115 protein-coding genes, 3 pseudogenes and 1 riboswitch (2 of these 119 cut by a window edge) are annotated in these 115,343 nt (G+C 50.5%); of the genes and pseudogenes, 44 read left to right on the forward strand and 74 right to left on the reverse strand.

Annotation, left to right across the window (positions count from 1 at the left end; genetic code table 11):
* From GFC06_RS18180 to GFC06_RS18200, 5 genes are all read left to right on the forward strand, one after another.
* On the forward strand, positions 1-1,868 hold the 3' portion of the coding sequence (locus GFC06_RS18180) for a RecE family exodeoxyribonuclease (RefSeq protein ID WP_153690475.1). Its footprint begins 1,072 nt before the window's first position; 1,868 of the gene's 2,940 nt are visible here — the last part of the coding sequence; its start codon lies beyond the left edge, outside the window; its stop codon occupies positions 1,866-1,868.
* A gap of 8 nt (positions 1,869-1,876) precedes the next feature.
* On the forward strand, positions 1,877-2,926 hold the full coding sequence (locus GFC06_RS18185; RefSeq protein ID WP_373365587.1) for a RecT family recombinase: 1,050 nt from the start codon (positions 1,877-1,879) through the stop codon (positions 2,924-2,926).
* Between the two features lie 39 nt (positions 2,927-2,965).
* Positions 2,966-3,208: a DUF4060 family protein gene (locus GFC06_RS18190; RefSeq protein WP_047415379.1), complete on the forward strand. Its 243-nt coding sequence runs from the start codon at positions 2,966-2,968 to the stop codon at positions 3,206-3,208.
* Between the two features lie 64 nt (positions 3,209-3,272).
* Positions 3,273-3,545 (forward strand): excisionase, encoded by a 273-nt coding sequence (locus GFC06_RS18195; RefSeq protein WP_072034353.1) that lies wholly within the window; start codon positions 3,273-3,275, stop codon positions 3,543-3,545.
* Positions 3,514-4,599, forward strand: a complete 1,086-nt coding sequence (locus tag GFC06_RS18200) for a tyrosine-type recombinase/integrase (protein ID WP_047415377.1) — start codon at positions 3,514-3,516, stop codon at positions 4,597-4,599. Before GFC06_RS18195 ends, GFC06_RS18200 begins: the two co-directional genes overlap by 32 nt.
* 336 nt (positions 4,600-4,935) lie before the next feature.
* Here the strand turns inward: GFC06_RS18200 and GFC06_RS18205 are convergent, their stop codons facing one another.
* Genes GFC06_RS18205 through yobA form a run of 3 tightly spaced genes read right to left on the reverse strand, consistent with a single transcriptional unit; the run spans position 4,936 to position 6,545 of the window.
* Positions 4,936-5,274 carry a YebY family protein gene (locus GFC06_RS18205; protein ID WP_075847181.1) on the reverse strand — a complete coding sequence of 113 codons (339 nt, stop codon included), beginning with the start codon at positions 5,272-5,274 and terminating at the stop codon, positions 4,936-4,938.
* A 20-nt stretch (positions 5,275-5,294) separates the two neighbouring features.
* Positions 5,295-6,167: a copper homeostasis membrane protein CopD gene (gene copD / locus GFC06_RS18210; protein WP_153690476.1), complete on the reverse strand. Its 873-nt coding sequence runs from the start codon at positions 6,165-6,167 to the stop codon at positions 5,295-5,297.
* A gap of 3 nt (positions 6,168-6,170) precedes the next feature.
* Positions 6,171-6,545, reverse strand: a complete 375-nt coding sequence (gene yobA / locus GFC06_RS18215; RefSeq protein WP_047415373.1) for a CopC domain-containing protein YobA — start codon at positions 6,543-6,545, stop codon at positions 6,171-6,173.
* Between the two features lie 143 nt (positions 6,546-6,688).
* On the opposite strand from yobA, the gene GFC06_RS18220 reads away from it, so the two are divergent.
* The 3 genes from GFC06_RS18220 (at position 6,689) to exoX (ending at position 8,368) form a co-directional block, all read left to right on the forward strand.
* A complete protein-coding gene (locus tag GFC06_RS18220; RefSeq protein WP_003034925.1) occupies positions 6,689-6,919 on the forward strand; it encodes a DNA polymerase III subunit theta in 231 nt (76 codons plus the stop codon).
* A 106-nt stretch (positions 6,920-7,025) separates the two neighbouring features.
* Positions 7,026-7,682, forward strand: a complete 657-nt coding sequence (locus GFC06_RS18225; protein WP_016156222.1) for a carbon-nitrogen hydrolase family protein — start codon at positions 7,026-7,028, stop codon at positions 7,680-7,682.
* Between the two features lie 23 nt (positions 7,683-7,705).
* Positions 7,706-8,368 carry an exodeoxyribonuclease X gene (gene exoX, locus GFC06_RS18230; protein ID WP_016152773.1) on the forward strand — a complete coding sequence of 221 codons (663 nt, stop codon included), beginning with the start codon at positions 7,706-7,708 and terminating at the stop codon, positions 8,366-8,368.
* Here the strand turns inward: exoX and ptrB are convergent.
* The 4 genes from ptrB to yebG form a co-directional block, all read right to left on the reverse strand.
* Positions 8,350-10,425, reverse strand: coding sequence for an oligopeptidase B (gene ptrB, locus GFC06_RS18235; RefSeq protein ID WP_049282077.1), 2,076 nt, complete (start codon positions 10,423-10,425; stop codon positions 8,350-8,352). The genes exoX and ptrB overlap by 19 nt on opposite strands.
* Positions 10,426-10,511: 86 nt before the next feature.
* Positions 10,512-11,171 carry a tellurite resistance TerB family protein gene (locus GFC06_RS18240; RefSeq protein WP_016156220.1) on the reverse strand — a complete coding sequence of 220 codons (660 nt, stop codon included), beginning with the start codon at positions 11,169-11,171 and terminating at the stop codon, positions 10,512-10,514.
* 101 nt (positions 11,172-11,272) lie between these two features.
* Positions 11,273-11,626 (reverse strand): protein YebF, encoded by a 354-nt coding sequence (gene yebF / locus GFC06_RS18245; protein ID WP_103766151.1) that lies wholly within the window; start codon positions 11,624-11,626, stop codon positions 11,273-11,275.
* A 121-nt stretch (positions 11,627-11,747) separates the two neighbouring features.
* The gene (yebG, locus tag GFC06_RS18250; protein WP_003833810.1) at positions 11,748-12,038 is read right to left on the reverse strand and encodes a DNA damage-inducible protein YebG; all 291 of its coding nucleotides are present in this window, start codon (positions 12,036-12,038) and stop codon (positions 11,748-11,750) included.
* Positions 12,039-12,170: 132 nt separating this feature from the next.
* Here yebG and purT point away from each other — a divergent pair, with 132 nt between their 5' ends.
* Entirely contained in the window at positions 12,171-13,349 is a 1,179-nt protein-coding gene (gene purT / locus GFC06_RS18255) for a formate-dependent phosphoribosylglycinamide formyltransferase (protein WP_153690477.1), read from the forward strand.
* A 66-nt stretch (positions 13,350-13,415) separates the two neighbouring features.
* On the opposite strand, the gene kdgA is transcribed toward purT, so the two are convergent.
* The 3 genes from kdgA to zwf all read right to left on the reverse strand — a co-directional run bounded on the left by kdgA (position 13,416) and on the right by zwf (position 17,611).
* Positions 13,416-14,057, reverse strand: a complete 642-nt coding sequence (kdgA, locus tag GFC06_RS18260) for a bifunctional 4-hydroxy-2-oxoglutarate aldolase/2-dehydro-3-deoxy-phosphogluconate aldolase (protein ID WP_016152768.1) — start codon at positions 14,055-14,057, stop codon at positions 13,416-13,418.
* 34 nt (positions 14,058-14,091) lie between these two features.
* Positions 14,092-15,903 (reverse strand): phosphogluconate dehydratase, encoded by a 1,812-nt coding sequence (gene edd / locus GFC06_RS18265; RefSeq protein ID WP_153690478.1) that lies wholly within the window; start codon positions 15,901-15,903, stop codon positions 14,092-14,094.
* A 232-nt stretch (positions 15,904-16,135) separates the two neighbouring features.
* Positions 16,136-17,611 (reverse strand): glucose-6-phosphate dehydrogenase, encoded by a 1,476-nt coding sequence (gene zwf / locus GFC06_RS18270; RefSeq protein ID WP_003034896.1) that lies wholly within the window; start codon positions 17,609-17,611, stop codon positions 16,136-16,138.
* Positions 17,612-17,979: 368 nt separating this feature from the next.
* Here zwf and GFC06_RS18275 point away from each other — a divergent pair, with 368 nt between their 5' ends.
* Positions 17,980-18,849, forward strand: coding sequence for a MurR/RpiR family transcriptional regulator (locus GFC06_RS18275; protein WP_153690750.1), 870 nt, complete (start codon positions 17,980-17,982; stop codon positions 18,847-18,849).
* Positions 18,850-18,967: 118 nt separating this feature from the next.
* On the forward strand, positions 18,968-20,410 hold the full coding sequence (gene pyk / locus GFC06_RS18280) for a pyruvate kinase (protein WP_016152765.1): 1,443 nt from the start codon (positions 18,968-18,970) through the stop codon (positions 20,408-20,410).
* Between the two features lie 44 nt (positions 20,411-20,454).
* Here the strand turns inward: pyk and lpxM are convergent, their stop codons facing one another.
* The 3 genes from lpxM to znuA all read right to left on the reverse strand — a co-directional run bounded on the left by lpxM (position 20,455) and on the right by znuA (position 23,825).
* On the reverse strand, positions 20,455-21,426 hold the full coding sequence (gene lpxM, locus GFC06_RS18285) for a lauroyl-Kdo(2)-lipid IV(A) myristoyltransferase (protein WP_047501988.1): 972 nt from the start codon (positions 21,424-21,426) through the stop codon (positions 20,455-20,457).
* Between the two features lie 119 nt (positions 21,427-21,545).
* Positions 21,546-22,865, reverse strand: coding sequence for a murein DD-endopeptidase MepM (mepM, locus tag GFC06_RS18290; protein WP_016152763.1), 1,320 nt, complete (start codon positions 22,863-22,865; stop codon positions 21,546-21,548).
* Positions 22,866-22,880: 15 nt separating this feature from the next.
* Complete coding sequence (znuA, locus tag GFC06_RS18295) at positions 22,881-23,825, reverse strand: zinc ABC transporter substrate-binding protein ZnuA (RefSeq protein ID WP_019076521.1); 945 nt, start codon at positions 23,823-23,825, stop codon at positions 22,881-22,883.
* Positions 23,826-23,903: 78 nt separating this feature from the next.
* Here znuA and znuC point away from each other — a divergent pair, with 78 nt between their 5' ends.
* The 3 genes and pseudogenes from znuC to GFC06_RS18310 form a co-directional block, all read left to right on the forward strand.
* Positions 23,904-24,659 (forward strand): zinc ABC transporter ATP-binding protein ZnuC, encoded by a 756-nt coding sequence (gene znuC / locus GFC06_RS18300; RefSeq protein ID WP_153690479.1) that lies wholly within the window; start codon positions 23,904-23,906, stop codon positions 24,657-24,659.
* Positions 24,656-25,441 carry a zinc ABC transporter permease subunit ZnuB gene (gene znuB / locus GFC06_RS18305; protein ID WP_103766149.1) on the forward strand — a complete coding sequence of 262 codons (786 nt, stop codon included), beginning with the start codon at positions 24,656-24,658 and terminating at the stop codon, positions 25,439-25,441. Before znuC ends, znuB begins: the two co-directional genes overlap by 4 nt.
* A gap of 291 nt (positions 25,442-25,732) precedes the next feature.
* A pseudogene (locus GFC06_RS18310) lies at positions 25,733-26,203 on the forward strand (SOS response-associated peptidase family protein); the annotation flags it as partial.
* A gap of 243 nt (positions 26,204-26,446) precedes the next feature.
* On the opposite strand, the gene GFC06_RS18315 reads toward GFC06_RS18310, so the two are convergent.
* From GFC06_RS18315 to GFC06_RS18325, 3 genes are all read right to left on the reverse strand, one after another.
* Positions 26,447-27,649, reverse strand: coding sequence for a hypothetical protein (locus GFC06_RS18315; protein WP_135953055.1), 1,203 nt, complete (start codon positions 27,647-27,649; stop codon positions 26,447-26,449).
* 181 nt (positions 27,650-27,830) lie between these two features.
* Complete coding sequence (locus GFC06_RS18320) at positions 27,831-29,099, reverse strand: Y-family DNA polymerase (protein ID WP_153690480.1); 1,269 nt, start codon at positions 29,097-29,099, stop codon at positions 27,831-27,833.
* Positions 29,099-29,518 (reverse strand): translesion error-prone DNA polymerase V autoproteolytic subunit, encoded by a 420-nt coding sequence (locus GFC06_RS18325; RefSeq protein ID WP_153690751.1) that lies wholly within the window; start codon positions 29,516-29,518, stop codon positions 29,099-29,101. The genes GFC06_RS18320 and GFC06_RS18325 overlap by 1 nt, the downstream gene beginning before the upstream one ends.
* Before the next feature lie 77 nt (positions 29,519-29,595).
* Here GFC06_RS18325 and GFC06_RS18330 point away from each other — a divergent pair, with 77 nt between their 5' ends.
* The 3 genes from GFC06_RS18330 (at position 29,596) to GFC06_RS18340 (ending at position 31,859) form a co-directional block, all read left to right on the forward strand.
* A complete protein-coding gene (locus GFC06_RS18330; RefSeq protein WP_153690481.1) occupies positions 29,596-29,838 on the forward strand; it encodes a DinI family protein in 243 nt (80 codons plus the stop codon).
* A 175-nt stretch (positions 29,839-30,013) separates the two neighbouring features.
* Positions 30,014-30,075: riboswitch (Fluoride riboswitch) on the forward strand.
* 87 nt (positions 30,076-30,162) lie between these two features.
* Positions 30,163-31,494, forward strand: coding sequence for a voltage-gated chloride channel family protein (locus GFC06_RS18335; RefSeq protein WP_109149526.1), 1,332 nt, complete (start codon positions 30,163-30,165; stop codon positions 31,492-31,494).
* Positions 31,491-31,859 (forward strand): hypothetical protein, encoded by a 369-nt coding sequence (locus GFC06_RS18340; RefSeq protein WP_153690482.1) that lies wholly within the window; start codon positions 31,491-31,493, stop codon positions 31,857-31,859. Before GFC06_RS18335 ends, GFC06_RS18340 begins: the two co-directional genes overlap by 4 nt.
* Positions 31,860-32,226: 367 nt before the next feature.
* Here the strand turns inward: GFC06_RS18340 and GFC06_RS18345 are convergent, their stop codons facing one another.
* The 22 genes and pseudogenes from GFC06_RS18345 to GFC06_RS23435 form a co-directional block, all read right to left on the reverse strand.
* Positions 32,227-32,811 carry a DUF4376 domain-containing protein gene (locus tag GFC06_RS18345; RefSeq protein WP_153690483.1) on the reverse strand — a complete coding sequence of 195 codons (585 nt, stop codon included), beginning with the start codon at positions 32,809-32,811 and terminating at the stop codon, positions 32,227-32,229.
* 11 nt (positions 32,812-32,822) lie between these two features.
* Positions 32,823-34,739, reverse strand: a complete 1,917-nt coding sequence (locus tag GFC06_RS23500; protein ID WP_323741207.1) for a prophage tail fiber N-terminal domain-containing protein — start codon at positions 34,737-34,739, stop codon at positions 32,823-32,825.
* A gap of 68 nt (positions 34,740-34,807) precedes the next feature.
* Positions 34,808-38,188 carry a phage attachment tail tip protein J gene (gpJ, locus tag GFC06_RS18360; RefSeq protein ID WP_153690484.1) on the reverse strand — a complete coding sequence of 1,127 codons (3,381 nt, stop codon included), beginning with the start codon at positions 38,186-38,188 and terminating at the stop codon, positions 34,808-34,810.
* 71 nt (positions 38,189-38,259) lie between these two features.
* Positions 38,260-38,937, reverse strand: coding sequence for a tail assembly protein (locus GFC06_RS18365; protein ID WP_049268765.1), 678 nt, complete (start codon positions 38,935-38,937; stop codon positions 38,260-38,262).
* The gene (locus GFC06_RS18370; protein WP_153690485.1) at positions 38,835-39,569 is read right to left on the reverse strand and encodes a C40 family peptidase; all 735 of its coding nucleotides are present in this window, start codon (positions 39,567-39,569) and stop codon (positions 38,835-38,837) included. The genes GFC06_RS18365 and GFC06_RS18370 overlap by 103 nt, the downstream gene beginning before the upstream one ends.
* 11 nt (positions 39,570-39,580) lie before the next feature.
* On the reverse strand, positions 39,581-40,276 hold the full coding sequence (locus tag GFC06_RS18375) for a phage minor tail protein L (RefSeq protein ID WP_153690486.1): 696 nt from the start codon (positions 40,274-40,276) through the stop codon (positions 39,581-39,583).
* An 8-nt stretch (positions 40,277-40,284) separates the two neighbouring features.
* Complete coding sequence (locus GFC06_RS18380) at positions 40,285-40,617, reverse strand: phage tail protein (protein ID WP_153690487.1); 333 nt, start codon at positions 40,615-40,617, stop codon at positions 40,285-40,287.
* A complete protein-coding gene (locus GFC06_RS18385; protein WP_153690488.1) occupies positions 40,618-43,920 on the reverse strand; it encodes a phage tail tape measure protein in 3,303 nt (1,100 codons plus the stop codon).
* A 250-nt stretch (positions 43,921-44,170) separates the two neighbouring features.
* The gene (locus GFC06_RS18390) at positions 44,171-44,533 is read right to left on the reverse strand and encodes a phage tail protein (RefSeq protein ID WP_153690489.1); all 363 of its coding nucleotides are present in this window, start codon (positions 44,531-44,533) and stop codon (positions 44,171-44,173) included.
* Between the two features lie 62 nt (positions 44,534-44,595).
* Positions 44,596-45,078, reverse strand: a complete 483-nt coding sequence (locus GFC06_RS18395; protein ID WP_003832379.1) for a hypothetical protein — start codon at positions 45,076-45,078, stop codon at positions 44,596-44,598.
* 33 nt (positions 45,079-45,111) lie between these two features.
* Positions 45,112-45,513 (reverse strand): HK97-gp10 family putative phage morphogenesis protein, encoded by a 402-nt coding sequence (locus GFC06_RS18400; RefSeq protein ID WP_101699948.1) that lies wholly within the window; start codon positions 45,511-45,513, stop codon positions 45,112-45,114.
* The gene (locus GFC06_RS18405; protein WP_016152738.1) at positions 45,510-45,899 is read right to left on the reverse strand and encodes a hypothetical protein; all 390 of its coding nucleotides are present in this window, start codon (positions 45,897-45,899) and stop codon (positions 45,510-45,512) included. The genes GFC06_RS18400 and GFC06_RS18405 overlap by 4 nt, the downstream gene beginning before the upstream one ends.
* Complete coding sequence (locus tag GFC06_RS18410; RefSeq protein WP_016152737.1) at positions 45,868-46,218, reverse strand: phage head closure protein; 351 nt, start codon at positions 46,216-46,218, stop codon at positions 45,868-45,870. The genes GFC06_RS18405 and GFC06_RS18410 overlap by 32 nt, the downstream gene beginning before the upstream one ends.
* Positions 46,215-46,532 carry a head-tail connector protein gene (locus GFC06_RS18415; protein ID WP_032950890.1) on the reverse strand — a complete coding sequence of 106 codons (318 nt, stop codon included), beginning with the start codon at positions 46,530-46,532 and terminating at the stop codon, positions 46,215-46,217. The genes GFC06_RS18410 and GFC06_RS18415 overlap by 4 nt, the downstream gene beginning before the upstream one ends.
* Positions 46,513-46,899 carry a hypothetical protein gene (locus GFC06_RS18420; RefSeq protein ID WP_101699945.1) on the reverse strand — a complete coding sequence of 129 codons (387 nt, stop codon included), beginning with the start codon at positions 46,897-46,899 and terminating at the stop codon, positions 46,513-46,515. Before GFC06_RS18420 ends, GFC06_RS18415 begins: the two co-directional genes overlap by 20 nt.
* A gap of 97 nt (positions 46,900-46,996) precedes the next feature.
* Positions 46,997-48,283, reverse strand: a complete 1,287-nt coding sequence (locus GFC06_RS18425; protein WP_153690490.1) for a phage major capsid protein — start codon at positions 48,281-48,283, stop codon at positions 46,997-46,999.
* A gap of 72 nt (positions 48,284-48,355) precedes the next feature.
* Complete coding sequence (locus tag GFC06_RS18430; RefSeq protein ID WP_153690491.1) at positions 48,356-49,276, reverse strand: S49 family peptidase; 921 nt, start codon at positions 49,274-49,276, stop codon at positions 48,356-48,358.
* Positions 49,277-49,312: 36 nt separating this feature from the next.
* Entirely contained in the window at positions 49,313-50,572 is a 1,260-nt protein-coding gene (locus GFC06_RS18435) for a phage portal protein (RefSeq protein ID WP_153690492.1), read from the reverse strand.
* A gap of 172 nt (positions 50,573-50,744) precedes the next feature.
* Positions 50,745-52,466 carry a terminase large subunit gene (locus GFC06_RS18440; protein WP_153690493.1) on the reverse strand — a complete coding sequence of 574 codons (1,722 nt, stop codon included), beginning with the start codon at positions 52,464-52,466 and terminating at the stop codon, positions 50,745-50,747.
* A complete protein-coding gene (locus GFC06_RS18445) occupies positions 52,466-52,900 on the reverse strand; it encodes a phage terminase small subunit P27 family (RefSeq protein ID WP_153690494.1) in 435 nt (144 codons plus the stop codon). The genes GFC06_RS18440 and GFC06_RS18445 overlap by 1 nt, the downstream gene beginning before the upstream one ends.
* A gap of 335 nt (positions 52,901-53,235) precedes the next feature.
* Positions 53,236-53,598 carry an HNH endonuclease gene (locus tag GFC06_RS18450; RefSeq protein WP_042309020.1) on the reverse strand — a complete coding sequence of 121 codons (363 nt, stop codon included), beginning with the start codon at positions 53,596-53,598 and terminating at the stop codon, positions 53,236-53,238.
* Positions 53,599-53,827: 229 nt separating this feature from the next.
* Positions 53,828-53,944, reverse strand: a pseudogene (locus GFC06_RS23435) (terminase small subunit); the annotation flags it as partial.
* 364 nt (positions 53,945-54,308) lie between these two features.
* Between GFC06_RS23435 and GFC06_RS18455 the strand changes: the two are divergent.
* Complete coding sequence (locus GFC06_RS18455) at positions 54,309-55,217, forward strand: LPO_1073/Vpar_1526 family protein (RefSeq protein WP_153690495.1); 909 nt, start codon at positions 54,309-54,311, stop codon at positions 55,215-55,217.
* A gap of 239 nt (positions 55,218-55,456) precedes the next feature.
* Here GFC06_RS18455 and GFC06_RS18460 read toward each other — a convergent pair whose 3' ends face one another.
* From GFC06_RS18460 to GFC06_RS18470, 3 genes are read right to left on the reverse strand one after another with little or no spacing between them, the layout of a single operon-like run.
* Positions 55,457-55,984, reverse strand: coding sequence for a hypothetical protein (locus GFC06_RS18460; RefSeq protein ID WP_228522531.1), 528 nt, complete (start codon positions 55,982-55,984; stop codon positions 55,457-55,459).
* Entirely contained in the window at positions 55,981-56,529 is a 549-nt protein-coding gene (locus tag GFC06_RS18465) for a lysozyme (RefSeq protein ID WP_153690496.1), read from the reverse strand. The genes GFC06_RS18460 and GFC06_RS18465 overlap by 4 nt, the downstream gene beginning before the upstream one ends.
* Positions 56,501-56,779, reverse strand: coding sequence for a phage holin (locus tag GFC06_RS18470; protein WP_003832349.1), 279 nt, complete (start codon positions 56,777-56,779; stop codon positions 56,501-56,503). The genes GFC06_RS18465 and GFC06_RS18470 overlap by 29 nt, the downstream gene beginning before the upstream one ends.
* 344 nt (positions 56,780-57,123) lie before the next feature.
* On the opposite strand from GFC06_RS18470, the gene uspF reads away from it, so the two are divergent.
* A complete protein-coding gene (gene uspF / locus GFC06_RS18475; RefSeq protein WP_044711866.1) occupies positions 57,124-57,558 on the forward strand; it encodes a universal stress protein UspF in 435 nt (144 codons plus the stop codon).
* Between the two features lie 411 nt (positions 57,559-57,969).
* On the opposite strand, the gene GFC06_RS18480 is transcribed toward uspF, so the two are convergent.
* Positions 57,970-58,158 carry a hypothetical protein gene (locus GFC06_RS18480; RefSeq protein ID WP_153690497.1) on the reverse strand — a complete coding sequence of 63 codons (189 nt, stop codon included), beginning with the start codon at positions 58,156-58,158 and terminating at the stop codon, positions 57,970-57,972.
* 144 nt (positions 58,159-58,302) lie between these two features.
* On the opposite strand from GFC06_RS18480, the gene GFC06_RS18485 reads away from it, so the two are divergent.
* Complete coding sequence (locus GFC06_RS18485; RefSeq protein WP_170975985.1) at positions 58,303-58,677, forward strand: FlxA-like family protein; 375 nt, start codon at positions 58,303-58,305, stop codon at positions 58,675-58,677.
* A gap of 317 nt (positions 58,678-58,994) precedes the next feature.
* On the opposite strand, the gene GFC06_RS18490 is transcribed toward GFC06_RS18485, so the two are convergent.
* The 6 genes from GFC06_RS18490 to GFC06_RS18515 form a co-directional block, all read right to left on the reverse strand.
* Positions 58,995-59,594 (reverse strand): hypothetical protein, encoded by a 600-nt coding sequence (locus GFC06_RS18490; protein WP_137366892.1) that lies wholly within the window; start codon positions 59,592-59,594, stop codon positions 58,995-58,997.
* Between the two features lie 13 nt (positions 59,595-59,607).
* The gene (locus GFC06_RS18495) at positions 59,608-60,648 is read right to left on the reverse strand and encodes a DUF968 domain-containing protein (protein WP_153690498.1); all 1,041 of its coding nucleotides are present in this window, start codon (positions 60,646-60,648) and stop codon (positions 59,608-59,610) included.
* Positions 60,645-61,004: a RusA family crossover junction endodeoxyribonuclease gene (locus GFC06_RS18500; RefSeq protein ID WP_153690499.1), complete on the reverse strand. Its 360-nt coding sequence runs from the start codon at positions 61,002-61,004 to the stop codon at positions 60,645-60,647. The genes GFC06_RS18495 and GFC06_RS18500 overlap by 4 nt, the downstream gene beginning before the upstream one ends.
* A 2-nt stretch (positions 61,005-61,006) precedes the next feature.
* Positions 61,007-61,207, reverse strand: a complete 201-nt coding sequence (locus tag GFC06_RS18505; RefSeq protein WP_153690500.1) for a hypothetical protein — start codon at positions 61,205-61,207, stop codon at positions 61,007-61,009.
* Positions 61,208-61,626: 419 nt separating this feature from the next.
* The gene (locus tag GFC06_RS18510) at positions 61,627-61,860 is read right to left on the reverse strand and encodes a DinI family protein (protein WP_065554934.1); all 234 of its coding nucleotides are present in this window, start codon (positions 61,858-61,860) and stop codon (positions 61,627-61,629) included.
* 281 nt (positions 61,861-62,141) lie between these two features.
* On the reverse strand, positions 62,142-63,233 hold the full coding sequence (locus GFC06_RS18515; protein WP_153690501.1) for a permease: 1,092 nt from the start codon (positions 63,231-63,233) through the stop codon (positions 62,142-62,144).
* A gap of 101 nt (positions 63,234-63,334) precedes the next feature.
* Between GFC06_RS18515 and GFC06_RS18520 the strand changes: the two genes are divergently transcribed.
* Positions 63,335-63,631: an ArsR/SmtB family transcription factor gene (locus tag GFC06_RS18520; RefSeq protein WP_065554936.1), complete on the forward strand. Its 297-nt coding sequence runs from the start codon at positions 63,335-63,337 to the stop codon at positions 63,629-63,631.
* 66 nt (positions 63,632-63,697) lie between these two features.
* On the opposite strand, the gene arsC is transcribed toward GFC06_RS18520, so the two are convergent.
* From arsC to GFC06_RS18565, 9 genes are all read right to left on the reverse strand, one after another.
* Complete coding sequence (gene arsC / locus GFC06_RS18525; RefSeq protein WP_088583139.1) at positions 63,698-64,123, reverse strand: glutaredoxin-dependent arsenate reductase; 426 nt, start codon at positions 64,121-64,123, stop codon at positions 63,698-63,700.
* Positions 64,124-64,135: 12 nt separating this feature from the next.
* Positions 64,136-65,425 (reverse strand): arsenite efflux transporter membrane subunit ArsB, encoded by a 1,290-nt coding sequence (gene arsB, locus GFC06_RS18530; protein ID WP_153690502.1) that lies wholly within the window; start codon positions 65,423-65,425, stop codon positions 64,136-64,138.
* Between the two features lie 46 nt (positions 65,426-65,471).
* A complete protein-coding gene (arsA, locus tag GFC06_RS18535) occupies positions 65,472-67,223 on the reverse strand; it encodes an arsenite efflux transporter ATPase subunit ArsA (RefSeq protein ID WP_153690503.1) in 1,752 nt (583 codons plus the stop codon).
* 17 nt (positions 67,224-67,240) lie between these two features.
* Positions 67,241-67,603, reverse strand: a complete 363-nt coding sequence (gene arsD / locus GFC06_RS18540; RefSeq protein ID WP_038641374.1) for an arsenite efflux transporter metallochaperone ArsD — start codon at positions 67,601-67,603, stop codon at positions 67,241-67,243.
* Positions 67,604-67,650: 47 nt separating this feature from the next.
* Positions 67,651-68,004 (reverse strand): As(III)-sensing metalloregulatory transcriptional repressor ArsR, encoded by a 354-nt coding sequence (gene arsR / locus GFC06_RS18545; RefSeq protein ID WP_044700602.1) that lies wholly within the window; start codon positions 68,002-68,004, stop codon positions 67,651-67,653.
* A gap of 123 nt (positions 68,005-68,127) precedes the next feature.
* Positions 68,128-68,673: a replication protein P gene (locus GFC06_RS18550; RefSeq protein ID WP_153690754.1), complete on the reverse strand. Its 546-nt coding sequence runs from the start codon at positions 68,671-68,673 to the stop codon at positions 68,128-68,130.
* Positions 68,585-69,496: a DnaT-like ssDNA-binding domain-containing protein gene (locus tag GFC06_RS23440; RefSeq protein WP_228522532.1), complete on the reverse strand. Its 912-nt coding sequence runs from the start codon at positions 69,494-69,496 to the stop codon at positions 68,585-68,587. The genes GFC06_RS18550 and GFC06_RS23440 overlap by 89 nt, the downstream gene beginning before the upstream one ends.
* A 252-nt stretch (positions 69,497-69,748) precedes the next feature.
* Positions 69,749-70,303: a toxin YdaT family protein gene (locus tag GFC06_RS18560; RefSeq protein ID WP_153690505.1), complete on the reverse strand. Its 555-nt coding sequence runs from the start codon at positions 70,301-70,303 to the stop codon at positions 69,749-69,751.
* A 3-nt stretch (positions 70,304-70,306) separates the two neighbouring features.
* A complete protein-coding gene (locus tag GFC06_RS18565; RefSeq protein WP_115602206.1) occupies positions 70,307-70,519 on the reverse strand; it encodes a helix-turn-helix domain-containing protein in 213 nt (70 codons plus the stop codon).
* Positions 70,520-70,624: 105 nt separating this feature from the next.
* Between GFC06_RS18565 and GFC06_RS18570 the strand changes: the two genes are divergently transcribed.
* The 10 genes from GFC06_RS18570 (at position 70,625) to roxA (ending at position 79,880) form a co-directional block, all read left to right on the forward strand.
* Positions 70,625-71,005: a helix-turn-helix domain-containing protein gene (locus tag GFC06_RS18570; protein WP_153690506.1), complete on the forward strand. Its 381-nt coding sequence runs from the start codon at positions 70,625-70,627 to the stop codon at positions 71,003-71,005.
* A 218-nt stretch (positions 71,006-71,223) separates the two neighbouring features.
* Entirely contained in the window at positions 71,224-71,439 is a 216-nt protein-coding gene (locus tag GFC06_RS18575) for a hypothetical protein (RefSeq protein WP_032943037.1), read from the forward strand.
* 161 nt (positions 71,440-71,600) lie between these two features.
* On the forward strand, positions 71,601-71,939 hold the full coding sequence (locus GFC06_RS18580; protein ID WP_135912188.1) for a hypothetical protein: 339 nt from the start codon (positions 71,601-71,603) through the stop codon (positions 71,937-71,939).
* An 11-nt stretch (positions 71,940-71,950) separates the two neighbouring features.
* Positions 71,951-72,277, forward strand: a complete 327-nt coding sequence (locus GFC06_RS18585) for an RrF2 family transcriptional regulator (RefSeq protein WP_032944383.1) — start codon at positions 71,951-71,953, stop codon at positions 72,275-72,277.
* A gap of 141 nt (positions 72,278-72,418) precedes the next feature.
* The gene (locus tag GFC06_RS18590; RefSeq protein WP_153690755.1) at positions 72,419-74,890 is read left to right on the forward strand and encodes an exonuclease; all 2,472 of its coding nucleotides are present in this window, start codon (positions 72,419-72,421) and stop codon (positions 74,888-74,890) included.
* 66 nt (positions 74,891-74,956) lie between these two features.
* Positions 74,957-75,172 carry an excisionase family protein gene (gene xisR / locus GFC06_RS18595; protein ID WP_153690507.1) on the forward strand — a complete coding sequence of 72 codons (216 nt, stop codon included), beginning with the start codon at positions 74,957-74,959 and terminating at the stop codon, positions 75,170-75,172.
* On the forward strand, positions 75,172-76,458 hold the full coding sequence (locus GFC06_RS18600) for a site-specific integrase (RefSeq protein WP_153690756.1): 1,287 nt from the start codon (positions 75,172-75,174) through the stop codon (positions 76,456-76,458). The genes xisR and GFC06_RS18600 overlap by 1 nt, the downstream gene beginning before the upstream one ends.
* 73 nt (positions 76,459-76,531) lie before the next feature.
* Positions 76,532-77,203, forward strand: a complete 672-nt coding sequence (gene phoP / locus GFC06_RS18605) for a two-component system response regulator PhoP (RefSeq protein WP_046274776.1) — start codon at positions 76,532-76,534, stop codon at positions 77,201-77,203.
* Positions 77,203-78,666, forward strand: coding sequence for a two-component system sensor histidine kinase PhoQ (gene phoQ / locus GFC06_RS18610; protein WP_153690508.1), 1,464 nt, complete (start codon positions 77,203-77,205; stop codon positions 78,664-78,666). The genes phoP and phoQ overlap by 1 nt, the downstream gene beginning before the upstream one ends.
* A 92-nt stretch (positions 78,667-78,758) precedes the next feature.
* Complete coding sequence (gene roxA, locus GFC06_RS18615) at positions 78,759-79,880, forward strand: [50S ribosomal protein L16]-arginine 3-hydroxylase (RefSeq protein WP_016152697.1); 1,122 nt, start codon at positions 78,759-78,761, stop codon at positions 79,878-79,880.
* Positions 79,881-79,984: 104 nt separating this feature from the next.
* Here the strand turns inward: roxA and pepT are convergent, their stop codons facing one another.
* Entirely contained in the window at positions 79,985-81,211 is a 1,227-nt protein-coding gene (pepT, locus tag GFC06_RS18620; protein ID WP_047415361.1) for a peptidase T, read from the reverse strand.
* A 250-nt stretch (positions 81,212-81,461) separates the two neighbouring features.
* On the opposite strand from pepT, the gene potA reads away from it, so the two are divergent.
* Together potA and potB are read left to right on the forward strand one after the other, a co-directional pair.
* Entirely contained in the window at positions 81,462-82,598 is a 1,137-nt protein-coding gene (gene potA, locus GFC06_RS18625) for a spermidine/putrescine ABC transporter ATP-binding protein PotA (RefSeq protein WP_047501985.1), read from the forward strand.
* Positions 82,582-83,445 carry a spermidine/putrescine ABC transporter permease PotB gene (potB, locus tag GFC06_RS18630; RefSeq protein WP_016150058.1) on the forward strand — a complete coding sequence of 288 codons (864 nt, stop codon included), beginning with the start codon at positions 82,582-82,584 and terminating at the stop codon, positions 83,443-83,445. Before potA ends, potB begins: the two co-directional genes overlap by 17 nt.
* Before the next feature lie 502 nt (positions 83,446-83,947).
* On the opposite strand, the gene GFC06_RS23570 is transcribed toward potB, so the two are convergent.
* Positions 83,948-84,124: a YnfU family zinc-binding protein gene (locus tag GFC06_RS23570; protein ID WP_213083733.1), complete on the reverse strand. Its 177-nt coding sequence runs from the start codon at positions 84,122-84,124 to the stop codon at positions 83,948-83,950.
* A gap of 153 nt (positions 84,125-84,277) precedes the next feature.
* On the opposite strand from GFC06_RS23570, the gene GFC06_RS18640 reads away from it, so the two are divergent.
* Entirely contained in the window at positions 84,278-84,511 is a 234-nt protein-coding gene (locus GFC06_RS18640) for a hypothetical protein (protein ID WP_029139493.1), read from the forward strand.
* Positions 84,512-84,530: 19 nt separating this feature from the next.
* Here the strand turns inward: GFC06_RS18640 and GFC06_RS18645 are convergent, their stop codons facing one another.
* Both GFC06_RS18645 and GFC06_RS23450 read right to left on the reverse strand, forming a co-directional pair.
* On the reverse strand, positions 84,531-93,113 hold the full coding sequence (locus GFC06_RS18645; protein ID WP_153690510.1) for a GH36-type glycosyl hydrolase domain-containing protein: 8,583 nt from the start codon (positions 93,111-93,113) through the stop codon (positions 84,531-84,533).
* A 156-nt stretch (positions 93,114-93,269) separates the two neighbouring features.
* Positions 93,270-93,434, reverse strand: coding sequence for a YnfU family zinc-binding protein (locus GFC06_RS23450; RefSeq protein WP_175299807.1), 165 nt, complete (start codon positions 93,432-93,434; stop codon positions 93,270-93,272).
* Between the two features lie 318 nt (positions 93,435-93,752).
* On the opposite strand from GFC06_RS23450, the gene GFC06_RS23575 reads away from it, so the two are divergent.
* The gene (locus GFC06_RS23575) at positions 93,753-93,869 is read left to right on the forward strand and encodes a YnaM/YnfT family protein (RefSeq protein ID WP_350185928.1); all 117 of its coding nucleotides are present in this window, start codon (positions 93,753-93,755) and stop codon (positions 93,867-93,869) included.
* A 261-nt stretch (positions 93,870-94,130) separates the two neighbouring features.
* On the opposite strand, the gene GFC06_RS18650 is transcribed toward GFC06_RS23575, so the two are convergent.
* From GFC06_RS18650 to cspG, 4 genes are all read right to left on the reverse strand, one after another.
* On the reverse strand, positions 94,131-94,304 hold the full coding sequence (locus tag GFC06_RS18650) for a GnsA/GnsB family addiction module toxin (protein WP_016152691.1): 174 nt from the start codon (positions 94,302-94,304) through the stop codon (positions 94,131-94,133).
* Positions 94,305-94,510: 206 nt separating this feature from the next.
* Positions 94,511-94,741, reverse strand: a complete 231-nt coding sequence (locus GFC06_RS18655) for a hypothetical protein (protein ID WP_019076503.1) — start codon at positions 94,739-94,741, stop codon at positions 94,511-94,513.
* 73 nt (positions 94,742-94,814) lie between these two features.
* Positions 94,815-95,003, reverse strand: coding sequence for a cold shock small protein YmcF (gene ymcF, locus GFC06_RS18660; protein WP_094169075.1), 189 nt, complete (start codon positions 95,001-95,003; stop codon positions 94,815-94,817).
* A 10-nt stretch (positions 95,004-95,013) separates the two neighbouring features.
* Positions 95,014-95,226 (reverse strand): cold shock protein CspG, encoded by a 213-nt coding sequence (gene cspG, locus GFC06_RS18665; protein ID WP_016152690.1) that lies wholly within the window; start codon positions 95,224-95,226, stop codon positions 95,014-95,016.
* Between the two features lie 1,301 nt (positions 95,227-96,527).
* Between cspG and GFC06_RS18670 the strand changes: the two genes are divergently transcribed.
* Positions 96,528-97,619 carry an FUSC family protein gene (locus GFC06_RS18670; protein ID WP_153690511.1) on the forward strand — a complete coding sequence of 364 codons (1,092 nt, stop codon included), beginning with the start codon at positions 96,528-96,530 and terminating at the stop codon, positions 97,617-97,619.
* 487 nt (positions 97,620-98,106) lie between these two features.
* Here GFC06_RS18670 and ymcF (GFC06_RS23275) read toward each other — a convergent pair whose 3' ends face one another.
* Entirely contained in the window at positions 98,107-98,295 is a 189-nt protein-coding gene (ymcF, locus tag GFC06_RS23275) for a cold shock small protein YmcF (protein ID WP_071600303.1), read from the reverse strand.
* 428 nt (positions 98,296-98,723) lie between these two features.
* Positions 98,724-98,936, reverse strand: a complete 213-nt coding sequence (gene cspE / locus GFC06_RS18675; RefSeq protein ID WP_005127641.1) for a transcription antiterminator/RNA stability regulator CspE — start codon at positions 98,934-98,936, stop codon at positions 98,724-98,726.
* 552 nt (positions 98,937-99,488) lie between these two features.
* Here cspE and GFC06_RS18680 point away from each other — a divergent pair.
* Positions 99,489-99,701, forward strand: coding sequence for a KTSC domain-containing protein (locus GFC06_RS18680; RefSeq protein ID WP_016152687.1), 213 nt, complete (start codon positions 99,489-99,491; stop codon positions 99,699-99,701).
* A 138-nt stretch (positions 99,702-99,839) separates the two neighbouring features.
* Here the strand turns inward: GFC06_RS18680 and GFC06_RS18685 are convergent.
* Positions 99,840-99,947: pseudogene (locus GFC06_RS18685) on the reverse strand (antitermination protein Q); the annotation flags it as partial.
* 239 nt (positions 99,948-100,186) lie between these two features.
* On the opposite strand from GFC06_RS18685, the gene potC reads away from it, so the two are divergent.
* On the forward strand, positions 100,187-100,966 hold the full coding sequence (gene potC, locus GFC06_RS18690) for a spermidine/putrescine ABC transporter permease PotC (protein WP_003030794.1): 780 nt from the start codon (positions 100,187-100,189) through the stop codon (positions 100,964-100,966).
* A 27-nt stretch (positions 100,967-100,993) separates the two neighbouring features.
* Positions 100,994-102,040 carry a spermidine/putrescine ABC transporter substrate-binding protein PotD gene (potD, locus tag GFC06_RS18695; protein ID WP_029139492.1) on the forward strand — a complete coding sequence of 349 codons (1,047 nt, stop codon included), beginning with the start codon at positions 100,994-100,996 and terminating at the stop codon, positions 102,038-102,040.
* 51 nt (positions 102,041-102,091) lie between these two features.
* On the opposite strand, the gene cobB is transcribed toward potD, so the two are convergent.
* The 5 genes from cobB to lolC form a co-directional block, all read right to left on the reverse strand.
* A complete protein-coding gene (gene cobB, locus GFC06_RS18700; RefSeq protein WP_016152685.1) occupies positions 102,092-102,913 on the reverse strand; it encodes a Sir2 family NAD+-dependent deacetylase in 822 nt (273 codons plus the stop codon).
* 15 nt (positions 102,914-102,928) lie between these two features.
* On the reverse strand, positions 102,929-103,840 hold the full coding sequence (gene nagK / locus GFC06_RS18705; RefSeq protein WP_153690512.1) for an N-acetylglucosamine kinase: 912 nt from the start codon (positions 103,838-103,840) through the stop codon (positions 102,929-102,931).
* A 141-nt stretch (positions 103,841-103,981) separates the two neighbouring features.
* Entirely contained in the window at positions 103,982-105,226 is a 1,245-nt protein-coding gene (lolE, locus tag GFC06_RS18710; protein WP_016152683.1) for a lipoprotein-releasing ABC transporter permease subunit LolE, read from the reverse strand.
* The gene (gene lolD / locus GFC06_RS18715) at positions 105,226-105,927 is read right to left on the reverse strand and encodes a lipoprotein-releasing ABC transporter ATP-binding protein LolD (protein WP_003832278.1); all 702 of its coding nucleotides are present in this window, start codon (positions 105,925-105,927) and stop codon (positions 105,226-105,228) included. Before lolD ends, lolE begins: the two co-directional genes overlap by 1 nt.
* Complete coding sequence (gene lolC, locus GFC06_RS18720; RefSeq protein ID WP_153690513.1) at positions 105,920-107,119, reverse strand: lipoprotein-releasing ABC transporter permease subunit LolC; 1,200 nt, start codon at positions 107,117-107,119, stop codon at positions 105,920-105,922. Before lolC ends, lolD begins: the two co-directional genes overlap by 8 nt.
* Positions 107,120-107,380: 261 nt before the next feature.
* Here lolC and GFC06_RS18725 point away from each other — a divergent pair, with 261 nt between their 5' ends.
* From GFC06_RS18725 to ldtC, 3 genes are all read left to right on the forward strand, one after another.
* On the forward strand, positions 107,381-108,445 hold the full coding sequence (locus GFC06_RS18725; RefSeq protein ID WP_153690514.1) for an acyltransferase family protein: 1,065 nt from the start codon (positions 107,381-107,383) through the stop codon (positions 108,443-108,445).
* A 118-nt stretch (positions 108,446-108,563) separates the two neighbouring features.
* Positions 108,564-112,010, forward strand: coding sequence for a transcription-repair coupling factor (mfd, locus tag GFC06_RS18730; RefSeq protein ID WP_016152681.1), 3,447 nt, complete (start codon positions 108,564-108,566; stop codon positions 112,008-112,010).
* A gap of 148 nt (positions 112,011-112,158) precedes the next feature.
* A complete protein-coding gene (gene ldtC / locus GFC06_RS18735) occupies positions 112,159-113,124 on the forward strand; it encodes a L,D-transpeptidase LdtC (RefSeq protein WP_153690515.1) in 966 nt (321 codons plus the stop codon).
* Positions 113,125-113,209: 85 nt separating this feature from the next.
* Here ldtC and bhsA read toward each other — a convergent pair whose 3' ends face one another.
* Positions 113,210-113,467 (reverse strand): multiple stress resistance protein BhsA, encoded by a 258-nt coding sequence (gene bhsA / locus GFC06_RS18740; protein WP_029139491.1) that lies wholly within the window; start codon positions 113,465-113,467, stop codon positions 113,210-113,212.
* A gap of 242 nt (positions 113,468-113,709) precedes the next feature.
* Here bhsA and comR point away from each other — a divergent pair, with 242 nt between their 5' ends.
* On the forward strand, positions 113,710-114,345 hold the full coding sequence (gene comR / locus GFC06_RS18745) for a TetR family copper-responsive transcriptional repressor ComR (protein WP_016156207.1): 636 nt from the start codon (positions 113,710-113,712) through the stop codon (positions 114,343-114,345).
* A gap of 254 nt (positions 114,346-114,599) precedes the next feature.
* Positions 114,600-115,343, forward strand: partial view of a TonB-dependent siderophore receptor gene (locus GFC06_RS18750; protein WP_153690516.1) — the 5' end (the start) only. It continues 1,437 nt past the right edge of the window; the window shows 744 of its 2,181 coding nt (coding positions 1-744); the start codon lies at positions 114,600-114,602; the stop codon falls past the right edge of the window.

Raw genomic sequence — 115,343 nt, forward strand, 5'->3', positions numbered from 1 at the left:
ATATTCATCTCACTCCTGTCGCTCACCTGGAATTTGTTAACCAGACCATGACAGCCGCGTTCAATTCCGCGGTCGAGTTATTGCCATTGCATGAAGCCGAACCCGCAAAACAGGGAATTCCCCAACCTGAAAGTAAGGAGCCTCCGCGCAAATCCTTCTGCACTCACGAAGAGAACCTGCAACGCGTGCGTGAAGAAGGAGCACGCCGCCGCGCAGAAGAAGCGACAGCACAACCGCAGAAAGTCGAACAAGAACTGGTTAAAAATGTCGGCAACGGAATATTCGACGTTACGGCTTTGCTGCAGAACTCAGCAACTCATGGCACGAAAAAGGCTACGGAGACTACCAGCAATGTGCAGGTTCAAGAAACTGTCAGTGATGAAAAACAGGCTGGTACTGAAGTGCAGTCAGGCAAAAGCAGTCTGGAAACTGGTGAAGAATCAGATACCAGCCAGCAAGCCGATGTAAACCAGAATGCGGATTCTGTCGCCCAAAACAGCGATTCTGTAAACCAAACCGAACCAGTTGCAGCACAAACCGAGCCAGAAGCGCAATCTGACGAACCAGCTGTTGTTTACCCCGCTTACTTCGAGCCAGGTCGCTATGAAGGCCTACCGAACGAGGTATATCACGCAGCGAACGGAATCAGCTCTACCCAGGTGAAAGACGCACGTGTTTCGCTGATGTACTTCAATGCGCGTCACGTAGAGAAAACCATCATCAAAGAACGCTCTCCGGTTCTGGACATGGGTAACCTGGTACATGCGCTGGCGTTGCAACCAGAGCAACTCGATGAAGAATTCAGCGTTGAACCCGTAATTCCGGAAGGCGCATTTACCACCACGGCAACGATCCGCGCGTTTATTGATGAGTACAACGCCAGCTTGCCAGCGCAACTGAGCGCAGACGATATCAAAGCTTTGCTCGAGGAATACAACGCCACTCTGGCTGCACAACTGCCGCTCGGCGGGTCGCTGGAAGAAACCGGCCAGAGCTATATGTCGCTGCCCGAGGAGTACCAGCGTATCGAAGCGGATCAGAAGCAGACCGCAGCGGCGATGAAAGCCTGCATCAAGGAATACAACGCCACTCTGCCTGCACAGGTGAAAACCAGTGGTAGCCGTGATGCGTTACTCGAGCAGTTGGCAATCATCAATCCTGACCTGGTTGCACAGGAAGCGCAGAAACTGGCGCCGCTGAAAGTGTCCGGTACCAAAGCAGATCTGATTCTGGCCGTGAAGTCTGTTAATCCGGAAGCCGTCTTCGCCGACGAGCTGTTGGATGCGTGGCGCGAGAATCCGCATGGGAAAGTGCTGGTCACCCGCCAGCAACTGAGCACTGCACTGAGCATTCAGAAAGCCCTGCTCCAGCACCCGACCGCGGGCAAGCTACTGACACACCCGAGCCGAGCAGTAGAAGTCAGCTACTTTGGCTTCGACGACGAAACCGGTCTGGAAGTCCGTGTGCGCCCGGATCTGGAAATCGACCTTGACGGGATGCGCATCGGCGCCGACCTGAAAACCATCAGCATGTGGAACATTAAGCAGGAAGGCCTGCGCGCCAAGTTGCACCGCGAAATCATCGACCGTGACTACCACCTGAGCGCGGCAATGTATTGCGAGACCGCAGCACTGGACCAGTTCTTCTGGATTTTCGTCAACAAAGACGAGAACTACCACTGGATTGCCATCATCGAGGCCTCCGCCGAACTGCTGGAACTGGGCATGCTCGAGTACCGCAAGGCGATGCGCGCTATCGCTACCGGCTTTGACACTGGCGAATGGCCAGCGCCGATCACCGCTGATTACACCGACGAACTGAACGACTTCGACCTGCGCCGCCTTGAAGCGCTGCGCACTCAGGCATAAGGGGAATGATGATGGAAAAGACCAACGTTGCAGTTGTTGAACATAACGAACCGAACACGATGAATAACACATCCCTGCTTCTGAATATCGACGTCATGGATCGCATGATGAAGCTAGCAGAGGTGATGTCTCAGGGCGTAGCGACAGTACCGAAACATCTACAGGGAAGACCTTCTGATTGCCTGGCAATAATAATGCAGGCCGCTCGTTGGGGTATGGACCCATTTGTTGTAGGACAGAAAACACACCTAGTTAACGGGGCTCTGGGTTATGAAGCACAGCTTTACAACGCTTTAATCACCAGCTCCAAAGTTGTACACGGGCGCTTTAAATACGAGTACGGCGGCGAGTGGGAAAAAATTGTTGGCAAAAATGACGGGCGTGATGAATCAGGTTTGTTTGTTCGTGTCGGAGCAGTCCTTCGAGGCGAGACAGAGGTGACCTGGGGAGAGCCAATTTACCTTGCTGATATTACTACGCGAAATTCCCCTTTGTGGAAAACCGCACCTAAACAGCAAATAGGTTATTTGGCCGTCAAGTATTGGGCGAGGACTTACTGCCCTGAAGTCACAATGGGTGTTTATGACAGAGAAGATCTGGAACAACGAACAGAGCGCGAAATTAACCCTGCACCAATACAACGAATGAGCGCTGCTGAAATAGCAGGTGACACCGTCACAACCACGCAGAGCGCGCAGGAGTCGTCGGTAAATATCGACTCACTGGCTGATGATTTCCGCGAGCGTATAGATGCCGCACAGGATGTTGATAGCGCCAAAGCGCTGCGCGCTGATATCGAAAGCGCGAAGGTTACGCTGGGTTCAGCCCTGTTCACTGAGCTGAAGAACAAGGCGGTGAAACGTTATTACCTGGTTGATTCACGTAACAAGGTTGAGGCAGCGATCAACTCCCTACCGTCTCCGGACGAACCGGATGCAGCTGAACGGTTTGGGGAAGTTGAGCGAGTTCTTGCAACGGTGAAACGTCATCTGGGCGACGAGCTGCACGATCAGTTCAGCATCACCCTGGCGGATATGAAACCGGAATACGTGGCCTAAGGGAGGCGGGAGGCTTCGCCCTCCCACTGAGGAGATGTAATGCGACTGATTAACCGAGCCAATCAGCAATCCCCATTAGCGCGTCAGGCATGCGACATAGCACTGGCCACTCATGCAGAACGTTACGGCGACTATGGCCGCAGCAAGATGAAAGAGACGTACACGGTGAGAGTTGAAGGCGTAAAGGTCTGGGTTGAGGTAGTTAACCGTAAGGCGAGCTACGTGGCCACGGCAATGACAGGTATGCGCCGGTTGCGCGCGCTGCCAGGTCAGGTGAGTTGATAACGATATTTCATTAACAGTTTTCCGGCAGCTCTATAATAAGTTGCCGGAAGCCGGAGGTAGTATGGCCAAGCTTCTTAATCTGCTGGAATGGGCGAATTCAACTTATTCAACCCCTCCGTCTCTTTCAACACTTCGCCGCTGGGCGCGGGAGGGGCGCATTTTCCCTGCCCCGGAGCTTCACGGCAAAGAATATAAGGTTCAGCCTGACGCCATCTATGTGGATCCGAGCAAAAAGAACCTTCGTCACAAAGCAAAACACCTAGCGCTGCCAACTGGCGGCACTCTACTGGAGAGACTGACTCATGGCGAAAAGGCCAGTTCGTTACGACGCTAACCTGCCCCGTAACCTGACCTATCGTAAAAGAGACAGGCTTTATAGCTGGCGAAACCCGATTACCGGTCAAGAGTTATCTCTTGGCCGGATCGACAGAAAGGACGCCATTTCTCAGGCCATCGAAGCCAATAACTACATCGAACAGAATTACCTTCCGTCAGCGCTGCTGGACCGCATAAAGGAAACACCCACATTTACGGTGAAAGCGTGGCTTGAGCGTTACGAAGTAATTCTTGAGCGAAGAGAATTGAAGCCCAACACGATGAAGGTCAGGCGTAACCAGATCGCCACTATCAGTGATGAATTCGGACGTATGCCGCTATCTGCTGTCAGCACGAAGGACGTATCTTCTTTTCTTGAGAGTTACATACTCTGTGACAAGAAGAGCATGGCCTCCGGACTGCGTTCGGTGTTGTTGGATATTTTCAGGGAAGCGATTGTCGAAGGGCATATTGAAAGGAACCCGGCAGAGCCGACAAGAACGCCGACACCAAAAGTGAAGCGTGAGCGTCTTTTGCTTGAACAGTTTGAGATAATAAGAGATGCCGCAACAACCCATTCCGAATGGGCTGCAAATGCATGTGACCTTGCACTTGTCACCGGACAAAGAAGAGAGGACGTATCGTTGTTCAGATTCAGCGATATCAGGGATGGAAGGTTGTTTGTCACGCAGGAAAAGACAGGTCACAAATTGGCGTTGCCACTTGATTTGCGACTGGACTCTGCTGATTTGGTACTGCAGGATGTTATCGACCGTTGTCGTAAAAACAACCCGTCAGACTTCATGATTTATTCTTCGGTAAGGCGTGGCGGTAGGAAGCCAGGTCCGTTAACTCCGGACGGAATCACTCAAGCGTTTTCCGATATCAGGGATTCTACAGAGTTAAAGTTTGGCCCCAACCCTCCTCCGTTCCATGAAATCAGGAGTTTGGCGAGTAGACTCTATGAAAGGGAGCGCGGAGAGGATTTCGCACAGAGGCTGCTGGGGCATAAAAATTTAACAATGACCAAAAAATACCTGGACGCACGTGGTGCAGAATATGTTATGGTTTAGACAGGATATGGAAATTTCGAGTAATTTTCGTGGGATTTCGTGAAAGCACCGAAAAAACCCAACGAAAACAAGAATATAAAAAGAGACCGAATACGATTCCTGTATTCGGTCCAGGGAAATGGCTCTTGGGAGAGAGCCGTGCGCTAAAAGTTGGCATTAATGCAGGCTAAGTTACCCTGCCATTTAAGAATAGATGACAGCGCCAGGTTTTCCAGTCCGCGACTAAAGTGGCCTGAAAAAAAGGACGATTGTCACACATCTAAACGTAAAAACCGCAAGTTCTCCTGAGCGAGCCTTGCGGTTTTTTATTGGAAATCAGAACGCTACATCTGACAATTAGCAGAGCTTTTCTGCACGCTCCACAAACGGTGCGAGGCTCATTTTTTCGCCCGGTTTCGCCGGGTCGTCAATCTGGATAATCTCGATTGGCTTCGCCGTAGTTTTCCCACTCTCTACCTGCTGTCTGGCAACATCATTCAATGGGTATTGCACCAGCGTACTGGGATTGATGACATACAGCGCGTTATCAGGACGGCAGGTCAGCATCACCTCTTCCCGATTAAACGCCCACTTATCTTTGCCAACCTCAAAACGGCTGACGGTGATGACCTGTGGCGCAGCCAGCGCGGCCCCTGAACTTGCCAGTAGTAATAACGAGATAATGATTTTTTTCATGCGTTTCGCCAATCCATCAATCAGAAAGGTTCGAGGGTTGCAAACAGGCTGACAATCGCCAGCACAACGGCCCCAATTCCCCATTCCAGCTTAGTCATCCAAACAAAATAGAGTGTCATACTGCGGTTATCCTGCCGCATGCGTGGTACCAGAACATACCGATTCACCAGCGCAATCGCCACCATTAGCATCACCAGAGCACCTTTTAACAAAAGCAGTTGCCCGTAAGCCATGTGCCAGGGAACAGAAAAACCGACAATAAACAGCGCATTCATGATACCGGTAAGTAAAACTCCGATAGCGAAAAGATGCCCGTAGCGGGAGAAACGCATCATAGTATTGATGGCCTGTTCCCGCCAGCGGCCTTGCGCCATTTGCATACAGTAAAGTACGGGCAGCAAACCGCCGAACCAGGCGGCAGCGCATACCAAATGCAAGGCGTGGTTAACCTGCTGGATTGCACCAGCGATACCGCAATGCAGCGTCGCGTGTCCGACGCCAGCCAGCAAAATAAACTGCGCAATCGTCAGCATTAACAGCCGTCGCGGCATGCTGCGCGGTACTATAATTACCACCACCAGCGTGACCAGCGCGAGGATAATCTGCCATAACCAGACGCCGCCAAACTGCGTTTGCAACACGGCACCCCATACGTCACCAGAGATAACATCCCGCCAGCCTGAGCCCATTAAACCACCCTGGATCGCCAGCATCAGCGTCGCGCTGATAAAGCTCCACGCTGCGGCATGTCGTTGCAGACGCAAAAAACGACGCATCATTAAACGACGAACCGAAACGGGAGCCAGCCATGCGCCGTAGAGCGCACAGCCAAACACCAACATCAACGTGGTAAAATGGATAAACCGTAGTGCAACCCAGGTAAATTCCAGCATCGGTTATTTCACGCTAAAGGTATATTGCCCCTTTGTCTTATGGCCATCCACGGAGACGACGTGCCAGTCGACAGTATATTTTCCGGCCTCAAGCGTTTGAGCAAGCGGAATAATCAGTTGTGTTTTGTCCTGTTCACTGCGTGATGCCTTGCCCGTTTTGATCTGTTCTTTGTTTGGGCCTGTTAGCGTTGCGCCGCTGAATCCCGGCTCGACACCTTCAGAGAAATTCAGCGTCAACGCCTGAGGAGATACCGCAACATCGGCATTAGCCGCCGGGCTTTGTTTCGTCAGGTGAGCATGAGCCAGGGCGGCGGGAGTTGCCAGAAGGCTGGCGAGTACGATGAGAGCGTTGCGAAGCATAGATGCAGATGAAGCCATTTCAACTATTCCTTTTTGTTATGTCTAATCTATAGAGAATAACCTTCTACAATGATCGAGTCGAGAATCATCATTTCGGTCTTGCCATTAATGCACACTCTTAGTAACTTTGCGCGCCGAAAGACAGAGAAAAGGAGAAGCCCATGAACATCAATCTGGCCAAACTTGAGCAAGCTGAAATGGATAAGGTCAATGTTGACCTGGCCGCGGCGGGTGTCGCATTTAAGGAGCGATACAACATGCCGGTTGTTGCCGAAGTCGTTGAGCGTGAACAGCCCGAACATTTACGCGACTGGTTTCGGGAAAGACTGATCGCGCACCGTCTGGCATCCGTTTCCCTTTCACGTTTACCCTACGAGCCTAAAGTTAAATAAAACTTATATTACGTTACGATTCCTTACATGATGCCTGCTACAGTATAAGTATATTCTTAATCTATACTTTAAAGATGGTTGTAGACACTATGAAAAGGAAATCATTATGTCGCACTGGAAAATCGCAGCAGCACAGTACGAACCTCTTCAAACCTCAGTTACCGAACATGTCGCGCATCACCTGCAATTCATTCAGGCAGCCGCTCAATGCCAATGTGAATTGCTGGTTTTCCCCTCCCTTTCCCTGTTGGGTTGTGTTGATGAGAATGACGCGCTCCCTGCCCCACCCGATGAAGCGTTGTTAGAACCTCTCGCGCATGCAGCCGTGACTTATCGCATGACGATTATTGCGGGGCTATCGGTAGAACATAACAATCGGTTCGTAAAAGGTATCGCGCTTTTCTCTCCCTGGATGACCTCCCCCTTAACGTTTCATCAGAGCCACGGGGCCTGTATCGCCAGACAGCAAAATGCCATCAGCGTTGTGGATAGCCAGCCGGAAGGTATCGATATCGACCCGGCGTACTCGCTATTCACCAGCAGTCAGTCTGTCAGTGAGCCCGAATTGCTCTCCTCCACATCTCGTCTACAGAGTTTCTCGCATAAATTTGCCATTGCGGTATTAATGGCCAATGCGCGTGGCAGCAGCGCGTTATGGGATGAGCAAGGTCGATTGATTGTTCGCGCAGACAGCGGTTCCTTACTCTTAACCGGTCAACGCACGCCACGGGGTTGGCAAGGTGATATCATTCCTTTACGCTAATCGTTTTGGGTCAGGAGCATGGCATGTTGCGCATAATAGATACGGAAACCTGTGGTCTGCAGGGAGGCATTGTTGAGATTGCTTCTGTCGATGTGGTTGACGGAAAAATAGTCAACCCCATGAGCCACCTGGTGCGTCCTGACCGCCCCATCAGCCCTCAGGCGATGGCAATTCATCGCATTACGGAAGCGATGGTGGCCGATAAGCCGTGGATTGAAGATGTCATCCCCCAATATTACGGCAGCGAATGGTACGTGGCGCACAATGCAAGTTTTGATCGCCGCGTATTACCCGACATGCCCGGGGAGTGGATTTGCACCATGAAACTCTCCCGTCGTTTGTGGCCAGGAATCAAATACAGCAACATGGCGCTGTATAAATCGCGCAAACTGAGCGTGCAGACGCCAGCTGGCCTGCATCATCACCGTGCCCTGTACGACTGCTACATCACCGCGGCACTGCTGATCGACATCATACAGACGTCTGGCTGGTCAGCAGAACAGATGGTCGATATTACCGGCCGTCCTGCGTTACTCACTACTTTCACTTTTGGTAAGTATCGCGGAAAACCTGTATCAGAAGTGGCTGAACGCGATCCGGGCTATCTGCGCTGGTTATTTAATAACCTCGACAGTATGAGCCCGGAGCTGCGCTTAACGCTGAAGCACTATCTGGATAACGCCTGAGCAGACGCCTGCCCAGGCAGTGTCCCCTGCGCCAGTCCGATCAAAAACGCGTATTCCAGGGCCACGCCTTCGTATGATTTAAAACGCCCGGATTTTCCGCCATGCCCGGAATCCATATCCGTGCAGAGTAACAGCAGACGATCGTCCGTTTTCAGCTCACGCAGTTTTGCCACCCATTTTGCCGGTTCCCAGTATTGCACCTGGGAGTCGTGTAATCCCGTCGTAACCAGCAGATGAGGATAAGCCTGCGCTGTAACATTGTCATACGGGCTGTAGCTTTTCATGTAGGTGTAATACTCTTCATCCTGCGGATTCCCCCACTCTTCAAACTCACCGGTCGTCAGGGGAATGGACTCATCCAGCATCGTGGTCACCACATCGACAAAAGGCACCTGCGCAATGACGCCATGGAAGAGTTCCGGGCGCTCATTAATGGCAACACCCATTAACATTCCTCCGGCGCTCCCCCCCATGCCATAACACAGCGAAGGCGCGCCATAACCCATTTTTAGCAGCGCGTCGCAGACGTCGAGGTAGTCATTGAAGGTATTTTTCTTGAGCAGAAACTTACCGTCTTCGTACCACTGCTGTCCTAACTCGCCGCCGCCACGCACATGAGCAATGGCATAAACAAAGCCGCGATCCAGTAAGCTCAAGCGGCTGCTGCTGAAATCGGCGTCCATGCTGGCGCCATACGAGCCATAGCCGTAGACCAGTAACGGGTTTTTCCCTTTCAGGAAATACTTTTGATGGTAAACCAGCGAAACCGGAACCTCGGTGCCATCACGCGCGGTGATCCATACGTGTTCGCTACGGTAGTTCGCCGCATCAAATCCTGGGACCTCCGTCTGTTTGAGTACGCGACGCTCTCCGGTGTCCATATCCAGTTCAAACAGCGTATCCGGTGTGGTCATGGAGGAATAGCCATAACGCAGGCGCGATGTCTCAGGTTCTGGATTATAGGCAAGCCATGTCACATACGCCGGATCATCAAAAGCGATACCGACCACTTCGCGCGTTTTACGGTTAATCTGTCGCAGGCTGGTTAAGCCCCGCTGACGCTCTTCCACCACCAGCCAGTCTGTGAACAGCGTAAAGCCCTCCAACATGACGCTGTCGCGCGGCGGGATCAGCGTCTCCCAGGTTTGTTCATCACGCACACGGGTACGGTACAGGCCGAAGTTTTTACCCTGACGGTTGGAACGCAGATAAAACGTATGCTGATAGTGATCGAGGCTGTACTCGTGATCTTTGCGTCGCGCTAAAAAGACTAACGGCTCGGCATCCGCCAGTTCTGCGTCAAGCAGCAAAACCTCACTGGTGGTCGCGCTGGCGATATGAATAACCACATAATGTAACGAGGTGGTTTTATGCAGACTGACATAAAACATGTCATCGGCTTCTTCATACACCAGCTCATCCAGTGATGACGGCGAGCCGACGGTATGCCGCCACACTTGATACGGGAGCAGCGTCGTTGCGTGTTTGCGCACGTAATAGAAGGTTTGCGAGTCATTCGCCCAGACCAGATCCGCTTCAACGTTTTCCAGCACTTCCGGATACCAGTTGCCGCTTTGCAGATTGCGAAAACGCACACCATATTGCCGACGAGAGAGATAATCTTCGGCCAACGCCATGATGGTGTTATCCGGAGATATCGCCAGTCCCCCCAGCGTATAAAACTCACTGTGGGCCGCGCGCTGGTTACCATCCAGCAAGGTGTCCCATTCATCCCACTCTTCACTGAAGGCAGACTGACGCTGATAAATGGCATATTCGCACCCCGGTTCATAAATATGCCGGTAGCGATAACCATTCTTCACATAGGGGGCGGAAGCATCCTGAGGCGGGATACGGTCGATAATCTCTTTCAGGACGCGATCCTGCAATGCCTGCTGCGAGGCCATAATCTGGCGGCCATACGCATTTTCTTGTTGCAGATAATCCAGCACTTCTGGCTGCGAGCGGGTGTCATCTCGCAGCCAGTAATAATTATCAACACGGGTATCGCCATGATTCGTCATGGCGTGGGGAATACGAGAAGCTTTTGGTAGCATGTCATTGTTCTTTTGCTTAAACATCCTATAAGGGTGGCAAAAGACAGCAATGATGCAAGCGAAACATGCGCCTTAACGGTAAGTAATTAACCCGGTAAAGCCTGTTTTTGTTCCTTGAGATCCTGTTCAATGCCTTCACGAACATCCTGCGGGATCTTCAACGCATCGCCCAGCGCGTTCAGATAGCTACGCTCCATAAAGTGGTCGATATCAATCGCCGCACAGCTCAGGAAGTAAATTTCCAGCGCCTCTTCTTCGTTGCGGATCCCTTGTGCCAGGCGCTGAGGATCTAACGGTTGTTCAATAGCGCGTTCGATCAGAACACGGCCCTGCTCTTCCACGCCTGCTTCACGGAGCTGCTGCTCGATGGCGGTACGTTCTTTGGCATCAATGTGACCATCGCTTTTCGCAGCAAAAACCAGCGCCAGGATCAGTCGTTCGGTTCGCTCATCCAGCGGCGAGCTTTGTGCACCGAACTGCGGTTCACCCTGATGCGCCGCGCGCACCTTATCCTTGTATTTGTTCCATAACACGGTACCGGCAACCGCACCGCCGCCCACCAGAAGCGCGCTGGTGCCGTATTTACTCAGTAATTTACGTGAAGATTTGTTGGCAACCAGTAATCCTGCCAGACCGCCTAACGCGCCGGGAACCAGAAGTTTACTCAGCCCTTGCTCACCAGAAGATGACGCGGAAGATCCTTTTTGCCCAAGAAGAGATTGAAGTTGATTCAGCCAGTTAGCCATGTTGCCCCTCAAGTACAGACGAATAATCATCAAAGCGTACCCGAGGGGATGTCAGGAAGTGTTCAGGTCATCAAAAGAAGTGCAAATACCTTCTACCTTCGTTACTGCGACTGATACTCCGCCGTTCCGGCTTTGCAGTCGACTTTTACCTGGTAGTGAATATCCGCGCTTTTACCGCGAACCGTGAGGGGAACTGACCATTTCCCATCTTTACCCGTAATATCGGGCGTATTGACCCAGGCGACAGGATCGGCTTGCCCGACGCGTTTTTGATCGTCAGCCCAGCGCGCGATGCGATTTTGCTGATAATCACGTTTCACGCTCGCCGCGATACCGTCAGCATTCAGTCCTTCGCACTTGGGGAACTGAACTTTCTTGCTTTCCATATTTGCCGCAAATACAGCTACGCTGGCAGACAACAACAGCAGGCTCAACAACGCTCTTTTTTTATACATTCTTTTCTCCTTAATCTCCCCTTCGTCCTTCAGGTTGCCTGTTGCAACGTGAAAAGACGTCAGGGAATGCACAATGATTCAGGGAAAAGCATGGTACAAAACGTCAGGAGCGCAAGTCGTTTCAGGCAGCCTGAGTATCATCCTCAGCGTGCGCATCGTTTTCGACCGCCTGCGGAGAGGGCAGCTTGCCGTTTTTCAGAATGGCGCTCAGCACATCTTTCTGCTCAGCCAGCCACAGGGAAAGCGCTTCGCGCTGCTCGTCTTCGAGCGCTACCGGCGATTGCTCCAGCCATGTGTCGAGCAAATCTGCTGTATCAAGCATTTTGTCATACGCATCGGCTTCCTTTTTGCTGGTAAACGACATTTTTTCCTCACCTTCCCGAATGACTACGTATTTAACTTCAACCGCCATTTTTGCAGCCTCTTAAATTACCTGTATTTATGTACAGTATATTCTTTTTGCGCCTTGAAATCAACCTGGTAATAAAGACAGACGCAAACGTTTTCGTATATACTGCGCCCAGATAAAACAGGGGATTAATTTATGACGTTATTAGGCACAGCGCTGCGTCCCGCAGCAACGCGAGTGATGTTATTAGGTTCAGGTGAACTGGGTAAAGAGGTGGCGATTGAATGCCAACGCCTGGGTGTGGAAGTCATTGCCGTGGATCGTTACCCCGACGCGCCAGCCATGCACGTTGCCCATCGCTCATACGTAATCAACATGCTGGATGGCGATGCTTTACGCCAGCTCGTCGAGCGTGAAAAACCACATTATATCGTGCCGGAAATAGAGGCGATTGCCACGGATATGCTGGTAAAACTGGAACAAGACGGTCACAACATCGTGCCGTGCGCCCGGGCGACGCAGTTGACCATGAACCGCGAAGGAATCCGTCGTCTCGCCGCCGAAGAATTATCTCTACCGACCTCTTCTTACCGCTTTGCTGACAGCGAAGCCCGCTTTCGCGAGGCCGTCGCCGAAATCGGCTATCCCTGCATCGTGAAGCCGGTAATGAGTTCCTCCGGTAAGGGACAGAGCTTTATCCGTTCCGCCGATCAACTCACTGAAGCCTGGAATTATGCTCAACAAGGCGGCCGAGCAGGTGCCGGACGCGTTATCGTCGAAGGCGTAGTGAATTTTGATTTTGAAATCACCCTGCTTACCGTCAGCGCCGTTGATGGCGTGCATTTCTGCGCACCGGTAGGACATCGTCAGGAAGATGGCGATTATCGCGAATCCTGGCAGCCGCAGCAGATGAGTGAACTGGCGCTGGCTCGAGCGCAGGAGATTGCCCGTAAGGTGGTGCTGGCGCTGGGCGGCCACGGTCTGTTTGGGGTAGAGCTATTTGTCTGCGGTGATGAGGTCATTTTCAGCGAAGTTTCCCCTCGCCCTCACGACACGGGTATGGTGACCTTGATTTCGCAGGATCTGTCTGAGTTTGCCCTGCATGTACGCGCATTTCTCGGTCTGCCGGTTGGCGCAATCCGTCAGTATGGGCCTTCTGCTTCTGCCGTTATTCTGCCGCAGCTTACCAGCCAGAATGTCACGTTTGATAACGTACAGGCCGCTGTGGGCACAGGTATGCAAGTCAGATTCTTCGGCAAGCCGGACATCGACGGGAGCCGTCGTATGGGCGTTGTGCTGGCCACAGCGCAGAGTATTGAAGACGCGGTGACACGCGCGAAAGACGCGGCGGCACAGGTGAAAGTCGCAGGATAAAAAACGGGCCAGATGGCCCGTTTCAGACTCGCAGGCCCGGTAATGATTACCGGGCATTTTGCGTTATTACAGCTTCGCGCCTTCGACTGCTTCACGAGCCAGCTTAGTAATGCGTGCGTAATCACCAGCTTCCAGCGCATCTGCCGGAACCAGCCAGGAACCACCGATGCACAGCACGCTTTTCAGTGCCAGGTAATCACGGTAGTTCGCTGGAGAGATACCACCGGTTGGGCAGAAACGGACCTGAGAGAACGGACCCGCAATTGCCTGCAGCGCTTTAGTACCGCCGTTTGCTTCCGCCGGGAAGAATTTGAACTCTTTCAAACCGTAGTCCATACCCAGCATCAGTTCAGACACGGTGCTGATGCCTGGGATCAGCGGAATAGTGCCTTCAGTTGCAGCTTTCAGCAGCGGCTCGGTCAGGCCCGGGCTGATAGCAAATTGCGCACCCGCTTCAGTGACTTCAGCCAGCTGCTGTGGATTCAGTACGGTACCCGCACCAACGATAGCGTCGGGAACTTCTTTTGCGATCGCGCGAATGGCATCCATCGCACATGCGGTACGTAAGGTCACTTCCAGAACGCGCACGCCCCCTGCAACCAGCGCTTTTGCCATTGGCACCGCGTGTTCCAGTTTATTAACCACGATAACCGGTACAACCGGGCCAGTGGTCAGGATTGCTTCTGCACTTGTCTTCCAGTTTTTCATCAGAGTTTTCTCTCGCCTGATTACAAAATAAGTCTTAAAAAGTGATACAGGTTGCGCCCTGCTCCGCACCGGACAGCTTTTCACGCAACGCGCTGAACATTTCACGTCCCGTACCCACGCGCGATGCGCTGAGATCAGGAATGTGTGGCTGACGGGAGGCAAGTTCCTCTTCATCCACCAGCAGCGTCAATTCACCTGTCTGTCCATTCACACGAATGATGTCGCCATCGCGTACTTTTGCCAGCAGCCCGCCATCATAGGCTTCCGGGGTTACATGGATTGCTGAAGGCACTTTACCTGAAGCACCTGAAAGTCGTCCATCGGTAACTAACGCAATTTTGAAACAACGGTCCAATAATACACCAAGTGGCGGCATGAGTTTATGTAATTCTGGCATTCCGTTCGCTTTTGGCCCCTGATGGCGCACAACCACCACGCAATCCCGGTCAAGCAGACCGGCATCGAACGCGGGTAACACATCATGCTGACTTTCAAAGACGACTGCCGGTGCTTCAATAATCTGGTTTTCTACCGGTACCGCCGACGTTTTCATCACCGCACGCCCGAGGTTGCCGCTCAGCACTTTGGTGCCGCCGTGGTGGGAGAATGGTTGGTCAAAGGTGGCGATCACGTTGCTGTCCAGAGACTTCACCGCCCCTTCGCGCCAGTCCAGTTCACCCTCGTTAAGCCACGGTTCCATGGTGTAGCGGGATAAACCGAATCCGGCAACGGTGTTCACATCTTCATGTAGCAGACCCGCATTAAGCAGTTCACGCATTAACACCGGTACGCCACCCGCCGCCTGGAAGTGGTTAATATCTGCCGGACCATTCGGGTACAGACGCGCCATCAGCGGCACGATATCGGACAGATCGGAGAAATCATCCCAGTTAATCAGAATCCCGGCCGCACGCGCCATAGCCACCAGGTGCATCGTATGGTTGGTAGAGCCCCCGGTCGCCAGCAGCGCCACAATACCGTTCACTACCACTTTTTCATCGATCATTTTACCGATCGGCATCCATTCATTGCCGTTGCCGGTCAGGCGTGTTACCTGACGGGCTGCAGCCGCGGTCAGCGCTTCACGCAGCGGCGCATCAGGATGTACAAATGAGGAGCCAGGCAGTTGCATACCCATAAACTCCACCACCATCTGGTTAGTGTTCGCCGTGCCGTAGAACGTACAGGTACCCGGAGCGTGATAAGACGCCGCTTCGGATTCAAGGAGCGCCATGCGATCGACTTTACCTTCAGCATACAGCTGACGGATACGCACTTTTTCTTTGTTCGCCAGACCGCTCGCCATCGGACCGGAAGGAATAAAGATTGACGGCAGATGACCAAATGACAGCGCAGCCATTACCAGGCCCGGGACAATTTTGTCGCACACGCCGAGGAACAACGCGCCGTCGAACATGTTGTGGGAAAGGCCCACTGCAGCAGACATCGCAATCACTTCACGACTCAGCAGCGAAAGCTCCATCCCATCCTGTCCCTGGGTCACACCGTCGCACATTGCAGGTACACCGCCAGCAACCTGGCCTACTGCATTGGCTTCATGCAGTGCTTTACGAATGATGGCCGGATAGTGTTCATACGGCTGATGCGCGGAAAGCATGTCGTTATAGGAGGTAATGATCGCGATATTGTTACGCAGCATGCTTTTCAGCGAGGCCTTATCGTCCGGCTGACACGCAGCAAAACCATGCGCCAGGTTACCGCATGCCAGTTGCGAGCGATGAACGGTAGTTGATTTCGCTTGTTCAATACGGGCGAGGTAGGCGGAACGTGTGTCACGAGAACGTTGGACGATACGTTGTGTTACGCGTAACAAATTCGGATTCATAGAGGCTCCTAAAATTTATCTGTCAGAGCGTTGGATCAACAATGTGTTTCAGTTGGGTAAAAATAGCTGAATCGCTTGTTGGCCGTAGCTCAGGGGCAAAATCGTTTCAGGCAGTGTAATAAAAAAAGCCCCGCGGGTGAATCCACGCGGAGCTTAAAAGTGCAAAAATTATTCTACAATCTGTGTTAGATCATGTTACCGGTAAAATAACACCTATGGGCTAGATGATATTTTACTCGAATTCGTTCCAGGAACGACCATCTCGGGTAATCATCGCCACAGAAGCAACCGGGCCCCAGGTCCCTGCCTGATACGGCTTCGGCGCGTCGTTGTCCATCGCCCAGGCTTCGGTAATTGAGTCGACCCACTTCCATGCTTCTTCAACTTCATCACGACGCACAAACAGCGCCTGTATTCCGCGCATTGTTTCGAGCAGCAGGCGCTCATAGGCGTCGGCAAGGTGCGTCTGGTTGAAGGTTTCGGAATAGCTCAGATCAAGCTTGGTAATTTGCAGATTATGCTTGTGATCCAGACCCGGCACTTTGTTCAGTACCTGGATATCGACACCTTCATCAGGCTGCAAACGGATGGTCAACTTGTTCTGCGGCAGATCCTGCCAGGATTCTCTGAACAGATTCAGCTCAGGCGTTTTGAAGTAAACCACCACTTCAGAGCACTTCGTCGGTAAACGTTTACCGGTACGCAGGTAGAACGGAACTCCCGCCCAGCGCCAGTTATCGATATCCACACGGATCGCCACAAACGTTTCCGTGTTGCTGCTCTTGTTCGCGCCTTCTTCTTCCAGATACCCCGGCACTTTTTTGCCCTGGGCAAAACCCGCGGTGTACTGACCGCGAACCGTTTTTTCACGTACGTTCGAACGATCGATACGACGCAGCGATTTCAGTACCTTCACTTTTTCATCACGAATGCTGTCGGCGCTCAGATCGGACGGCGGAGACATCGCAATCATGCACAGGATCTGCAGCAGGTGGTTCTGAATCATGTCGCGCATTTGACCTGCCTGGTCAAAATAGCCCCAGCGGCCTTCAATACCCACTTCTTCCGCCACGGTAATTTCTACGTGATCGATAGTGCGGTTATCCCAGTTGTTCACAAACAGGGAGTTGGCAAAACGCAGTGCCAGCAGGTTCAGGACCGTCTCTTTACCAAGATAGTGGTCGATACGATAAACCTGACACTCTTCGAAATACTCGCCGACCTGATCGTTGATTTCACGGGATGTTGCCAGCGACGTACCCAGCGGTTTTTCCATCACAACACGGGCTGGTTTAGCATTCAGCTTTGCTTCACCCAGGCCTTTGCAGATCGCGCCAAAGGTGCTCGGCGGCATCGCGAAATAGTTAATGGTGGTACGTGATTTTTGATCCAGCATTTCGCCCAGACGGCTAAACGCGGCGGTGTCATTGACGTCCAGATTACAAAACTCCAGACGACCGCTGAGAGTCTCCCACAAACCTTCGTCGATTTTTTCTTTCATGAAGGTTTCGAGCGCTTCACGCACAACCTTGGTATAGGCTGCTTTGTCCCAGTCGGCACGCCCTACCCCAATGATACGGGTTTCCGGGTTAATCTGGCCGGCCTTTTCCAGTTGATACAGGGAAGGCAGCAATTTCCGCCGCGCCAGGTCGCCCTTCGCGCCGAAAATGACCAGATCACATGCCTGGGCTGTTTGCGTTACCGCCATGTCATTCTCCTCAATTAAGTGCCTGGTGCTTTTGCCAGACACTGGTTGTAATTTTATTACAGTGCACTGTACTGCTTTTACGTGAATCCGGAAACCGTAAACGCTTATCCAGCCGTGCTGTTACCGCGAACAGTCGCTTTATGGGCGTTTGTCGTCGCAAATTGGACAAAAAAGTCGTCTTTTTTCGTACCCCTGAAGACGTAAGAAAACCCGACTCCGATCATGTAATGAAAAAAAACAACAACTATTCTGTCCATTTTGCCCCGTTGCTGCATTAGCAGGGGTAATATCTATACACGAAATTATGCCCCGATTTCTCCGTATCATTGAAATCGTTTTTGCCCATGACCCATGAGTCTACCTACATCATGAATATGCTGGAAAAAATCCAGTTAAAACTGGAACAGTTGAGCAAGTCAGAGCGTAAAGTCGCCGACATTATTCTTGCCTCTCCCGAGCGGGCAATCCATTCAAGCATCGCCACACTTGCTGTTGAAGCCAATGTCAGCGAACCGACAGTGAACCGTTTCTGTCGCAGCATGGATACCCGCGGCTTCCCTGATTTTAAACTGCATCTGGCGCAAAGTCTGGCAAATGGCACCCCATATGTTAATCGCAATGTGGATGAGGATGACAGCGTAGAATCTTACACGGCGAAAATCTTCGAGTCAGCGATGGCAAGCCTCGACCACGTCCGCCAGTCTCTGGATAACGCAGCGGTAAACCGGGCAGTAGATTTATTAACTCAGGCGAAAAAAATTGCCTTCTTTGGCCTCGGTTCTTCTGCCGCAGTGGCGCATGACGCAATGAATAAATTTTTCCGGTTTAACGTACCGGTAATCTATTCCGACGATATTGTTCTGCAACGCATGAGTTGCATGAATTGTAGTGACGACGACGTCATTGTGCTTATTTCTCATACCGGAAGAACCAAAAGTCTGGTGGAACTGGCGCAGTTGGCGCGGGAAAATGACGCCATGGTTATCGCCCTCACCTCTCCCGGCACGCCACTGGCGCGTGAAGCAACGCTGGCAATTACCCTCGATGTACCGGAAGATACTGACATTTATATGCCCATGGTCTCTCGACTTGCTCAACTGACCGTGATAGATGTGCTGGCTACAGGATTTACTTTGCGCCGTGGGGCAAAATTTAGAGATAACTTGAAGCGTGTCAAGGAAGCGCTCAAGGAATCGCGTTTTGATAAAGAATTACTCATCAAGAGTGATGACCGCTAAAAGCAATAACAATGTTCTACCCTTTTATCATCCGGGTCGTTCATTTACCGTTAATATTTGAGAACGACCGGATTAATGTTCACGCAACACCAAGTTGTTTCAGTCAACGGAGTATTACATGTCCAGAAGGCTTCGCAGAACCAAAATCGTTACCACGTTAGGCCCGGCAACTGACCGCGATAATAACCTTGAAAAGATTATCGCCGCGGGTGCGAACGTCGTACGTATGAACTTTTCTCACGGCTCTCCAGAAGATCACAAACTGCGGGCGGATAAAGTCCGTGAAATTGCCGCAAAACTGGGACGTCATGTAGCTATTTTGGGTGACCTGCAGGGACCTAAAATCCGCGTATCGACCTTTAAAGAAGGTAAAGTATTTCTTAACGTTGGCGACAAGTTCCTGTTAGACGCCAACCTCGGCAAAGGCGAAGGCGACAAAGAAAAAGTCGGTATTGATTATAAAGGACTGCCTGCTGACGTCGTCCCGGGCGATATCCTGCTGCTCGACGACGGTCGCGTACAGCTTAAAGTGCTGGAAGTTCAGGGCATGAAAGTCTTCACCGAAGTTACCGTCGGTGGCCCGCTGTCCAACAATAAGGGCATTAACAAACTGGGCGGCGGTCTCTCTGCTGAAGCCCTGACCGAAAAAGACAAAGCCGACATCGTCACCGCTGCGCAAATCAGCGTTGACTATCTGGCCGTCTCCTTCCCGCGCTGCGGCGAAGATCTGAACTATGCCCGCCGTCTGGCGCGCGACGCTGGCTGCGATGCGAAAATTGTCGCCAAGGTTGAACGTGCAGAAGCCGTCTGCGACCAGAATGCGATGGATGACATCATCCTTGCCTCCGACGTGGTGATGGTGGCGCGTGGCGACCTGGGCGTTGAAATTGGCGATCCTGAGCTGGTAGGTATTCAGAAAGCGTTGATTCGCCGCGCACGTCAGCTGAACCGTGCGGTCATTACCGCCACGCAGATGATGGAGTCGATGATCACCAACCCAATGCCGACCCGTGCGGAAGTGATGGACGTGGCTAACGCCGTCCTCGACGGTACCGATGCCGTTATGCTCTCTGCAGAAACTGCAGCAGGTCAGTACCCAGCTGAAACCGTCGCGGCTATGGCACGCGTCTGTTTGGGTGCTGAGAAGATCCCGAGCATCAATGTTTCTAAACACCGCCTTGACGTGCAGTTTGATAACGTTGAAGAAGCGATTGCCATGTCAGCGATGTATGCCGCTAACCACCTGAAAGGGGTCACCGCTATCATCACAATGACGGAATCCGGTCGTACTGCGCTGATGACTTCACGTATCAGTTCTGGTCTGCCGATTTTCGCGATGTCTCGTCATGAACGTACGCTGAATCTGACTTCCTTGTATCGCGGCGTCACCCCGGTTCACTTTGACAGCGAAACAGACGGCGTCGTTGCCGCCAGTGAAGCAGTGAACCTGTTGCGCGATAAAGGCTATCTGGTTTCCGGCGATCTGGTCATTGTGACGCAAGGCGATGTCATGAGCACCATTGGCTCAACGAATACCACGCGTATTCTGACCGTCGAGTAACGCCCCGTTTGATGTAAAAAAGCCTCTCGATTGAGAGGCTTTTTTTATTTCTTCGGATAAAGATCTTTACGCTTATAAGGCTCAATTTCACCGGGTTTGCGCGTCTTAAGCAGTTTTAGAATCCAGGTGTATTGCTCGAGATGCGGCGTCACAAAGATTTCCACTTCTTCGTTCATTCGTCTGGCAATGGTGTGGTCATCCGCCGTCAGGATGTCATCCATCGGAGGACGAACCTGAATCGTTAAGCGATGCGTTTTCCCATTGTATACCGGGAACAGCGGCACCACACGGGCATGACACACCTTCATCAGGCGGCCAATCGCCGGTAACGTGGCTTTATAGGTAGCAAAAAAATCCACAAACTCGCTGTGCTCAGGGCCATGGTCCTGATCCGGCAGGTAGTATCCCCAATATCCCTGACGTACAGACTGAATAAACGGTTTGATGCCATCATTACGGGCATGCAAACGACCACCGAAACGACGGCGTACCGTGTTCCACACATAATCGAATACCGGGTTTCCCTGATTGTGGAACATCGCAGCCATTTTCTGTCCCTGGGAAGCCATCAGCATCGCTGGGATATCTACGCCCCAACCATGAGGAACCAGAAAAATCACTTTTTCATCGTTGCGACGCATCTCTTCGATGATTTCCAGCCCCTGCCAGTCAACCCGATGCTGAATTTTTTCCGGGCCGCGTATGGCGAGTTCCGACATCATGACCATCGCCTGAGGTGCAGTCGCAAACATCTCATCGACAATTGCTTCACGCTCAGCTTCGCTGCGCTCAGGAAAGCAGAGGGATAAATTGATCAGTGCTCTGCGACGCGAGCTTTTTCCCAGCCGCCCGGCCATTCTTCCGAGCTTTGCCAGAATTGGATCGCGAAATGATGCTGGCGTTAACGAAATGCCTGCTATCGCCGCCACACCAAGCCATGCCCCCCAGTAGCGCGGATGGCGAAATGATTTGTGAAACTCAGGGATATATTCAATATTCTTTTTTTTCGTTTCCATGCTCTTCCAGTGTCTGGTGCGGCGAAAAGTAGATCTGCTGATAGTGTAGCGGCGCGCGATGCGCCGTACAAAATAAAAAAGCCGGCACGCATAGCGTACCGGCTCTGTCAGCGTGTTAATTAATCGAAACGCAACTGAGGAACAACCTCTTTCACCTGTGCCAGGTAATCGGTGCGATCCGATCCGGTCAGGCCTTCCGTGCGCGGCAGTTTCGCCGTCAGAGGATTCACTGCCTGCTGGTTGATCCAGACTTCGTAGTGCAGATGCGGACCCGTTGAACGCCCGGTATTGCCAGACAGCGCGATACGATCGCCACGTTTCACTTTTTGTCCTGGTTTGACCAACAACTTACGCAGGTGCATATAACGTGTGGTATAGGTGCGACCATGACGAACCGCAACATAGTATCCGGCTGCGCCGCTGCGCTTCGCTACAACCACTTCGCCATCACCCACCGACAGCACCGGCGTCCCCTGCGGCATCGCAAAGTCGACACCTTTGTGCGGCGCAACGCGTCCGGTCACCGGGTTCAGACGACGCGGGTTAAAGTTGGAAGAGATGCGGAACTGCTTAGCCGTCGGGAAACGCATGAAGCCTTTCGCCAGTCCGGTACCGTTGCGGTCATAGAACTTACCGTCTTCAGCACGGATTGCGTAATAATCTTTGCCTTCAGAACGCAAGCGGACGCCCAACAGTTGGCTTTGCTCACGCTTACCGTCCAGCATTTCGCGAGACATCAGTACCGAGAACTCATCGCCTTTTTTCAGTTTGCGGAAATCCATCTGCCACTGCATGGCCTTAATCACTGCGCTGATTTCAGAGCTGGTCAGTCCGGCATCTTTGGCACTGGCGACGAAGCTTCCGCCCACGGTGCCTTTGATTCGGCTGTTAACCCAATCGCCCTGCTGCATTTCGCTGCTCATTTTAAAACCCGTCGCGGTGCGATCGTAAGTACGGGTTTCACGACGGGAGACTTCCCAGGTCAGGCGCTGCAAATCACCTTCCGCGCCTAACGTCCAGGAAAGTTGCTGACCAATTTTCAGGTTACGCAGTTGTTTGTCGGAAGCCGCGAGCTGGCTGATGTCACCCATATCGATGCCGTACTGATTCAGAATACTGCTCAGCGTATCGCCCGTGGAGACGACATACTCATGCACGCCGGCTTCACCAGACGTTTTGTCATCCAGTTCGTCCTGTGGGATGGCTTCGTCTTCCTGAGCGGCCTGATCGATAGGTTCACTGGCCTCAGGCAATAGTGAACGAATCTCGCTTTTTTCCAGCTCGATAGTTTTGACGATGGGTGCAGAATCAGGATGGTAAACATAGGGCCGCCAGACAGCGACGGCCAATGTCAGTACGGTAAGCGACCCCAGCATAACGCGATGGGGCCGCGGCAGATTATTAAATGCCAGAGCGACAGAGCGGGCTATCTGTTGCACGTAATCACTTCCTCATTAATCTCCTTTCAGGCAGCTCGCATACTGGTTGGCTAATTGGTTCAAAAACGCTGAATAGCTTGTTTTACCCAGTTTGATATTCGTTCCGAGCGGATCCAACGTTCCCATTCGAACGGATGTCCCTCTCGCGACGGCTTCAACGACCGCTGGCCTGAACTGTGGCTCAGCAAAAACGCAGGTTGCTTTTTGCTCAACCAACTGTGTTCTTATTTCATGTAAACGCTGCGCACCAGGTTGAATCTCAGGGTTCACGGTAAAGTGACCAAGCGGTGTTAGTCCGTAGTGTTTTTCGTAGTAGCCATAGGCGTCATGAAAAACGAAGTAACCTTTTCCCTTGAGCGGCGCGAGCTCGTTACCTACCTGCTTATCGGTTGCGGCTAATTGTGCCTCAAAATCCTTCAGGTTGGCGTCAAGTTTGGCTCGACTTTGCGGCATAAGTTCCACTAATTTTTCATGGATTGCAACCGCTGAGGCCCGTGCTATCTCTGGGGAAAGCCAAAGATGCATGTTGTAATCGCCGTGATGGTGATGCTCGTCACTTTTTTCACTGCCGGCATCATTATGTCCATGATCGTCATCATCGTCATCAGCACCTTTCATGAGTAACGGCTTCACGTCATTGAGCTGCGCAATCGTTACCTGTTTTGCGTTAGGAATATTCTTGACTGATTTTTCCATAAACGCTTCCATCTCAGGTCCAATCCAAACGACTAAGTCCGCGCCCTGTAAGCGTTTTACGTCTGAAGGACGCAATGAGTAATCGTGTTCGGAAGCCCCGTCAGGCAGCAGAACCTGGGTGTCAGTAACCCCGTCAGCAATGGCTGAAGCGATAAACCCCAGCGGCTTAAGAGAAGCCACGACAGCGGCATTTGCCGACTGTGTTGCACTACCCCAAAGAGCAGCGGATAATGCTGCGAAAAGAAGCGTATTTTTATGTAACATAATGCGACCAATCATCGTAATGAATGTGAGAATTGTGATATTATAACATTCTATAACTTCTGCAAGACTAAAATTGATATGACGACTTTGGTTTCACTGGAAAATGTCTCGGTCTCTTATGGTCAACGCCGCGTCCTCTCTGACGTATCGCTTGAACTTCGACCCGGTAAAATATTGACGCTTCTCGGTCCAAATGGTGCCGGGAAATCTACGCTGGTGCGCGTTGTATTAGGGCTGGTAGAGGCTGATGAGGGAGTTATCAAGCGTAATGGTCGATTGCGGATTGGCTATGTGCCGCAAAAACTGTACCTCGATACGACGCTTCCGCTGACGGTAAGTCGGTTTATGCGCCTACGTCCCGGCACCAAAAAAGAAGATATCCTTCCGGCACTGAAGCGTGTTCAGGCCGGACATCTGATGGATGCGCCGATGCAAAAACTCTCTGGCGGGGAGACACAACGCGTCCTGTTGGCCCGTGCTTTATTGAATAAACCTCAGCTACTGGTGCTTGATGAGCCAACCCAGGGCGTGGATGTCAATGGGCAAGTCGCACTGTACGATCTTATCGACCAGTTGCGACGTGAACTGGATTGCGCCGTACTGATGGTTTCTCATGACCTGCATCTGGTGATGGCAAAAACCGATGAGGTACTGTGCCTGAACCATCATATTTGTTGTTCTGGTGCGCCGGAAGTGGTTTCCATGCACCCGGAATTCATCTCAATGTTCGGACAACGCGGTGCCGAACAACTCGGAATTTACCGTCATAATCATAATCACCGCCACGATTTACAGGGTCGTATCGTCTTACGCCGGGGAAATGGTCACTCATGATTGAATTGTTATTACCCGGTTGGTTAGCCGGGATCATGCTGGCCTGTGCCGCTGGCCCGCTCGGCTCGTTTGTGGTCTGGCGTCGAATGTCTTATTTCGGTGATACGCTGGCCCACGCTTCGCTACTGGGGGTCGCCTTTGGCCTGCTGCTGGATGTAAACCCTTTCTATGCGGTCATCGTCGTCACCTTGATGCTGGCAGGCGGTCTGGTATGGCTGGAAAAACGCCCCCACCTCGCGATCGATACTTTATTGGGCATTATGGCCCACAGTGCGCTGTCATTAGGGCTGGTTGTCGTCAGCCTGATGTCCAACATCCGTGTGGATCTGATGGCCTATCTGTTTGGTGATTTGCTCGCCGTGACGCCAGAAGATCTTATCTCCATCGCCATTGGGGTGGTTATCGTTCTGGCGATTTTGTTCTGGCAGTGGCGCAACCTGCTGTCGATGACCATCAGTCCGGATCTGGCATTTGTGGATGGCGTGAAGCTGCAACGCGTTAAGCTACTGCTGATGCTGGTCACAGCATTAACTATTGGCGTGGCGATGAAATTTGTCGGGGCGTTAATTATCACCTCGCTGCTTATTATCCCTGCGGCAACCGCCCGTCGCTTTGCCCGTACGCCAGAACAGATGGCAGGGGTTGCCGTTGGTGTGGGAATGATAGCGGTTACAGGCGGGCTGACCTTCTCGGCCTTCTATGACACCCCGGCAGGTCCTTCCGTGGTGCTGTGTGCTGCGCTGCTGTTTATCTTCAGCATGATGAAAAAACAGGCGAGCTAATGCGTATTTTAGCCGGATGGAGGCTATCGCCTTATCCGGCTTTTTATTTCATGAGCGAAATGCTTCCCTTCCCGCGGTTTATTAAATGTTTATCCCCACAGCCACATAATCAGCGTTAGACTATAAAATTGATTTTGTAAATTCAGTAAATACAGTTAATTATCGTAAAATCAATCATTTAACAAAAAACCGTCTTGGACAATTGCGGGCAATATGAGTCATTTCATTGCCCCAAATCATGCCCCAAACTGATTTTTGCCCCCAAATTTGCCCCCAAAAAGTAACAATCGATGGTGGTCTAAGCTGCCGCTAATTTATGCGCGTTCTGAATCTGCAGCCATCCGCAGAATGTTTAAATCACTCTGGCAGCATGGCCGTGCAATTTGCTTTGCTGATGGCTGGTACGAATGGAAAAAGGAAGGCGACAAGAAGCAGCCCTACTTCATTCATCGAGCCGATGGCCAGCCGATTTTCATGGCGGCGATCGGCAGCACACCATTCGAACGTGGAGATGAAGCAGAAGGATTCCTGATAGTGACGGCTGCTGCAGACAAAGGACTGGTAGATATTCACGACAGGCGGCCACTGGTACTGTCACCAGATGCTGCTCGCGAATGGATGAGGCAGGACGTTGGAGGGAAAGAAGCTGCGGAAATTGCGGCCGATGGTTCCGTACCGGCTGAGAATTTTATATGGCACGCCGTGACGCGTGCCGTAGGGAATGTGAATAATCAGGGCTCCGAACTGATACAGCCAGTGTGATTACATCACCGGGCAATCATCAAACTCCGCGTTCCTGGCATCTAAATGGATATGAGTTTGGAAAAGAGTAACACGATGAATAATAAGAAATTATATAAATTTTAATTTGTTAAAATGTACTCAAATGTGTACACATTTAAAACAGGATTCTTTTGATTATATCAACATTGTAAAAGAATCCTTTGTATTAATTTTCCATATCATCTCACGTATGTTCTTGATATAAGGTGATCGATAGTGCCATCACGGTCCAGATGCGCAACCGTTGAATATCTCAACTCTTTCATTCCAAGATGCTACTAAAACTCCTTTATTATGCTGTTCATAGCGCCTCTCTTCGATAGTGTAGTTAGCGTTATTGGCTATAGATAAATCATTGTAGCCACACGCCGCCGACGGAATAACAGCTTGTGAGCTCGATATTACAGTATACGATATACCATCAGGTGCCCCTATAACTGGCCCATCCTCATCAGAGCTTAATAAACTAACCTGACTTTTACCTCCTCTTATTTTTTTTGCCCCATCTTTGAATTTTGGTTTTCTATATATATCTGCTGGTACATTAGTATTATATTGATCTTCATAGAATACCTTGTTGCCATCATCACATTTTGCAGGAGATGTATCATAGTTATTTACAATTGCATTCGTAACACCTGTCAGATGCAATACACCCTCAAATGGAACTGTTCTTTGCTCTTGAGAAAGAAACTCGCTTGCTTTTTTCTTTCCGTCAACATTACTACTCAAATCTCCATCTAATACAACGTCTGCTTTAAATGGAATATCAAGCCCAACTTGATATGCTATTAACTGTACATAACCTGATTCACCTTTCATGGCGGTAACTGATACGCTATTCCCCTGACTTACTGTTTCTGAGTATGTTTCTCCATTAGATGTTGTGTCACTTAGTCCAAACGTTTTAGAAATACTAAATGTTGTACTAGAACCACCAAATGGTGTCTTGCCAGTAAATGTTTGGCTCATACCTACCTGCGTGGAGGATGATACACTATGAGTTTTCGTGATACTCCAGCCTTTCGCACCTGATACTGATAAGTTTGCAGAAGCGGTTACTGTTTGAGGCCCACAATTTTTATAGCTATAAGCATTAATTAAAACTGTAGACGGTAAAGCTACTTGTTTAGACTCTAGGAATTTGAAATTATTAACAATAACAACGGCTGCACTTTTTACAGTTGCAACCTCTTTATAGTTTTCTGGTTTTAATACTTTCTCCATGTGGCATCTATCAGGCTCAGGCTCCCCGCTCCAGGAACATGTTCGTTCATAATGCTCAACCATTCTTTGCCTTGTTATCTCTACTTTCGCATTAATAAAAGCCTGATTTATTGCAGTTATTGGATCAGTGTCTGCAATAGCAAAACAAGGAACAGCAAGGACTATTAGAAAAGGAAATGTTCTGAGTTCAGCCTGCATAAGATAACCCCAAGCATTAGATTCTATAAATATTTATAGCTGAGCAAATTAAAAAGTGAATAGTACCTTAGTTAAATTATTAAAATATAACTTACAACTTCATCTAACTAACTGTTAATCAAAAATAGTTTTTCTTAACCAGTATCGAATTTCAATATGCTGTAAAAGTTTAATCACGGTATCACCTGACCTGTAGCAAATCACTTAACCTTGTAGTGTACCGAGGCGACAACATATCCCTCTTCATTTTCCACTGCTGCTGGATACCTTGACCGGCAAAATAGAGTGTGCCCCTACCGCCCTTCGCGTTGAGATGATCCAGAACCTCCATCAGATGAGTGCTCTTTTGTCGCGGCGAGTTATCATCAAATAGATCAAGCTGGGCGATACCCTGACTAAAAAAATCGCCGAGCATCACACCCGCTTTTTGATATCGGTGACCATTCTCCCATACGGTATCCAGGCAGCGCATGGCTGCATTAACGATATCCCTAGTATCCTGCGTCGGGGTAATCAATTTCACTGACGTGCTATTACCGTAATACTGCTCTCTTACCGCAAACGGTGATGTTTTGACGAATGCAGAGATGAACCTACAGTACTGGTGCTCCCCGCGTAGCTTCTCTGCTGCGCGCACAGCATAACTGCAGATAGCCTGACGCATATCTTCATAATCAGTAATGCGTTCACCAAACGACCGGGAACAGACAATTTCCTGCTTCACTGGTGCAAACTCTTCCAGCTCCAGACACGGCTCACCTCTAAGTTCTCGTACTGTTCGCTCCAGGACAACGTTGAAGTGCTTCCTGATAAATCGGATATCAGTATCCGCCAACTGGAGCACAGTTTTAATACCCATCGCTTCAAGTTTTTTACTAATACGTCGGCCAACGCCCCACACTTCATCAACGGATAAAAGAGCCATCAATTTTCGCTGCCTTTCTACATTTGATAGATCAACAACCCCGCCAGTCTGATGCAGCCACTGCTTAGCAGCATGATTTGCCAGTTTGGCCAGCGTTTTGGTTTGAGCAATTCCTACACCAACGGTCAGGTGTGTTCGCTGAAGTACAGTCGCACGGATTTCCCGGCCAAAGTCAGTCAAATCGCGGCAATTTCTGACACCAGTCAGATCACAGAAAGATTCATCAATTGAATATACTTCGCATCGCGGTGACATTTCTTCCAGTGTGGTCATCATTCGCAAACTCATGTCCGCGTATAATTCATAGTTACTAGAAAAATAGTGGACCCTTTGTGGGAAACGAGCATCTTTCAGCTGGAACCAAGGTGTACCCATCTTGATCCCAAGCGCCTTAGCTTCCGCACTACGAGCTATCACACAACCATCATTGTTACTAAGAACACAGACGGGTTTTTCCTTGAGATCGGGCCGAAATGCTGTCTGACAGCTCGCATAAAATGAATTGGCATCAACAAGAGCAAACATCAGTCGACAGTCTTCAGTATGTGGGTAACAACCCCAAATACATCCAGCGAATCCTCACCGCCCACCATAATCGGATTGAACGCAGGGTTTTCTGGCACCAACATCACAGTTGGGTGCATTTGTAGCCTTTTCACCGTGAATTCACCATCGACGGCGGCTATCACAATATCCCCATGCTGGGCCGTTTTAGCGCTGTCCACCACCAACAGATCGCCAGAGCTAATACCCGCACCACTCATAGAATCCCCAGCGGCGCGAACAAAATATGTTGCGCTGGGATGCCGAACTACTAACTTATTTAAATCAATACGTTGCTCAACATAATCCTGCGCTGGGCTGGGAAATCCACATTGCACCGGATCGCTAAACAACGGGAGAGCTACAATCTGGCTCAGCTCAGTTGGTGAATAAAACTTCATGATAAACTCACTCATATTGATACTGTTCATATATACAGTATATGCTGTGATTACATACAGTAAAGAGGAGTTAAAGCATGTTCGTTGAACTCGTTTATGACAAAAGGAATTTTGATGGTCTGCCCGGTGCAAAAGATATCATTCTGGACGAGTTAACTAAGAGGGTTCACCGGATTTTCCCCGATGCTGATGTCCGGGTTAAACCGATGATGACGCTGCCGGCGATCAACACTGACGCCAGCAAGCATGAGAAGGAACAGATAAGCCGTACTGTTCAGGAAATGTTTGAAGAGGCTGATATGTGGCTGGTTTCAGATTAAACGCCTTGAACCATCATATCGCTTGAGTTGTATTAGCTCAGACCTGAGCTGGCAGTCTTATGGCACAGAGCCAAACCTAACCTGACAGTCCACTCTGTGCCAAAAACGGACATTAATACATGGGGGTCAACAATGGGTATGAATTCTTCTGCTGAATCGATTCCTGTGCTAAGATAACCCCATAGGGGATGGCATTCCCCCTTGAACCGCCATGTGGCTAATGATGCCTGCATTTATTCCCGGACCGGGAAGATGCAGGCTTATCGTTTTATCAGCCATGCAGCGTTGTGTGTCCGGGATGATTAACCATCTGAGGATGCTTCAATGCGCTCAAATCACTTCCTGCTCAATAATTCAATCAGTTCTCTTGCGCAATGGCTTGGCCTTGCTTTCCTGATCGCCGTGCTGACCGGCACAGCTTCTGCGTTCTTTCTGTTTTCCCTTGACTGGGCTACGGCGACCCGGCTCAGACACCATTGGCTTATCTGGCTGCTTCCCGTTGCAGGATTTGCCGTGGGATGGGTTTATCTGCGCTACGGAAGTTCAGTAGAAGGCGGGAATAACCTGGTGCTCGATGAAATTCATGATCCCCAAAAAATTATCCGTCTGCGCATGGCCCCGCTGGTATTTATCGGCACTGTTGTTTCGCATCTTTTTGGTGCTTCTGTTGGGCGCGAAGGGACCGCAGTACAGATGGGGGCCTCCATAGCCGATCAGTTTACTCGCATGTTTGGCCTGACGCCGGATACCCGACGCATTGTCCTGATGGCCGGTATCAGTGCCGGTTTCTCATCAGTATTCGGCACCCCTCTCGCGGGCGCCATTTTTGGGCTTGAGGTTCTGGCCATTGGGCGGATGAATTACAACGCATTAATACCGTGTATTTTCGCTGCCATTGTGGCCGATCAAACTGGGCTATTATGGGGAGTACATCATACTCATTACTCCGTCTCGTTTATTCCTCATATGTCTGCCTGGGCACTGATTGCTGTCATCATCGCCGGTGGGCTCTTTGGTCTGACTGCCAGGGCTTTTGCCAGCGCAACACATGCCATCGGCAGTTTCATGAAGAAGACTATCCATTATGCGCCACTGAGACCGTTCATTGGCGGACTGGTAGTGGCTGTGTCGGTCTTTTGCCTGGGTGCTGATCGCTATATCGGTCTGGGTATTCCCGTTATCGTTGACGCCTTTCATCAGCATCTGGCTCCATGGGATTTCCTGGGAAAACTGGTATTTACGGTCACTTCTCTGGGCGCAGGTTTTAAAGGCGGGGAAGTCACACCGCTCTTTTATATTGGGGCCACACTGGGTAACGCGCTGGCTCCAGTGCTGCATTTACCGGTCAGTTTTCTGGCCGGTATTGGCTTTGTGGCCGTCTTTGCCGGAGCTGCGAATACCCCTGTGGCTTCAACACTGATGGCGATTGAGTTATTTGGCTCTGAGATGGGCGTTTATGCTGCACTGGCCTGTGCTGTTGCCTGGCTGATATCGGGTTATACCGGCATTTATCGTTCCCAGCGCGTAGCCTGCCTGAAACATGGCTTCGTGCCAGAGCATATTAAACTTGCTGATGTCCCTGACTGGTTGGCAAATAATGTAAAGTCCCGGAAACCGAAAAGCAGCGAAACCTGTTCGGCAGAGGTGAATAAGTGAAGATGGAAACGCTATCGACGCTACGAATCTATATCCAGTCAGGCACCAGGGTAAAAGCATCGGGATTTATGAAAAAACTTACCGCTCCTCCATTGAGCCATTATCTGCTGCGTTTGGCCAGGGCAGAGGGAGTACCTCAGGCTATCATCCACAACGTAAGTGCAGGGTATCTTGTCGGGATGAAAATAAGCTATTCCCACCATGAAATTAAAGCAGGTGCTCACCCGGAATGCCTTGAACTGATTGGGGATGTAGCTGAATTAAAAAAATTCATCGCTGATTATGAAGAGCATCTCGAAGGATTGCGCTGCATCATCTCAATGTCTGAGGAACACACCATCATTTCTGAAGAAGTATTACCATGAATGAAATATATCCGTTGTAATAGCTCGGATAGCTCTGAATCACCATGGGTTCAAAGGCAACTGCGTGCAAGTAATGGGCTGGGATTAGCCCATTACTTGCAGACACGGACAAATATCATGAATGTCTGCTGTTCGCTCAAAGCGGACTGGCAATCATTCAATACTCGCACTATCGAACGGTCGCCAGTCCGCTTTGTGCTCGTTCTGTCTGCCCGTATCCCGATTAGCGTAGCATGGACAGGCCACAAAAAAAGGCCCCTGCACATGCAGAGTCCTTTCTCTATACAAATTAACGAAAATGGCGCGTATACGCGCCATCAGTAGTGAACCAGCATTTCCAGTATCGCTGGCGTGGTAAAGCGACTCATTATGCCTCCTCCGGCCATCCTGGCTGGTAAGCAATTATGGCGCTCATATCTGTCAGCTGTGTCACATCTTCTTTCATCTGTCGCTGCCGTTCGTGAATTCTGAAGCCGTGTATCACCATTGCCTGCATCATCGCCGCCTCAAGCTGTTGCAGGAACGCAAAATTCACTGGAACATCGTGGTTATCCGCATCCGTCCAGAAGAATCCATCAGGTAACTTTCCTGCACTGGCAGCCATAACCACGGGCGCAAGACGCTCCTGCGATGCTTTGCCTCCATCCCACCGCTGGCCACCAAATTCAAAAATAATGTTGGCGTTTTCCTGAACGTCCCGCCAGTTGCTGATTTCAGCCAGTTTCTGATTTCGTAAATCTTCCACCATCTTTTCAGTCACAATAAAAGGGGTGACAGGACCAAACTTTCCTGAATCAAGCTCGCTGTAGATGCGGCGTCCATGCTCCTCATTATCGTTCTGATATGCAGTGAACGGCAGAAACTCACCAAACTCTGCAAATTTAACCCTACAGTTAATCGCTGTATGTTCTTTATTCGCCCACTCAGGAGCCTGAATGTCCTCAATGTTCATACAATCTCCTTTTATGAAATTCGCTGAAAAAGACCTACATAATTCGAAGCAGTACCGCTTGGCCACTGGTTTGAGATAATGCCGCAAGCTCGCCACGTCCCCGGAAGAGGGTAAGGCCCATATTGAACACCCGACCTGTAGGCATCAATAGTGAATGTACTATAGCGATCCTGTGGAAAAATAATGCCGGAAGCCTTTAGACTCCCCCCTGCAACGGTTGCGCCTGGGGCAAGAGGTGCTCCAACACTCATATATGCCAGCGCAAACGTACCTACAGCATGAAGTGCACCCGCTGGTGCGCCTGCCGGTCCCTGCGGGCCTTGTGGTCCCGTAGCTCCTGTTGCTCCCTTTGCGCCTGCAGGTCCTTGTGGTCCAGTTAATCCGGTATCCCCTTTATCTCCCTTATCTCCTTTTGGTCCGGCTGCGCCTGTCGGACCTGCCGGCCCCTGCGGACCTGTTCCCCCCTTTGCACCTGCAGGCCCTTGTGGTCCAGTAGCTCCTGTTGCCCCCTTTGCGCCTGCAGGTCCTTGTGGTCCAGTTAATCCGGTATCCCCTTTATCTCCCTTATCTCCTTTTGGTCCGGCTGCGCCTGTCGGACCTGCCGGCCCCTGTGGGCCTGCTGCCCCTACGGGTCCTTGTGGACCTGTCGCCCCCGTTAACCCAATATCACCCTTATCCCCTTTTGGTCCGGTTGCACCTGTCGGACCTGCCGGCCCCTGCGGGCCGCTGAGGTCTTCACTTTCCTGTATCTCTTTAATGGTATCAGCGGCGGCTTTTGAGGCTGCACTTCTGGCCTGTTCAGCAAGGAGCTGTGCTTCATCCCTTGCCTGTCCACTTTCTTTCTCACTGGCAGCAGCATCCTGTGCGCTGTTCCGGGCATTCAGGGCATGTTCCTGAGCCTCATCGCGCAGCGTCAGGGCCTCATCTCTGGCCTGTTCTGCGCGGTTGGCACTCTCAGCGGCTGCATTTTTCTGGTTCTCAGCCGTTTCGGCTGACTGCAGGGCTGATGCTTCACTTGAAGATGCCGATTCTGCACTGGCTGATGCCGCAGTCTCTGATTTAGCGGCCTTGTCGCTGGATTCCCTGGCATGCTGTTCACTTTGAGCTGCAGCTGCTGCGCTGTTATTACCCTGTTCTGCAGCCTGTGTAGCCGTGAGGCCGCTTTCACGCGCTGAGGTTTCAGATGCAGCTGCATTGCCTGCGTGCTCGCCCGCTGTTTGTGCTGAAGAGGCGGCACTTTTGGCACTTCCAGCTGCAGACTGTGCCGAGGTACCTGCCTCCTGCTGCGCTTTCTGTGCCGTATCAGCGGAAGTTTTTGCCACTCCGGCCTGTTCCGTCGCTGTCTGTGCCGACTTTGCCGCACTGTCCGCATCCGCTGCACAAGCCAGAACGTCCTGCGCGGTCTGTCGGGCATTATCTGCAGCTGACCGGGCAGAAACATCAGCAGCATCTGCAGAGCGTGCTGCCTGGCGCTGTGACTCTGCCGCAGCCGTTGCAGACAAAGCTACTGCATCCTTACTCTGCTCCGCTGTCTGCGCGGCCTGTTCGGCGCGTTCCCGATCCTTCTCTGTCGCAACAGTTAATGCAGCAACGCGGTTTACCATTTCCTCAAAACGTTTCATCACCTCCGGGCGCAGATCTGCATCCTTTGGTGCATCGAGAAACGCATTCAGGGTATCAGGCGCATCGGTAGGGGCCACGTAAATGTCACCGGCCACTGAGGGCGGAAAACCTTCCCGCATCAGTGACACACTGTAATAACCCGGTTCAGCCTCAATGCTGTAGTGGCCGTTCGCGTCTGTAACAGTGGATGAAATCACCTCCACAACAACGGTCGGGCTGGTTTTCTTCGCATTCAGCTGAATAGTGCAACCCTGTACCGGTTTCCCCGCCCCGTCTTTTAATACGCCAGAAATTTGTACTGACATATGTCATTACCTCTTGTTTTCAGCAATAAAAAAGCGCCCATTCAGGCGCTCGTTTCTGGATTCAGGTATCAGTAAATGCTGATACCCGTGCTGTTCTTCTTCACCACCATGACCAGCAGGTTGCTGATATCAGCCCAGGCCCCGCCGCCATACCCCCTGGATGAAACCGTGAAGCTCAGCGTCACATTTCCACCTCCGGCTGGCATATCAAGGACCCTGCTGAATGATCTCGCTGTAATCGCGGGTTCTGCGTTGTATATCTCTCTGCCGTTGTGCTTCACCACAAGCCCACAGTCTGTCCATATCTCGTTGCTTGTCTCTGATTTTGCCTTTCCTCCTGCAAAGGTGATGGGGGGAATGATTATCTGCCTGTCAAAATGGTGGTCATCCTGTATCTGAACCGTGAGGGTCCCATTCGGGTAATTAGCGCTTCCGGGGAAAGCCCGCCCCACGGCTTTAACGATATCGCCGACAATATTCTCTGCCCGCATTGTCCCGTTAATGGTGCAGTTTTCCGCTATCGTCACATTATTGAGGGTGCCGGAATTCGCGCTGATATTACCGCTGATATCCGCATTACGGGCAGTCAGCCTGCCGTCAGGCGTCAGCATAAAGGTCGGCGGGTTCCCGCCACTGGTGATGCTCGGGGCCGTCAGATATTTGAGGAACACCTCGTTCATAAATATCTGGTTGCCCTGCGCCACAAACATCGGAGTTTCATTGCCGTTCGCCGGGTTGATAAACGCGATACGGTCAGCCGCCACCAGGAACTGGCTCAGCTTACCTTCTTCCGTATCCTCCATGCTCAGGCCCAGACCAGCCACATAGTGCTTCCCGTCTTCGGTCTGTTCTATCTTCACGCCCCACATGGCATTCCACTTGCCGTTCGCGTCCTGCCACTCTTCAGAAAACTGATCCAGCCGGCTGGCGTTGTCTTCCGTCAGCTCCACCTTCTCCAGCAGCTCTTTACCCAGGTGGCTTTCGGTGATTTTCCCTTTGAAGAAATCCAGGTAGCCCGCCGCATCGTTGCTGGCCTGCCCTTTAGCCTCCACGAACGCCGATTTCCCGACCTGGTTCACGGCCCGAATATAGAAGTAATAATCCTTGCCGGGTTTGATACTGCTGCTGGCCGCAACCCAGTACAGCGCGGTGCCGAGATAACGCGCATCGGTTTCCACCTGGCGGATATCGGCAATCTGCGTATCTGTAAACCAGAATTCATACTGCACCGTGGGGTCATATACCGCCTGGTGCGGGGTGGCGGTTATCTGGAAATATCCGGGTGTCAGATCAACATAAGACGGTACTGCGGGCGCGGCAATGCTGAAATCAGTGCTGGCCGGTTCGCCCTGCTGGCCCTGGCTGTTCACCGCCCGTACCGTCAGGGTGTAACGTCCCGGAGTCAGGTTACGGAAAGTATGCTCCGTTACGGTCAGGGTCAGGCTGCTGGCCAGCCGGTCGCTGTTATCTTCCGCTTTCACTGTCAGGCGCAGGGAAAAGTTCACCCCCTTAACCACACGCGGGGTATCCCATCGCGCCCGCGCCTGATACTGCCCCTCCTCTGCCAGAATCTCCGTGGTGAGATGCTGCACGGCGGGCGGTGTGTTCGTGATACCTGTGCCGGGCAACGGGTCAAACTTCGCCCCGTTGTCCACGATGCTCTCTTTCTCCGGAACATGCTGCACGGCGGTGATGGCATACGTGCTGTCATCATTCTCCCGTATGGCCACGCAGCGAAACAGGCGCTGGCGCAGGTCCGGCAGTTTCAGCCCCCACACGCTGTACGCCGCCACGCCATCGGGTAACTGGCTGACGGTCACGCGGTCCGGGGCTGGATGTGCGGTGACCGCGACGGTAACAGGCTGGCCATCGCTGCCCACCAGGTTCAGCACCACATTGCCGCCTGGCGGAATTTCCACCTTGCGGTCCAGGGTGAGCGTACGGGACAGACTGTCGACCGACAGAACGCGTCCGCCCACGGTCACGCCGGCATAATCACTGTCGCAGACCTCAATGATATCGCCGGGAACATGTCGCAGTCCTTCGGCCCCCACGGAAAAATCCACCGTCTGCGTTTCCAGCAATTCGGTGGTGATGGCCCACAGTCCGGCACGGTGTGCCTGCCCACGGCTGGTACAGGCGAACGCATCCATCTTCAGGACGTTGCGACCGTAGCGCCGTATGGCAGCGTCATTTTCCACCAGTTCGGTTGACGTTTCCCAGCCGTTGTTCGGGTCGGTGTAGCGCACCTCGGCGGCATTGTGGCGCTCTTTCTGTGCGCTGAAGCTGTAGACGAACGGCGCACCGTCAGCGGGCATCACCACATTACTCTGTGTGTAGGTCCAGACTTTATCGGCGGGCCGGTCCTGCACAAAGGTCAGGGTATTGCCGTTCCAGACCGGCATGCAGCGCATCAGGGAACAGAAATCCCCTAGCACGTCCCACGCTTTACGCTGGTCCGTCAGATACGCATTGCAGGTAATACGCGGCTCTGTCCCGCCAAAACCGTCAGGAACAAGCTGATCGCAGTAATATGCAATGGCATACAGCGCCCACTTGTCCACATCGGCAACACCGATGCGGCTTCCCATGCCATAGCGCGGGTGGGTCAGCATATCCAGCACACACCAGGCCGGATTATCTGTCCAGGCGGGTTTAAACGTCCCGTCCCACAGCCCGGAATACGTCCGTTTTACCGGATCATAATTCGACGGCACCTGTACGATACGCCCGCGCAGGAGATAGTTTCGCGTGACCTGTTGGCTGCCAAACTGCTCCGCGTCCACTTTTACCCCGATAACGGCGGTATTCGGATAGCGTTGTTTTACATCAATGATTTCGGTATAGCCCGACCACACCGTTTTGTTCTGCAGCAGGTCTGTCGTACTGTCATCAGTGATACGTTGCATGCGGACTTCAAACGGCCGGGGCGGCAAATCATCGATCACCACAGATGCCAGAAACTGCGTGGTTGTTTTACCTGTAATGGTGATATCCCGTTCCGTTCGCCACAGCCCGTCCCGGCGAAACTGGATCAGCATCTGTACGCTGGTCGGGTTGCGGTCGCCTTTGGTACTGGTACTGACCAGAGACTGCACACCAAAGGTAAAACGCAGACGGTCCACCGTTTTAGCGGTAATGGTGCGGGTCACCGGCTCTGACTTCTTCACCTCCACACCCAGCAGGGTTTCAGCACCGGAGTCTTCGAACCCCTCCATCGCGGTCTGCTCATCCTCCCCCACGCGGTAAACCACGGTGACACCGTGAACCATCGCATTACCGTCGCTGTCGAGGACCGGCGTTTTGTTAATTCTGACACTTTTCAGCCCGTCCACCGGACCTTCTATCGGCCCCTCGCAGATGGCATCAACAACGGTCAGCATCTGGCTGGATTTCAGGTCGTCAGGAGCCTCATGCGGCGTTTTACTGCTGCCACCACCCTTACCCATAATCTGTTCCCTCTGAAACGACAAAACCGCCCGAAGGCGGTTCTGTTTTAATATAAATATGCTGCAGTAAATCAGCGACCGATGATCACCACCTGCCCGCCGCCGCCCTCATCCCGTGTGCTTATTTCCTGGGAGATCGTGCGGGAGCCGACCAGCATTTCACCGTACAACACCGGCAGGGCATTCCCCTGCGCCACCATGTTGTCCAGTGACGAAAAATAAGTGTTCTGTTTGCCGTTATCGGTCTGCCGGGACGAGGGGATTTTTGCCTGCGGCGTCAGCATCTGCGCCACACCACCCAGCATCATGGCTGCCCCCATAGAAAACAGAACTGAGGATACCGAAATACCACCGGCAGATAACGCAGCCCCCCAGGCTGCCATTGAAGCGCCTGCCGTAAAAAAGGACGCGCCTATTGCCACAGCACCCAGCACGACCTGAAACAGGCCACCGGATTTTGCCCCTGCCATACGCGGGACAATATGAATAATGGCCCCGTCCGGCAGCGGTTCATGCAGACGGGCTGACACGCTGGTTTCATCCACATCCTGACCGGCGATGCGTATCTGATACCAGCCATCATTCATTTTCTGCCGGAAGCCCGGAACCTGTATGGCCAGCGCGTAAATGGCCTCGGCCCCCGTTTTTATACTGAGGCTGAAGCGGCGGCCAAATCGTTGTAAATCCCCGTGAAGGCAGAGTCGTGCCATGCCCGGTGTCGCCATATCGAGTGTGTGCGGCGTTGCCATTTTTCAGAATACCTCTCGCGTTTACTGAGCTGGTCAGGAATATGGTGCAGCAGTTCGCCGTCGCCGCAGTAAATCGCGGCATGGTTGGCAACTGATGAACCAAAACAACAAATCAGAATGTCTCCGGGCTGTGCCTCTTCAGCATTCACCCGATAAAAACCTGTCGCCTCCAGATTATCCAGATACAGATTCTCTCCCTGCTTCCACCAGTCCTCCCCCCGCGCAAAATCCGGCATCTCAATACCCGCCAGATGGTACGCATCTCGGAACAGGGTGTAACAGTCCGTCACCCCGTGCTCAAATGCCCGCCCGGTGAGGAATGGCATGCAGCGAAATTTGTATATCCGGTCATCGCAGACCAGCCACCACGGCAGGCCACTTTGCACCTGCAGGCGGCGATCAACATCGCTGAGAAACGGCTGGCCATTGGGATGGCTGTGTACCAGGGCCACCACATCGCCTGCCGCCTGCGCCTGAAGGTAATCTGCCGGATCCATGCGGAAATACAGAGTCGGTTCAGCGGAAAGATTCTGGCAGGGAAAATACCGCTCCCCTGCGGGCGTGTTCACCACCCAGCCACACGATTCAGCCGGCGCGCATGCTGCAGCATGCGCCAGGAGTGTTTTTTTCATGGGTGTATCCATCAGGAAAGACGGTTAATGGAGAGGAAACAGCCGATGCGCGGCAGGTTATTACGCAGCTCGCAGCCGGTACGGCATTTGCTGCAGGCATCTTTTGCAGGGTCTGTCGTGGGTTTATCAAACTCGTCCGCCACAGGTGGCCCGACATAGCCACACTCCTGCGAACGGTAGGTCCAGTTGCAGACATCAGCCAGCATGATCCGCGACGGATACACGCTACCGTCCGTTTCGGTCGGTGTGGCCAGCACGAAGGTCGCCGTGGTGGCTTTCAGCTCCGACAGTTGTTCAATCACCCAGCGGCTGACCACTTCCTGTTCCGGATCAGCCTCCGGATTGCCGCCTGTAAAGTTCACCGCATCGAGAAAACGGGCGTATACCACGCGCCTTACCACCGTGGCCCCGACGAGGCTCTGCACATCCTCCGCGAGTCCCGTGACCATGCCAAACAGGTTCGACACTGCCAGCGTCGGTCGGGAAGACGTCCCTTTCCCTACCAGATCAAATCCGGTTCCCTGTATCGGGTAAACGTCATACTTCCTGCCCTGCCAGGTGACCGGCTCTCTCTTCTCGTTTAGTTCATTTGAAAAGTAGTAACGCTGGCCACCAAAGGCCGTCAGGTCGATTTCCCACAAGTCAATGCGGGCAGACTGCTCGGTTTTCGTGGTTTCGTTGAGGGTGTTCTGAGGAATATCCTGCATAAGGATCCTTAAGCAATAACCTGCTCAAATTTACAGCTGAAATCAGAATACGTGACGTTGTCCGTAACAGACCATTCCCGGCAGACAACTTTAATCGTGCGGTTGTATTTTGGCGGTCGCCACAGAAAGGCTTTATATCCCCCGTGCTCGACCAGAAACGCTTCAAGTGCGGTGCGGGAATTGTCCGACGTTATACGGAAAACAGGCTGGAAGTTAATTAACTGATGGTTGAGTCCGGTCGGGCGACGTTGCTCATAGCCATCCCCAAATTTTATGGTTGTCACTGAAGAGGAAACAGAAGACGGCATCCCCTCCCTGGGTGCCCAATGAAAGGTTTTCACTTATCCTCCCGCCAGCATGCCGCCATCGCGGCCCTGAGTTCTCAGGATGCTCATGACGCGCGTATCGATCATTTTGACCAGCATCTGCGATGCCTGCGGCCCTATCTCCCCGTTTTGTCCGTCATTCTGGATGGCAATGTGATACACAGGTGAATAAGCAATCCCCCCATTCATACCACCACCAGAGGAACCCGGGTCACCCAGCGCCCTGACGCCCAGCGTACCGTCAGGCGTTTTAGCAAGGGGCATAATGGCTTCCGGACCAGCTTCACCAAACACACCTGCCCCCTTTGCAAAAGCAAACAGGGTCGGGCTGTCATAGATGCCGTTACTGTAGGCACTTAATGAAGGTGAGTCATAAACACCGCCCTTCGCATTAAAACTAAAACTGCTGCCAAAACTGCTGATGGCCGTGCCGGTACTCGCGGTGGCTGCACCACCCAAAAGACTGCCGCCAATACCCATAATGGATTTCAGAATGGTGTTAGTAATCAGCGCCTGCGCTGCCATATCGACAAGGTTTTTAATCACCGACTGTGTCAGGGAGGAAAATAACCCAATCATCCCGTCCCGGAGTGTCTGTGTACCGTTCAGCATCCCGGTCAGCATGTTGGAGGTTCGCTCCTGGGTGGTTTCCATCAGGCCAATGGCGAGGCTGTTCAGGTTTCCCTGGGACTTATAAAGCTCCACCGCCGTCTGGTACTGCGCATCAGCGGAATCCTTGTCAGCCTTTTGCTTCAGCAGTTCGTACTGTTCTTTATTGATAACATCGTTCTGATAAAAAGCCTGCAGCAAAGACTGACGCTCGGCCAGTTGATTGCGCAGTTCTGCCAGCGGATCAACCGTGCCGGCGATATCAATCTGAGGGGCAGACATTGCCGCTGCCTGTGCCTGTAACAGTTCGCGGGCTGTACTTTGTGCCAGCGTGATTCTGGCCGTCTGGTATTCCTTTTCATCCAGAAGACGGGCATCCAGGAGCGACTTCAGCTCCTGGCTCGCTTCGCGCTCTTTCGTCAGAGAGGCTCTGGCCGGCGCATACTGTTCTGCCAGTTCGAGGCGCTGTTTCTGATAATTTTCAGCATTCAGTAGCAACGTCTTCTGAATATCAGCCTCGCTGGCCCCGTCAGCGCGGGCGGCTTCAAGGAGTTTTCTGGCGCTTTCCTGCTCCTGCAGGTTGATTCGTCCGAGACTTGAGGCATGCGCCGCTTCGATTTCACGCCGCAGTTGCTCATACTGGTTAACCTTCGCCTTTTGCCCCTTCCCTGTATCCCCGCCTTCCCCGGTCCAGGGGGTATCGGGTTTATCGCTCCCTGTTTCATTCCCTGGTTTATCCGGCTTCGGCGAGGGATCGGTTTTCCCTGATTTAGCCTGCTCTATGGCCTCTTTGACAATTTTTTGCCGTTCCTTGAGGAGTTTTAACCCTTGTTCAACGGCATCCAGATCCCCTTTGTAGCGGGTTTTATCGTTCTTTACGCCTTTAAGCTGTCCGAACGGGTCGAAGCCGCTCAATCCATCGATACGGCTGTCCGCATCCTGAATTTCCTTAATCAGTTTATTTCGCTGAATAACCTGATTCTCAAACTGTTCATCAATATCCAGCTGTTTCACGTTGAGCTGGTTAAGCGACAGTTTTTTTAGTTCTTCATTCGTTTCAACGACAGCATTTTTCAGGTCAATCGCTGACTGACGGGCATTCTTCGCCTGATTATGGAAATAGAGCAACGCCGAACCTGCCAGCATCGCCGCCCCCACCGGACCGCCAACAAGTGCCAGCGCCCCTCTGGCCATACCTACTGCTGCAGAGGCTGCGCGGGCTGAAACGGAAAGCTGTTTATTGGCAGCATTCAGCTGGCTCTTTGCCTGGGTGGAGAGCAGTGTCTGCTCGGTTTCCTGCCGGATTAAGCGGTTAAACTCACTCTGATAACTGACGTTAAGGCCAAATTGTCTGGCACTTTTCTCCATTTCCCGATAACGCCCGAATTCTGCGTTATTCTGTGCCAGCGTGGCGGCGGTACTTTCCAGCGTTTTTCGCGCCATATCGGCCTGCGCCATCGCGCTGGCCCTGACTGCCTGCTGCTGCTCCACCCAGGCACCGATGTTGCCCCTGATACCTGCCGTCAGTTTTGTCGCCAGAACAGGAATCAGCGTATACAGCGCAACGTTGGCGACCGTATTAAAATTATCCGTCAGGCCATTAATGGCATCGGTAACGGTCTGAACACCACTGCGCAGCGGGCCGTTTCCGCTCTGTCCCACCTTAATAATCAGACCTTCAAAAGCCGAAGTCAGGCTGAGAAGATCGCCGTTGAGGTTATTTACCCTGATTTCGGCCTGCTCATGTGCGGTCTGTGTACCGGTCAGGGCGGCGGTCAGCGACTCCACCTTCTCGCGGTTCTGCACCAGGATGGATACCGCGCTGAGGTTTTCCACCCCGAACAGCTTCACGGCCTGCTTTGTTGACAGGTTTTTCCCGGCCAGGTTCTCCAGTGCCTGACTCAGCCCGACAACAGAAGGCTTCAGGGTTTTATCGGTTCCCTTCTCCAGATTCAGGATCACGTTACGCAGCGCGGTTCCGGCCTCGCCGCCTTTAACCTCACGCTCCGCCAGTACCTGTATGGCGGCATTGAGGGTTTCAAAACCTACGCCAGCCTGTGCCGCTGCCACCCCGCCATTTTTAATAGCAGCAGCAGTATCGGCTATCTCCGACGAACCAAATTTCGCGCCGGCAGCCAGCACATTGATATACCGGTCGGCTTCACTGGCTCCCGCCCCAAACTGGTTTAACGATAGCGCCAGCGTTCGGGTTGCATCCGGAAGCGTGGTCCCTGCCGCCTGGGCCAGCGTTAACGCGCTTTTGGTCGCCGCCGTCAGCCCCGCAGAGGTACTCAGCAGTTCAGGCTTTGCCGAAGCCATCAGCTTAATGGCCTCGGCAGCCTGCGATGCGCTGTATTCCGTTGTGCGGCCCATTTCCTGCGCTGCCTGATCGTACAGTTTCATCTGCGCACTGGTGGCACCGGTGATGGCCTGCAAATCCGACAGGGACTGGCTGTACTGCCGCGTAGTGTTAATAATGGTGCCCAGCGATAAACCCGCCGCGGCAAAACCTGCCAGCCTGCCAGCCAGCCCTGATACCGAAGCAGAAACACGCTTATAGGCATCCTCCGTCTTTTTCGCATCAGCCTGGGCATTGCGGTTAAACTGGCGTGACTGACTCTCAGCGCTGCCGTAGGCGCTCATCAGCTGCGATTTAAAGTTCGCTGCATTCAGATGCAGCCCAACGGCAAGAGAGGCAACGTCACCCATTACATTAATACCTTCATAACTGCCGCACACTGCGCATCCAGACTCGGATTCACGGCGGCGGTGGGGGATTTAACAGGGGGCGGATTACTGTCAGGCTCTTCCCGGCAAGGCTTTTTGAAAATGCCCTGTTTGAGGAAGAAAGCTCGCCAGTGGAAAAGCGTGTCAGCCGGAAGCGCCGCAATTTTTGACGGGTCAGGCTCGCCCCAGCGGTCGGCCAGCCAGAAAATCAGCTCCAGCCAGGGCGAGTCACTCAGTTTTTTTCGGCGGTTTCCAGCTTACCAATGGCGTGCTTTTTCACTTTGTCGATGGCATCCAGAAGCACAACGTTATCGTGTGCCGCCAGCAGCTCCTTCGCCGTGGGTTTGTCTTTGGCATTAATCGGCGAGCCGTCAGGCTGAACCAGGCTGTCGATAACAATCTGTACGCTCAGCTCAGACGCCAGGCGGGCATTGCCAGAGGTCTGCGCCTCGATGAGTGCATCTTCATGATCAATAAGCTCAGCCGCCGTCAGCCGACGCAGGTAAACCTTTGTGCCTAAAATTTCAGTTTCAGTAGGCGTGGATTTCGTTTTGAGCAGTGCATTTTTCAGTGCGGAGAGGCTAAATTCAGACATGGTGTATCCTGTTTTTCAGACGAAAAAAAACCGCCCGGAGGCGGTGTATATCGGGAAACAGATTACGCTCCGGCATCTGGTGCCGGCGCGGCGATCCCCCATTTAATGTTGTTTTGCTTACCCTGCACCGTAATCTGGATAACTTCACTGGCAGGCGCTGTGATTTCGTTCATCTGCCAGCCTGAAAGCGCAAGGATCATTGAAGCCGTTCTTTTGTTCGGCAGCTCAATATAAAACTGAACGGTCTTACGCTGTTCTGCAGCATTGAGGAACGCGGTGAAATCTTCGTTTTCCGGGTCGTCAATGAATCCCAGCGATTTCTCCGGCCCTTCCGGCAGGTCTGACACCGACTGCTTACTCTTGTCCAGCAGGGTGGTACAGTCGACAAATCCTCCCGTCTGACCTGTCGCGCCCAGTGCCTTACAGTTAATCAGGGGTTTGAGCGCCGCCACAGCGGCCCCCACCTCGCCGAACTTCACCACCGTCCCGGCAGGAAGCATTGCGTACTCAGGGGATGATTTTGGCGTGTTATTTTCATCAGCCATAATGATTCTCTCTTAAATAGTGGGCAGCGGTTGCTACCTGTTCTGAATACCATTGCGGATTTCAACGGTCAGAATGCGCAGAACCTGCCGGACGTTGTAATCCAGTGCCGGACGGATGAATGGATCGGCAACCTGTTTCACCGTACCGAACTCCTGGGCCAGCGCTTTCATGTAATGCTTCTTGCTGGGGCCAACCCGAAGGGTGACCACCGTATTTCCGCGACCTTTCCGCGTGGATGAGCGAATTTTGATGGAATCACGCATATGCTCTGCAGAGGATGCATCGTCGAAGCCGGCATGTTGTTTCATGTCGTCTTCAACCACTTTCAGCGCCTCACGCCCCGCGTCACGTAACACCTTCGTGCCGACCTTTTCACCGAGTGCGATAAGCTGCCGCTCCAGCTCGTCCAACCCTTTTACGTCCATAGTGATCATGGTGAGGCATCCCGGTAGTGAAAGGTGAAATCCCGGACGAGCCGGTACTGAATATTGCCGCTGGTCAGTACCGATTTACTCTGCTGTATTCCACCCCGGACCACATTCTGCACGGGAAAGCCCTCCAACTGGCCATGCACGATAGCGGTCCATTCCGCGCTGATTTTCTTATCCAGCTGTAACAGGCGGGTGTAGTCATTAAGCAGATAAATCGCTATCTGGAAGCGACCCGCAATCAAGCCTGTGCGCAACAGTCCGGCGTACAGCTCCGGATCGGAGATACACTGGTAAGTAATTCCCTCCTGCAGCTCATCAGGCAGGAGCAGAGGGTAAACATCCAGCCCGGTCAGGCGTTCAAGTGCTGCCTTTAATGCCAGCTCGATCATGACGTGCGTCTGCCTCCCCTGTGATGATGATGCGGTCCGCAAGACGTTCGACGTTACGAACGGTATAAACCCGGTCAGACGTCGTTATTTTCCAGTCGATATCAATATTCAGGTTCGGATGAGTGGTAAAAAGACACGTTTCAACAACCTGTTGTTGATCCAGTGTGCGGATCTTTCTGCCCGAGACCAGCTCGCGCTTCGCCCAGGCTTTCCCGGTCGTGACCAGCTGCTCCGGCAGCTGTTCACCCAGCGGTCCCCGACCGGATTGCATATACCCAATCGAAAGACGGCAGGTCATCTCTTCCGGCTTCAGGCTCATACGGTGTTCTCCTGCAACGGGAAAAGAAGATGCCGGACCGCAGCCGTCTCCAGCCACTGACCGGTGAAACCATTCAGATACGCATCCCCGACCAGATACTGCATGGCCAGCTGGATATCTTCATCCGCCACAAAACCGCGTACACCTTCCGGCAGCGCCTGCAGTTCGTCGTCGCTTCCCACCAGTTTGCAGTAGTAGTCACGTTCAATACTCTTCTGCGCAGCCGCCACCATTTTAGTGAGCATGCCGTCATGCTCCGTGAAATCCGGCTCCAGACGGAGCTGGGTTTTCACGTCATCCAATGTCAGTATCATGGTCATCGGCTCCCTTGCGGGGACTCAGCGCCTTTTCCGCATCTTCTGGCCATACCGCAATATGGCGTTCAACCAGTTTCTCTGCATACTCAGCATCAAAACAGGCCGTATCGCCGCGCGAATAACGATGATAGGGTCCCAGGAAAAAAACCGCTTTCCGCACCACTTCTGCTCCCGTCAGGCCCGTGGCCCCGTTTGTTTCACTTCCGGCCAGATCAACACCGGCATCACCTGAACCAGCGGCAATATTCTGACCGTCATCCCCGTTCACTGTATTTTCCGGCGTCAGTTCATCCGGCTTGTTCACATCACCGGCTGCAGCCGCAGCCGTTGCTTTTGCCGCTGCTTTTTCCGTTTTCGTAGCCATCGTTTTGCTCCTGAAAAGAAAAAACCCGCTGCTGCGGGCTTAGGAAGTTACGTGCTTTTACTCTGTGCGACCGTGGTCGCACAGCGTGCAGGACCGGTTAAAACAGCACTTTTGTCCCGAGTACAAGACCTTCCGGATGACGGAAGCCGATATCGTGTTCAGTCACCACGCGGATCAACGACTGGTTACGGGAGAACGCGGAAACCAGATTGCCGTCCCCGTCCTGGTAGGAGGCTTCCTGCGAGAAGGACACCTTCATGTTGCCGTCTTCACCGATTACCACGTCATTAAAGTCAGCGAAGTAAATTTCTGACTCCTTGCCGCCGTCACCGAGGTTTGCCGGGATAGCGCTGGTACGCTGAATCGGAAATCCCTTCAGGATCCCCAGGGCCATTTCCGGGTAGACCTTGTTACCGTTACCGTCGCGCAGCCCGAACAGTTTCATGTAAGTACGGTTCGACATGCCCCAGCCGCAGTTGATCATGTTGCTATTCCCGTCCATAGCCATCAGGATGATGCTGTCAAGATACGCATCAATCGTATTCAGATTGATATCAACAGCGGCTTCCCACGGCAGCATGCGGTTCCATTCGGTTGCCCGCGCTTTCATACCGACAGGCGTATCACCGGTACCGTCATCGCGCATAAAGGCTTTATCTTCACGGGTCGAAATCGCAGTCAGAATATCCTGCAGGACCAACTGCTCCACGTTGTAGCCGGCACGACCAATCAGCTGGTTGGAGATTGGCACCATCGCAATCATGGTTTTCGCGGTGAGTTTTACATCATCAAAGCGGGCTTCTGATACTTTCGCATCCTTGCCTTCCCCGGTGTAGCTCGCCGTCGCACCACCGGCCAGACGCGGAAGCGCCATATTTCCGTTAGGCAGCGGGATGGATCGCGCGCCCAGCTTACGAACGATGGTGCGATCACGCAGCAGTTCGATCACCTCGCTGTGCAGGTTTTGCGGAATAAGAACGCCACCTGACGCGGCGGCAGTATTGATGGCCATTGAGACTGACTGGTCATTCAGTTCTTCAGCTGCAAATTTCGCAGCGTCCTGGACGTTACCCTGTGCTGCCGCAATCGACATTACCAGACGGGTCATGCCTGCGCCGGTATATTGCTTTGGCTCTGCCTTAACGCTGATACCTGGAGCCTGCTGTGTACCTTTAACCGGTTTGGCAACAAGCGCTGCAGCACGTTCAGCCGCTTCCAGACGATCCATTTTGGCGCTGATATCCGTGAACTGCTGCTGCAGGCTGGCAAATTCGGTTAACTGCTCGGCTGTCAGCGTTCCACCGGTAGTTTCAATCGTGGCCAGGGCCTGTACCTGTTCATTAATACCCGCACGCTGACGACGTAATTCTTCAATCTGTGGCATAGTTTTCTCTCTTTTTGGCATAAAAAAAGCAGCCAACAGGCTGCTTTCTGGTAATGACGCGTTAACGCCGGGTTACATTCTTGTTTGCAGGTCCATCGCAGCTGCCTGCAACTTTATGGAAGTGGTTCTTTGAGGTTGTTTGTACTTTGCCGCAATGGCATTAATTGCGGACTGAGGATCCGAAACTTCATCGGCAAGACCAGCAGAAATGGCATCAGCGCCAAAATAGATTCCGGCCTGCGTGTTAATCACCGTCTGAGGGGCAAGATTCCGGTATTCCGCTACAGAGGTAATAAACGTCTCGTACATATCGTCAATCATCCTCTGGAACATTCCCCGAGCGTCTTCACTCAGCGGCTCATGTTGTGTACCGTTATTTTTGTTATCTCCCCGAAAAATCGTGGTGAATGTTAACCCCATTTGCTCTTCCATCCTGGAAGTATCCAGGTGTTCCATGATCACTCCAATAGAGCCGACTCCACTGGTCTGGCTGACTACAATTTTGCTGCAGGCCGAAGCGATAAAGTAAGCCGCAGAATAGGCGCTGTAGTTCACAATTGCAGTAATAGGCTTAGTTTGACGTGACTGAAAAATATAATCGGCCAGTTCCTTGCATCCAACCGCCGCACCACCACCAGAATTTATATCCAGCACAATTTCATTGATGGAAGCGTCATTTAATGCAGCATGCACCTGGCTACGTATGCGCTCATAGCTCGTAAGTTCAGAACACATTGCAGTAATTTGCCCACGACGCGGAACCAGAATGCCGTGAACAGGAATAACTGCCATTCCACCAGCTGGTTGAACCAAATCTGGCGCCTGATTGTTATCAGGATCCTGCGTCATGTGAATTCCAGCCTCTTCTGATAATCCCTGAATACGGGGAACCAGCACAGCTTTTACAGAATCCATTGTCTGTCGTGTCACGTAATGTGGAACACCAAAGACCATAGCCGCCAGATGCGGCAGATTAATTAAATTTTTTGTCATGATGTTTACCAGGTCAGCCCGCACTGCGGGTGATATTCAGTTTCTGGACAGAATAGAGTTGATATCTGCCAGTAGTTTAGCTGTTGGCTCGTTATTGCCAGGTAAGATTTGTTTACTGTCAACCATATTCAGAGGCGTCAGGTATTTGTCCCCTCCGGCGATGGGAGGAAGGTTCTCCATGCGGCGAATGTCATTAACCGATAACCAGCCCCACTGGCGGCCCAGCGCATAAGATTCATAGCGTGACTTCTGATCCCCGCGCAGCAGGCCGGATACATTGAATTCAATGTACAGACTACCGCGCTCGCTGGGTAACAGCAGGTCCCGCATTAATGCGCCTTCATGACGCTTCAGCCAGGCCAACAGCGTGTACATCACAAACTGCAGCGCCTGGTGCTCTATGTTGTTATTCGTGGCTTTCTCCAGCATCTGCACCATATGAGGTGGGATTTTATAGAGCCGGCACACTTCCTCCACGCCCCATTGACGGGACTGTAACAGCTGCGCTTTCTCATTATCCTGAGATAGCTGTTTGTAGCTCATCCCTTCCTGAAGCAATGCAACAGAGAATGCATTCCTGACGCCGGAATACCTGTCCGTCCACTTTGCCAGCAGTCTGTCTATTGCATCCTGGTTTTTTATTGTCGCGGCTTCTTTTGGACGCTCAATAACACCACTCATCGTCGTACCTCGACGAAAAACCTGAGCAGCATGTTCTTCCACAGCCAGGTTTAACCCAAGTACATCAGCATTTGTCTGGATTGGAGAACTGCCGATATAACCATCGAGCGAAAATACTTTCACATGATGCATCATGCGCATTGGCAACGTTTCGCCAATTTCGGGGAGTTCATAATAGGGCATCCCGTCAGGCCCTTTCAGGACGATGACTTTTTGGGGATTAACCGGAATTAATTCCCTTGGGAAACCTTTCCCATCCCTGTCAATAATCGAGTAACAATTGCCCTCCAGCCCTAATAAGCCCTGTTGTTGCTCAAAATACTCGAAAGAGGTGTCCTTTTTATTAGGCTGGGAATGAACAAGATCATAAACGGGATGGTCAGTAGCTCGCTCACGGGCTCCGTTAGCACCTCGTCTGTAAAGCTCACACGGCAGTTGTGCCACAGATTCAGCCAGAAGAGTTACACATGCCCGAACAGCTGATAATGCCATCGCAGTTTCAGGAGTTATGATTATCCCAGCCTTACTCTGACTCGAACTCACCCCTCCCAGCATGGCTTCCCAGAATCCACCACCTGATCGCGATTTACCCCGAAACATCTGGGGGATAAACATTACTCACCCCCTGGTTTGTGAAATCCTGTAGATATGGATCTCGCAATTAAAAATGACCACAGCATGCAAATTAAGCCGCCGGTAATAAATCCGACGGAGGGTGAAATAAGCCAGGCGCCAGTCGACAATAAGCCGACACCAACGAGGCCGATAATAAAACTCAGGACTGTGATTAACATGTAATATCTTCCTCATCATAAGCCGATTTACTTACTGTACTGTTCAGCATGGCCCGTCCGATCCCCATAAGTAATCCTACAGCACCATCAATTTTATTTTGCTTGCCCTCCTTGCCGGGGCGGACGATATCATCGCTTCCAGGTAAATAACGCCCGATGACATTCTGGATGCACCAGTTCATGATAGGGTTACCGTCATGATGAAAACGTCCTGATGCCAGCGCGGCCTCGATTTCACGCATTGGGTCACTCATATTGGTGAAGTTTTGCCTGATCTCAACTGGCTCCAGCCCCTCCTCTTCAAGCATGTGTCGTAATGATGTTGCACCGTAAGGATCAATAGGACACTGAACTATTTTGACGCGCTGACGTAATTGAAGGATTGACTCTAAAATAAGTCGATAGTCCACTTCCGCACCTTCTGTCGGTATCAGGACCTCTTGTTTAACAAATGACTGATATCGGTCAGAAGTGGTTTTCAATGTGGGATCTGGTGAGTAAACCGTATCTTCAGGCACCCAGAACATCGGACTGACACAGTAGAAATGCGTAATACCATCCACTTCCCGTCTGAATACTGGTACGACCGCATTCAGGTCAACCTTGGACGCAAGGTCTATCCCCAGCCAGCAATCTTCATCGGCGAAATCAGACAACTTGAGACTATTGTCCGCAGCAGCCATCCATTTTTGCAGATCATAGAAAACCGACTTGGCACTTACCCACCGGTTAAAATGCTTGGTAAGAATTTTGTTCGTCTGGCTGGGGTTAGATATTCCAAGCAATTGTTTTGCGCGCAGGAAGTGTTCTTTTACGGAAATGCCAAAGTTTGGATTTGCTTTGATTAATGCTTCAGGTTTTGTCCAGTCGTCATCATCATCAAGACCGTAAATAATACCGAAAATCGTTTCATTTTCTTCCCCCACCCGATTCCGGCGTAGAATTTCCACCACCTGCGCACGTTTCTCATAACACGGAGAAGTAATGTCATAACCCGCAGTTGTAATAATCAGAGTGATAGGTTGTTCCCTTGCCCCCATTCCTGTTGTCATAGTCGTATAAAGAGCATCTGTTTGGTGCTCGTGGTATTCATCAATAATTGCACATGAAGGGGAATCGCCGTCACCAGGATCGCCGATGACTGGCGCAAAAACAGAGCCATCCGGACGGGTCATTTTCTTCGCCCAGGGTTTGACTGAGTATTTTTGTCGCAATGCAGGGAGTTTTTTTACCATTTGTAGAGCGGGAGAGAAGACTTTCCAGGCCTGTTTTTCTGTAGTGGCGCCACAGTACACTTCTGCACCATGTTCCCCATCAGCGCAAAACATATAATTACCAACGGCAGCTGCAATTGCGGACTTCCCATTTTTCCTTGGAACCTCAATATATATTTCAGAAAAACGGCGGAATCCGGACTTCTTATTAACCCAACCAAATGGCACACCAAGAGCAAACTTTTGCCAGGGCTCAAATTCTATTCGTAGTTTCTTCCTGGCCCATTCACCGGCCGTATGAGGCATCTTCTGAGCAAAGCGCAAAAATCGCTCGGCCTTGTTTTTATCAAACCGGTAAGGCCAGGCAGGATCCTTCGCACGTTCCAAATCATCAAGGTGTCGTTGACAGGCAAGCACAGTTAACTGACAAGCAAGGATCTTCCCGCCAACAACATCTCTTGCATACTGGTTCGCTGCATTGACGTTCGGATATGTAGCCATCAGTCAAACTCATCAAATTCATTCCCGTCATCGTCAGGAGCATTTCTGCCACTGGTCATTCTGATACGGCTGAGCGGATCTAACCCCAGAAGTGAGCCCAGACGGGCAATCTGGGAAACTGAATCATTTCGGACGTTAACTGCAGGGTGTTTTTTTAATCCTCCCATTTCACTTTCAGTTGTCAGCCCTGATGCCAGTAATTTTTCAGCTTCAAGCATAAGATGGAAGGCATTGCAGTAGGCTAAAAGTAAGGGGGCATCTTCAAGTTCAAATACGCCTCTTTCGATCAGGATTTTGCTCTGGATCTTCCACATTCTTATAGCAGCCTCCCCCATTAACTCTGCAGGAGGTGCAATTCGGGTTAATTTACTTTTTTGTCCGGCGGGTAAGATGGGTTTTCTCCCCCCTCCAGACGATCGAATTCCACCAGCCATAACTCCTCTTTTAATAGGTGAAACCTACCGGAAAAAAGATCCTTATTTATGACGTGCAAAAATAGCCTTCAGGCGGCAGTCCTGAAGCGCGAAAGGGGGCAGGGATTTTCCCCCCCTACCCCCTAGCCTGTGTAGGCATCAATCAAGATGGAAGTCATCATTCAGGCTGCGCCGACGACCGCTGCTCGCATTGTGCGGACAGGCATTAGAGTTATGCCCTGACTGCCCACAATAGCCGCAGCGCAGGTTGGCGCGGCGGGATGAACCACCCCATGTCTTTGGGCAGTTGGCTCTTGTATGGAGTTGTGAACCACAGTATGTGCAATGGGTATAACTCATCGGATACGCTCTCTTGCCGTCTTTGCTCTGTGGCATTCCCAGCACAACGACTCAAGGTTGGAATCGTCATCAGTACCGCCATGAGCTTTTGGGATGATGTGGTCAACGCTTGTCGCTTTCTTCGCTATCTTCTGTCTGCGATGGTTCTGACACAGGTATTTATCACGCTGAAGGATACGCGCTCGTTTAATTTCCCAGAGTCGCCCATATCCACGTTCTTGCCTGCTCTTTCCTGACTGATAATTCCGCCAGCCGTCACCAGCATGCTGCTGTCGGTGTTGGTCACAATATCCGCTGACGTCGTTGGTAATTGCGGCACACCCTTTGTGTCGGCATGGGCGTTTAGCGCGTGCTGGCATCGGCTTCGTCCTGTTTGTTGGATATAAATTGTGTTGTACTCGGAGAGAAAAACGGAAACGGCAACTAGCGGAGAATATTCATAAATAGCGATAATCAGTACGGTCGCCGCCCCGTAACAGGTTGGATCGCATAATAGGACTCATTAAATGAGAATGAATATCTATTATGCTAAATAATGCTTAGAACAGGATTATCTGCCTGTATCAGGTCAGTCCACTCTTCAGCTAAACGTGCAGATGTGTTAATCAGTCTCCCTGCTTCGCACCACTCCTTCGGTGATATACTCGTTTTGGCATGGTCGGCGAGAGACTGGTGTTGCAGCGCTGCCCAGTCCGGTTTTGCCATAAACCCGCTAGTTTTTATCTTTTAATTAATAGATATTAGTAAGATGAATCAATGATGTGCTCAGGGCAAAGCATATCCTGCGTTGCTTTTGGTGCCATTTAACCTATAGAGGAATATGACGCGTGAGAAAGTTAATCTGTCTAATTGCGTTCATTGCAACATGCGGATTCGGATACCAGGCATACCAGCATCATGGACTGGCTTCTCTACTGGCTTTCTTAGTCAGCTTCGGGGCTTTTCTAACTGCTGTAGCCAACTTAATAAGTGAGAAGAAGAAGTCATCCTCTATAAGCCAGGTGATTGGGAATAACTCTTCTGGAATGCAAGTCGGTGGTAACTTAACCATTAATGAAAAGGACAAAAAATGAGTCTTTTCGATAATAAGTCGGGTCAACATGTCGGAGATGGTTCTACTGCAATCCAAGTAACCGGTGATGCTATCATTGGTAATACTACTACTGAAGTAGTTACTATCTGTGAATTAGTAATTCGAGCACAAATGGCTTCTTTAAAAGAGGATGCTTATAAACTTGTAAACCAACGAGCGACAGAATTTGGTAATCAGATTGCAGCTAAGCTTTCTAGTGATCTTGATGATAAATTAAAAGAGAAATTATCCGACCCTGACATTCAATATTCAATGAACCAAGCTGTAATTCAAGTGGCTCGAAAAGGATTTGATGAGAAATCGGAGTTACTTAAAGAGCTAATCGTTTCGAAAATTCAAACTGAAGAAGAAGAGGATAGCATAATTATAGATCACGCTCTTGAAGCGACATCTAAATTAACAACAAACGACATTAAATTCCTCTCTCTAATATATTACCTCAGAAACATATATAAGATACGAAACGGTATTAACATTACAACTCTCGCTGAAAAAAATGAAACTCACTTTGGATTAATTGGCTTTACCTTAAAGCAAAACCATTCAGCCCACAAAGAATACTATGCGCGTTATGATATTGATTACATTAAATTTTTAGATAAAGTAGAGTCTTTGAGAAAAATAAACGTTGATCTCCTCAGCTTGAAAGGCGTTATCTTCACAGACAAGCACTACATCACAAACTATCAAGACCTACTTGGAAAAAGGACTGGAATCGCCGGCTTTGAGAGCGATGAGATGTTCTTTGAAACATTTCCTGCCTTAAAGTTAACTCTAGAAGCATTTGGCGTATCGACCATAAATGACTTTAATTCATATGTTTTAAATCCAATTGGCGACCTGATTGCTCAAAACTTTCTTAGGGCTCGTAACTTCCTTCAATAGAATAAAAATCATCGTTTGTAAACATTCGACAGAAAAGGGTGTTTTATTAAGACACCCTTCAAACCCACACTTACTACAAATATGTCTATAAAAAACAATTTGATTATCGAGATGCATACCATTACATGATTCATGGGCTGAAAACCATTCAGTCCAACTTACATTTATCGTATTCATATTCATTTAAAATGATATACAACCTTAACTTCTCTGGCCTTTAACTCCATAATTTTTCCTAGTTACTTGCGTTCCGACTCAATTTTTCTGATTCCACTCAGTTGGTTGTTCCCCTTCTCAATGGTGGCCAACAGCGGCCCGATCCAGAGAACAGCCTGGCAGTATGTCAGAGAGCTGGCGGTAATGGTGTCACCACCGGCTGCGTCAGGGTGCCGGGGATCGGGGTACATTGCGCTGGCACGTAAACGGTACGCGTGGTCGAGCAGCCCGTCAGCGATATCAGCAGGAACAGGAAAATCACAGGTTTTTTCACGACGGAGTATCTCCCGGTATTCAATGACTGTTTTTTCGGAACCGGCATCAATCAGGGAGTTCAGGCGGTTGGTATTATCAGCAACCTGCTTAAACCGGTTAAAGTTGAAAGCCTGAGTGGCGATAACCTGCCCCTGTAGCGCGTTATCATTTCGAAGGATTCGGTTATCGCTTTCTGATACAGCAAGATCTGCCCGGCTGAATGAAAGAAAGATACATAGAAAGACTATAATCCCGGCGCTTACAACGATCAGAAAAGCGTGTATTTTCTTTGTCACTGATATATCCCCCAGCACGTCAACGCGCTTTCCTGGTCCCGTCGTTCTACCTGCCCATAGCACCCATTTTTCTGGCCTTTGGTAAGACGACAGTCGCGGCCACCGTCTTTAATCCACCAGCGGATCGCTTCACAGGCGCCTTCACGGTCGCCAGCATTTATTCGCTTATAGAACGTCGATGGGAAACATTTTCCGGGGCCGATGTTATATGGGCAGAAAGACGCGATCCCGGCTTTCTGCGGTTCGGTCAGTGGTACCTTGATATTTCGCTCAACCCACGCCAGCGCTTTGTCGCGTTCAATGGCGTTTACCTGGGCGCATTTCTCAGAAGACAGCTTCATGCCCTGAACTACTGGCTTACCATCAACCATCGTGGCGCCACGGCAAATGGTCCATATACCAGAGCCGTCCTTGTACGCTGTTCTGCTGTTACCCTCTTTCTCATCCAGAAACTGATCGAGAATCACGGGGGCGGAAGCCCCGGCAAGAATCAAACCAACGATCGCTGCGCTTAGTTTATTCTTCAGCTTTGGTGACATTGCCATTAAGCCGGTCCTCCCTTTCCTTTTTCCTGTAATACCAGTTCACTGCACAAGTGATAACAGTGCATGCGATACCGACAATAATTGCCCAGTCGCTCAGGCTTAACCCTGCAATTCTGTCGGCCAACATCCAGGACACCTCTTTTGCTGTTTTTGCTGTTTCGGCATATGCCTTCGCTGATACACCGCAGCCGGTCAGCGTGGTACCTGTTCCATATGAAAGTCTGCTGTAAATGGTGCTCATTCTGGTCATAGCCTCACCTCCGATTTTTCGGATGGCGCAGAGTGTGATGAAAGGGTCAGGCTTCACGGGCCGGATTTATCAACAAAGCACGTAGCGGATGATTCCCGTGAGCCTGAAATGATAAAGGCCGCCATGCGGCAGCCTCGAAATAAGTTCGGTTGTTTACAGCTCTGGACGTTAGTGGGGCTTCAAGCAATTTTGATTCTTAAACAATATGTCCCCCGGATTCATTAGATATGAATGCACAAATAGTATGAAGGTGCCAATTCGCAAGTTCTGCCCGCCAGGACACATTTTTTTATGTCCCGGATACTAAACTTGTGGGCGAACAAAAAACGAACAGGAGGGCTAAAATGTACAACTCTATTTTAGTACCAATTGATATTTCTGAAACTGACTTAACACGGCAGGTTATCCCCTATGTGCAGGCTCATTCTGTATTGAATACTGCAAGGGTACATTTTTTAACGGTGGTACCTACACTACCTTACTACTCATCATTGGGACTGGCATATTCAGCCGAAATGCCAAAATTAAAAGACTTTCAGCACGCAGCGCTATTAAAACTGGATGAGATCGTAAAGCAATTCAAAATACCTGCGGAGAAAATACAAACACATGCTGTGTCCGGGGCACCTAAAGATCAAATACTTAATCTTGCTAAAGCGATCGATGCTGACTTAATCATTATTGCCTCACATCGTCCAGATATTACAACCTACCTCTTAGGGTCGAATGCAGCTGCAGTTGTTCGACACGCCTCTTGCCCTGTACTGGTAGTTCGATAAGAAAGCTCGCGCTTAACTGACGTTCATGTGCTAGCGCATTATTTGATCGTAAAGAAAAAGGCCCATTCTATTGAGTGGGCCAAAAAAGAAGCATTTTGCACTACTGAAGTGTTAACACGATGCCGGGTGCCTCCCGGTGGACCTTTGGCTGACAAACCATGATCCGTGAGCACTTTGCATATCACTCCCTGACATTGTTTACTGTCAATTTCACCCCTCCGCTTAGGGGGATTCATCGTAACTACTTCAAAACGAGAGCTTTTACTAAATGCTCGATAACTCTAGATCCGAAAAGAGAAGCTTGCAAACAAATATCACTTTGATTTCTAAAGAATCACGTTTCACGGACTACGTTTCGCAAGCACTAAATATAACTGGTAGCTATCGGCAGCCCAGATGTGTGCGTGATTATTACATTGGTGGAGTGAGAGGACCTTCAAGCACCTCTGCCTCTCCGTTATGGCAAATATCATCGCCCCTGGTCAAATGCCACACACCTGTGATTGTTTTACCCGTTTCCAGATCATCAACAGTGTCATTCGTGTAATACGCTACCTGAACAACACCAACATGCTGAATCCAGTAATGCCCTTCTTTCATAAATTCCTCCGAGATACTCAGCAGATAGTATAGAGCGGAACAAAGAATGCTGTGGTGCAGGAAACCACAACTCAACATTTGCTAATAAAGTAATTTCGAAAGATGACGATAATGGGTAATAAATGTAAGGCCAGAGGAACCACCATGAGCATGACAGTTAGCACTTTGGGTCAGGACATACTGCAAAGCACAGTAAAACAAGCACCTTCAAGTACTGGAAACTCTGTTTCACAACAAATTCAAAACCTTAAAAAACAAATTGGTGAGTTGACAAAAGAACTCAGCGCCATGGGTTCAAAAATAAATGAAGTAACCTCCGAGGAGGAGGCAAAACTGCTTAAAGAGCAGATGGAGATGATTCAAAGGCAAATCGAGTCTATATACGCCAAAATTGCTCAATTACAAAAACAAGAAGCAGAAAAAAACCAAATGGCATCGGTAGCATTACCTTCAGTAAGTGACAAATCAGGTTCGAACGCTGCAGGGAATAATACTAAAAATATTGATGTCTACGTTTAGCAGTGACCCCCTATCATTTTTCCTCTGAGTTAGAAACGAAAAAGGATTGCGAGAACTTGTTTTCGAGTTAACGATTTCAGATCGACGATATGACAGGGGTACTGGTGCTATGCACCTCGCGAATACCCCTGTCGTATCGCCGGAAACCAAAAACCCCGCGGTGGCGGAGTTCTCGTTATGTTCAAATTGTTCGCTTTTTGTCGCTGCCATAGTGGCGCAGCTCTGCCAAGCATGAATGAATTATCTGATTTTCTGGCCCGTTTTCAACACCATTATCAAAAAATAGCATCAATAGCTAAAAAATGATTTCAGTGAGTCTATTCAGATAACAGTTTGCGTGCTTCCAAAAAGACCTTTGCTCTGAATATTTCTAGGCACCAGCGCACGCGCTTTCTCGCCTCCCCATCAGTTAACCATGGCGCAATCGCCTGCAACTCCCGGGTTATGTCTGAGATTTTTTTTCGGGTGGTGTAATACTGAAGACCGACCACATAAACCGGATCATTAATATCCAGCGCCTGCAGTACGCATTGCTCAACAAAATCGACATCATCATTATGCAGGGCTTCATCAATCACACTAGCGGATGACTGCGGCCAGAGAATGCTATGTGCCCTGTTCATTGCCTGCTGTCCACGGAATCCCTCTTCTCTCGCCTGATTTAACGCAACAGTGAATCGCTCTAACGCCTTATCTGACCAATTCCGTCCTTTAATAACATTCCAGCATGCATGACTTCGCGGCAAACGGGGTGCAGTTTTCCCTCCCACACCCTCGCCCCATATAGTGAGCAGGGATTTAATCCATCCGGACTGGATCCCTGTAAGGAGAATACATTTACCCAGCCAGCTTTTGCGTGGAGCAGAAGCCGCTTTACCCAGCGCTTCCAGATGATTGCGGCGTTGACGTGGTGTCATCCTGTTCTTCTCCTTACGCCAGAACGCCAAGCCCATAAGCCCGGTCCAGCACTCTGATTATCATTACCGGCTGAGGAACATGTTTTTGCTCAAACTTCACCGGGTCGTTATGTAGTTCTGTATGGCACTGACGACACAAAGGGATCGCGAAAATATCATGCGCTTTAGTAGCCATCCCTCCCTGCCCCCAGCCGATTAAATGGTGTGGGTCATCTGATGGTTTGCCGCAGCATTCGCAGGGCTGTGTTTTAATCCATTCCAGATACCCGGGGGCCGTCCAGCGGATCCGCTTTGGACGTTTCATATAGGTTTGCGGGGACTCTGGATCGACCAGAACACCAACTACAGGCTTGAGCGCAGGTACCTGCGCTGATGGCATGTATACGGTTAACGTGCTGGCTTTGGCTGTAATGATGCTGGTGGAGGACACACCCGGTTCGATATCGCATTCACGCATGACTGACTGATGCTCTTCTGAAGGAATACGAAGCGCCCGTCTGGCTACTGATTCGGGAATTGCGTCGGTAACCCCCATACGTACTGCCCACCAGCAAAGCTCCGCCAGCGACAGTTCTCTGGACGGATCCTGATTCAGCGCCACCATGACGCTGTTGATAATCCAGTTAATAACATTACGTCTCGCCAGCTCTGCAAGTTGCTCGCTGTAGTGGTCACGCAGATGGTTATCACAATGCCCACACAGAAGAACCGATCCGGGTTCATGATGCAGGATGGTTAACTCGTGATAATGGTAATCGCTGTGTGGCCACTGACAGCAATGACCGCCATAACGCATAAGCCAGTAATCAAGGCCACTCAAACCGCCAGCAGCCTTAATAACTTTTTCATCCAGGAAGAACGGCCTCAGGGAGACGTCACTGGCCAGCGGCTGGCGAACGTCAGGAACACGGCCTGCAGGCAACCTTTCCATGCCTGCAGGCTGGCTTTCCACCAGCACACGTTCACAACTGAATAATGACATCAGCTCGCTGCCCGGCTTGAGCAGCACAATTCCAAGCTCACGCGCAACCACCGGCTTCAGCAGCGCCCTCATTCTGCTATCTCCCCGATAATTATTTGTCCCTTCTCTCCCCATAATTTAGTTACGCGTGAATCCCAGATATGAGCGTCATCTTCGTAAATGGCATCCATCAGGGCTTTCATCATGTTGTCGAAATCAGGTTTAGCCTGGTGTGGTTTACCGTTGAACTCAGCCCGTTTCTTTTTGCTCCAGCTCGCTGGCATCGGAAGAATGAAGGTGACATGCGAACCGCTTTCCGCCAGCTCAACACACTGCAGACGAACTTCATCACAGAAAGCCCGGTAACGCAGAACCTCGGGGCGCTTTTTCCATTTGTCAGCGCGCGTCATTCTGGGCTTGCCCATTGGGGTGATATCGTAGGTTTTCACATTCACCTCCAGATTCGTTGTTGCCAGGTTCTGGCCTGACGCGGAGGCTTAGATACTTCTGGCAAGAACGCGCTGATCGTCCAGTGAATGAAGTCATTATCCAGACTACGCTCTGTCTTAATCTGCTTTGCGCGATAGCGGGCTTCCAGTTCATCAGCCTGCTCAGTGGTGAGTTGAGTATGTTGAAACCAGCTTTTCTTCATAACGCACCTCTGGATGCGGCAAAAAGAAAATCGCTGGCGTTAGTTAACGTCAGTATGTGGGATTGCTTGAATTGATCTTGCGCCATGGGCTTTTCTCCTGTGGCGCAGCAGGTATAGGTTGTTCAGGCCTATGACGGGAGTGTAACAGATTTTTGGGTAACCCGATAACCAGCCCTTTCCAGCATCTGAGTAAACAACGTAGGTGTACCAATAATTTCATTATCCTGAAGAGGCATGAAAGACACCATGCTACCGCGACGGTACATCAGGGCGCGCTCACACTCAGGAAATGATTGCAGCCTGGCAACGATAACTCCATCGTGACATCTTATGACTGCGTAGCCTTTTTTGGGCAATTCTGATTTTTCTTTCACTTAAACTCCCCCATGCAAACGGGATCAAAGTAACACCCAAAATAATTAATAAAACCAGTCGTCAGCACTTTCCCAGGTTTCCTGGAGAATAGTCTCTATTTTCTTTTTATCTTCCTTGTCACCCCCAAACACACTTAAACCATCGGAGCCTGCACGTCGTATGCTCAGGCTGCAGTTCTCATAGTGGTTGCCCAACCTTTTAAGCAATTCTTTCTCCAGTGCCGGAACAGCTCCCTTTGGAAGATCTTTAGTACTATCAATGGTTAGTTCAACTATCATATTAGCCCTCACTGCACATACTGTATGTTTATACAGTACACCGATACTTTGAAATGATCAATGACTTAAGAGCACAAATTGTTAACCTTAGCCTATAGATTTGATGAAAAAAACCCGCCGAAGCGGGTTCATTCCTATAAGGACTTGTTGTTTTAACACCATTGCAAGTACGGAGCTATCAACGTCCTTAAATTTGGATAACATTTTTGATTAGGGTTGATTTCACAACGTTCATATGCTCGCCCCCTGCAATCTTCACTGGTTCTGTCTAACATACCCAATTAAAATAACAACTGTGTTAGGTAGCCCATAATAATTGCCATCCCCAAAATAACGGTCAGGAATGCAGCAATCAAGGGTGTTTTGAACATTGATTTAAGCAGTATTACTTCCGTCAGGCTAGCTCCTGCGCTACCAATAATCAGGGCCATTACTGCTCCCGTCCCCATGCCTTTATCCATCAAGACTGATGCCAACGGAATTACTGCCTCAGCCCGTATATAAAGAGGTATTCCAATAACTGCACTTAATGGAATGGCAAATGGATTATTTTTCCCAGCATGAGTAGCAATCCACTCAGCAGGGATAAAACCGTAGATAAACGATCCAATAACAATACCTAACATTAGATAAGGTAATACATCTTTAAATTGAATCCATGCGTCCTGAAATGCCAGACGTATCACACTAGGATCTCTTACTACACTTTTCGAGAAGTTTTGTTTATTTGTTTGATCTTTTTCGCAGGTCAATTCACTACTTATGCCCCGAAATGCTGAGAAACTCTTAAATATTTTTTGCGGTTTAGAACAACTATTAGCCTCTACGTCCTGTTGATTTGATACAGAACAGCATGCTGGAGCACTCTGTAGTTTGGTTTCACAAATTTTTCTCCTGCTAACACCACAACAATTAGCCAAGGATTTGGATGTTTCGGCAATATGCCTGTCAAAACCAAGCACATCTAACAAAATACTTGCCAGTACGGAAACTGTAGCTGCTATAACAGCGTATAGCAGAGTCACTTTCCAACCAAAAGTAACCCACATCAGACCAATGATTATCGGGTTAAGCAGAGGCGAAACAAACAAGAATGTAAGTGTTGGACCAAAGCCTGCTTTTGCTGATAAGAGCCCGCGTAACATGGGAATTGTAGAGCAACTGCAAAACGGTGTTACAGCTCCTAACAACGATGCAAGAATGTACCCTTTCCCCTTTTTCGCACCTAACATTTTTTGAATCTTATGGTCGGGTATCTTTTGTCTGATAAGGCTAACACCTGCACTTATCAGAAAAAAAAGGACTGATAACTCGACAGCCAGAAACAGGAACATCTCTGCTGCGCTAGTAAACATAGAAATCAAGCTATTCATAAAACCTCCAATAAACTATATTTCTAGAATATTCGAATTGTATGTGTAAGAGCAACATATTTCTGGTATTATCGAAATATTACTGAATTGAGGAAGGCACCATGCAGCTAGAAGAAGTCGCCAAAGCTATGAAAGAGCTAGGCCATCCGACACGTTTGTTTATATTCAAACACCTTGTTAAAGCCGGTGAGCAAGGTTTACCTGTAGGCGATCTACAAAAACAACTTGCGATTCCTGCTTCAACACTGAGCCATCATATCTCCGCTCTAGTTTCTGTAGGACTGGTTAAACAAAATCGCGAAAGCCGCTCCTTAATCTGCGTTTCTCAATATGACAAGTTAGAGTCGATTATTGATTTTCTACGCGAAGAATGTTGCATCAACAGCCTAAAGAATTAAATTGAAGCATTCCATTGTTTTCATTTGATAAAGGAGCCACCCAATTATAGGCGGCTCTTTTGTAGGCTATTTCAGTCTTTTACCTGAATCATCAACGACTTTTTCACCGTCTTCCTTGGCGAAAGCTGCTTTCTGAGCATCTGGAAGGATATCCAGAACCACCTCGGAAGGACGACATAGTTTAGTACCTAGTGGAGTCACCACAATCGGACGGTTAATCAGGATCGGATGTTGCAACATAAAATCTATTAATTGATCGTCAGTAAATTTATCTTCTGCAAGACCCAGTTCCTCATACGGCTCGACGTTCTTACGCAGCAAAGCCCGGACGGAAATACCCATATCAGCAATGAGTTTGACCAGCTCATCACGTGAAGGTGGAGTTTCGAGGTAAAGAATCACGGTCGGCTCATTACCGCTGTTGCGGATCATCTCAAGCGTGTTACGCGACGTGCCGCAGGCTGGATTGTGATAAATGGTGATGTTGCTCATATCAGTATCTCATTACAAAGTGAAAGAGAGACGTAGCGCCAGCGCTGCCAGCGTTACAAACAGCACAGGCAGAGTCATGATAATCCCGGTGCGGAAATAGTATCCCCACGTGATGGTCATATTCTTCTGTGAAAGTACATGTAGCCAGAGCAGCGTTGCTAGGCTACCAATAGGTGTGATTTTCGGCCCCAGATCGCAGCCAATCACGTTGGCATAAATCATCGCCTCTTTGATGACGCCGGTTGCGGTACTGCCATCAATAGAAAGAGCGCCAACCAGCACGGTAGGCATGTTGTTCATGATGGAAGACAGGAAAGCCGTCAGGAAGCCAGTACCCAGCGTCGCGGCCCAGAGTCCTTTATCAGCCAGCACGTTCAGAACACCTGAAAGATATTCGGTTAGCCCTGCGTTGCGCAGACCGTAAACCACCAGGTACATCCCCAATGAGAAGATGACGATCTGCCAGGGTGCACCATGTAGCACTTTACCAGTGTTAATGGCATGGCCTCGTTTCGCCACTGCAAACAGAATTATCGCCCCAACCGCTGCAATCGCACTAACGGGAATACCGAGCGGCTCGAGGACGAAGAAACCAACAAGCAGGAGAATCAGAACTATCCAACCAGTGCGGAATGTAGCCGGATCTTTTATTGCTTCTGCTGGTTTCTTTAGGAGGGCCAGATCGTAAGTTGGCGGGATGTCCTTGCGGAAAAACAGATGCAGCATAATTAGTGTGGCAATAATGGCGGCGATATCGACCGGTACCATCACCGATGCATATTCGGTGAATCCCAGACCAAAGAAGTCCGCCGAAACAATATTCACCAGGTTCGACACGATAAGCGGCAGGCTGGCAGTATCGGCAATAAACCCGGCTGCCATGACGAATGCCAGCGTGGTACCTTTGCTGAATCCTAATGCCAGCAGCATAGCAATAACGATTGGTGTCAAAATAAGTGCCGCACCATCGTTGGCAAACAGTGCCGCCACCGCTGCTCCGAGCAGGACGATATAGGAAAAGAGCAAACGGCCACGACCGTTACCCCAGCGTGAAACATGCAATGCCGCCCATTCGAAAAAGCCTGATTCATCGAGCAGCAGGCTGATGATAATCACCGCAATAAAGGTCGCTGTCGCGTTCCAGACGATATTCCACACCACCGGAATATCGCCTATATGCACAACGCCAGAAATCAAAGCCAGGCCCGCGCCCAGCATTGCACTCCAGCCGATCCCTAATCCTTTCGGTTGCCAGATAACCAAGACAATGGTCAGGACAAAAATAGCGCCTGCCAGTAACATAGACCCTCCTGACAGGGCGGATCTGCCGCCCTGTATAAACAAAAAATTAACTCGCCAACTCTTTGAGTTTTTCAATACCTGTTGGCTCAGAAGCCAGTACCGGAACGAGCGCTATACGGTCAGCGTGCTGATTCTTAACAGCCTCAATCTGAGGCTGTTCCTGCTGAGCGCGCTGGCAAAGCAACGGAGAACGCGTATCCGCGATGGAAAGGCTGTTATTGATAATCCAGCCCCATGGATGAATCCCCGCTCTTTCAAGGTCAGCCTGTAGGCTTGCCGCTTCCAGTACCGGTGTGGTTTCAGGAAGCGTAACCAGCAGAACTTTGGTTCGTTCCGGGTCCTGAAGCTGCATCATTGGGGTAGTAAAATGACCTTTATCCCCCATTTTTTTGGCAATCTCTCGGTGGTAAGCCCCGGTAGCATCCAGCAACAACAGCGTGTGCCCAGTGGGAGCTGTATCCATGACAACAAACCGCTTACCTGCTTCACGAATCACTCGGGAAAAAGCCTGGAACACGGCAATTTCTTCAGTACAGGGAGAACGTAAATCTTCTTCCAATAGCCGTTTCCCTGCTTCGTCCAGATCTCTTCCCTTCGTCTCAAGAACATGCTGGCGATAGCGTTCGGTTTCATCGTGAGGGTTGATGCGGCTGACCTGCAGGTTTTTGAGGCTGCCGTTCAGCGTTGTACTCAGGTGCGCAGCGGGATCAGAGGTGGTGAGATGCACGTCATATCCCATGTCTGCCAGCCTTACGGCGATGGCAGCAGCCATCGTGGTTTTCCCTACGCCACCTTTGCCCATCAACATAATCAGGCCATGTTCACTGCGGGCGATATCATCGACCAGGCCAGAGAGCGATAAGTTTTCAGGCGTGTACAGGACGTTTGTCACCGGGAGCGGTAATGCATCAGAACGGGTATCCAGCAGCCCCTTCAACGCAGACACACCAACCATATTTACTGGCTGTAGTAATAAGGTATCTCTCGGTAGCTCAGATAAACCAGCAGGAAGATTTGCCAGTGCTTCCTGCTCCCGTTGCCATATCGCAGCCGCCAGCGCGTCATGTTCAGCTTCGGCTTTAGGCAGCACACCATTAATAACCAGGTACTGGTTTTTCAGGTCAATTGCGGTCAGTTCTTCATGGGTGCGGGCTACTTCCTGCAGCGTAGATTTTTGCAGTCGTGCAACCAGAACCAGGCGGGTACGTTCAGGATCGGATAACGCCTCTACTGCATGAGCATACTGCTCACGCTGCTTTTCCAGCCCAGCCATTGGGCCAAGACAGGAAGCACCATCTGGATTACTTTCAATGAAACTACTCCAGGCACCGGGTAGCTGGAGAAGGCGAATCGTGTGGCCCGTCGGCGCTGTATCAAAAATGATGTGATCGAAGCGGGTCAGCAGGGAAGCGTCTGTCAATAAGCCGGTGAACTCATCGAACGCCGCAATCTCAGTCGTACAGGCTCCTGAAAGCTGCTCGCTGATACTGTTAACAACGTCTTCAGGCAGAAGACCTTTGATAGGATCAACGATTCTGGAGCGGTATTGTTGGGCGGCTTCCTGAGGGTCAATCTCCAGAGCGGAAAGTCCAGGAACTGCTGTCACAGAGCAAATGGTGTTACCGATAGCCTGGTCGAATACCTGGCCGACATTGGAGGCTGGATCTGTACTGACCAGCAAAACCCGCTTACCTTGTTCGGCAAGGCGGATAGCCGTCGCGCAGGAAATGGACGTTTTTCCTACGCCTCCCTTGCCAGTAAAAAACAGGTAAGACGGGATATTCTCTAAGAATTTCATATGTCCTCCTGACATATTCAGCAACAGGAAGTATTACCACCACAGCAGCTGGTGGGAGCTAACCCTACCTTCTCCAGCGGAATACCGAACCAGCGAGCCAGCTCAGCGCGTTTTGGGTATCGCCCAGCCATCACCGTTTCACCGTCCAACAGCAGTAGTGGAAGCCCTTCTGCTCCAGATGCTTCGAGGAATACTTTCGCTTTCTCATTATGAACAAAGCTCATGGGCTGCTGCGCCAGGTTGTAACGTTCAACCTGTACGCCACGTCCTTTCAGCCACTGCACATCAGCAGAGAAATCAACCAGAACCTGATCGACATCTGAGCCACATACGCCGGTACTGCAGCACATTGCCGGGTCAAACACCGTTAACGTCTTCATTCTGAATACCTCACATTCGGAAAATCATATATGTTCAGGCAAATTTTTTAGATGCAAACAGCCTTACCGCTACCAGAGCAGTTTGCTGATGCCAGCTTACGGGCGATGGCCTGTACGTCGTCCTGTTGGCTTAACCAAGCCTGCTCAATTACCTGAGCAGCCCATGAAGGAATATGCGGAGATAAGCGGTAGTGAACCCACTTGCCCTGCTTGCGATCCAGCAATAGTCCACTTTCCCGGAGCATTGCCAGATGACGGGAGATCTTGGGCTGCGACTGATCCAGCGCCGTACAGAGATCGCACACGCATAGCTCTCCCATTTCTCTAAGCAGCAACACGATGCCCAGCCGAGTTTCATCGGAAAGGTTTTTGAAGAGTTGTAGAGAAGTTAGTTCAGCCATTTTAGTCTCCTGAATTATCTCCGTAGTTTCCTGCAATAGTTGAGTGTCGTCAAGCATCACATTCGAAAATTCAAATATGATGGCTATGTGGTTTTAATATCAGATTTACTGATTGTTCATTATTCAATTTGTTAATCCTGCCGCTTTTCGACGCCTGTATTCATCTATCAGTAATTGTGCTGGCGTTGGTCCTGCCGGATGGCGCGGCGCTTCCAGTTGACGTCGAATTGGTGGGACACTTAGTCCATTACCAACATGCTTCGACCAGTTCGTGAGTAACTTTTCTGCCAGTCGTTTCAGCTCCCCCTCTGTCATTTGTCGTTCTACGCCCGTTCTGCGCATTTCGATGCAGATGTGATACAGCACGGGCTGAGGCCATGGATATTTATCGCTACCTGAATACCGATATGACTCATTGCGCCAGCGCCGGTATTCCGTCATAACCTGCTCCGATGTCAGTCCGAATGGATTCGCTCCACTCTCTGAAACCAGAGAAACAAACTCAGCCAGATCAGGCGGCCATGTATTTCCCATCGCACAGCGCTCCATGCACTGCTGACAGACCAGCCGAATTTGGGGTTCAGTCATCGAACCTATCTGGGTTATCCAGATAGGCGAAGGCTCCGCCCCGTTCTTCTGGGTCCATCGGTTCGAATACACCTCCCCCATGACCTGCCACAGTCGCCAGGCTGTTTCCGTCGCCATCAAGTCCATTCCTGCGGCGCCACTCTGCGTGTGCTGACTGAATTTGCTGAACTGCCCGGGATGCTGTTGGTTCGGATCCTGCTCCCACATGACTGTTACCTCCGGTTTCTGGTTTTACCTGCGTTCTCACCCGGGTTACATGTCGGGCAAATTTTTGTTCCCACTGGATTTGTGTAAAAACTTTCCCTTCCGACTCCCAATACGCGGTGAATTCTGCGAGTTCAGTCAGAAGGTAATCTGGTTCAGGCAGGGAGATACCCCACGATGCGGCGCGCTGTCGGAAGTCTCTGGAGGGAAGCCAGCTATCTGTCATGCTGAATTTCCCAATCGGTTCATCAACACCGTCCAGGTATCGGGGCATGGCCGGGGATGGCAGTTCATCCCCATTCGGATTTTTCATCGCGCCCGCGTTAAGAGAGGGGTTTAAGATCTGTTTACTGCTAACTGCTTTCTGGATACCTGATGGCAAAGGTTTAGCCAAAGACTTAGCCTTATCCTTAGGCAAAGCGAAAGCCTTATCAAAAGCCGTCCCCATAGCGTCAGAAACCCCGTAGCAGGCGGCTTTGAGAGCTTCATATGCTTTATCTTTCAATGAACATTCAGGCAGTAATTCAAACGATCTTGCCCATGATTTGATCACGTTCACTGATGCTGGAGGGTTATGTTTCACCGCGTTAGGCAACCAAAAAACTCTGGCTTTAAGATCGGCTTCCACCATACCTAACGCTATGGCTTCGCCTAAGGCTAAGTCGAAGGCTTCGACATCCCAGTTTAATTCTTCAGCCATAGCCGCCCTTCCCGCCTTATACAGCCCGGGAATAATCCCTGTGAATGGACCCGTAAGCAGGTAAATAAACAGACTCTGCCCACTTGGCGGGAGTGGTGATAAGGCTCGAAACTTAGGATCATCCCACATGGTGATCTTCACCTTACGGTAAGGCTCGTTACTAGCCTTACTCTTAGGCATGGCCTTAGCCAAAGGATTAGGCATACTTCACCCCGCGAGTTGCAGTAATAATGGTCATTGGTCAAAACTCGATTAAAACAATTGCGGCGCTACGGCGCTTATACTCGCCAGTAATGGTCCAGCCGCGTCAGCAGGTAACATGTTGAACAATGCGATTGCCGCCTCACGAATCTCCTTCTCGAGCTTTTGTAATGGCGCGCCAATTAATTTCGCATGGTGTGCCTCACTGCACTCTTTAATAGCGTTCGCCACCAGCTCTGCTTCTGTGCTCGCATTACTTAACCCGTACTTTCTGGCGATCTGAACTGGCATAGCAGCAATAATTGAACCTGACAGCTGCATAACGTAAGCCGTGTACTTTTCCGAACCGCCCTCGTTTTTCAGATATCGGAATAAATTCTGTTTATTAACAGCAATTCCGCGGCCATCTGCTTTGGCCCACTCTTCAGCCACCAGCTGAGCGATCCGTTCCTGTGCCTGTCCTGGTAATGTCGATTCCCATTCACGAACGGCAGCCAATATGGCACGGTGCTGGATACTGTCACGTCGATGGGGTTTAAATTGATTTTGCGATTTCACCGCAGCGGCTACTCGTGGTTTATTATGGGTATAAGCTACTGATTGCATCTTTCAGACCTCGCTTTGTGGCGGAAATACACTATCAAGAGAGCAGGTGCACCCTAACTCGTTAAGTTTCTCCACAATCAATCTGCATTCCGGTAGGCCAGGCTGACGTGTTCCATTCTCATAATTTGAGAGCCTTGACTGACGCCACCCGAATAATTTGGCTAATTGCTCTTGAGTTAAACCGAGCGCTTGCCGTTCTTTAGCGATGTTGTTCATCTTGTCCTCACATATAGTGTTTAGCTGAATTAAACACACAATGTGTTAGATAGTCAAGACGAAACGTTCTTTGAGCGTTAACACGTAACGTGGTAAAAATCAGTAATGAATATAAACACTGCAATTGCCGCCAGACTGAAGCAGCTACGCGAACAGAAAAATATGTCGCAATCTAAACTCGCAGAGTTATGTGGGTGGGCTCAGTCACGCATCGGGAACTATGAAGCAGGTCGCCGCAATGTGGGCGTTGACGACGCTATAACGATATCTAAAGCTCTCGGCATCAGCCCGGCTGAGCTAATGTTTGGTAATGATCACGCCGAATCATGGTTAACGCCAAAACATCGTAAGTTGATTACTCTTTTTGACCAGTTGCCGGAGTCCGAACAAGACAGAATGATCGATACCTTTCAATTGCGGCTGAAAGAAATTGATGAGTATGTCGAGAAGTACCTTCGGGGACGATTAAAGCCAACTGACGACTAAGCTACAATTTTTAACAATCTAACCAGCCTACTTGGCTGGTTTTTTTATGCCTTTCACCATCCCTTTTCCCATATCGTTATCATCGACACCAGCTTAAACACACGTTGTGTTGACTTTTAAACACATTTGGAGTTTAAATATAAACACAGTTTGAAAAACGTCATCGAGGCAGGACGCCCACGAAGTAGCTGCCGGCGGCATACGAATCACCGGATGAGATGACTAGTATTAACACGCAGCAGGTTCAACGTTCCGCCAGCCTGGCGACAAGGGCAACGCAAGAGGATAAATCCATGATCGATTTCGCACGTAAACCAGTGCGGTGTCAGGCCGTACATCTAAATCGCATTGAAGTAATCATTCGACTGATTTGCTACACGCTTGCCCAGAAGGGCGACCCGTCTGCCGACCAACAGACTGCAGTTCGTTCATAACGAGTTTGACCAATGGCTGTTGCCAGCCTCATGCCCGGTGCACAGGGCATTGTGATGGTAATACCACCATCGTAACCAAACAGGAGACGAAGACCTGTTCTGGTTAAATTGGAAAAGTGTTCTTTGCCCGTCCCGTGGCGGGCTTTTTTCCGGAGGTTTTTATGTCAGCTAACGATCTGGCATTGCGCTTCAGCAGCGCACCAGCCGAGGCATTAATCGGGGTTTTGCCTGTTCTGGAAGTAAAAGAAGCATTACGTGAAGAAGTTGAAAGTGATGTGATGGATGAAATCTGGACTGAGCACAACTTTGAAATGGAAGCGATGGGTGAACAAGTTGATGAAACAGCCAGGCTCGCTCGTAAGTTTGAATGTGCGGCTGAAGCTCTTGGAACGGCGATCAAACTTGCTCTGACTCTCCCACATAATGAGGCAATGCAGGTTCTGAATGACGCCTTAAACGATAACCCGGGATACGGTCGCGAACCGGCAAAGGATGCATGATGGAGTTTGGAATGAAACGCGTGGTGGCTTCTGTTCAGGTCGTTGCCATCCTCAACAGGATTTACAACGGCAGTCCGGTTTCCATCGCATCTATCAGTAAAGAATCAAAGCTGTCTGTGTCTTACCTCGAGCAGATTTTCTCGAAGCTGCGCAGCAGTGAAATCGTCACCAGCCAGCGTGGCGCTGGTGGCGGGTACCACCTTAGCAAAGCAAACCCCAGCGTGGCTGACGTCGTTCGCGCCGTTACTCACACGCCTGATTCATTTGAGCCCGTGCTGAATGCTCTGGAGTGGGTCCCCGTCGCACAGCTGGCGCAGGGAAAATCCCCTACCCCATAAAGCACAAAACCCGCGCAAGGCGGGTTAAGTACCCGGTCAGCCGACCAAAGCTTTCCGGAACGAGTTTTGACCAATAACCACTACCTTAGGCGGCGATCATCAGCTGCCGGGTATCTTACAATCCTATGGAGCCCGAACGCAATGTTAACGTATGCGTATCTTATTAAAGCCAAAGCAAAAGCAACTGAGGCAAAAAACCTGTTTTGCTGGTTCTCTGCGAAATCAGATTCCCGTGCAGAACGCGAAATCCTCAATATTCTCGAAGACAATGATATTGCCGTCGGTCGTGGCGCCGACTATCAATTACCTGTCCGCACCAACTGGTTTGTTGTTGACGATCTTCCTGAGGAAAGCAAACTTGATGACACATGGTGCGATCGTTACGAACTGGCAGAAGACCAGCAAACGTGGCAACTGAAACAGAAGCCTGATAATGAGAATCAGGAGACTTCCTGTCAGCAAAAACCTGAAACTTCCAGCGACAATGTACCCAACAGCGATGCGCCAGCATTGCTCCGCCCCATATCTCGCCTGCGCCTGTCTCAGCGACTGATTGCGCACCTGGTCAATGACACTGAAGAGAAGGAAATCAGTGAAGCGCAGCACATCCAGATCGGGCAAATGGAACTGGACGAAAATGATCTCTATGTACAAAACCTGTTACTGGCCGTTGCGAATGTTCCAGCAGTGAAAGAGCTTTCTGCTCATGTTGAGTGGAACCTGGCAAACGCAATAAAAGAAGTCTTCGACCGTGAACAGGTCTATACCGTTGCTTCATTTGAGCAATTTATTACCGAATGGATTGAAGAACCAGAAGCACGGGCTCTTATAGTTCAGGAGTGGGTTAACGATAATAAAGCAAGAATTGTAGGTGATGAACTCCCCGTTCCGCCTGTAACGCCAGAACTCATTACCGTTGCGACTCTGCCGCTACGCCAGCGCCTTTTAGCTCAGTTTATTTCTGAAGAATATGCTTACCATATTGATACTGAGCAGAAGAAAACCATTCAGGAACTCGAGCTGGATGTGGATAACAGCTATGTGCAGAACCTGCTGCTTGCCGCCGAGAATGTAGAACCATTCAGGAAAGCGCCAGAGATCGATATCTGGAAGATTGTCAGCGCGCTGAAAACCGTTTTTCCGGTTGATGGAAAACGGGTTGATCTGGTCACCTTTATCCAGTTCTTTAAGGCCTGGTTCAATACTGAGGACATTGACCGTGGGCTGCTGATTAAAGAGTGGTGTAAAGGCAATCGTGTGTCGGAGATTCAGCGCACTGACTCCGGAACCAACGCTGGTGGTGGCAATAAGACCGATCGCAACCCGGAACTTGTCCACACGCTGGACACTCTGGATATTGATATTGCGCTGGCCACACTTCCAATGGATTTCAACATCTACGATATCCCTGGTGGCGTTTTCCGTCGTGCAAAAGATATCATTGCTAAAAACGAAAGCCCGTTCAAAGAGTGGTCCGCCGCCCTGCGCAAACGCGCTGGCATCCTGGATTATTCCCGTGCCGCTATTTTCGCGCTTATTCGTAGTGCAGAAGAAAACACTCACCATTTCCCGGAACTGCTGAGCCGTTACATCAACAAAAACCTGACTGAAACCGACCACCAGCACCCAACTGAAGAAACCCTGGCGGCAGCCGGTCACGTACCAAAAAAAAGCTGGGAAAACGAGATTAAAGAGAAATCCACAGCTGAACAGAAGGCAACAGCCGAACAACCAGAAATCGCCAACATGGGCAACGGTGTTTTCTCCATTGATGGCCTGATGGGTAACCAGCCGGCGCCAGCGCTTTCTGTCGTAGACCAGGTACGCCAGCGCGCCGTCGAAGAAAAATTACATCAAGCCAATACCAAGGAAACCACCAGCGATGTGCAGATGGAAAAAACTGACAACAGCGAAATCAAAGCCAATCCTGATGTGCCTCAGGGCGAGGCAGCAGCTTTGCCAGTTGAAAGCACTGATGCAACTGGTGAGCCTCCAGCTTCCCTGAATAATGAACCCGTTCACCATATAGATACGGATCACCTGAACGCTTTTTATACTCACCTGATGGTTGATTTGGAAACTATGGGCAGCGGTCCTGATGCACCAATAGTCTCTATCGGCGCCGTATATTTTGATCCTTCAACTGGTAACACTGGTGCCGAATTTTACCAGGTTGTCAGTCTTGAATCATCGATGTTGTTTGGCATGAAACCGGATGCGTCAACAATTCAGTGGTGGTTGAAACAATCATCTGAAGCCCGTTCTGCAATTCTGGTTGATGAGGCCATGGGGCTGCGTGAAACCCTTGAACTACTGGCTGACTTTATTGCTGAAAATGCTGCTAACGGTAGTCACACTGTTCAGCTGTGGGGTAATGGATGCTCGTTTGATAACGTCATTCTCCGCCGCGCATATGCATTAACGGAAACTCCCTTCGCTGTTCCGTTCTGGAATGACAGGGACGTAAGGACCATGGTTGAACTGGGTAAATCCGTCGGTATAAATCCACGCTTCGACATCCCGTTTGAAGGCGACATGCACAATGCGCTTTCTGACGCCCGACACCAAGTCAAATACGTCTCTGCAATCTGGCAACGCCTGACAAAAAACTGATTTTAGGTTTTCACTTACAGCCAGTTGCAGCATGTACTGTTGTGGCTGGCGGCATCGGAGTTATGTATGTCGCAACTCATTTTCAGCGAAGAGTGGATGGTTGAAGCGCGACTAACAGAAAAGACCGGCTTGTCGGAAAGACAAATTAAAAGTTATCGGTTGAATTTGTGGATCGAAGGCGTGCATTTCAAACATCTGACAGCTCTCGGGGAAACTGACAATTCTAAAGGTATGCTTTGGTACAACTATCCAAAGATTAACCAATTAGTACAGGAAGCATGATGGACTTTCCAACCGGCGTTGAGCTGCATAATGGAAAAATACGGATCACATTTACCTATCGCGGCAAACGTTGCCGCGAAGTCCTTCGGGGCTGGACGGTGAACAGCAGCAACATCAAAAAAGCTGGAAATCTTCGCGCGCTCATAACAAGTGAAATACAGCTCGGTAAGTTCGACTATGCGGAACGTTTCCCGGAATCCAAGGCGCTTAAGAAGTTCATCACAACCAAAAAAATCACCACGTTTAAAGAACTGAGTGATTTTTTTACAGACACCAAAGCCTTAGAGGTATCTGGTGCAACACTGCTATCGCTTACTTCGGTCGTAAATACGTTACTGCGTGTAATCGGAGAAAATACCCGTCTGGTAGATATTGAGCATGCCGACATTTTGCATTACCGAAAGGAGTTATTGACCGGGACAATTATTAACCCGGCAATGCCGAATCTGGCCAGGCAGGGCCGCGCGCCCTCAACAGTCAATAAACAGATGGCAGTTTTATCAGAAATGCTTAAGCTCGCAAACCGAAGCCAGTTTATATTGCATGCTCCTTATGAAGGAGTGTCGCGACTCAAGTTATCTAAAAATGATCCCGACCCACTTTTACTTCATGAGTACCAGGCACTGATAGCCGTCCTTCCCCGTAGCCAGGCATTAATCATCATTGTTGCCGTTCATACGGGGATGAGGCCGGGCGAGATATGCGCCCTGGCATGGGAAGACATTGATTTGGTAAAAGGTGAAATCCACGTATCCAGAAGTTTGACGAATAAGCGAGTATTTGTACCCCCTAAGACAGATGCCGGAATAAGGACGATAACGTTGCTTAAACCTGCTCTGGATGCACTGAAGGAACAATACGAAGTCACCGGCGCTAATCCGAAGCAAGAAATTCGATTTCACCATCGGGAGATCGGAAAAACTGAGCAGCAATATCTTCGCTTCGTTTTTTCACCGACAGCATATTCGTCAAAAAAAGGCAGTTACTTCTCCAAGAACTCGATTGCCTATGGCTGGAAGAGAGGCACTAAACTTGCAAATATCCGCGAAAGGAATCCTTATCAGTCACGGCATACCTACGCATGCTGGACGTTGATGGCCGGAGCGAACCCGTCATTCATAGCAAGTCAGATGGGACATGAAGATGCGCGCATGGTGTACGAGGTTTACTCCAAGTGGATTGGCGACATGAACCAGGATCAGGTCAACATGCTGAACAATCAGATGCCAACAGCACTGCCCCCAGGACGCCCCCACGGGCAGGGGAGCATGAGAAAAGTTATTTAATTTCATAGCGCTGCTTTCAATCCACATAATCAGCGTTAAACTATTTATACCGTTATTTTAGGGAGAAACGATGATGCGCGTACTGGTTGTCGAGGATAATGCTTTATTACGCCACCACCTCAAGGTTCAGTTACAGGATTTAGGGCATCAGGTGGATGATGCAGAAGATGCGAAGGAAGCGGACTATTATCTGAATGAACATCTGCCGGATATCGCGATCGTTGATTTAGGACTCCCCGATGAAGACGGTTTGTCATTGATCCGCCGTTGGCGCAGCAATGAGGTTTCGTTGCCGATTCTGGTGTTAACCGCGCGTGAAGGCTGGCAGGACAAGGTGGAAGTACTCAGCGCCGGAGCCGACGATTACGTCACAAAACCGTTTCATATCGAAGAGGTGGCTGCGCGCATGCAGGCACTGATGCGTCGCAACAGCGGTCTGGCATCGCAGATTATCTCTCTTCCTCCTTTCCAGGTGGACCTCTCTCGGCGCGAGTTATCCGTCAATGATGAAGTTATCAAGCTCACGGCGTTCGAATACACCATTATGGAAACACTTATCCGTAATAACGGCAAAGTGGTCAGTAAAGATTCGCTCATGTTACAGCTTTACCCGGATGCCGAGCTACGTGAAAGCCACACCATTGATGTTCTGATGGGGCGTCTGCGTAAAAAAATACAGGCGCAATACCCGAATGATGTCATCACCACCGTGCGTGGCCAGGGATATCTTTTTGAACTGCGCTAATGAATAAATTATTGCGTCATTTTTTCCCGTTATCACTGCGGTTGCGCTTTTTACTGGCAACCGCAGGCGTGGTATTGGTGCTTTCGCTGGCCTACGGCATGGTTGCCCTGGTGGGCTACAGCGTCAGCTTTGATAAAACAACGTTCCGCCTGCTGCGGGGCGAAAGTAACCTGTTCTATACCCTGGCAAAATGGGAGAACGGTAAGATAAACGTCGAGCTGCCCGAGAATCTCGATATGCAAAGCCCAACAATGTCGCTGATCTATAACGAAGACGGTGAGTTGTTGTGGGCGCAGCGCAATGTTCCCTGGCTGACGCACAGTATCCAACCGGAATGGCTAAAAGCGAACGGTTTTCATGAGATTGAAGCCAATGTAGATGCCACCAGCACCTTACTGGGCGAAGATCATTCCGCTCAGCAGCAGCTAAAAGAAGTCAGGGAAGACGACGACGATGCCGAAATGACCCACTCGGTCGCCGTGAACGTCTACCCCGCCACTGCCAGAATGCCACAGTTGACCATTGTGGTTGTCGATACCATTCCTGTTGAGCTAAAGCGCTCGTATATGGTATGGAGTTGGTTTATTTATGTGCTGGTCGCCAATCTGTTGCTGGTCATTCCGCTGTTATGGGTAGCCGCCTGGTGGAGTCTGCGGCCTATTGAATCGCTGGCGCGTGAAGTCCGTGAGCTTGAGGAACATCATCGAGAGATGCTAAACCCCGCCACTACGCGCGAACTGACTAGCCTGGTCCGCAATCTTAATCGACTTTTAAAAAGCGAACGCGAGCGCTACGACAAATACCGTACGACGTTAACAGACCTCACCCACAGCCTGAAAACACCGCTGGCGGTATTACAGAGTACGCTCCGCTCGATGCGTAATGAAAAAATGAACGTGAGCGACGCGGAACCCATTATGCTGGAACAAATCAGCCGTATTTCCCAGCAGATTGGCTATTACCTGCATCGCGCCAGCATGCGTGGCAGCAGCGTGCTGCTTAGCCGCGAACTGCATCCGGTCGCGCCGTTGCTGGATAAACTCACCTCGGCGCTAAATAAGGTGTATCAGCGTAAAGGCGTCAACATAAATCTCGATATCTCACCCGAAATCAGTTTTGTGGGCGAACAGAACGATTTTGTCGAAGTGATGGGCAACGTGCTGGATAACGCATGTAAATATTGTCTGGAGTTTGTCGAGATTTCAGCGCATCTGTCCGAGGATCAGCTACACATTCTGGTTGAAGATGATGGTCCTGGTATTCCGCAAAGCAAACGGGAAGTGGTGTTTGACCGTGGACAGCGTGTCGATACGCTACGACCAGGGCAAGGCGTTGGACTGGCGGTGGCGCGAGAAATCACCGAACAGTATGACGGGCAGATTATTGCAGGCGATAGCCTGCTGGGTGGCGCGCGCATGGAAGTTATTTTTGGCCGCCAGCAGCCGGGGCAGATAGACGAGTAATCGCCGCATGTAATAAATATGTACTGATTTCCCGCTTGCGGTTAAGTATCCGTTATAATCGGTTGCAGATACCAGCCTGCGGGATGCTCATTATGGAATACCAACTCACACTTAACTGGCCCGATTTTCTTGAACGCCACTGGCAGAAACGCCCGGTGGTCTTAAAACGCGGGTTTAACAACTTTATTGATCCACTCTCTCCTGACGAACTGGCTGGACTGGCAATGGAAAGCGAAGTCGACAGCCGACTCGTCAGCCACCAGGACGGTAAATGGCAGGTTAGCCACGGTCCGTTCGAAAGCTATGATCATCTCGGCGAGAACAACTGGTCGCTGCTGGTACAGGCGGTCAATCACTGGCATGAGCCAACCGCCGCGCTGATGCGCCCGTTTCGCGAACTGCCGGACTGGCGGATTGACGATCTGATGATCTCCTTCTCCGTACCCGGCGGCGGCGTTGGCCCACATCTTGATCAGTACGATGTGTTTATCATTCAGGGAACCGGGCGACGTCGCTGGCGCGTGGGCGAAAAACTGCAGTTGAAGCAGCACTGCCCTCATCCGGACCTGCTGCAGGTCGCCCCGTTTGAAGCCATCATCGATGAAGAGCTGGAACCCGGCGATATCTTGTACATTCCACCAGGATTCCCGCACGAAGGCTATGCGCTGGAAAACGCCATGAACTATTCGGTCGGTTTCCGCGCGCCAAATACCCGCGAACTGATCAGCGGCTTCGCCGATTACGTTTTGCAACGTGAGCTGGGCAGCACGTATTACAGCGATCCTGACCTGCCGCCGCGCGATCATCCGGCTGACGTTCTGCCGCAGGAAATGGACAAGCTGCGTGAAATGATGCTTGGACTGATTAATCAGCCGGAACATTTCCAGCAGTGGTTTGGCGAGTTTATTTCTCAGTCTCGTCATGAGCTGGATATTGCTCCACCGGAGCCGCCGTATCAGCCAGACGAAATTTACGATGCCCTGAAGCAAGGGGATGTGTTAGTGCGTCTGGGCGGATTGCGCGTATTGCGCATCGGCGATGACGTCTACGCCAACGGTGAGAAAATTGATTCACCGCATCGCCCTGCCCTGGAAGCGCTTGCCAGCCATATTGTTCTGACGGCCGAGAACTTTGAGGATGCGCTGGAAGATCCGTCTTTCCTTGCCATGCTTGCCGCACTGGTAAACAGCGGATACTGGTTCTTCGAAGGATAATACGAACGGTGCCTGATGCGACGCTAGCGCGCCCTATCAGGCCTTCTGGAGTGAAATACTGTAGGCCGGATAAGCGAAGCGCTATCCGGCATCTATCGATAAATTTACTGCTGCTTTGCGGTTAACTCCGCAATACGTACAATCACCCGCACCGCTTTTTCCATTCCTTCCAGAGTTACAAACTCATGTTTACCATGATAGTTGTAGCCTCCGGTAAACAGATTCGGACACGGTAACCCCATAAACGACAGCTGCGCGCCGTCGGTGCCGCCACGAATAGGTTTCAGCACCGGCTCAATATCGCAATCGCGCATCGCCTTCTGGGCGATATCCAGCACATGCGGATGCTCAATCACTTTTTCGCGCATATTGTAGTAGCTGTCTTCAATCACCAGTTCGATATAGCAATCCGGGTGTAACCCTTTGCCGACCTTTTTGGCGATCTCCATGATCTTGCGTTTGCGCGCTTCAAACTGCTTGCGGTCAAAATCACGGATGATGTAGTGCATATCCGCCCGATCGACCGTCCCTTTCATGCTCGCCAGATGATAAAAGCCTTCGTAGCCTTCCGTCGTTTCCGGGCTTTCGTCTGCCGGAACCTCAGCATGAATACGAGCAGCCAGCGACAGCGCATTCACCATCACCCCTTTTGCGGTACCGGGATGGACATTGTTGCCAACAATTTTGATATTAACCGACGCGGCGTTGAAGTTTTCAAATTCCAGCTCTCCCACGCCACCGCCGTCAACGGTATAGGCCCACTGCGCATCAAATGCCGCAACGTCAAAATGCTTCGCCCCTTTACCAACCTCTTCGTCCGGCGTAAAGGCCACGCGGATATCACCGTGCGGAATATCTTTTTGGATGAGCACCGCCAGCGCGGTCATGATTTCCGCCACGCCTGCTTTATCATCCGCACCCAGCAACGTTTTACCGTCTGTGGTGATCAGCGTCTGACCCAGAAGTTGATGCAGCACCGGGAACATCACCGGCGACAGAACTTCATCACCAATGCCTAACGCAATATCGCCGCCGCGATAGTTTTCAACGATTTGCGGATTAACGTTTTTACCGCTGAAATCCGGTGAGGTATCCACATGGGAAATAAAGCCGATCGCGGGAATATTGCCAGCAACGTTAGCGGGCAACGTGGCCATCAGCGTCCCCTTTTCGCTCAGTGAAATGTTAATCAGCCCCATCTCTTCGAGCTGTTGTTTGAGCAGTTGTAATAACTTCCACTGTCCTTCGGTGCTGGGTACCTGCCGCACGCCCGATTTTGATTGGGTGTCCAGCGACACGTAGTGTAAAAAACGCTCAAGTAGTTTATCCATGCAGTCACCCTCACTTTTTGTGACAACATTATCAATAAGCAACAAAAGACAAATATTGCGTCAGGTCACTTTTATCCCCGCAAGTGAGAATATTTCGCCCTGACATCCCCTCTGACTATAGGGCTAAGTCAGTAATTCGCAACAAGGATTGGCGATTACCATGGTTTGCCGTAGAATAACGGCCCTCATTAAGAGTCATCAAGGTGGTTAACCACGAACCCCGCAGCGGTCAGCCATCCGTTGCGTTTACATGGGACAGAGTAAAAAATTGAATAAACAACCGCGTTCGCTTTCTCCACTGGTGCAATTAGCGGGAATTCGCAAAAGTTTCGATGGCAAAGAGGTGATTTCCAGCCTGGATTTGACCATCAATAATGGCGAGTTTCTCACGCTGCTTGGCCCCTCTGGCTGCGGTAAAACAACCGTTCTTCGCCTGATTGCCGGTCTGGAAACGGTTGATTCCGGTCATATCATGTTGGACAACCAGGACATCACTCACGTTCCTGCGGAAAACCGCTACGTGAACACCGTCTTCCAAAGCTATGCGTTATTTCCCCACATGTCCGTATTTGAGAATGTGGCCTTTGGCTTACGCATGCAAAAAACGCCCGCAGCCGACATTACCCCGCGCGTTACCGAAGCTCTGCGCATGGTGCAGCTGGAAGAGTTCGCCCAGCGAAAACCGCATCAACTCTCCGGTGGACAGCAGCAGCGCGTAGCGATTGCCCGAGCGGTGGTCAATAAACCCCGTTTACTCCTGTTAGACGAATCTCTCTCTGCGCTGGACTACAAACTGCGCAAGCAGATGCAGAACGAACTGAAAGCGCTGCAACGTAAGCTTGGTATCACCTTTGTCTTTGTCACTCACGATCAGGAAGAGGCGCTGACCATGTCAGACCGTATCGTGGTGATGCGCGATGGCAAGATTGAGCAGGACGGTACGCCGCGCGAAATCTACGAAGAGCCGAAAAATCTGTTCGTCGCCGGGTTTATCGGTGAGATCAATATGTTTAATGCGACGGTGATAGAACGTCTGGACGAACAGCGCGTTCGTGCTAACGTTGAAGGTCGCGAGTGCAATATTTATGTCAACTTCGCGGTGATTCCCGGGCAGAAGCTGCACGTCCTGTTACGCCCTGAAGATCTGCGCGTTGATGAAATCAACGACGACAATCATATCGAAGGCCTGATCGGCTACGTGCGTGAACGCAACTACAAGGGCATGACGCTGGAGTCGGTTGTGGAACTGGAAAATGGCAAGATGGTGATGGTCAGTGAATTCTTCAACGAAGACGATCCTGACTTTGACCACTCTCTCGACCAGAAAATGGCGATTAACTGGGTAGAAAGCTGGGAGGTCGTACTGGCTGATGAAGAACACAAGTAAATTCCAGAGTGTGGTGATCGTCACCATTGTCGGTTGGCTTGTGTTATTTGTCTTTCTGCCCAACCTGATGATCATCGGCACCAGCTTTTTGACCCGCGACGACGCTAATTTCGTCAAAATGGTCTTTACGCTGGAAAACTATACACGCCTGCTCGATCCGCTCTATTTTGAGGTATTGGTTCACTCCCTCAATATGGCGCTGATTGCCACGCTCGCCTGTCTGGTGCTCGGCTATCCGTTTGCCTGGTTTTTGGTGAAACTGCCAGAAAAAGTGCGTCCATTGCTGCTGTTCCTGCTGATTGTTCCGTTCTGGACCAACTCGCTTATTCGCATCTACGGACTCAAAATATTCCTCAGTACCAAGGGCTACCTCAACGAATTTCTGTTGTGGCTCGGCGTTATCGATACCCCCATTCGCATCATGTTTACCCCCAGCGCGGTGATTATCGGCCTGGTGTACATCCTGCTGCCGTTTATGGTGATGCCGCTCTATTCCAGCATTGAAAAGCTCGATAAACCGCTGCTGGAAGCCGCGCGCGATTTGGGTGCCAGTAAACTTCAGACCTTCACCCGTATCATTATTCCGTTAACGATGCCGGGAATTATCGCCGGATGCCTGCTGGTTATGCTGCCCGCAATGGGGCTGTTTTACGTTTCCGATTTAATGGGCGGGGCGAAAAACCTGCTGATTGGCAACGTGATTAAAGTTCAGTTCCTGAACATCCGCGATTGGCCGTTCGGTGCTGCCACCAGCATTACGCTGACCATCGTCATGGGTCTGATGCTGCTGATCTACTGGCGCGCCTCCCGCTTGCTGAACAAGAAGGTTAGCGACATTGATAGTTAACCGCTATTACTCAAAAAGTTAAAATAATCATGGCATGCAGTTTACCCTCAAGTAAACTGCATGCCAGGTCAGGAACGGGGATAAGATTTGTAAAATCAGAAAGGAATTGTAAACCCGCCAAAATATGCCGTCATGATACGCATGAATTTATTATCGATATTCAAGAAATTGTCTTCTGGATTCATCATCTTCAAGGTACTCAAATGAGAGAAGGCGAATTTTGGTAAGGTTATAAAACCACTCGCAATCGTTTCGTTGAATAATTTCGCCAGGCTTGAAACATATTCCTGATGCTTCCCGGATAATCGCATATTTACCATTATTAAACCTGGCCCTGTGGATACAGAAAGATTGACCAACCTGCCCATGACAGCTGTTCGAAAGGATATGTCCTTCAATAAAAATAGATTTTTTAGATTTCATCATCATATCCTCTCAAACTACAGTACAGGAGCAATATTGTCATTTCCCAACATCACTCACGTTAGGTGGCAGAAGCCGATCAGCCGCCGATACACCAGCATTCTGATGGTCTGAACAACAGCCCGCAGGCAGGGCACTCCAGAACCGCATCTTTTCTTAGTTTACCTGCTTTCTGATCGGCTCTGTATGCGCATACCGGGCAGGCAACATGCACCGGTCTTTCTTTAAAGTGCCTGAGTCCTTTTGTATAAGACATAAATAATTCTCTGAGGAACACAGTAATTATTATACGCCTTAATATAAAAATAACTGGCTTAAGTTATGTTAATTTATGATTAAATCAGGAGATCAGATATTGAAAATTAAACGTCTGATTTATGATATAATACCCTTCCGTGAGAAATTTATCATGAAATCAGAAGACACCCTTGACTGGTACCCGGCCCAATTGCCACCAGTGAAAATTATTCTTGGCGAAGCCGTGCTGGCAGTGGGCAAACAGGGCCGACCTATTAATACCCGAACTTTGCTGGAATACCTTCAGGTCATGCAGGACAAGCAAAAAAAACGAGATGACAAAATCGCCATGCAGACAGCGATTGAGGTTCTCAGGGATAATCAGCGCATTAACGGCAGACGTTAATGCGCGTCCGGACTCAGTGTCAGTTCTGAATAATCTCAACCGTATGGTTTTGTCCATCATCCCGCAGCGGTATTCTGTCATCAGGGAGGAGAACACCATCCAGTGTAACGCGATATTCTGCATCGCCGCGTGAGACACTAATCTGATAATGGCTTTCGCCATATTGATAAGCCATAGAAAAAGACGGCCACCCATCCGGCAACCGGGCATGAACCGTAAGGTCAGCACCGGAACGTTTTATCCCCAGTAATTCCTCGGTAAGTAAACGCCAGGCCCAGCCTGATGAACCGGTATACCAGCTCCATCCGGCACGTCCGATATGGGGAGCGACGCTGTAGACATCAGCGCTCATGACATAAGGCTCGGCTTTATAGATCCCGACGGAGTTCACATTCAGAGTATGATTTATCGGACTGAGCATGGACCAGAGTTGCCAGGCACGATCGGCATTCCCCATTCGGGCAAATGCCATCACAGCCCAGATAGCGCCATGTGTATACTGCCCTCCGTTTTCCCGCACACCAGGCAGGTAGCCCTGTATGTAACCCGGATTTGGACCGTGCCCATCGAAAGGCGGCGTCAATAGTTTTATCAGTCCCCCCTCGCTATCCACAAGGTGCTTATCCAGCGCCTGCATGGCCTTTGCGCACCGTCCCGGGCTAGCGGCCCCGGACAATACTGACCAGCTCTGGGCAATCGCATCGATCCGGCAGTCCTGTGAGGCTTTCGACCCCAAGGGAGTACCATCGTCAAAATATCCACGCCGGTACCATTCGCCATCCCAGGCGTGGGCTTCGAGATTGCTTTGCAGGCGCACAGCCTGTGAACGGCACATTGAGGCGACACTTTCATCCAGCCTGCGATCAGCCAGCGCCGCAAACCGCTGCAAAATGTCGAACAGGAAGAAGCCCAGCCAGACGCTTTCACCCTTGCCGTCGATCCCCACCCGGTTCATGCCGTCATTCCAGTCACCCGCCCCCATCAGCGGCAGACCATGCTCCCCGAACTGTTGTCCATACTTAATGGCTTTGACGCAGTGTAACCAGAGCGTCTCTTCGGTACCGCTGATGACCGGCGTATCATAGGCAGACTCTTCACCAGGCTGAAGCGGACGTCCCTCCAGATAAGGAATACGTGTTTCCAGTACATCCATATCCCCCGTCGTTTCAACATAGTGGCAAACGGCAAGCGGAAGCCACAGATAATCATCGGAACAGCGGGTGCGCACCCCGTTGCCGTGTGGCGGGTGCCACCAGTGCTGTACATCACCCTCAATAAATTGCCGTGATGCACAGAGGATTATCTGTTCTCGCATCCGGTTCGGATCAGCATGGCTCAGCGCCAGCGTATCCTGCAGTTGATCGCGAAAACCAAATGCGCCGCCGGACTGGTAGTAACCGCTGCGAGCCATCAGGCGACAGGCTACCGTCTGGTACAATAGCCAGCCATTCACCAGTAAATTTACCGATGTGTCGGGGGTGTTAACCGCGATTTTATCGAGCACATTGTGCCAGTGGTTGTGAACCCGGTTCAGCTCCTCGCGGACCGTCTCCTCATTCATATAACGGGCAAGCGTCTCCTGAGCTCGAATATGATTCTCCTCTGCGCCGAGGATAAAAATAAACGTCCTCTGATCGCCATCAATTAAGGTAACCGCCGATTGTACTGCTCCGCAGGGATCCAGACCGGCGCCCGTTTTACCTGAAAGCCTGCGTAGCTTCATGACCGACGGGGCGTGCAGAGAACCATTACGACCGATAAACTCCCGGCGATCCCCGGTCAACGAACAGTCATTACCGCTGACGGCAAAAAAGGCAGTACGACCGCTACCGTTATCACCATAAAAGTTGTTCGCCAGCACTCCGCAGCCGCCAGGCGGTCTGGCCGCATGAGTCACAATGTGAGGGGCTGAGCGAGTTCGTGTTCCTCCGAGCGTCCACTCCACATAGCCGGTGACGGAAAGTTTGCGTGTCCGCCCCGAAGAGTTACTGAGCGTCAGGAGCGCCAGTTTAACCGGCGCCTCTTCGGCAACCAGGACCGTCAGCTCGCTGTCTATACCACTCTCTCGATGGGCAAACACGCTGTAACCGAAACCATGGCGGGTCAGGTAATCACCATGTCCGCGAACAGGTAAGGCCGTCGGTGACCAACACTCACCGCTCTCTTCATCGCGCAGATAAAACGCCTCGCCGCTGCGATCGCTCACCGGGTCGTTCTCCCACGGTGTCAACCGGTATTCATGTGCATTCTCATACCAGGAGTAGGCCTGTCCCGCCTCTGAAATCACAGTGCCAAAACGGGCATTTGCCAGTACGTTTGACCAGGGTGCCGGTGTCTGCGCATCTTCCCGCAGGACAATCTGATATTCCCGACCATCCTGAGAAAATCCACCGTACCCATTGAAATGGCATAACTGACTGATATCGGGACTCCAGTCCGTATGTTGATTACGCTCGCGTACAGCCCGTGGAATGAGTGCTCTGGCATGAGGTTTAAGGGTGTGAGTACGCTGATTAAGCTGCTCATTAATACTGCCTGTGCGGTCATCAAGATAAAGACAGGCCACGCTCATCAAAAGCAACTTATCCTCAGCAGAGAGATGCTCGCCATTACGAACAAAAATACCGCCCGTTTTGTCCAGCAGGCTGGCTTCAGACCCGGCATAAATTAAGTCCATAATCTGATTTTGTAAGCCCTGCTGGTAGCCGCCGGGACTGTTATTCAGGATAACCAAATCAACATCCAGTCCTTTCTGTCTCCAGTAACGGTGCGCCTGAATCAGTGTGGTCACTGAAGCAATACTTTCCTCGCTGGTAATACTGATCAGCACTATCGGCAGATCGCCTGAAATTGCCCAGCCCCACAGACCGGACTGACCACGCCGGTTGCGGCTGATCGCCTGGCCTTCGGCGCGCAGCTCCTGGACAGGGTAAAGCACCGCGCTGGCAAGACGATTAAACAAAGTGGCATCATCTTCACTGGCGTTCATCTGGCGTAACACCACCAGACTGTGAGACCAGGCCAGTTCAAAGACGCGATCAGCGATAGGGTAATCGCGGTATTTTTCCAGCAACGCCAGGCTCTGCTGGCGGGTCTCGCTGATGCCATAAATGATATCAATCGTGACCGGCTGCCCCGGCTGCAGAGTGATGGTGTGGCGTATTGCCAGGATCGGATCCAGCACTGACCCCGACGTGTTGCTGAGCGCCCCGCCTGCCTTTATTGCCTGGGCATCCGCAGGGTTTCTGCCACGACCAAGAAATTTTGCCCTGTCTGTTTCAAACGAAACGTTATGAAGGTTATCGCCATGCACCACCATCATGTGAAACAGGCAGGGACTCGCTTCACCCGGGGAACGCGGGCGCCGGTGGCAAAGAATAGCGTCACGCTCAGGATCCAGTTCCGTCTGAATAAACAGATTGCTAAATGCCGGGTGTGCCAGATCGCTGGCTTCAGGCGCCAGTACTACTTCGGCATAGGTTGTCAGTTCCAGAGAGCGAGGCTGGCGACCACGATGAATCAGTGTGAGTCGTCGCAACTCAATATCATCCTCCGGGGAGATCACAACCTGAGTTTTGACGCTGAGCCCATCGAAAGTGCGTCTGAATTCAGCACTCGCATCGGTGAATATCACTTCTTCGTCATGCCCGCTGGTGTGGGCTGTCGGTTGCCAGGTATTGCTCGACACATTCCCCGTCTGTATATCGCGGATATAGCAAAATGCTCCCCAGTTATCGCGGGTGGTATCACTGCGCCAGCGCGTAAGCGCAATATTATTCCAGCGACTATAGCCGCCGCCGCCCGTGGTCAACATCAGATGATAATGGTTGTTGGACAGCAGTTGAATATCCGGGGCTGGCGTGTCCACGCCATAGAAAATACGGGGTTCATAGCGAACGGGTTTGACCCTGCCCTCATGAGATTCAAAATGACGGCGTGGGCTGTACAGATCGACCGCATCCGGCACGCGTTCCTGTAACAGCAGGCTCGCTGATCGGAAGACCGTACTGGACATGAAGCGTTCAGTCATCGGGGCGTCAAGTAGCACATGAGCCAGCGCCTGAAACGCCATGCCCTGGTGATGCGCCATCCAGGACTGAACCACCGCATAGAGCTGACCGGTTGCGAGGCGAGAGGGAGTATAGTCCAGCGCTTCATAAAAACCGTATTCACCATGTGCGCCATTTTTTTGCAGCCTGATCAGGTTCTCACAGGCTTTCTGTGGGGAGACCATCAACGCCAGCAGTGTGGCGTAAGGGGCGACTACCATGTCATCGGCAAGCCCCCTGCGCAGGCCGAGACCCGGCACACCAAATGCCTGATATTGATAATTATGCTGAACATCAAAAGCATGATAACCAGACTCTGAAACGCCCCACGGTACTCCGCGTTCTTTCCCCCAATGAATCTGGCGCATAACCGCCGACTGACTCATTTCATCGAGCAGGCTGCCAGGCCAGGTGGGCATTACCAGATTCGGCATCAGGTATTCAAACATTGACCCGCTCCATGACATCAGGGCGGTTTCATTGTCAATGGTGGTGAACAGTCGCCCCAGCGCGTACCAGCTTTTAAGAGGTAGCTGATTAGTGGCAATGGCAAGAAAGCTGGTCAGGCGGATTTCAGACGGCAGAAGATCGTAGTGGCTCTTGTCAGGCATATTCGTGTCACAGTTATAGCCAACACTGAGCAGACTGGTTGCTTCGCTGTACAGAAAGGCGAAATCCATCCGGGCATGCTCATCCAGCCGTTGTTCAAGTTCAGTGATAATATTGAGTCGCATCCGGGCCTGCTCCGTCGCTGACGCCGGGGGGGGTCCTACACCAGTAAATGTTGCGCGGGCAAGCTCGCACAAAGTCGGCAGCGTCTGTTCGTTCCAGGATGCAGGTAACCAGCCAAGCAGCAGCGACCACTCATGGCAAAGCTGAACCAGTTGATGCTCCAGATGTCCTGCCCAACGCATCTGAAGAGGAGATCCCTGATGGCATAGCGTGTTCAGGTGATTGCACTGGGTGCGCATATTTTTCAGCTCGCTGAAAAATGTCTGCGGAGAGAGCGACACCGCGCTCAGGCAGTGTTTTCGCAGCAACCGCAAGCTGTCAGGCGGGTTCTGACCCCACTGTTTTTCCAGAATATCCAGCGTATCGTTCAGTCCTGCCAGTATCTGTTGGCGATTTAAAACTGGCTGATGACGCATGGCGGACAGCCCTGCACGCAGTGTCAACAAATGCCCTGCCATGTTGCCGCTGTCAACGCTTGAGATATAGCGTGGGCTGAGGGGGGCCAGCGTACGAGTGTCATACCAGTTGTAGAGATGGCCCCGGTAGTGCTCCATTTTATCCATTGTGTCGAGCGTGAGCGACACGCGCCGGAGCACTTCCCCGCCGGGCAGGTAGCCAAAGTCCCATGCCGTCAGGTTAGCCATGAGAGAAAGGCCAATATTGGTAGGAGAAGTTCGATGGGCCACCGTCGGCTGCGGTATTTCCTGGTAATTATCAGGCGGAAGCCAGTTCTCTTTTTCTGTGGCAAAGGTTTCAAAAAACGCCCAGATTTCACGGCTTGTCTGGCGCAACAGCTGTTTTTGTTCCGGATTGGGCGAAAACACCTTACGCGCAGGCTGGCGACTCAGCCAGCTCATCAGCAGCGGTGCCACACACCATAACAAACCGATCGGCAACGCAATCCCCAGCAGTTGTGGAGCAAATTGTCCGGTCAGAATTATCAGCATCACACCACATGCAACATTCAGCCACATCGCCTGATAAAAACGCGCGACAGTGGGGCCGGCCTGATTGCTGTCCTGGCTGTGGCTGACCCACTGGCTGAGGTGACGCCTGCTGATCCCCAATCGCCATAACGTCACGGCGATCGCTTTTAGCGAATATCCGGCTTCGTGCGGCAGTATCGCAAAATTAAGGCCGATACCTGACAAACGCTTCAGCGCACCCGCCCCTACCAGTAACAGATGCGGCTTCAGGCGGCGACGCAGAGGTTTATGCAGCAGGTCATGGGTGATGCAGAGGATGGTTGGCAACAGCCATATCAGCGACAGTAAGCCCAGCCAGTAAACCGGATTAGGTACCCCAAGCAGGGTGAAGAACAGCAATACCAGTAATGAGGGGGCGACCAGACTGCGACGCAGATTATCAAGTAATTTCCAGTAAGAAAGCGCGGTCAGCGGATTCCTGGTCCGGGTTCCATCGGCTCTTCTGACACGTGGTTTCAGCCAGTTAAGCAGTTGCCAGTCACCCCGGATCCAGCGTGAACGGCGTGCAACATCCGAAAGATAATTATTCGGGTACTGTTCATAGAGTAACACCTCACTGAGCAGACCCGAACGTGCATAGCATCCTTCGAGTAGATCATGGCTGAGAACCAGGTTTTCCGGGCAGGTGTTGGCCGTGGCCTGCATAAAAATGTCAACATCGTAAATCCCTTTCCCCACGAACGATCCTTCCCCAAAAAGATCCTGATAGATATCCGAAGACATCATCGAATAGGGATTATTGCCCGGTATGCTGCTGCGCATGGCGGCGTAACGTCCCTGACCGTTGCGTGGAATCTCCTCCGCAAGGCCAGGTTGTAAAATGCCAAATCCTTTGACAACCCTCTGGCGTACCGGATCATACTCTGGCGTATTCAGCGGATGCGCCATTGTCGCGACCAGTTTGTGCGCCGTATCGCGCGGCAGCACCGTATCACTGTCCAGGGTAATGACGTATTTAATATGGCCCGGTAAAAGGTTAGCAGGCATGTCTGCAACGCTGACGAATTGAGTCCCTGGATGGCGCAACCAACTGTTCAGTAACGCCAGTTTTCCCCGCTTGCGTTCATAGCCCATCCACGTTCCTTCCGCAGGGTTCCATTCAGGCTGGCGGTGTAGCAGGTAAAAACGCGGGCGGCTGGAGGGATAGCGGCGATTCAGCGCCTGCGTATCGGCGATCGCCTGTCTGAGCAGCATCTGGCTTTCCGGCGAGGGTTCATTTGCAGAATCAGCGAAATCAGTGAGCAGCGCAAACCTGAGATTTTCGTTTTCATTCCCCAACCAGCAGACTTCAAGACTGGTGAGGAGTTGGCTGAAACTTGCGTGGCTGGTCAGCATGCAGGGGATGACTAACAGAGTGGCGCTGTCAGGGGGAATGCCGGTTGAGAAATCCATCCGCGGCAAGGGGCGAGGAACGCGAAAACGGGTGGTGGCGTCACTGAGTAGATCGCTCATTAACTGAGTTACAGCGATAATCAGAGGGAATATCACCGCGATCAACAGCCAGTCTGCGCCCTGCATGGCTGTTTCGTGCAAAATTGCCGCGGTCGTTGCGGTTGTCAACAACGCCAGGCTTCCAAGCCATGACAGCAGGGTTATTCTGTTGAAACTGTGCCGCAGACGCATGAACCTTGAGGTGTCTGCTAACAGATGAATTTCCAGCGACTGCCGACCTTCGCCTGCGAGATAATAACCAACATGATATTCCAGTGTATCGGGAGCACTGTTTCCTGAAAGCGTCAGCACCCTGTCAGCAACTTCAGGCTCGCTGAGACCACTGTCTCTGGCCAGGACCTCAACAACGTGCCGGTAATGATCCCGGGTATTGAAGTGCATCCGAGGATAGATACCGGCAGGATCATTGCGTAATGCCTGTTCGACGACACTTATCGTTTCGGCGAAATCAGCCCAATCCGTTTCACTCAGTAATCGCAGACCCGCGATACTGTTACTGACAGATAGCTGGCTGGCGGCAAGCTGTTGATTGAAATTATGTATGAGAACGTCGGTGGTGATCCCCTGTTCCCGAAGGCACTGATCAACCCAGGTCAGAGGTAACGACAGCGCATTGCCATGCCCCTGCAGACGCCGCACCAGCTCTGCGACAAAGGCACTGGTTAACGTAGGTCGGGAGCGTGCCATATCGGCAACAACCATGATTAAATCGCCAGGGGCATTCTCTGCACATCCGAAAATCTTTGTTATCCACATATCAGCCAGCGTTCTGTCCTGCTGCGCTTTGATCACTTCGATACTGATACGACGAAGATTTTCAATCAGCGCCAGGCGCAGCATTCCCGGTAACGCCCAGACTTCACCTAATGTCAGCGGGGTCACCTGTTGATAGGCGGTGAGATAGCTGGTCAGGCTGGCGGCATCCCAGCGCCCGTCACCGTGAGCAATGGCCTCTGATGCAATATTGTAAATTCGAGGGCAATTCAGCGGCGACATCAGCGACGGGAGACCTTTACCAAAGCTTTTCGGCAAGTGCTGGCGGACAGTGCGGATTTGTTCCTCAATCAGATAATAATTGTCCAGCAACCACTCCCCGGCAGGCATGATGCTGGTCTTTTTACCCGCGTTAAGCTCATAACAACTTTGGGTAATGATGGCCTCATTCTCGCCGAGTCTTTTTAGAAGATAATAAGGATGTTTATCCGGCGATAATTTATGGGTCCGTGCGAGCTTCTGACCGTAGCGTTCCATCTGGGCGGTCGAAAAGAGTTCTGACTGCAGCGTGCTTTCACCGGCAGGATCGTTCGCCGAAAACGTTACGCTTTCGGTAGCATTCATCGGAATATGGGAGCGGTTAAACCACGCCCTGGGGTTCATTTTCATAGCATTGCTCTGATGCAGAGTTAGCATGCAGGAGCAGTTGCGAAATCAGTTCAGAAACGTTCTCTCAGGATGGGCGTAAGGCATCAGGGATTTAACAGCTGCCGGGATTTGACTTAAGTATAGAACACCGGGTTTAGGTGCAACTAAGTGTCAGGGTTATCGTGGTGAAACAAACAGTGTTTTACAGCCAGGACACAGCATTGTCTGCTTAAGGCGAATTTTAGAAATAGATTGGGATGAACGTAAGCCGCAGGCCGGGCAGATGACAGTAGTCGTCGATACGCCGCCGAGGTACTTCATTGCGTAATCGATGAGAGACATGGTGATTACCCTTTCGATGAATGAGATTCACTGTACCACGTTTGGATAAAATTTAACCATTTAATTTATCGTCCTATTCTTTATCCAAAAGGGGGATATCACAGGGTAGATGACGACGTTTGCCAAGATAGATATTTGCAGCCACAGGGGCCGTTGAGACCGTTGACCCGCCACTCTTCGATACGGCTCCCTGCAGCCCGCTCTGGTATACAATGACCCGCTTCGATATTTTTTCCGGGAAATACTATGATATTTACCCTGAACTTTTCCTTTATGCCTTAGTCTAATAATCAAATCCATCTGAAATGAAGAAAATTTATGATTACCAGCCTTTCATTGGTATTTACCGTCATTACCGCTCTGTGCATTATGTTGTTTGCTGCGGTAAAAGTAGGAGTTGGGTTATCTAACAATCCCGACCGAAATGATAATTAACCCATTCGCAGGCTACTACGTCATCCCACTCCCCTCAATGTGATACCCACTGACCACGAAATTTCCGACAAGTGCATTCCCTGCCCTGAGCCAGCAGTAGCCCGATAGCGCGGACTGGCATCGGAAAGGCCCCATTAAAAAGTCAGGCCTTGTCTCTATGATTAAAAATGAAGGTTTTGACAACATCCAAATTTTTTGACAGCAATAAAAAAGCATTACCTTTTAAGATAATGCTTTTCATTCAAGCTGGGTTTTTAACGATTAGATCAATGTAATTTTAATATCATAGCTTTCAAGCCCAGTCATTTTTTCACGAGCAGTAAACTGGATGTCGGAAACTTCTTTGCCTGTCTTTTTTTTGAGTTCAACAATTTTTTTTGTAATGAATTCAGAAATATCCGCTTCAGTTTTTGTTTTTAACTCTTCGACGTTCATTATTTACCTCTCTTGATCTCTAACGTATCAACGCCAAGTATGTAACATTCCCCGTGGAGCACTTATAACAGCGCTGACATGTTTAAAAGATAGAATGGAAAGACTCAATAATCAAGAGGTTGCAGTACAATCTTCATACAAGAAAAGCGCAAAACATCTGCAAACCGCTGGACTACTATCTCGGTCGGTAAAGAAACAATCAGATGTCACTTCAAAAGCTTCGATGCTGCCTCGAGAATCTCTTCGGAACTGACATCGCGATCAGAGGCAACATAAACTATTTTATGGTCTCCTGTCAGAGATGGAAATCCAGCTGACATCACGGACAGGTGTGCTTTTTCCCCATTGGGAAACTCACGCATTATCGAAGTAATTCCCTTCATTACGGATACAACAACTGCCGGTTCTGAGTTAAAAAAAACGATTACTTTTTTCATAATGATACCGTGATGGTTCGTACAGAGATGAACGGTTTAGCATACAAAAAAGGCTCCATAAGGAACCTGAACTTTATTTTCTAAAATCTAACGAAGTCTGACCAGAACGAATGTATAGCGCAACATTGTCAAATGTGATCATTCCCGATTTGCAAAAAATACATTTTGCTCCGAAAGGATTTTTTTCAGTAACATCAAAGCTCGACGTTCTGTACTGAGATCCGTGGCAACACGGGCATCTGAAGTGAATATGATGTGTAATAACAGTTACCTTATACAACCACGACATTAACTGCTGAGGGGCCTTTAGGTCCCTGTTCAACACTAAACTCAACTTCCTGATTCTCATTCAGTGTCTTGAAATCGTTACTCTGGATAGCAGAAAAGTGTACAAACACATCTTTACTGCCATCTTTAGGGGTGATAAACCCAAAACCTTTTTCAGGATTGAACCATTTAACTAAGCCAGTCATTTTATTAGACATAATTATTACCTTTCTTGAGTAAGCCCTTGGGCAGAATGGTCCGAAAAAAATCATCAGAGAGAAAAGCCAGCAAGGAAATCTCAACAGGAACAATAAATAAAATTAATACAGCACTTGCTTTAGATAAATTCGTTACAAACCAAGAATTCATTAACGCATGATTAACCAAACATAGCAAGATTTAGTTTTATAGGGAAATCGCACATGATTCTTATCATAAAAATGAATTTAAATAGCTTAAATCGAAAATTATGTCATGCTGCTTAAGACCTTTATCTATCACCCTAAGTTTTCAGGGATTTTGACTCACGGAAGAGTCGTATTTCCTCCATCTCAGCATAATATTTAGCTTCTACCACGAAATTTCCGAGCATATCAGAGAGGATTACAACGTCAGCTCCTGCTGTTTTGCTTTTGGCAGGAACGGCAAGATTTGTTGTACCGGTGTGCAGCTGGCAAAGAGTGTCAGACAGGATAGAAAAAGCCGCATATGGCTGCCTGGGTTATATTTATCAGTAGATTGATCGCGTCTTAATGCCCGGCTGACACTAAGCTCACCATAACAATGCAAAAATCCTATTGTTGGTGCAAACGCACCGTCATAGCGCATCACTGAAACAATATGAAACAATCAAACAATCAATGCCCATGCTTTTTTGTTTGTTGTTGACATTTAAATCTGCCATTAATTAGGAACCGAATCTGTGGAGGATATTTATGCTCAAACTTTTCCATTACCATTCTCAATACTGGATATTTCTCGCACTTGCACTTTCTGTTTACGTAGTTGCTTTTCGATAACACATGAATAGGTTGTGTACTGCTTCCATCTAATGTAGCCAGAACTTATATTTCATGAGCTTTGGTCCGGGCCTTAGCTCATCAAAGTGCATTGTTATTAATATAATGATACCGTTGCTGATATAAAGCCGTGCACAGACACCATTTGACCTGTTTTGATTAGCCTTATAACAACCTGTAAAAGAAAACGTTTTAAACATGCTAACCAGTATTTTAGAAGTCCACAACTTTTTAATATCTGTCAAAGTCAACATGTTGAATTTAAGTCAGGGGCCACTCAAGATGTGTAGAACCGCTTACCACCATAATGGTAAATCCACAGATAATGTGGGTATTAAAAAACACCTCTTCTTTCGCTACTGCATTAGCAATTGATTAACAATAACCTATGTCAGGCATCGCCCTCCTTTTTTATAAGTTAAAAAAGTAAGACGAGATTATTTTTTCAGTGTATATCTGAACATTCTTTATAATTCTGTCTATGTTAAAGATTTTAACTAATGAAAAACAATATTTTTTCCATTGAACGGAATAAACCGATAAGTCCTTTAGAACTTAAGATTTACCGCAACTATCGCGGAGTTCATGGGATCCGTATTGCTTTAGCATTTGTTATAACTTTCTTACTAATAAGAATGTTGAATTTACCAGACCACTCCTGGCCCCTGATTACACTGGTTGTGGTCATGGGACCAATTAGTTACATGGGCAATGTGATACCCAGGGCACTTGAACGTATGGCGGGAACTGTAGGAGGTGCGATTTTGGGGATCATCGCATTACACATTGAAATATACTCTCTCACTATGATGATGCTGTGGTGTGGATGCGCAGCTTTCCTTTGTGGTTTTCTGGCCATGAGTAAACGTCCCTATGCCGCATTATTGATTGGTATCACGCTGGCGGTTGTCAGCAGCGCTCCTGCAGGAGACTTACAAACAGCATTGTGGCGAAGCACCAACATTATTATAGGATGCATTCTGGCGATGTTGTTTACCAGCATTTTTCCCCAAAGAGCATTCATTAACTGGCGTATACAACTTGCTGACTTTCTTTCTGATTATCTAAAAATAACAACTGCGGGAGTATCCCGAAACGTTCTTGCGCCCCCGAGAATGACCAAACTTCAAACGCGTGCGTTGAATAATGTAGTAAAAATGCGCAGTCTTATTACACCAGTAAATAAAGAAACAAAGATTGCGAAGAGTCTACTTGAAGATATTCAATCGATAACCCGCGATATGATAGCGGCGCAAAAATTTCAGATAAATGCCCACTGGGCATCCCGTGGCAGTCGATTTCTCATTTTGAATACTCACACGCTGTCAGATATGGAACAAATGACCCGTAGCACCCTCAACACCCTCGCACATGCCTTGCATGAAGGAAACCCAACGCCGATAGCATCAAATAGCGAGCATCTTCTCGAAATTACTAAAGAGTTGCATTGTCTTTTGCTCGCCAATGAGGGTGAGGAAATCATTGAAAGCGCCGTTCACGGATATGTTTGGTTGAGCATTCAGCTTGCTATCCAACTTGAAGCACTATCAACCTTAATCACAAAAGCGCTTACAGAACAGATTTTTTCCTGATAAATATCAATATTTCTCTTATCTCATCGGCCTTTTGACCGTGCAAGGCATGACTTTTCCGTTCGAGCAAATCAATGATATTCCCTGTCGTAACCCTTTTGCCATTTTCAAGTAGCTGGATAACTGTTTCACCAATTTCCTGGGCCATAATATGGTTTTGTATGATTCTCAATGCGTTGCCCTTTATATGGTTATTAGTAATACCGTTACACATCAGACATGATGTTAATAGCAAAACAAAAAATACAATTCTTTGCCCAACTTACTTGTATGTTGCACGGATAACCCTGAAATGACAAAACCCCGTTAGAACGAGGTTTTTATTCATGGTGTAACCATAGAGGATCAAACCCTCGTCTCCTGCAAGTTCAAAAGTCGCCCGCTCAATTCGATGAGGTAGTAGCTGACTGGCGGCCCTTGTTGGACTTAAACCAGTGCCCGGCCATAATGAATCTTGCCGCCTTAACTGGAAGGTCAGAGCCAAATGTTACTTTCGCAACACCTGTTCATTTGATTTACTGGAAGTATATGGCGCATAGTTATCAGGTGTGATCATTGATGATTTACAAAAAATACACTTTGCACCAAAGGGATTTTTCTCAGTCACATCAAAATGGGAAGTTCTGTACTGTGACCCATGACAACAAGGGCACTTAAAATAAATATGGTCGGTCATGATGTTAGCCTTTATTTGCTACAACACTCACTACCGCAGTGATATCCAAAAGATCTATTTAACTAATAATTTCTCTTGGTTTTCAGTATCAGGTTACAACTCACTATTAAAAGCAATAAAAAATAAATATTTCTTATCAGTTCACATGAGGAATCTAAAATAATATAATTTTCTTTATATTATAGCACCAGCGATTTTTGGGATGTTGTTAGCTTTTACGAATGCACTTAAGCGTGCAAGAAAAACTACAGAGGTAAAACAACAAATGACATTCATAAAATAATCATTTCAACTGTTCTACCCAATGATTAGACTCAGACATCTGTTCAGCTTTATGTCGACAGATGTTGAGTTTCTGAAAAACCAATATATCTACTCAGGCATTCACCGTCTTCGCTATCGTATATTGGTTTACATCAGGAAAAATATCAGGCAGCTACAACGTTTTCAGCTGACGGCCCTTTTGCACCAGCAGTAATGCTGAACTCAACTTTTTGGCCTTCATTCAGCGTTTTAAAGCCACCACTCTGAATAGCAGAGAAGTGTACAAACACATCTTTACTACCATTGTCAGGGGTAATAAAACCAAAACCTTTAGACTCGTTAAACCATTTTACTAAACCAGTCATTTTATTAGACACAGGTAATTCCTTAAATTCTATGTAGCCTTACGGCGAAAAGGGCTTCGCACACAATCTAATTAGTAACGATAAGAAGGCTCAAAAGAAAGGATTATCTGTGGATAACGCTTGAGATGAGAACTGCTTTACTAAACCGCTTTAATGGGTCTGTGTACCTAACCAACCCCTCATTAATCACACACCCCACAAACAATAGCAAGTTATTTTTTCATTTAATTTTTCGCAAAATCTTAGAAATGGAAACTGAGACAGCATAATCAATGAGTTCTGTTCACCAGCAATAACATACAGCCGGTCGCCCCCTGGATAACGAAAAATAAAATAGAATATATTTATCAGTTACTTAAAGGAAAGCCCGTGTCAATCCGTAAAAATCCAGCAACGAATTTTCGTGCTATTTTTCGCAGTTCAGGAAATTAAAGCAACAAAGAAAATCATTTCATCCAACCAGTAAACTCTGAAACAACCATAACATTTACAAAACTATGCTCCTTTTGTTTCATATCAGTGTATTATCAGAGAAGGAAAATTAAAAAAATTGAAGGAGAAAAAATGCAACGACAGGCAATGATTTCATCAAAAATAAAATTTATTGGTTACTACCCATTAGAAAAGATACTGGAGATTGGGTTCGTAAATTCTTCAACTTTCCAGTATGTGGGCGTTCCTGAAAGCATCTATAACTCTTTTCTCACGGTGCAATCTAAAGGCCGTTTCTTTGACGGTGTCATTAAAGGTAAATTCTTGTGTCGTAAAACAGGGTGATTCAAGAGATTTACGCTGTAGATAGCGTAAAACGCCGTTCTGGTGTTTTCTGTTTTTGTTACCACCGGTCCAGGAAATTGATATCCAAAAAACCACTATTCCCGTCAATTTCGTTACCCTTCGTTAAGCATGCTCCCTGCAGCGTTCACAGGTTTCAAACACTGGGACGCCATGCTCTTTCGTGGCTTTGCAGTCAAGTACCTCCTCTTTACCACCACAGCGGCAGCGTGCGCTAATTGTTCCCTGAACCGATTGCTATACCGACACTCGCAGTCAGGAATGGGTAAAGCGGGTCATTTAAATGGCCTTTTTTTCCCGATCATCCTAAAAATTGTTGTAAAATTCGCGGCCTTAGTGATAGCTGCTTCTTTTTTGGCTATCTGTTTTGGCGAGAAGTTTTGGAGAGATTTTGGAGAAGAGAAAAAGTTGATTATTTTCAATACTCTGAAAACATCGCGCCTTCTGAACAAGAAGGTGAAACGCGAATGATCGGTCGGCTGCTCAGAGGCGGTTTTATGACCGCCATCTACGCGTATCTGTATATTCCAATCATTATTTTGATTGTGAACTCCTTTAACAGCTCGCGCTTTGGCATCAACTGGCAGGGTTTTACCACCAAATGGTACGGCCTGCTGATGAACAACGACAGCCTGCTACAGGCAGCGCAACACTCGCTGACGATGGCGGTGCTATCCGCCACGTTTGCCACGCTGATCGGCTCACTCACAGCGGTTGCACTGTACCGCTACCGTTTTCGCGGTAAACCGTTTGTCAGCGGCATGCTGTTCGTGGTGATGATGTCGCCGGATATCGTAATGGCGATTTCTTTGCTGGTGCTGTTTATGCTGATCGGCATTCAACTGGGTTTCTGGTCACTGCTGTTCTCGCATATCACTTTTTGTCTACCTTTTGTGGTGGTGACGGTTTACTCACGTCTGAAAGGTTTTGATGTACGAATGCTTGAAGCCGCCAAAGATCTCGGCGCCAGTGAAGTGACTATTCTGCGCAAGATTATACTGCCTCTGGCAATGCCTGCAGTGGCTGCCGGCTGGTTGCTGAGCTTTACGTTGTCGATGGATGATGTCGTCGTGTCGTCCTTCGTTACCGGGCCTGGTTATGAAATTTTGCCGTTAAAAATCTACTCAATGGTAAAAGTCGGCGTATCACCAGAGGTGAACGCGCTGGCGACCATTTTGTTGGTTCTGTCGCTGGTTATGGTGATTGCCAGCCAGCTTATTGCACGTGATAAAACCAAGGGCCGCTAAGGCCCTTAATTCAGGGGACGTTAAATGATGAAAAAATGGTCACGCCACCTGCTCGCGGCGGGTGCTCTGGCACTGGGCATGAGCGCCGCTCACGCTAATGACAACAACACGCTCTATTTCTATAACTGGACCGAGTATGTCCCGCCTGGACTGCTGGAGCAGTTCACCAAAGAGACCGGCATTAAGGTTATCTATTCGACCTACGAGTCGAACGAAACCATGTACGCCAAGCTCAAAACCTATAAAGACGGCGCATACGATCTGGTGGTTCCGTCCACCTATTACGTCGATAAAATGCGCAAAGAAGGCATGATCCAGAAGATCGACAAGTCGACGTTGACCAACTTCCACAACCTCGATCCGGAAATGCTCAACAAGCCATTCGACCCCAACAATGACTACTCTATCCCGTATATCTGGGGTGCGACGGCCATTGGCATCAATAGCGATGCCATCGACCCGAAAACAGTAACCAGCTGGGCCGATCTGTGGAAACCGGAGTACAAAGGTAGCCTGCTGTTAACGGATGATGCGCGTGAAGTGTTCCAGATGGCGCTGCGCAAGCTGGGATACTCCGGCAATACCACCGATCCTAAAGAGATTGAAGCCGCTTATAACGAGTTGAAGAAGCTGATGCCTAACGTCGCGGCATTTAACTCTGACAACCCGGCCAACCCGTATATGGAAGGCGAAGTCAATCTGGGGATGGTGTGGAACGGCTCCGCGTATGTTGCGCGGCAGGCAGGTACACCGCTGGAAGTGGTATGGCCGAAAGAAGGTGGGATTTTCTGGATGGACAGCCTGTCTATTCCAGCAAACGCAAAAAATAAAGAAGGTGCGCTGAAGCTGATTAACTTCCTGCTACGCCCGGACGTGGCGAAAGAAGTCGCGGAAACCATCGGTTATCCGACGCCAAACCTGGCAGCACGTAAGCTGTTAAGCCCTGAAGTCGCGAACGATAAAACCCTCTACCCTGATGCAGAAACCATCAACAAAGGGGAATGGCAGAACGATGTCGGTTCCGCCAGCGCTATCTATGAAGAGTATTATCAGAAGCTGAAAGCAGGACGTTAATTCAGCGTTGTAAGGAATGCCCGATGGCGCTGCGCGTATCGGGCAAAAAAATCACAGTCCTTTCAATAATTTCTCAACAAACTCAGGCACCACCTGGCTTGCCGGACCGTAATACTTCTCTTCAAACTCGCTTCCTACCTGGCTCGGTTCGAGATTTAGCTCTACCGTATGCGCCCCATGTAGTCGAGCTTCATGCACAAACCCCGCTGCCGGGTATACATGGCCCGATGTACCAATCGCAATGAACACATCGGCCATTGCCAGTGCCATATAAATTTCATCCATGCCCAGCGGCATTTCACCAAACCACACCACGTGCGGGCGCAGCGGCGCCGGAAACTGGCAACAATGGCATTTATCTTCCGCAGTCACATCGCCAGTCCACTCCAGAATCTGCCCGCTTTGCGAACAGCGAACCTTGAGCAGTTCGCCGTGCATATGGATTACGTTCTGGCTGCCCGCACGTTCATGCAGGTTATCAATATTCTGCGTCACCAGTAAAAAACGGTCGCCCAGCTCGGCTTCGAGTTTTGCCAGCGCGATATGCGCCGCGTTAGGCTGGATTTCTGATTGTTGCAACTGATGACGACGGGCATTATAAAACGACTGGACCAGTTGCGGATTACGACTAAATCCTTCCGGAGTCGCAACGTCCTCTACCCGATGTTCTTCCCAGAGACCATCCGCCGCGCGAAAGGTTCGAATTCCTGACTCAGCGGAGATTCCCGCTCCCGTCAGTACCAGCACTCTTGGTTTTTCCATCAATTCAGGCACCACTCTGTCTCTGAAAAAGATTCGTTGACGCAGGCGATCGCGCATATGGCGTTTATTTTTACGAAAGCGGCTTAACCGATGACCCCGGCGCGACAGCATAACAACCTCTTTGTATTAATCGGTAAGATGTAGGAAAGCGGCTCCGCGCATCCCGCCCGCATCACCGTGTCGCGCCTGCTCAATACGCGGCACCCGGGCAACCGGCAGCAGATGACGTGGCAGTCGGTCCGCCAGTTGCGTCGTAATAGCGGTAAAATTCGACAAGCCTCCGCCAATCACCACCAAATCAGGATCGACGATAGTCAGGATATTCCCAAGGCACACCGCCAGCAAATCCAGATAGCGTTCAACATGGGCACGTGCTTGTTCATCACCCTGCTCCCACAGCGCGATAATTTCCCGGGCATCCAGCGATTGATGGTAGTAATGCTGATACAACCACGCAAATCCACCGCCGGAAAGATAGCTTTCGATGCATCCCAGTTGACCGCACCCGCAGCGGCGCAATGGGAAATCAAAGCCCATCAACGTCAGCGCATCGACTGGCAAACGAATATGACCAAACTCGCCGGTGATATAGCTGCGCCCGGTGATGGATTTCCCGTTAAACACCAGACCGCCGCCAACACCGGTGCCGAGGATCAACCCCATCACGAGCGGATATTGGGTGAACTCGTCATCCCAGGCTTCGGAAAGAGCAAAACAGTTAGCATCGTTATCCAGACGCACATCGCGGTCAAGGCGAGCGCTGAGATCGGCGCGGAGCGGCTTACCACTGGCAGCAGGAACATTGGCCGCATACAGCGTGCCGTCTTCCGTTTCCGGCATGCCAGGAATGCCGATGCCTACCGAACCTTTAACGCCGAACCGCTGGTCCGCTTCCGTCACCAGATTGCAGACCGCATCAAGGAAAGCGTCATAGCTGTCGCGAGGCGTAGGGACGCGTGTTTCCCATTGCAAACGACGTTGCTTATCAAACACGCCCAGCGCAATTTTGGTCCCGCCGATGTCAAATCCGTAATACATCACCGCTCCTTGATACACGTCATCCTTCAAGATGCCTTGGGGTTGGCTGCGCACTCACCCTCCAGTCACATCGTTATCTATGCTCATGGAGATTTCGGTTTGCCGCCTTACCGCCGCATGAATGCTTTCGTGTATATATTGTTATTGGCCGCTAAGTACTCTCGCAGGATCAATATTGCTGGCGCGACGCGCCGGATACCAACTTGCCAAAAGACTCAGCACGAGTGCTGTCACCAGCACGTAAATCACATCCAGCCAGTGTAATTCCGATGGCAGGAAGTCAATGAAATAGATATCGCCGGACAGGAACTGATGGCCGATAAGCGCCTCAATACCGTTAATGATCGGCGTCAGTTGCAGCGAGACAACCACCCCAATGACGACGCCTATCAGGCTACCGAACAGACCCGCCAGCAGGCCGTACCAGACAAAAATGGCACGGATAAGGCCATCTTTAGCCCCCAGGGTTCTTAATACCGCAATATCGCCGCTCTTGTCTTTTACCGCCATCACTAACGTGGAAACGATATTAAAACAGGCCACGCCAATCACCAGCACCATCGCCAGATACATAATGGCGCGGATCATCTGGATATCGCGATACATATAGCCGTATGTACCGATCCAGCTCTTAATGTACACATAGTTATTGGTGACTTCACCCGCGTCTCGCACCAGCTTATTGGCGTTAAACACGTCGTTCACTTTCAGCGCGATCCCGGAAACGCTGGATCCCATATCCAGGTATTGCTGCGCATCTTCCATTGGGATCATGGCAAAGCTGTGATCGAGCTGACCGCTCAGTTGCAGGATCCCCGTGACGTGCAAACGCACGCGTTTAGGCTGCTGTAACTTATGATCCGCACTGGCGTTAGGGATCATAATCGATACCCAGTCGCCCTGCTTCACCTTCAGCGCATCGGCAATTCCCTTACCAATAATGATTTGTTGCTCACCCGCTTTGAAATTATCCCATGCGTGGTTTTGCACAAACGAGGGTAGCGCGCTTAAACGCTGCTCCTGCTGCGGATCAACGCCCTTCACCTGCACTGCGCGTAGGTTCGCCCCACTCTCCACCAGCCCGGTAAAGTTAATATAAGGCGCCGCAGCAGCAATGCCTGGTACCTTCTGTACCTTGTCGAGCGCTTCCTGCCAGTTGTTCCACGGCTGATTTACGGCTTCAATCTCACCGTGCGGCACCACGGCCAGAATACGGTTGTTAAGCTCACGCTCAAATCCGTTCATGGCGCTTAAGCCGACGATCAATACCGCTACGCCCAACGCAATGCCAACGGTGGAAATCACGGAAATCAGCGAGACCATGCCACCGCGCCGCCGACCACGGCTAAAACGCAAACCAATCAATAACGATAAAGGCGAAGCCATTACTCAGCTCCCATCAGGCTCAGTTCAGCCGTCAGGCGACCATCGCGCATTTCAAGCTGGCGGCTCATGCGCTTCGCCAGTTGCAGATCGTGTGTCACCACCAAAAATGCCGTGCCCTGAGAGCGGTTCAGCTCACCCAGAAGCTCGAAAATGCTGTCCGCGTTACGCGCATCAAGGTTACCCGTTGGCTCATCCGCCAGTACCAGGCGTGGGTTATTCACCAGCGCACGAGCGATGGCCACGCGCTGGCGTTCACCGCCTGAAAGTTCAGACGGACGATGGCTGGCACGATGGTCCAGCCCTACTGCTTTCAGCATATCCCGTGCGCGCTCGGTGATTTCAGCCGGTTTTTTCTTGCCGATCAGCAACGGCATCGCCACGTTTTCCAGCGCGGTAAAGTCCGGCAGCAGATGGTGGAACTGATAAATGAAGCCCAGCTTCTGATTGCGCAGTTCCGCTTTCGCCGCCGACGAGAGTTTGCTCATCGGCTGACCGCTAAAAATGACATCGCCGGAAGTTGGCGTATCCAGCCCGCCTAACAGATGCAGCAACGTACTCTTACCGGAACCGGAGCTGCCGACAATCGCCATCATCTCACCTTCACCGACGCAAAAACTGACATCGTGCAGTACATCGGTCTGCACTGTGCCTTCCTGATAGCGTTTGCACAGGTTGTCGCATTGCAACAGGATCTTATTCATAACGTAAAGCCTCAGCGGGTTGAGTGGCGGCAGCGCGCCAGGAAGGATAAAGCGTAGACAGCAGCGCGATGGCCATCGCCACCAGCGCAATGACGATAACCTGCAGCGGCTCAATGGCGACCGGCAGCGCAGCCCCATCCAGAAGCACACCGATAATTGGCATCAGGTTGTTCAGTTGACTGGCGAGTAATGCGCCCAGCACCGCGCCCAGCAGCGCGCCGATAATCCCGGCACTGGCCCCCTGCACCATAAACACCATCATTATCTGCCGCGGCGTCAGCCCCTGCGTTTGTAGAATCGCCACTTCCCCTTGCTTCTCCATTACCATCAGACCCAGCGAGGTAATAATATTAAATGCCGCCACCGCCACGATCAGGCTAAGCAGCAGCCCCATCATGTTTTTCTCCATACGCACGGCCTGGAACAATTCCCCTTTGCGCTCGCGCCAGTCCTGCCATTTGGTGCCTTGCGGCAGCGTTTGCTGGCTCAGCGTATCAACCTTTAACGGTTCGTTGAGCCACAGACGCCAGCCGGTAATATTGCCCACCGGGTAACGCATCAAACGTGACGCATCCTGGATGTTGGTCAGCATCTGGTAGCCGTCGACTTCGCTGTTGGCGGCGAAGGTGCCAATTACCGTAAACAGACGCTGGCTCGGCAGACGTCCCATCGGGGTAAACTGGCTGGCTGAGGGCACCATCACGCGAATTTGATCGCCACGATTAACACCCAGTTGCCCGGCAAGCTGCTCTCCGAGGATGACATTATACTTACCCGGCTGCAGATCTGTTTGCTTCACATTGACCAGATATGGCGTTAATGGATCTTTTTGCGCCGGGTCGATACCCAGCATCACGCCGACTGCCACGCTACGCGCACTTTGCAGTACCACATCCCCTGTGGTTATCGGTGCGACGCGGTTGACGCCGTTCAACACCACCGCTTTTTCCGGTAGCTGTTGCGGGTTTAGGGAACCCTGTTCAGACGAGAGGACGGCCTGAGGCATCAGGCCAAGAATATTGTTTTGCAGCTCGCGCTCGAAACCGTTCATCACCGACAACACCGTAACCAGCGCCATTACCCCGAGAGTAATGCCAATGGTGGAGAGCCAGGAAACGAAGCGACCGAAGCGATCTGCTGCACGCCCACGCATATAACGCAGGCCGATGAATAGAACGACAGGTTGGTACATGAAATCCGTCTGGTTGCTGTTAGCAAAGTCACGAGTATATAAGCGAAAGCGGAATGGGTAAATGACTGAACCGTAAGTGTTCGTCAGCACTATTCTTAAAAGTATAAATAAATCAAACCGCTAAAGTTGTCCCTCTCCCCTGCAACCCTGAGCCCTGACCTTTATCCTAAAAAAACAAAATGCAGACAGTTACGCATTACAGCGCACAGCGGGTTGCGCAGGATGGCAGGCTATTGCAATCAATATGGATGCGCCGTCTCAATGAATAAAAAAGAACTATGGATTAATCAAATCAAGGGGTTATGCATTTGCCTGGTGGTGATTTACCACTCAGTGATCACATTTTACCCGCACCTCACCACCTTTCAGCATCCACTGTCAGAGGTGTTGAGCAAATGCTGGATTTACCTCAATTTGTACCTCGCACCGTTTCGCATGCCGGTGTTTTTCTTTATTTCGGGGTATCTGATCCGCCGCTACATCGATAACGTCCCGTGGACAACCTGCGTGGATAAACGGATCTGGAGTATCGCCTGGGTGCTGGTGCTTTGGGGAGTGGTGCAATGGCTGGCGTTGGTGGCGCTCAATAACTGGCTCGCCCCGCAGCGCGATCTGACCCATGCCGCCAACGCCGCTTATGCGGATTCGATTGCGGGTTTTACCCACGGGATGCTGACCGCCAGCACCAGCCTGTGGTATCTGTACGCGCTGATTGTCTATTTTGTTCTGTGTAAAATTTTCAGCCGTTGGGCGATGCCGTTGTTAGCATTATTTGTGGCGCTGAGCGTGGCGATCAATTTTTTCCCGACCCCATGGTGGGGAATGAACAGCGTGATCCGCAATTTGCCCTGGTATAGCCTCGGCGCATGGTTTGGCGCAACGCTGATGGCGTGGATCAAGGAGGTGCCCCTGCGCCGTCATGCGGTCATTGTTCTGGGTAGCACAATCGTCGCCGTCGTCGCGTGGCTGGCAAATGTCTCGCTATTGCTTTCTCTCCTTTCCATTGTGCTGATCATGAAGCTGTTTTATCAGTTCGAGCTCCACTTTGGCATGCGCGCGTCCAGTCCGTTAAGCGTGATTGGCGCCAATACCATCGCCATCTACACCACTCACCGTATTCTGGTTGAGCTGTTCAGCTTAACGCTTATCCCCAAAATCAATCATGCCGCCTGGCCTGCATACGCGGAGCTGGCCCTGCTACTGGTGTATCCGTTCGCCTGTCTGCTGCTGTGCACCCTGTTTGGCCTGCTGGTGCGTAAGATTTCACAAAAAACCGTGGCCGATCTGCTCTTTTCCCCGCCCTCTTTATCGCTCGCCTCGCGCTAACCCCTACGCGCTTTTTGCCCCCATTCGGGGGCGAATCAATTTGCTTATGAGAAACGATCACGGATAATAAAGAACATTGCTTATCAGATGTATATCTAAACGAGATCCTGACAACCGAATGCCTGAACAACATCGTTACACGCTCCCAACGGGCGCTTCCGATCAGCGCCAGTTGGGTGAGCTTACGGGTGCCGCCTGCGCAACGCTGGTCGCCGAAATCGCCGAACGTCACGCGGGTCCAGTGGTGCTGATCGCGCCGGACATGCAAAATGCTTTGCGTCTGCATGATGAAATTCGTCAGTTTACTGACCAGATGGTGATGAACCTGCCCGACTGGGAAACGCTTCCCTATGACAGCTTTTCTCCCCATCAGGAGATTATCTCCTCACGGCTCTCCACGCTGTATCAACTGCCCGCCATGCAGCGCGGCGTGCTGATCGTTCCGGTAAATACGCTGATGCAGCGTGTCTGTCCGCACAGCTATCTGCACGGTCATGCGCTGGTCATGAAAAAAGGCCAGCGGCTTTCGCGCGACGCCTTGCGCGAACAACTGGACAGTGCTGGCTATCGCCATGTTGATCAGGTCATGGAACACGGCGAATACGCCACGCGTGGCGCATTGTTAGATCTGTTCCCGATGGGCAGCGAATTGCCTTATCGTCTGGATTTCTTTGATGACGAAATCGACAGCCTGCGTCTGTTTGATACTGACACTCAGCGCACGCTGGAAGAAGTCGATGCCATTAATTTGCTGCCCGCACACGAATTCCCGACTGACAAAACGGCCATTGAGCTGTTCCGTAGTCAGTGGCGTGATACGTTTGAGGTGAAACGCGACGCCGAGCATATTTATCAACAGGTCAGCAAAGGCACGTTACCTACGGGGATTGAATACTGGCAGCCGCTGTTTTTCAGCGAGCCGCTGCCGCCGCTGTTCAGCTACTTCCCCGCCAATACGTTGTTGGTAAATACCGGCGATATCGAGACCAGCGCTGCACGCTTCCAGGCCGATACCCTGTCACGCTTTGAGAATCGCGGCGTTGATCCGATGCGCCCGCTTCTGCCACCGGAATCGCTGTGGCTGCGGGTTGATGAGCTGTTTTCTGAACTGAAACGCTGGCCGCGTGTTCAGCTGAAAACCGAGAGTCTGCCGAAGAAAGCGGCGAATACCAACCTCGGGTTCCAGAAGCTGCCAGATATCGCCGTTCAGGCACAGCAAAAAGCACCGTTAGATGCATTACGTAAATTCCTTGAAGGCTTTACCGGTCCGGTAATTTTCTCGGTGGAAAGTGAAGGACGCCGGGAAGCGCTAGGCGAACTGCTCGCCCGCATCAAAGTCGCGCCGAAGCGGATATTGCGACTCGACGAAGCCGTAGACAACGGTCGTTATCTGATGATTGGCTCAGCCGAGCACGGCTTCATCGATAGCAAACGCAATCTGGCGTTGATTTGTGAAAGCGATCTGCTCGGTGAACGTGTGGCGCGTCGCCGCCAGGATTCTCGTCGCACCATCAACCCGGACACGTTAATTCGTAACCTCGCGGAGCTGCATCCCGGTCAGCCAGTGGTTCATCTGGAGCACGGCGTGGGTCGCTATGCCGGTATGACCACGCTGGAAGCAGGCGGCATTACCGGTGAATACCTGATGCTCACCTATGCCAACGACGCCAAACTGTACGTGCCGGTGTCGTCGCTGCATCTGATCAGCCGCTACGCCGGCGGCGCGGAAGAGAATGCGCCGCTGCATAAACTGGGCGGTGATGCCTGGTCACGCGCCCGACAGAAAGCCGCTGAGAAAGTCCGTGATGTCGCGGCAGAGCTGCTGGATATTTATGCCCAGCGCGCAGCGAAAGAAGGCTTTGCCTTTAAGCATGACCGTGAACAGTATCAGCTGTTTTGCGACAGCTTCCCGTTTGAAACCACGCCGGACCAGGCGCAGGCGATCAACGCGGTACTCAGCGATATGTGTCAACCGCTGGCCATGGACCGCCTGGTATGTGGCGATGTCGGCTTTGGTAAAACCGAAGTCGCGATGCGTGCCGCCTTTCTCGCCGTAGAGAATCACAAGCAGGTTGCCGTGTTGGTACCGACCACCCTGCTCGCTCAGCAGCACTTCGACAACTTCCGCGACCGCTTTGCCAACTGGCCGGTACGCATTGAGATGCTGTCCCGTTTCCGTAGCGCTAAAGAGCAAGCGCAGATTCTGGAGCAGGTTGCCGAAGGTAAAATCGATATTCTCATCGGCACTCACAAACTGCTGCAAGCGGATGTGAAGCTAAAAGATCTGGGGCTGCTAATTGTCGATGAAGAGCACCGTTTCGGCGTTCGCCACAAAGAGCGTATCAAGGCAATGCGCGCGGATGTAGATATTCTGACTCTGACGGCAACGCCAATTCCACGCACGCTCAACATGGCGATGAGCGGCATGCGCGATCTGTCGATCATCGCCACACCGCCCGCTCGTCGTCTGGCGGTCAAAACCTTCGTGCGCGAATATGACAACCTGGTGGTACGCGAGGCTATCCTGCGTGAAGTTATGCGCGGAGGACAAGTTTATTATCTCTTTAACGACGTCGAAAATATCCAGAAAACCGCTGACAGATTAGCGGAACTGGTGCCGGAAGCGCGCATTGGTATCGGCCACGGGCAAATGCGCGAGCGCGAGCTGGAACGCGTGATGAACGATTTCCACCACCAGCGTTTTAACGTGCTGGTGTGTACCACCATTATCGAAACCGGGATCGACATTCCCACTGCCAACACCATCATCATTGAACGAGCTGACCACTTCGGTTTAGCGCAATTGCATCAGCTACGGGGTCGCGTGGGACGCTCACACCATCAGGCATACGCCTGGCTGCTGACGCCGCACCCAAAAGCGATGACCACCGACGCACAAAAACGCCTGGAAGCCATCGCCTCGCTGGAAGATTTAGGTGCAGGTTTTGCGCTGGCGACCCACGACCTCGAAATTCGTGGCGCTGGGGAACTGCTGGGCGAAGATCAAAGTGGCTCCATGGAAAGCATCGGTTTCTCACTGTATATGGAGCTGCTGGAAAACGCTGTCGATGCGCTCAAAGAAGGGCGTGAACCGTCGCTGGAAGATCTCACCAGCCAGCAAACCGAAGTCGAACTGCGCATGCCATCGCTTCTGCCGGATAACTATATCCCGGATGTCAACACGCGACTGTCGTTCTACAAGCGCATTGCCAGTGCGAAAGGCGAAACCGAGCTGGAAGAAATTAAGGTCGAGCTGATAGACCGTTTTGGCCTGCTGCCCGACCCGGCCCGGACGTTGCTGGATATTGCCCGTTTACGCCAGCAGGCGCAGAAACTGGGGATCAGAAAGCTCGAAGGCAATGAAAAAGGCGGTACTATTGAGTTTGCCGAGAAAAACCATGTTAACCCAGTCTGGCTAATTGGTTTACTGCAAAAACAACCGCAGCACTTCCGTCTGGATGGTCCAACACGCCTGAAATTCATGCAGGAGTTGGGCGAGCGTAAAGCACGGATCGACTGGGTTCGCCAGTTTATGCGCCAGCTTGAAGAGAACGCCGTAGCCTAGCGTCAAGCCGGGTGAGTCCTCCACTCACCCGGCTTGATGAATTTACAAACTCTTTGCACTTCCCTGCACTTCCCGACACTGCAAACCGCCATAATTCTTGTTTACTTTTACATAATAAAAACCACGTAAAAACAATGGATTTATGGTGATGTTAAACAATAAACGACTCTCTCACTGGTTAGCATTTTTTACGCTTGCCGCGACCTTCGCGTTAGCACTTCCGGCCCAGGCAAATACCTGGCCGCTGCCGCCACCGGGAAGCCGTGTGGTGGGTCAGAATGCCGTTCACGTTGTCGAAGACAATGGCGGTTCTCTGGAAGCGATTGCGAAAAAATACAATGTCGGCTTTCTGGCGCTGCTACAGGCCAACCCCGGCGTTGACCCTTACGTACCACGTCCGGGCAGCGTGCTGACTATTCCGTTACAAACCCTGCTGCCGGATGCGCCACGCGAAGGCATTGTTATCAACCTCGCCGAACTGCGTCTTTATTATTACCAGCCGGGGACAAATTCGGTGACCGTGTATCCTATTGGTATTGGTCAGTTAGGCGGTGACACGCTGACGCCCACAATGGTAACCACCATCTCTGATAAACGTGCCAACCCGACCTGGACGCCTACGGCAAATATCCGCGTGCGATACAAAGCGAACGGAATCGACCTTCCTGCCGTGGTGCCTGCCGGGCCGGATAACCCGATGGGCCATCATGCCATTCGCTTAGCGGCATACGGCGGCGTGTACCTGCTGCACGGAACTAATGCTGACTTTGGCATCGGAATGCGCGTCAGTTCCGGCTGTATTCGTCTACGCGACGGTGATATCGAAACCCTGTTCCGTCAGGTGAAGCCAGGGACCAAGGTCAATATTATCAATACGCCAATCAAAGCATCTGTTGAACCTAACGGCGTGCGCCTGGTTGAAGTACACCAGCCGTTGTCCGAAAAAATCAATGACGACCCGCAATTGCTGCCGATCGTGCTGAACGCATCCATGCAGACGTTTAAGAATGCGGCGCAAACGGACTCTGCCGTCATGGAACATGCGATGGAGATTCGCTCAGGCATGCCGGTCGATGTCACCCGTCATCACGACGTTGCTCAACAACCGCTGTAAACTCAGCGCATAAAAAACCCCCGCTGGATTTTATTCCGCGGGGGTTTTTTATTTAACTCGCAGTGGCATTGCGATGGGTTAAATCTTATTTGTAGATAACTGCAGTCCCGTGGAGGGTGTTAGGACCGGTAACGGAAGTAATACGGAAAGACTTCGCCCCCATCTCATCCGCTTTCTGCGCCAGTTGATCTTCCAGAGAACCTAAGTTAGTCCCCGCATTCGCAGAAATAGTACCGACTTTCTGTTGGCCCGCAGGTGTGGCCTGAACTTCAACGGCAGCAAAGCTTGCAAATGAGAGTGAGCTAAGAACAGCAGCAACAAACAGAGTTTTTACGTTTTTCATGATAGTGACCTTTAGCAGATGAATGTGTGTCGCAAAGATTAACTTAACGATCGATAGGTAAATCATAGATGTGATCCAGGTCACACGTCAACACTTTTTTTAATGATCGTTATATAAAATACAAAGACCTTATTTTTCATATCAATAGCGTTAAATTATTTTTATCGCTAATCCGCTGGAGTGTGCAGTCGAATATTTTTATAATGGTTATTCAATAAACCCAACAAAGGTACATCGGCGCCATGACAACTGAAATGACAGGTTGTGCTAAAAAAAGCCGTGGCCGACCAAAAGTGTTCGACAGGGAAGCCGCGCTTGATAAGGCCATGACACTCTTCTGGCAGCACGGGTATGAAGCGACATCGCTCGCCGATCTCGTAGAAGCAACTGGCGCAAAAGCGCCCACGCTGTATGCGGAGTTCACCAATAAAGAGGGGTTGTTTCGTGCCGTACTGGACCGCTACATCACTCGCTTCGCGGCGAAACATGAAGCCCAGTTATTTTGTGAAGAAAAAAGTCTTGAGTGCGCGCTGGAAGACTATTTCACCGCAATAGCGACCTGCTTTACCAGTAAAGACACCCCGGCGGGATGTTTCATGATTAACACATCTGCGACACTGGCGGCCTCTTCCCGGGATATTGCGCACACGGTGAAATCCCGCCATGCCATGCAGGAACAGACGCTTACCCAGTTCCTTCACCAGCGTCAGCAACGAGGCGAAATTCCGGCCCATTGCGACGTGCAAAAACTGGCCGAATACCTGAACTGTATTTTACAGGGTATGTCGATCAGCGCCCGTGAAGGCGCAACGTTTGAAAAACTGATGCAGATCGCACACACGACTCTGCGACTGTGGCCTGAACTTATCAAAGTTTAACCCTTTCCCGCTATTTCCCCGCAGTACTGACACCACCGGGAGCTGATTAAGCCCCCGGTTAGATTTCCGCGGATTACCCCTACATTATTCAGTGTTTTCATCATCTTATCCGATCATTTTTTGTAAAATGTATTGATAACAACAATTATTATCAGCAATATTCGCATTTGTTTTAACACCTGTTTCACAATGTAACCATCGGTTTCTCTACCGCCATAACAAAAACAGATCGACTCTTTTTAAAAGGAATACAAATGCATAAGCGTCTCTGGGTGCTCAATCCTCTCTTGTTGTCTTTAACTCTCCCAGCCATCGCGGCTGAGGAAGATAACCTCATCGTCAGTGCCAACCGTAGTCAACGCACCGTGGCAGAAATGGCGCAAACGACCTGGGTTATTGAAGGAAGCGAGATTGAACAGCAGGTTCAGGGGGGGAAAGAGTTCAAAGATGTTCTTGCTCAGTTAATCCCAGGAATCGATGTCAGCAGCCAGGGGCGCACAAACTACGGCATGAATATGCGCGGTCGTGCCATCGTAGTACTGATAGACGGTGTCCGTCTGAACTCCTCGCGTACTGACAGTCGTCAACTTGATTCTATTGATCCGTTTAACATCGCACACATTGAAGTCATCTCAGGTGCAACCTCACTGTATGGCGGCGGCAGTACCGGTGGGTTAATCAACATTGTCACCAAAAAAGGCCAGCCGGAGCGTGAAGTAGAACTCGAACTGGGGAGTAAAAGCGGCTTCAATAACAGTAACGATCATGATGAACGCGTTGCCGCGGCGGTGAGCGGAGGAACCGATCGCGCTTCCGGGCGCATGTCCGTCGCGTATCAACGGTTTGGCGGCTGGTATGACGGCAATCACGATGCCCTGCTGCTGGATAACACCCAAACCGGCCTGCAGCACTCCGATCGTCTTGACGTGATGGGCACAGGAACGATTGAGCTTGACGACAACCGTCAGTTACAACTGGTTACGCAGTATTATAAGAGC

Source organism: Citrobacter braakii (genome assembly GCF_009648935.1).
In the GTDB taxonomy this organism is placed as follows: domain Bacteria; phylum Pseudomonadota; class Gammaproteobacteria; order Enterobacterales; family Enterobacteriaceae; genus Citrobacter; species Citrobacter braakii.

Coding starts and splice junctions, on each gene's coding strand:
- GFC06_RS18185 (WP_373365587.1), top strand. CDS start 1,877: ATGATGGAAAAGACCAACGTTGCAGTTGTTGAACATAACGAACCGAAC.
- GFC06_RS18190 (WP_047415379.1), top strand. CDS start 2,966: ATGCGACTGATTAACCGAGCCAATCAGCAATCCCCATTAGCGCGTCAG.
- GFC06_RS18195 (WP_072034353.1), top strand. CDS start 3,273: ATGGCCAAGCTTCTTAATCTGCTGGAATGGGCGAATTCAACTTATTCA.
- GFC06_RS18200 (WP_047415377.1), top strand. CDS start 3,514: ATGGCGAAAAGGCCAGTTCGTTACGACGCTAACCTGCCCCGTAACCTG.
- GFC06_RS18205 (WP_075847181.1), bottom strand. CDS start 5,274: ATGAAAAAAATCATTATCTCGTTATTACTACTGGCAAGTTCAGGGGCC.
- copD (WP_153690476.1), bottom strand. CDS start 6,167: ATGCTGGAATTTACCTGGGTTGCACTACGGTTTATCCATTTTACCACG.
- yobA (WP_047415373.1), bottom strand. CDS start 6,545: ATGGCTTCATCTGCATCTATGCTTCGCAACGCTCTCATCGTACTCGCC.
- GFC06_RS18220 (WP_003034925.1), top strand. CDS start 6,689: ATGAACATCAATCTGGCCAAACTTGAGCAAGCTGAAATGGATAAGGTC.
- GFC06_RS18225 (WP_016156222.1), top strand. CDS start 7,026: ATGTCGCACTGGAAAATCGCAGCAGCACAGTACGAACCTCTTCAAACC.
- exoX (WP_016152773.1), top strand. CDS start 7,706: ATGTTGCGCATAATAGATACGGAAACCTGTGGTCTGCAGGGAGGCATT.
- ptrB (WP_049282077.1), bottom strand. CDS start 10,425: ATGCTACCAAAAGCTTCTCGTATTCCCCACGCCATGACGAATCATGGC.
- GFC06_RS18240 (WP_016156220.1), bottom strand. CDS start 11,171: ATGGCTAACTGGCTGAATCAACTTCAATCTCTTCTTGGGCAAAAAGGA.
- yebF (WP_103766151.1), bottom strand. CDS start 11,626: ATGTATAAAAAAAGAGCGTTGTTGAGCCTGCTGTTGTTGTCTGCCAGC.
- yebG (WP_003833810.1), bottom strand. CDS start 12,038: ATGGCGGTTGAAGTTAAATACGTAGTCATTCGGGAAGGTGAGGAAAAA.
- purT (WP_153690477.1), top strand. CDS start 12,171: ATGACGTTATTAGGCACAGCGCTGCGTCCCGCAGCAACGCGAGTGATG.
- kdgA (WP_016152768.1), bottom strand. CDS start 14,057: ATGAAAAACTGGAAGACAAGTGCAGAAGCAATCCTGACCACTGGCCCG.
- edd (WP_153690478.1), bottom strand. CDS start 15,903: ATGAATCCGAATTTGTTACGCGTAACACAACGTATCGTCCAACGTTCT.
- zwf (WP_003034896.1), bottom strand. CDS start 17,611: ATGGCGGTAACGCAAACAGCCCAGGCATGTGATCTGGTCATTTTCGGC.
- GFC06_RS18275 (WP_153690750.1), top strand. CDS start 17,980: ATGAATATGCTGGAAAAAATCCAGTTAAAACTGGAACAGTTGAGCAAG.
- pyk (WP_016152765.1), top strand. CDS start 18,968: ATGTCCAGAAGGCTTCGCAGAACCAAAATCGTTACCACGTTAGGCCCG.
- lpxM (WP_047501988.1), bottom strand. CDS start 21,426: ATGGAAACGAAAAAAAAGAATATTGAATATATCCCTGAGTTTCACAAA.
- znuA (WP_019076521.1), bottom strand. CDS start 23,825: ATGTTACATAAAAATACGCTTCTTTTCGCAGCATTATCCGCTGCTCTT.
- znuC (WP_153690479.1), top strand. CDS start 23,904: ATGACGACTTTGGTTTCACTGGAAAATGTCTCGGTCTCTTATGGTCAA.
- znuB (WP_103766149.1), top strand. CDS start 24,656: ATGATTGAATTGTTATTACCCGGTTGGTTAGCCGGGATCATGCTGGCC.
- GFC06_RS18315 (WP_135953055.1), bottom strand. CDS start 27,649: ATGCAGGCTGAACTCAGAACATTTCCTTTTCTAATAGTCCTTGCTGTT.
- GFC06_RS18320 (WP_153690480.1), bottom strand. CDS start 29,099: ATGTTTGCTCTTGTTGATGCCAATTCATTTTATGCGAGCTGTCAGACA.
- GFC06_RS18325 (WP_153690751.1), bottom strand. CDS start 29,518: ATGAAGTTTTATTCACCAACTGAGCTGAGCCAGATTGTAGCTCTCCCG.
- GFC06_RS18330 (WP_153690481.1), top strand. CDS start 29,596: ATGTTCGTTGAACTCGTTTATGACAAAAGGAATTTTGATGGTCTGCCC.
- GFC06_RS18335 (WP_109149526.1), top strand. CDS start 30,163: ATGCGCTCAAATCACTTCCTGCTCAATAATTCAATCAGTTCTCTTGCG.
- GFC06_RS18345 (WP_153690483.1), bottom strand. CDS start 32,811: ATGAACATTGAGGACATTCAGGCTCCTGAGTGGGCGAATAAAGAACAT.
- GFC06_RS23500 (WP_323741207.1), bottom strand. CDS start 34,739: ATGTCAGTACAAATTTCTGGCGTATTAAAAGACGGGGCGGGGAAACCG.
- gpJ (WP_153690484.1), bottom strand. CDS start 38,188: ATGGGTAAGGGTGGTGGCAGCAGTAAAACGCCGCATGAGGCTCCTGAC.
- GFC06_RS18365 (WP_049268765.1), bottom strand. CDS start 38,937: ATGGCAACGCCGCACACACTCGATATGGCGACACCGGGCATGGCACGA.
- GFC06_RS18370 (WP_153690485.1), bottom strand. CDS start 39,569: ATGAAAAAAACACTCCTGGCGCATGCTGCAGCATGCGCGCCGGCTGAA.
- GFC06_RS18375 (WP_153690486.1), bottom strand. CDS start 40,276: ATGCAGGATATTCCTCAGAACACCCTCAACGAAACCACGAAAACCGAG.
- GFC06_RS18385 (WP_153690488.1), bottom strand. CDS start 43,920: ATGGGTGACGTTGCCTCTCTTGCCGTTGGGCTGCATCTGAATGCAGCG.
- GFC06_RS18390 (WP_153690489.1), bottom strand. CDS start 44,533: ATGTCTGAATTTAGCCTCTCCGCACTGAAAAATGCACTGCTCAAAACG.
- GFC06_RS18395 (WP_003832379.1), bottom strand. CDS start 45,078: ATGGCTGATGAAAATAACACGCCAAAATCATCCCCTGAGTACGCAATG.
- GFC06_RS18400 (WP_101699948.1), bottom strand. CDS start 45,513: ATGATCACTATGGACGTAAAAGGGTTGGACGAGCTGGAGCGGCAGCTT.
- GFC06_RS18405 (WP_016152738.1), bottom strand. CDS start 45,899: ATGATCGAGCTGGCATTAAAGGCAGCACTTGAACGCCTGACCGGGCTG.
- GFC06_RS18410 (WP_016152737.1), bottom strand. CDS start 46,218: ATGAGCCTGAAGCCGGAAGAGATGACCTGCCGTCTTTCGATTGGGTAT.
- GFC06_RS18415 (WP_032950890.1), bottom strand. CDS start 46,532: ATGATACTGACATTGGATGACGTGAAAACCCAGCTCCGTCTGGAGCCG.
- GFC06_RS18420 (WP_101699945.1), bottom strand. CDS start 46,899: ATGGCTACGAAAACGGAAAAAGCAGCGGCAAAAGCAACGGCTGCGGCT.
- GFC06_RS18425 (WP_153690490.1), bottom strand. CDS start 48,283: ATGCCACAGATTGAAGAATTACGTCGTCAGCGTGCGGGTATTAATGAA.
- GFC06_RS18430 (WP_153690491.1), bottom strand. CDS start 49,276: ATGACAAAAAATTTAATTAATCTGCCGCATCTGGCGGCTATGGTCTTT.
- GFC06_RS18435 (WP_153690492.1), bottom strand. CDS start 50,572: ATGTTTATCCCCCAGATGTTTCGGGGTAAATCGCGATCAGGTGGTGGA.
- GFC06_RS18440 (WP_153690493.1), bottom strand. CDS start 52,466: ATGGCTACATATCCGAACGTCAATGCAGCGAACCAGTATGCAAGAGAT.
- GFC06_RS18445 (WP_153690494.1), bottom strand. CDS start 52,900: ATGGCTGGTGGAATTCGATCGTCTGGAGGGGGGAGAAAACCCATCTTA.
- GFC06_RS18450 (WP_042309020.1), bottom strand. CDS start 53,598: ATGCCAGCACGCGCTAAACGCCCATGCCGACACAAAGGGTGTGCCGCA.
- GFC06_RS18455 (WP_153690495.1), top strand. CDS start 54,309: ATGAGTCTTTTCGATAATAAGTCGGGTCAACATGTCGGAGATGGTTCT.
- GFC06_RS18465 (WP_153690496.1), bottom strand. CDS start 56,529: ATGGCAATGTCACCAAAGCTGAAGAATAAACTAAGCGCAGCGATCGTT.
- GFC06_RS18470 (WP_003832349.1), bottom strand. CDS start 56,779: ATGACCAGAATGAGCACCATTTACAGCAGACTTTCATATGGAACAGGT.
- uspF (WP_044711866.1), top strand. CDS start 57,124: ATGTACAACTCTATTTTAGTACCAATTGATATTTCTGAAACTGACTTA.
- GFC06_RS18480 (WP_153690497.1), bottom strand. CDS start 58,158: ATGAAAGAAGGGCATTACTGGATTCAGCATGTTGGTGTTGTTCAGGTA.
- GFC06_RS18485 (WP_170975985.1), top strand. CDS start 58,303: ATGAGCATGACAGTTAGCACTTTGGGTCAGGACATACTGCAAAGCACA.
- GFC06_RS18490 (WP_137366892.1), bottom strand. CDS start 59,594: ATGACACCACGTCAACGCCGCAATCATCTGGAAGCGCTGGGTAAAGCG.
- GFC06_RS18495 (WP_153690498.1), bottom strand. CDS start 60,648: ATGAGGGCGCTGCTGAAGCCGGTGGTTGCGCGTGAGCTTGGAATTGTG.
- GFC06_RS18505 (WP_153690500.1), bottom strand. CDS start 61,207: ATGAAGAAAAGCTGGTTTCAACATACTCAACTCACCACTGAGCAGGCT.
- GFC06_RS18510 (WP_065554934.1), bottom strand. CDS start 61,860: ATGATAGTTGAACTAACCATTGATAGTACTAAAGATCTTCCAAAGGGA.
- GFC06_RS18515 (WP_153690501.1), bottom strand. CDS start 63,233: ATGAATAGCTTGATTTCTATGTTTACTAGCGCAGCAGAGATGTTCCTG.
- GFC06_RS18520 (WP_065554936.1), top strand. CDS start 63,335: ATGCAGCTAGAAGAAGTCGCCAAAGCTATGAAAGAGCTAGGCCATCCG.
- arsC (WP_088583139.1), bottom strand. CDS start 64,123: ATGAGCAACATCACCATTTATCACAATCCAGCCTGCGGCACGTCGCGT.
- arsB (WP_153690502.1), bottom strand. CDS start 65,425: ATGTTACTGGCAGGCGCTATTTTTGTCCTGACCATTGTCTTGGTTATC.
- arsA (WP_153690503.1), bottom strand. CDS start 67,223: ATGAAATTCTTAGAGAATATCCCGTCTTACCTGTTTTTTACTGGCAAG.
- arsD (WP_038641374.1), bottom strand. CDS start 67,603: ATGAAGACGTTAACGGTGTTTGACCCGGCAATGTGCTGCAGTACCGGC.
- arsR (WP_044700602.1), bottom strand. CDS start 68,004: ATGGCTGAACTAACTTCTCTACAACTCTTCAAAAACCTTTCCGATGAA.
- GFC06_RS18550 (WP_153690754.1), bottom strand. CDS start 68,673: ATGGGGGAGGTGTATTCGAACCGATGGACCCAGAAGAACGGGGCGGAG.
- GFC06_RS23440 (WP_228522532.1), bottom strand. CDS start 69,496: ATGGCTGAAGAATTAAACTGGGATGTCGAAGCCTTCGACTTAGCCTTA.
- GFC06_RS18560 (WP_153690505.1), bottom strand. CDS start 70,303: ATGCAATCAGTAGCTTATACCCATAATAAACCACGAGTAGCCGCTGCG.
- GFC06_RS18565 (WP_115602206.1), bottom strand. CDS start 70,519: ATGAACAACATCGCTAAAGAACGGCAAGCGCTCGGTTTAACTCAAGAG.
- GFC06_RS18570 (WP_153690506.1), top strand. CDS start 70,625: ATGAATATAAACACTGCAATTGCCGCCAGACTGAAGCAGCTACGCGAA.
- GFC06_RS18575 (WP_032943037.1), top strand. CDS start 71,224: ATGACTAGTATTAACACGCAGCAGGTTCAACGTTCCGCCAGCCTGGCG.
- GFC06_RS18580 (WP_135912188.1), top strand. CDS start 71,601: ATGTCAGCTAACGATCTGGCATTGCGCTTCAGCAGCGCACCAGCCGAG.
- GFC06_RS18585 (WP_032944383.1), top strand. CDS start 71,951: ATGAAACGCGTGGTGGCTTCTGTTCAGGTCGTTGCCATCCTCAACAGG.
- GFC06_RS18590 (WP_153690755.1), top strand. CDS start 72,419: ATGTTAACGTATGCGTATCTTATTAAAGCCAAAGCAAAAGCAACTGAG.
- xisR (WP_153690507.1), top strand. CDS start 74,957: ATGTCGCAACTCATTTTCAGCGAAGAGTGGATGGTTGAAGCGCGACTA.
- GFC06_RS18600 (WP_153690756.1), top strand. CDS start 75,172: ATGGACTTTCCAACCGGCGTTGAGCTGCATAATGGAAAAATACGGATC.
- phoP (WP_046274776.1), top strand. CDS start 76,532: ATGCGCGTACTGGTTGTCGAGGATAATGCTTTATTACGCCACCACCTC.
- phoQ (WP_153690508.1), top strand. CDS start 77,203: ATGAATAAATTATTGCGTCATTTTTTCCCGTTATCACTGCGGTTGCGC.
- roxA (WP_016152697.1), top strand. CDS start 78,759: ATGGAATACCAACTCACACTTAACTGGCCCGATTTTCTTGAACGCCAC.
- pepT (WP_047415361.1), bottom strand. CDS start 81,211: ATGGATAAACTACTTGAGCGTTTTTTACACTACGTGTCGCTGGACACC.
- potA (WP_047501985.1), top strand. CDS start 81,462: ATGGGACAGAGTAAAAAATTGAATAAACAACCGCGTTCGCTTTCTCCA.
- potB (WP_016150058.1), top strand. CDS start 82,582: ATGAAGAACACAAGTAAATTCCAGAGTGTGGTGATCGTCACCATTGTC.
- GFC06_RS23570 (WP_213083733.1), bottom strand. CDS start 84,124: ATGTCTTATACAAAAGGACTCAGGCACTTTAAAGAAAGACCGGTGCAT.
- GFC06_RS18640 (WP_029139493.1), top strand. CDS start 84,278: ATGAAATCAGAAGACACCCTTGACTGGTACCCGGCCCAATTGCCACCA.
- GFC06_RS18645 (WP_153690510.1), bottom strand. CDS start 93,113: ATGAAAATGAACCCCAGGGCGTGGTTTAACCGCTCCCATATTCCGATG.
- GFC06_RS23450 (WP_175299807.1), bottom strand. CDS start 93,434: ATGTCTCTCATCGATTACGCAATGAAGTACCTCGGCGGCGTATCGACG.
- GFC06_RS23575 (WP_350185928.1), top strand. CDS start 93,753: ATGATTACCAGCCTTTCATTGGTATTTACCGTCATTACCGCTCTGTGC.
- GFC06_RS18650 (WP_016152691.1), bottom strand. CDS start 94,304: ATGAACGTCGAAGAGTTAAAAACAAAAACTGAAGCGGATATTTCTGAA.
- GFC06_RS18655 (WP_019076503.1), bottom strand. CDS start 94,741: ATGAAAAAAGTAATCGTTTTTTTTAACTCAGAACCGGCAGTTGTTGTA.
- cspG (WP_016152690.1), bottom strand. CDS start 95,226: ATGTCTAATAAAATGACTGGCTTAGTTAAATGGTTCAATCCTGAAAAA.
- GFC06_RS18670 (WP_153690511.1), top strand. CDS start 96,528: ATGAAAAACAATATTTTTTCCATTGAACGGAATAAACCGATAAGTCCT.
- ymcF (WP_071600303.1), bottom strand. CDS start 98,295: ATGACCGACCATATTTATTTTAAGTGCCCTTGTTGTCATGGGTCACAG.
- GFC06_RS18680 (WP_016152687.1), top strand. CDS start 99,489: ATGCAACGACAGGCAATGATTTCATCAAAAATAAAATTTATTGGTTAC.
- potC (WP_003030794.1), top strand. CDS start 100,187: ATGATCGGTCGGCTGCTCAGAGGCGGTTTTATGACCGCCATCTACGCG.
- potD (WP_029139492.1), top strand. CDS start 100,994: ATGAAAAAATGGTCACGCCACCTGCTCGCGGCGGGTGCTCTGGCACTG.
- cobB (WP_016152685.1), bottom strand. CDS start 102,913: ATGCTGTCGCGCCGGGGTCATCGGTTAAGCCGCTTTCGTAAAAATAAA.
- nagK (WP_153690512.1), bottom strand. CDS start 103,840: ATGTATTACGGATTTGACATCGGCGGGACCAAAATTGCGCTGGGCGTG.
- lolE (WP_016152683.1), bottom strand. CDS start 105,226: ATGGCTTCGCCTTTATCGTTATTGATTGGTTTGCGTTTTAGCCGTGGT.
- lolD (WP_003832278.1), bottom strand. CDS start 105,927: ATGAATAAGATCCTGTTGCAATGCGACAACCTGTGCAAACGCTATCAG.
- lolC (WP_153690513.1), bottom strand. CDS start 107,119: ATGTACCAACCTGTCGTTCTATTCATCGGCCTGCGTTATATGCGTGGG.
- GFC06_RS18725 (WP_153690514.1), top strand. CDS start 107,381: ATGAATAAAAAAGAACTATGGATTAATCAAATCAAGGGGTTATGCATT.
- mfd (WP_016152681.1), top strand. CDS start 108,564: ATGCCTGAACAACATCGTTACACGCTCCCAACGGGCGCTTCCGATCAG.
- ldtC (WP_153690515.1), top strand. CDS start 112,159: ATGTTAAACAATAAACGACTCTCTCACTGGTTAGCATTTTTTACGCTT.
- bhsA (WP_029139491.1), bottom strand. CDS start 113,467: ATGAAAAACGTAAAAACTCTGTTTGTTGCTGCTGTTCTTAGCTCACTC.
- comR (WP_016156207.1), top strand. CDS start 113,710: ATGACAACTGAAATGACAGGTTGTGCTAAAAAAAGCCGTGGCCGACCA.